This is a genomic window from Azospirillum thiophilum (assembly GCF_001305595.1).
Taxonomy (GTDB): Bacteria; Pseudomonadota; Alphaproteobacteria; order Azospirillales; family Azospirillaceae; genus Azospirillum; species Azospirillum thiophilum.
The window spans coordinates 114,979-229,692 of sequence record NZ_CP012406.1; the positions used below are offsets into that span (position 1 = coordinate 114,979).

100 protein-coding genes (2 of these 100 cut by a window edge) are annotated in these 114,714 nt (G+C 68.8%); 20 read left to right on the forward strand and 80 right to left on the reverse strand.

Annotation, left to right across the window (positions count from 1 at the left end):
- Window positions 1-198 carry the 5' end (the start) of a transporter substrate-binding domain-containing protein gene (locus AL072_RS28840; RefSeq protein ID WP_245637073.1) on the reverse strand. 900 nt of this gene lie to the left of the window's left edge, so 198 of the gene's 1,098 nt are visible here — the first part of the coding sequence; it begins with the start codon at window positions 196-198; its stop codon lies off the left edge, out of view.
- A 110-nt stretch (window positions 199-308) separates the two neighbouring features.
- Here AL072_RS28840 and AL072_RS28845 point away from each other — a divergent pair, with 110 nt between their 5' ends.
- Window positions 309-3,812, forward strand: a complete 3,504-nt coding sequence (locus tag AL072_RS28845; RefSeq protein WP_045584950.1) for a PAS domain-containing hybrid sensor histidine kinase/response regulator — start codon at window positions 309-311, stop codon at window positions 3,810-3,812.
- A gap of 28 nt (window positions 3,813-3,840) precedes the next feature.
- Here the strand turns inward: AL072_RS28845 and AL072_RS28850 are convergent, their stop codons facing one another.
- Entirely contained in the window at window positions 3,841-4,521 is a 681-nt protein-coding gene (locus tag AL072_RS28850) for a bifunctional 4-hydroxy-2-oxoglutarate aldolase/2-dehydro-3-deoxy-phosphogluconate aldolase (RefSeq protein WP_045584951.1), read from the reverse strand.
- The gene (locus AL072_RS28855; protein WP_045584952.1) at window positions 4,521-5,441 is read right to left on the reverse strand and encodes a MurR/RpiR family transcriptional regulator; all 921 of its coding nucleotides are present in this window, start codon (window positions 5,439-5,441) and stop codon (window positions 4,521-4,523) included. The genes AL072_RS28850 and AL072_RS28855 overlap by 1 nt, the downstream gene beginning before the upstream one ends.
- A 215-nt stretch (window positions 5,442-5,656) precedes the next feature.
- Between AL072_RS28855 and AL072_RS28860 the strand changes: the two genes are divergently transcribed.
- Window positions 5,657-6,499, forward strand: a complete 843-nt coding sequence (locus tag AL072_RS28860) for a fumarylacetoacetate hydrolase family protein (RefSeq protein ID WP_045584953.1) — start codon at window positions 5,657-5,659, stop codon at window positions 6,497-6,499.
- 73 nt (window positions 6,500-6,572) lie between these two features.
- Here AL072_RS28860 and AL072_RS28865 read toward each other — a convergent pair whose 3' ends face one another.
- Complete coding sequence (locus AL072_RS28865) at window positions 6,573-8,774, reverse strand: methyl-accepting chemotaxis protein (protein WP_245637074.1); 2,202 nt, start codon at window positions 8,772-8,774, stop codon at window positions 6,573-6,575.
- A gap of 512 nt (window positions 8,775-9,286) precedes the next feature.
- Window positions 9,287-10,462 carry an NO-inducible flavohemoprotein gene (gene hmpA, locus AL072_RS28870; protein ID WP_045584954.1) on the reverse strand — a complete coding sequence of 392 codons (1,176 nt, stop codon included), beginning with the start codon at window positions 10,460-10,462 and terminating at the stop codon, window positions 9,287-9,289.
- A 133-nt stretch (window positions 10,463-10,595) separates the two neighbouring features.
- On the opposite strand from hmpA, the gene norR reads away from it, so the two are divergent.
- A complete protein-coding gene (norR, locus tag AL072_RS28875; RefSeq protein WP_082109262.1) occupies window positions 10,596-12,182 on the forward strand; it encodes a nitric oxide reductase transcriptional regulator NorR in 1,587 nt (528 codons plus the stop codon).
- A complete protein-coding gene (locus tag AL072_RS28880) occupies window positions 12,179-12,445 on the forward strand; it encodes a DUF1488 family protein (protein WP_045584955.1) in 267 nt (88 codons plus the stop codon). The genes norR and AL072_RS28880 overlap by 4 nt, the downstream gene beginning before the upstream one ends.
- 97 nt (window positions 12,446-12,542) lie before the next feature.
- Here the strand turns inward: AL072_RS28880 and AL072_RS28885 are convergent, their stop codons facing one another.
- From AL072_RS28885 to AL072_RS28900, 4 genes are all read right to left on the reverse strand, one after another.
- Complete coding sequence (locus tag AL072_RS28885) at window positions 12,543-13,826, reverse strand: TRAP transporter large permease (RefSeq protein ID WP_045584956.1); 1,284 nt, start codon at window positions 13,824-13,826, stop codon at window positions 12,543-12,545.
- Entirely contained in the window at window positions 13,823-14,362 is a 540-nt protein-coding gene (locus AL072_RS28890) for a TRAP transporter small permease (protein ID WP_045584957.1), read from the reverse strand. Before AL072_RS28890 ends, AL072_RS28885 begins: the two co-directional genes overlap by 4 nt.
- Window positions 14,363-14,441: 79 nt before the next feature.
- Window positions 14,442-16,331, reverse strand: a complete 1,890-nt coding sequence (locus tag AL072_RS28895; protein ID WP_052710330.1) for a sensor histidine kinase — start codon at window positions 16,329-16,331, stop codon at window positions 14,442-14,444.
- 212 nt (window positions 16,332-16,543) lie between these two features.
- Entirely contained in the window at window positions 16,544-16,747 is a 204-nt protein-coding gene (locus AL072_RS28900; protein ID WP_045584958.1) for a con-10 family general stress protein, read from the reverse strand.
- 190 nt (window positions 16,748-16,937) lie between these two features.
- Between AL072_RS28900 and AL072_RS28905 the strand changes: the two genes are divergently transcribed.
- Window positions 16,938-18,440 (forward strand): sigma-54 interaction domain-containing protein, encoded by a 1,503-nt coding sequence (locus tag AL072_RS28905; protein WP_082109263.1) that lies wholly within the window; start codon window positions 16,938-16,940, stop codon window positions 18,438-18,440.
- A gap of 28 nt (window positions 18,441-18,468) precedes the next feature.
- On the opposite strand, the gene uxuA is transcribed toward AL072_RS28905, so the two are convergent.
- From uxuA to AL072_RS28940, 7 genes are all read right to left on the reverse strand, one after another.
- A complete protein-coding gene (uxuA, locus tag AL072_RS28910) occupies window positions 18,469-19,665 on the reverse strand; it encodes a mannonate dehydratase (RefSeq protein ID WP_045584959.1) in 1,197 nt (398 codons plus the stop codon).
- A gap of 53 nt (window positions 19,666-19,718) precedes the next feature.
- The gene (locus tag AL072_RS28915) at window positions 19,719-20,993 is read right to left on the reverse strand and encodes a TRAP transporter large permease (RefSeq protein WP_082109264.1); all 1,275 of its coding nucleotides are present in this window, start codon (window positions 20,991-20,993) and stop codon (window positions 19,719-19,721) included.
- Entirely contained in the window at window positions 20,993-21,496 is a 504-nt protein-coding gene (locus AL072_RS28920) for a TRAP transporter small permease (RefSeq protein ID WP_045585270.1), read from the reverse strand. Before AL072_RS28920 ends, AL072_RS28915 begins: the two co-directional genes overlap by 1 nt.
- A gap of 76 nt (window positions 21,497-21,572) precedes the next feature.
- Window positions 21,573-22,598 (reverse strand): TRAP transporter substrate-binding protein, encoded by a 1,026-nt coding sequence (locus AL072_RS28925; protein WP_082109265.1) that lies wholly within the window; start codon window positions 22,596-22,598, stop codon window positions 21,573-21,575.
- Window positions 22,599-22,671: 73 nt separating this feature from the next.
- A complete protein-coding gene (locus AL072_RS28930) occupies window positions 22,672-23,700 on the reverse strand; it encodes a Zn-dependent oxidoreductase (RefSeq protein ID WP_045584960.1) in 1,029 nt (342 codons plus the stop codon).
- Window positions 23,701-23,739: 39 nt separating this feature from the next.
- Window positions 23,740-25,266 (reverse strand): mannitol dehydrogenase family protein, encoded by a 1,527-nt coding sequence (locus tag AL072_RS28935; protein WP_045584961.1) that lies wholly within the window; start codon window positions 25,264-25,266, stop codon window positions 23,740-23,742.
- A gap of 127 nt (window positions 25,267-25,393) precedes the next feature.
- Window positions 25,394-26,146, reverse strand: coding sequence for a GntR family transcriptional regulator (locus AL072_RS28940; RefSeq protein ID WP_045584962.1), 753 nt, complete (start codon window positions 26,144-26,146; stop codon window positions 25,394-25,396).
- 783 nt (window positions 26,147-26,929) lie between these two features.
- On the opposite strand from AL072_RS28940, the gene ppc reads away from it, so the two are divergent.
- Both ppc and AL072_RS28950 read left to right on the forward strand, forming a co-directional pair.
- Entirely contained in the window at window positions 26,930-29,701 is a 2,772-nt protein-coding gene (gene ppc, locus AL072_RS28945; RefSeq protein WP_045584963.1) for a phosphoenolpyruvate carboxylase, read from the forward strand.
- A gap of 273 nt (window positions 29,702-29,974) precedes the next feature.
- Window positions 29,975-30,196 (forward strand): hypothetical protein, encoded by a 222-nt coding sequence (locus tag AL072_RS28950; protein WP_045584964.1) that lies wholly within the window; start codon window positions 29,975-29,977, stop codon window positions 30,194-30,196.
- Between the two features lie 74 nt (window positions 30,197-30,270).
- Here AL072_RS28950 and AL072_RS28955 read toward each other — a convergent pair whose 3' ends face one another.
- Window positions 30,271-31,809, reverse strand: coding sequence for an SPASM domain-containing protein (locus AL072_RS28955; protein WP_082109266.1), 1,539 nt, complete (start codon window positions 31,807-31,809; stop codon window positions 30,271-30,273).
- A gap of 166 nt (window positions 31,810-31,975) precedes the next feature.
- Window positions 31,976-34,624, reverse strand: a complete 2,649-nt coding sequence (locus AL072_RS28960) for a methyl-accepting chemotaxis protein (protein WP_045584966.1) — start codon at window positions 34,622-34,624, stop codon at window positions 31,976-31,978.
- Between the two features lie 374 nt (window positions 34,625-34,998).
- On the opposite strand from AL072_RS28960, the gene AL072_RS28965 reads away from it, so the two are divergent.
- The 3 genes from AL072_RS28965 to AL072_RS28975 are packed head-to-tail and all read left to right on the forward strand — an operon-like array spanning window position 34,999 to window position 41,289.
- Window positions 34,999-36,153 carry an FIST signal transduction protein gene (locus AL072_RS28965; RefSeq protein ID WP_045584967.1) on the forward strand — a complete coding sequence of 385 codons (1,155 nt, stop codon included), beginning with the start codon at window positions 34,999-35,001 and terminating at the stop codon, window positions 36,151-36,153.
- 4 nt (window positions 36,154-36,157) lie between these two features.
- On the forward strand, window positions 36,158-40,162 hold the full coding sequence (locus AL072_RS28970; protein WP_052710331.1) for a PAS domain S-box protein: 4,005 nt from the start codon (window positions 36,158-36,160) through the stop codon (window positions 40,160-40,162).
- Window positions 40,159-41,289, forward strand: a complete 1,131-nt coding sequence (locus AL072_RS28975; protein WP_045584968.1) for an HD-GYP domain-containing protein — start codon at window positions 40,159-40,161, stop codon at window positions 41,287-41,289. The genes AL072_RS28970 and AL072_RS28975 overlap by 4 nt, the downstream gene beginning before the upstream one ends.
- 30 nt (window positions 41,290-41,319) lie before the next feature.
- Here the strand turns inward: AL072_RS28975 and AL072_RS28980 are convergent, their stop codons facing one another.
- Window positions 41,320-42,090 carry a DUF2076 domain-containing protein gene (locus AL072_RS28980; RefSeq protein ID WP_045584969.1) on the reverse strand — a complete coding sequence of 257 codons (771 nt, stop codon included), beginning with the start codon at window positions 42,088-42,090 and terminating at the stop codon, window positions 41,320-41,322.
- 359 nt (window positions 42,091-42,449) lie between these two features.
- Between AL072_RS28980 and AL072_RS28985 the strand changes: the two genes are divergently transcribed.
- The 3 genes from AL072_RS28985 to AL072_RS28995 are packed head-to-tail and all read left to right on the forward strand — an operon-like array spanning window position 42,450 to window position 45,389.
- Window positions 42,450-43,127, forward strand: coding sequence for a chemotaxis protein CheX (locus AL072_RS28985; protein ID WP_245637075.1), 678 nt, complete (start codon window positions 42,450-42,452; stop codon window positions 43,125-43,127).
- Window positions 43,108-44,991 carry a sensor histidine kinase gene (locus tag AL072_RS28990; protein ID WP_045584971.1) on the forward strand — a complete coding sequence of 628 codons (1,884 nt, stop codon included), beginning with the start codon at window positions 43,108-43,110 and terminating at the stop codon, window positions 44,989-44,991. Before AL072_RS28985 ends, AL072_RS28990 begins: the two co-directional genes overlap by 20 nt.
- Entirely contained in the window at window positions 44,988-45,389 is a 402-nt protein-coding gene (locus AL072_RS28995) for a response regulator (protein ID WP_045584972.1), read from the forward strand. The genes AL072_RS28990 and AL072_RS28995 overlap by 4 nt, the downstream gene beginning before the upstream one ends.
- Window positions 45,390-45,428: 39 nt before the next feature.
- Here the strand turns inward: AL072_RS28995 and AL072_RS29000 are convergent, their stop codons facing one another.
- The 13 genes from AL072_RS29000 to gloB all read right to left on the reverse strand — a co-directional run bounded on the left by AL072_RS29000 (window position 45,429) and on the right by gloB (window position 61,885).
- A complete protein-coding gene (locus AL072_RS29000; RefSeq protein WP_045584973.1) occupies window positions 45,429-46,082 on the reverse strand; it encodes a hypothetical protein in 654 nt (217 codons plus the stop codon).
- 242 nt (window positions 46,083-46,324) lie between these two features.
- On the reverse strand, window positions 46,325-48,424 hold the full coding sequence (locus AL072_RS29005) for a YgiQ family radical SAM protein (RefSeq protein ID WP_045584974.1): 2,100 nt from the start codon (window positions 48,422-48,424) through the stop codon (window positions 46,325-46,327).
- Between the two features lie 174 nt (window positions 48,425-48,598).
- Entirely contained in the window at window positions 48,599-49,837 is a 1,239-nt protein-coding gene (locus tag AL072_RS29010) for a TCR/Tet family MFS transporter (protein WP_045584975.1), read from the reverse strand.
- A 152-nt stretch (window positions 49,838-49,989) separates the two neighbouring features.
- Entirely contained in the window at window positions 49,990-50,565 is a 576-nt protein-coding gene (locus tag AL072_RS29015) for a TMEM175 family protein (protein WP_045584976.1), read from the reverse strand.
- 66 nt (window positions 50,566-50,631) lie between these two features.
- Window positions 50,632-51,363 (reverse strand): YoaK family protein, encoded by a 732-nt coding sequence (locus tag AL072_RS29020; RefSeq protein WP_045584977.1) that lies wholly within the window; start codon window positions 51,361-51,363, stop codon window positions 50,632-50,634.
- Window positions 51,364-51,601: 238 nt separating this feature from the next.
- Complete coding sequence (locus tag AL072_RS29025) at window positions 51,602-52,945, reverse strand: ISNCY family transposase (RefSeq protein ID WP_045583921.1); 1,344 nt, start codon at window positions 52,943-52,945, stop codon at window positions 51,602-51,604.
- Between the two features lie 451 nt (window positions 52,946-53,396).
- Entirely contained in the window at window positions 53,397-54,260 is an 864-nt protein-coding gene (gene pstB / locus AL072_RS29030) for a phosphate ABC transporter ATP-binding protein PstB (protein WP_200909981.1), read from the reverse strand.
- Window positions 54,261-54,262: 2 nt separating this feature from the next.
- Complete coding sequence (pstA, locus tag AL072_RS29035; RefSeq protein ID WP_200909982.1) at window positions 54,263-55,144, reverse strand: phosphate ABC transporter permease PstA; 882 nt, start codon at window positions 55,142-55,144, stop codon at window positions 54,263-54,265.
- Between the two features lie 5 nt (window positions 55,145-55,149).
- Window positions 55,150-56,133, reverse strand: a complete 984-nt coding sequence (pstC, locus tag AL072_RS29040) for a phosphate ABC transporter permease subunit PstC (RefSeq protein ID WP_045584978.1) — start codon at window positions 56,131-56,133, stop codon at window positions 55,150-55,152.
- A gap of 110 nt (window positions 56,134-56,243) precedes the next feature.
- The gene (gene pstS / locus AL072_RS29045; RefSeq protein ID WP_045584979.1) at window positions 56,244-57,311 is read right to left on the reverse strand and encodes a phosphate ABC transporter substrate-binding protein PstS; all 1,068 of its coding nucleotides are present in this window, start codon (window positions 57,309-57,311) and stop codon (window positions 56,244-56,246) included.
- A gap of 186 nt (window positions 57,312-57,497) precedes the next feature.
- Entirely contained in the window at window positions 57,498-60,095 is a 2,598-nt protein-coding gene (locus tag AL072_RS36085; protein WP_281178716.1) for a methyl-accepting chemotaxis protein, read from the reverse strand.
- 332 nt (window positions 60,096-60,427) lie between these two features.
- Window positions 60,428-61,033: a glutathione S-transferase N-terminal domain-containing protein gene (locus tag AL072_RS29055; RefSeq protein WP_200909983.1), complete on the reverse strand. Its 606-nt coding sequence runs from the start codon at window positions 61,031-61,033 to the stop codon at window positions 60,428-60,430.
- 84 nt (window positions 61,034-61,117) lie between these two features.
- Complete coding sequence (gloB, locus tag AL072_RS29060; RefSeq protein WP_045584981.1) at window positions 61,118-61,885, reverse strand: hydroxyacylglutathione hydrolase; 768 nt, start codon at window positions 61,883-61,885, stop codon at window positions 61,118-61,120.
- Between the two features lie 54 nt (window positions 61,886-61,939).
- On the opposite strand from gloB, the gene AL072_RS29065 reads away from it, so the two are divergent.
- A complete protein-coding gene (locus AL072_RS29065) occupies window positions 61,940-62,761 on the forward strand; it encodes a methyltransferase domain-containing protein (protein ID WP_045584982.1) in 822 nt (273 codons plus the stop codon).
- On the opposite strand, the gene AL072_RS29070 is transcribed toward AL072_RS29065, so the two are convergent.
- Entirely contained in the window at window positions 62,746-63,972 is a 1,227-nt protein-coding gene (locus AL072_RS29070) for a methyl-accepting chemotaxis protein (protein ID WP_052710332.1), read from the reverse strand. The genes AL072_RS29065 and AL072_RS29070 overlap by 16 nt on opposite strands.
- A gap of 292 nt (window positions 63,973-64,264) precedes the next feature.
- Here AL072_RS29070 and uvrC point away from each other — a divergent pair, with 292 nt between their 5' ends.
- On the forward strand, window positions 64,265-66,175 hold the full coding sequence (uvrC, locus tag AL072_RS29075; RefSeq protein WP_045584983.1) for an excinuclease ABC subunit UvrC: 1,911 nt from the start codon (window positions 64,265-64,267) through the stop codon (window positions 66,173-66,175).
- A 19-nt stretch (window positions 66,176-66,194) separates the two neighbouring features.
- Here the strand turns inward: uvrC and AL072_RS29080 are convergent, their stop codons facing one another.
- From AL072_RS29080 to AL072_RS29095, 4 genes are all read right to left on the reverse strand, one after another.
- Window positions 66,195-67,523, reverse strand: a complete 1,329-nt coding sequence (locus tag AL072_RS29080) for a hypothetical protein (RefSeq protein WP_082109267.1) — start codon at window positions 67,521-67,523, stop codon at window positions 66,195-66,197.
- A 75-nt stretch (window positions 67,524-67,598) separates the two neighbouring features.
- The gene (locus AL072_RS29085) at window positions 67,599-68,060 is read right to left on the reverse strand and encodes a DoxX family protein (protein WP_245637076.1); all 462 of its coding nucleotides are present in this window, start codon (window positions 68,058-68,060) and stop codon (window positions 67,599-67,601) included.
- Window positions 68,061-68,191: 131 nt separating this feature from the next.
- Complete coding sequence (locus AL072_RS29090) at window positions 68,192-69,166, reverse strand: DMT family transporter (RefSeq protein ID WP_245637077.1); 975 nt, start codon at window positions 69,164-69,166, stop codon at window positions 68,192-68,194.
- A 145-nt stretch (window positions 69,167-69,311) separates the two neighbouring features.
- Window positions 69,312-70,151 (reverse strand): 2-keto-4-pentenoate hydratase, encoded by an 840-nt coding sequence (locus tag AL072_RS29095; RefSeq protein WP_045584984.1) that lies wholly within the window; start codon window positions 70,149-70,151, stop codon window positions 69,312-69,314.
- A 177-nt stretch (window positions 70,152-70,328) separates the two neighbouring features.
- Here AL072_RS29095 and AL072_RS29100 point away from each other — a divergent pair, with 177 nt between their 5' ends.
- On the forward strand, window positions 70,329-71,630 hold the full coding sequence (locus tag AL072_RS29100; protein ID WP_045584985.1) for an acetylornithine deacetylase/succinyl-diaminopimelate desuccinylase family protein: 1,302 nt from the start codon (window positions 70,329-70,331) through the stop codon (window positions 71,628-71,630).
- Window positions 71,631-71,667: 37 nt separating this feature from the next.
- On the opposite strand, the gene AL072_RS29105 is transcribed toward AL072_RS29100, so the two are convergent.
- On the reverse strand, window positions 71,668-72,588 hold the full coding sequence (locus tag AL072_RS29105; RefSeq protein ID WP_045584986.1) for a LysR family transcriptional regulator: 921 nt from the start codon (window positions 72,586-72,588) through the stop codon (window positions 71,668-71,670).
- A 100-nt stretch (window positions 72,589-72,688) separates the two neighbouring features.
- Here AL072_RS29105 and speB point away from each other — a divergent pair, with 100 nt between their 5' ends.
- The 4 genes from speB (at window position 72,689) to AL072_RS29125 (ending at window position 76,399) form a co-directional block, all read left to right on the forward strand.
- A complete protein-coding gene (gene speB / locus AL072_RS29110; RefSeq protein WP_245637078.1) occupies window positions 72,689-73,729 on the forward strand; it encodes an agmatinase in 1,041 nt (346 codons plus the stop codon).
- Window positions 73,730-73,815: 86 nt separating this feature from the next.
- Entirely contained in the window at window positions 73,816-74,796 is a 981-nt protein-coding gene (locus AL072_RS29115) for an ABC transporter substrate-binding protein (RefSeq protein WP_045584987.1), read from the forward strand.
- A gap of 18 nt (window positions 74,797-74,814) precedes the next feature.
- Window positions 74,815-75,609, forward strand: coding sequence for an ABC transporter permease (locus tag AL072_RS29120; protein ID WP_045584988.1), 795 nt, complete (start codon window positions 74,815-74,817; stop codon window positions 75,607-75,609).
- 10 nt (window positions 75,610-75,619) lie between these two features.
- Window positions 75,620-76,399 (forward strand): ABC transporter ATP-binding protein, encoded by a 780-nt coding sequence (locus AL072_RS29125; RefSeq protein WP_045584989.1) that lies wholly within the window; start codon window positions 75,620-75,622, stop codon window positions 76,397-76,399.
- Between the two features lie 26 nt (window positions 76,400-76,425).
- Here the strand turns inward: AL072_RS29125 and AL072_RS29130 are convergent, their stop codons facing one another.
- The 42 genes from AL072_RS29130 to AL072_RS29335 all read right to left on the reverse strand — a co-directional run.
- Window positions 76,426-79,167, reverse strand: coding sequence for a bifunctional diguanylate cyclase/phosphodiesterase (locus AL072_RS29130; protein WP_245637079.1), 2,742 nt, complete (start codon window positions 79,165-79,167; stop codon window positions 76,426-76,428).
- Window positions 79,168-79,268: 101 nt separating this feature from the next.
- Entirely contained in the window at window positions 79,269-79,775 is a 507-nt protein-coding gene (locus AL072_RS29135; protein ID WP_045585281.1) for a hypothetical protein, read from the reverse strand.
- Window positions 79,776-79,953: 178 nt separating this feature from the next.
- Complete coding sequence (locus AL072_RS29140) at window positions 79,954-81,750, reverse strand: methyl-accepting chemotaxis protein (RefSeq protein ID WP_052710334.1); 1,797 nt, start codon at window positions 81,748-81,750, stop codon at window positions 79,954-79,956.
- Window positions 81,751-81,933: 183 nt separating this feature from the next.
- Window positions 81,934-82,872, reverse strand: a complete 939-nt coding sequence (gene prs, locus AL072_RS29145) for a ribose-phosphate diphosphokinase (RefSeq protein ID WP_045584993.1) — start codon at window positions 82,870-82,872, stop codon at window positions 81,934-81,936.
- 112 nt (window positions 82,873-82,984) lie between these two features.
- A complete protein-coding gene (locus AL072_RS29150; protein WP_045584994.1) occupies window positions 82,985-83,497 on the reverse strand; it encodes a hypothetical protein in 513 nt (170 codons plus the stop codon).
- A gap of 133 nt (window positions 83,498-83,630) precedes the next feature.
- A complete protein-coding gene (locus AL072_RS29155; RefSeq protein WP_045584995.1) occupies window positions 83,631-84,161 on the reverse strand; it encodes a DUF4376 domain-containing protein in 531 nt (176 codons plus the stop codon).
- 2 nt (window positions 84,162-84,163) lie between these two features.
- Complete coding sequence (locus AL072_RS29160; RefSeq protein WP_045584996.1) at window positions 84,164-86,899, reverse strand: phage head spike fiber domain-containing protein; 2,736 nt, start codon at window positions 86,897-86,899, stop codon at window positions 84,164-84,166.
- Window positions 86,896-87,678, reverse strand: coding sequence for a hypothetical protein (locus AL072_RS29165; RefSeq protein ID WP_144428410.1), 783 nt, complete (start codon window positions 87,676-87,678; stop codon window positions 86,896-86,898). Before AL072_RS29165 ends, AL072_RS29160 begins: the two co-directional genes overlap by 4 nt.
- Window positions 87,679-87,769: 91 nt before the next feature.
- On the reverse strand, window positions 87,770-89,311 hold the full coding sequence (locus AL072_RS29170) for a hypothetical protein (protein WP_045584998.1): 1,542 nt from the start codon (window positions 89,309-89,311) through the stop codon (window positions 87,770-87,772).
- On the reverse strand, window positions 89,308-95,634 hold the full coding sequence (locus AL072_RS29175; protein ID WP_082109268.1) for a tape measure protein: 6,327 nt from the start codon (window positions 95,632-95,634) through the stop codon (window positions 89,308-89,310). The genes AL072_RS29170 and AL072_RS29175 overlap by 4 nt, the downstream gene beginning before the upstream one ends.
- Before the next feature lie 54 nt (window positions 95,635-95,688).
- On the reverse strand, window positions 95,689-96,039 hold the full coding sequence (locus AL072_RS35025; RefSeq protein ID WP_045585000.1) for a DUF1799 domain-containing protein: 351 nt from the start codon (window positions 96,037-96,039) through the stop codon (window positions 95,689-95,691).
- A 53-nt stretch (window positions 96,040-96,092) separates the two neighbouring features.
- On the reverse strand, window positions 96,093-96,596 hold the full coding sequence (locus tag AL072_RS35030; RefSeq protein ID WP_045585001.1) for a hypothetical protein: 504 nt from the start codon (window positions 96,594-96,596) through the stop codon (window positions 96,093-96,095).
- 23 nt (window positions 96,597-96,619) lie between these two features.
- Complete coding sequence (locus AL072_RS29190) at window positions 96,620-97,921, reverse strand: hypothetical protein (RefSeq protein ID WP_045585002.1); 1,302 nt, start codon at window positions 97,919-97,921, stop codon at window positions 96,620-96,622.
- A 6-nt stretch (window positions 97,922-97,927) separates the two neighbouring features.
- Window positions 97,928-98,134: a hypothetical protein gene (locus AL072_RS29195; protein WP_045585003.1), complete on the reverse strand. Its 207-nt coding sequence runs from the start codon at window positions 98,132-98,134 to the stop codon at window positions 97,928-97,930.
- Window positions 98,131-98,601, reverse strand: a complete 471-nt coding sequence (locus AL072_RS29200) for a phage tail terminator protein (protein WP_045585004.1) — start codon at window positions 98,599-98,601, stop codon at window positions 98,131-98,133. The genes AL072_RS29195 and AL072_RS29200 overlap by 4 nt, the downstream gene beginning before the upstream one ends.
- Window positions 98,598-99,197, reverse strand: a complete 600-nt coding sequence (locus tag AL072_RS29205) for a phage virion morphogenesis protein (RefSeq protein ID WP_052710335.1) — start codon at window positions 99,195-99,197, stop codon at window positions 98,598-98,600. Before AL072_RS29205 ends, AL072_RS29200 begins: the two co-directional genes overlap by 4 nt.
- A complete protein-coding gene (locus tag AL072_RS29210; protein WP_045585005.1) occupies window positions 99,197-99,622 on the reverse strand; it encodes a gp436 family protein in 426 nt (141 codons plus the stop codon). Before AL072_RS29210 ends, AL072_RS29205 begins: the two co-directional genes overlap by 1 nt.
- A gap of 71 nt (window positions 99,623-99,693) precedes the next feature.
- Complete coding sequence (locus AL072_RS29215) at window positions 99,694-99,936, reverse strand: HI1506-related protein (protein ID WP_045585006.1); 243 nt, start codon at window positions 99,934-99,936, stop codon at window positions 99,694-99,696.
- A 15-nt stretch (window positions 99,937-99,951) separates the two neighbouring features.
- Window positions 99,952-100,845 carry a Mu-like prophage major head subunit gpT family protein gene (locus tag AL072_RS29220; protein WP_045585007.1) on the reverse strand — a complete coding sequence of 298 codons (894 nt, stop codon included), beginning with the start codon at window positions 100,843-100,845 and terminating at the stop codon, window positions 99,952-99,954.
- A gap of 11 nt (window positions 100,846-100,856) precedes the next feature.
- Window positions 100,857-101,270, reverse strand: a complete 414-nt coding sequence (locus AL072_RS29225) for a hypothetical protein (RefSeq protein WP_045585008.1) — start codon at window positions 101,268-101,270, stop codon at window positions 100,857-100,859.
- A 3-nt stretch (window positions 101,271-101,273) separates the two neighbouring features.
- The gene (locus tag AL072_RS29230; RefSeq protein WP_045585009.1) at window positions 101,274-102,467 is read right to left on the reverse strand and encodes a phage protease; all 1,194 of its coding nucleotides are present in this window, start codon (window positions 102,465-102,467) and stop codon (window positions 101,274-101,276) included.
- A gap of 352 nt (window positions 102,468-102,819) precedes the next feature.
- Window positions 102,820-104,121 (reverse strand): phage minor head protein, encoded by a 1,302-nt coding sequence (locus AL072_RS33130; protein WP_063840388.1) that lies wholly within the window; start codon window positions 104,119-104,121, stop codon window positions 102,820-102,822.
- Window positions 104,122-104,123: 2 nt separating this feature from the next.
- Window positions 104,124-105,704, reverse strand: coding sequence for a DUF935 domain-containing protein (locus tag AL072_RS29240; RefSeq protein ID WP_045585010.1), 1,581 nt, complete (start codon window positions 105,702-105,704; stop codon window positions 104,124-104,126).
- Between the two features lie 8 nt (window positions 105,705-105,712).
- A complete protein-coding gene (locus AL072_RS29245; RefSeq protein WP_063840389.1) occupies window positions 105,713-107,320 on the reverse strand; it encodes a hypothetical protein in 1,608 nt (535 codons plus the stop codon).
- Entirely contained in the window at window positions 107,317-107,868 is a 552-nt protein-coding gene (locus tag AL072_RS29250) for a DUF3486 family protein (protein WP_045585011.1), read from the reverse strand. The genes AL072_RS29245 and AL072_RS29250 overlap by 4 nt, the downstream gene beginning before the upstream one ends.
- Window positions 107,868-108,194, reverse strand: coding sequence for a VpaChn25_0724 family phage protein (locus AL072_RS29255; RefSeq protein ID WP_052710336.1), 327 nt, complete (start codon window positions 108,192-108,194; stop codon window positions 107,868-107,870). The genes AL072_RS29250 and AL072_RS29255 overlap by 1 nt, the downstream gene beginning before the upstream one ends.
- An 11-nt stretch (window positions 108,195-108,205) precedes the next feature.
- Window positions 108,206-108,517 (reverse strand): VpaChn25_0724 family phage protein, encoded by a 312-nt coding sequence (locus AL072_RS29260; protein WP_045585012.1) that lies wholly within the window; start codon window positions 108,515-108,517, stop codon window positions 108,206-108,208.
- Window positions 108,514-108,939, reverse strand: a complete 426-nt coding sequence (locus AL072_RS29265; protein ID WP_045585013.1) for a DUF2730 family protein — start codon at window positions 108,937-108,939, stop codon at window positions 108,514-108,516. The genes AL072_RS29260 and AL072_RS29265 overlap by 4 nt, the downstream gene beginning before the upstream one ends.
- Window positions 108,939-109,139 (reverse strand): TraR/DksA C4-type zinc finger protein, encoded by a 201-nt coding sequence (locus AL072_RS35400; RefSeq protein WP_045585014.1) that lies wholly within the window; start codon window positions 109,137-109,139, stop codon window positions 108,939-108,941. The genes AL072_RS29265 and AL072_RS35400 overlap by 1 nt, the downstream gene beginning before the upstream one ends.
- A 9-nt stretch (window positions 109,140-109,148) precedes the next feature.
- Window positions 109,149-109,637 (reverse strand): hypothetical protein, encoded by a 489-nt coding sequence (locus AL072_RS29275; protein ID WP_045585015.1) that lies wholly within the window; start codon window positions 109,635-109,637, stop codon window positions 109,149-109,151.
- A gap of 11 nt (window positions 109,638-109,648) precedes the next feature.
- Window positions 109,649-110,185 carry a hypothetical protein gene (locus AL072_RS29280; protein ID WP_045585016.1) on the reverse strand — a complete coding sequence of 179 codons (537 nt, stop codon included), beginning with the start codon at window positions 110,183-110,185 and terminating at the stop codon, window positions 109,649-109,651.
- A gap of 122 nt (window positions 110,186-110,307) precedes the next feature.
- Window positions 110,308-110,874, reverse strand: coding sequence for a hypothetical protein (locus AL072_RS29285; RefSeq protein ID WP_045585017.1), 567 nt, complete (start codon window positions 110,872-110,874; stop codon window positions 110,308-110,310).
- A complete protein-coding gene (locus AL072_RS29290; protein WP_045585018.1) occupies window positions 110,871-111,323 on the reverse strand; it encodes a regulatory protein GemA in 453 nt (150 codons plus the stop codon). Before AL072_RS29290 ends, AL072_RS29285 begins: the two co-directional genes overlap by 4 nt.
- The gene (locus AL072_RS29295) at window positions 111,320-111,583 is read right to left on the reverse strand and encodes a hypothetical protein (protein ID WP_045585019.1); all 264 of its coding nucleotides are present in this window, start codon (window positions 111,581-111,583) and stop codon (window positions 111,320-111,322) included. The genes AL072_RS29290 and AL072_RS29295 overlap by 4 nt, the downstream gene beginning before the upstream one ends.
- On the reverse strand, window positions 111,583-111,861 hold the full coding sequence (locus AL072_RS29300) for a hypothetical protein (protein WP_045585020.1): 279 nt from the start codon (window positions 111,859-111,861) through the stop codon (window positions 111,583-111,585). The genes AL072_RS29295 and AL072_RS29300 overlap by 1 nt, the downstream gene beginning before the upstream one ends.
- A complete protein-coding gene (locus tag AL072_RS29305) occupies window positions 111,861-112,307 on the reverse strand; it encodes a hypothetical protein (protein ID WP_045585021.1) in 447 nt (148 codons plus the stop codon). Before AL072_RS29305 ends, AL072_RS29300 begins: the two co-directional genes overlap by 1 nt.
- A gap of 2 nt (window positions 112,308-112,309) precedes the next feature.
- The gene (locus AL072_RS29310) at window positions 112,310-112,552 is read right to left on the reverse strand and encodes a hypothetical protein (protein ID WP_045585022.1); all 243 of its coding nucleotides are present in this window, start codon (window positions 112,550-112,552) and stop codon (window positions 112,310-112,312) included.
- Window positions 112,549-112,962, reverse strand: coding sequence for a hypothetical protein (locus AL072_RS29315; RefSeq protein ID WP_045585023.1), 414 nt, complete (start codon window positions 112,960-112,962; stop codon window positions 112,549-112,551). The genes AL072_RS29310 and AL072_RS29315 overlap by 4 nt, the downstream gene beginning before the upstream one ends.
- On the reverse strand, window positions 112,959-113,717 hold the full coding sequence (locus tag AL072_RS29320; protein ID WP_045585024.1) for a DUF2786 domain-containing protein: 759 nt from the start codon (window positions 113,715-113,717) through the stop codon (window positions 112,959-112,961). Before AL072_RS29320 ends, AL072_RS29315 begins: the two co-directional genes overlap by 4 nt.
- On the reverse strand, window positions 113,714-114,046 hold the full coding sequence (locus tag AL072_RS29325; protein ID WP_045585025.1) for a hypothetical protein: 333 nt from the start codon (window positions 114,044-114,046) through the stop codon (window positions 113,714-113,716). The genes AL072_RS29320 and AL072_RS29325 overlap by 4 nt, the downstream gene beginning before the upstream one ends.
- The gene (locus AL072_RS29330) at window positions 114,043-114,423 is read right to left on the reverse strand and encodes a hypothetical protein (RefSeq protein ID WP_144428411.1); all 381 of its coding nucleotides are present in this window, start codon (window positions 114,421-114,423) and stop codon (window positions 114,043-114,045) included. The genes AL072_RS29325 and AL072_RS29330 overlap by 4 nt, the downstream gene beginning before the upstream one ends.
- On the reverse strand, window positions 114,413-114,714 hold the 3' portion of the coding sequence (locus AL072_RS29335; RefSeq protein ID WP_045585027.1) for a hypothetical protein. The gene runs 103 nt beyond the window's last position; only the last 302 of its 405 coding nucleotides appear in the window; its start codon lies off the right edge, out of view; the stop codon is at window positions 114,413-114,415. Before AL072_RS29335 ends, AL072_RS29330 begins: the two co-directional genes overlap by 11 nt.

Below are 114,714 nucleotides of genomic sequence, written 5' to 3' on the forward strand. Positions count from 1 at the left end.
TCCGTTGTCGTCGTTGGCGGCGAATCCGGGATTGAAGGACACCCCGCAGCGCACGACCCCGCGCCGCTCGATCTCGGCCAGCACCGGGCGCTCGCCGACCGGGGGCGGGGATGCGCCCTGCTGGGCCGCGGCGGTCCCGGCAAGAGCCAGCAGCAGGCCCAGAAACAGACCCGGCAGCAGGCCCGGCGCGGCGATCACGGGCTTTCTCCCCATCCTTCTCCCCTTATCCGACGGCGCCGCTATGATACGCTCGCCGCGGTGCCGCGCAAACGATCGGGGTGCCGGGTCCTGAACATGCGGGAACGGGAATGGCGGCAGACGGCAAAACGGGCGTGGTACGGATCGGCGTCGGCGCGCGGCTGTTCGGCGCGCTCGCCTTCAACGGGTTGGTCGCCTTCCTGATCGGGCTCGGCGCCTACATCGCCTTCGACGGGCTGCATGCCGGCATCACCAAGGTCACGTCGGAACAGTTCCCCGCGGTCGTCGCCTCCGCCAAGCTGGAGCGCCAGCACCAGCGGATCATGCGGACCCTGGAACAATTGGCCATGTCAGACGACAATTTCGGCCGCGAAACGATCAGTCAGGGGCTGTCCGACCAGCTCAACGGCTATGACAGGCTGCTGGCGGAGATGGAGCCGTCCGCCGGCCGGCAGGCGCAGCGCATCGCCAACCTGAAACAGCAGCGCGACGAGATCCTGCGGCTGCGCGACGCCATCGACCGCGGCGTGACCGCCCGCATCGCCGCCCGCCGCGCCCTGGCGGAGCGCGGCCGCGACGTGCGGCGGATGGCCGACGCCCTGGCCGAACCCGGCCTGCGCGGGGTGGAGGATGTGGCTGTACAGCGCTGGCTGGCGATGGCGGAGCGGCTGCTGTTCCTGATCGCCTCGGTCCACCAGACGGAAAACAGCTTCGCCCTGGCCCGGCTGGCCGACAGCGCGGCGGCGCAGCTGGCGGCGCTGGCAGGCACGCTGCCGGCCGATGCTTCGGCCAATGTGGCGGACGGGGTGGCTGGGCGGCTGGCCCGGCTGGCCGGCGGCATGCGCGCGGTGGTGGAGGGCGAGCGGTCGGTCTTCCGCCAGCGCCAGGCCGAATTGCAGGCGTCCGAAGCGCTGAACGGGCTGGTCGACCGCGCCAATCAGGTGTCGCTGGTCAACACCGGCCTGAACACCGGCATCTTCGTCGAGCAGACCAAGGCGGCGGAGGAAAGCCGCCAGCAGGTGATCGAGGTGTCCACCACCTACAGCCGCCTGTTCTTCGCCTCGGTCGGGGTGGTGGTGCTGGGGATGGTGCTGTCGGTGCTGTATGTCCGACGCAAGGTGCTGGCACGACTGTGGGCGGTCAGCGAGGCGATCCGCGACCGCACCGGCGGCGGCAAGGCCGAGGTGCCGGTGACCGGCGCCGACGAGATCGGCGAGCTGGCCCGTGCGCTGCGCTTCTACATCCAGGAGACCGAGGACAAGAGCGAGGCGCTGAGCCGCAAGGAGCAGTGGCTGCGCACGGTGCTGGAGGCGGCGCCGGTGCCGCTGGTGATCTCCGGCCGGGCCGACGGACAGATCCGCTTCGTCAACCGCCGCGCCGCCGACCTGTTCGAGGTGGCCGACGCCGCCGACCTGCTGGGCCGTCCGGCCGCCAGCGTCTGGTACGCCCCGGCGGTGCGCGAGGAGTTCGTCCGCGACGTGTTCGGCAGCGGCCTCGCGCTCGACGTCGAGACCGAACTGGTGACCGAATCCGGCCGCCGCCTGTGGGGCCTGCTGTCCGGCATCGCCTTCGAGTTCCAGGGCGAGGAGGTGCTGCTGAGTTCCATCGTCGACATCACCCGCCGCCGCGAGGCGGAGGAGCTGCTGCGGCGGACCCAGGCGTTCCTGGACGCGGTGATCGACAATGTGCCGAGCGTGCTCTACGTGCTGGAGGGCGACAGCGGCCGGGTCGTGCTGTGGAACCGGGCGGCGGAAGACCGGTTCGGCACCCGCCGCGCCGACATCGAGGGCCGCACCCTGGCCGAGGTGCTGGGGCCGGAAACCGGGCGGGCGCTGGCCGGCGGCGATCCCGGCGCCATGCGCTCGCTCGGGGTGGAGGAGCTGGTGCTGGGCCGCAACGGCGAAACCGCGGTGTTCGCCCTGCAGCGCCATCCCTTCGAATGGTCGGGCGACGGCCGGTGCCGCATCATCTGCGTCGCCAACGACGTCACCGCCTCGCGCCGGGCGCGCGAGGAGCTGCGGCAGGCCAAGGACCGGGCCGAGCGGGCCGACGCCGCCAAGACCGAGTTCCTCGCCACCGTCAGCCACGAGATGCGCACGCCGCTGAACGGCATCCTCGGCCTGTGCCGGCTGTTGCTGACCGGACAGCTCCATGCCGGTGAGCGGCGCTACGCCCTGTCGATCATGCGCTGCGGCCATGGGCTGCTCGATCAGGTCAACGACATCCTGGACCTGCGCAAGATCGAGGACGGCAAGCTCGACCTCGACCCCGCGCCCTGCGCCCTGCTGCCGGTGCTGGAAGAGGTCGTTGCGACAGTGGAAGGATTGGCGAACGAGAAGGGCATCGACCTCGATCTCGACATCTCGCCCGACGTGCCCGACCTTGTGGTGATCGACCGCCAGCGGCTGCGTCAGATCCTGGTCAACCTCGTCGGCAACGCGGTGAAGTTCACAGAACGCGGCGGGGTCGACCTGCGCGTCGATATCGATCCGGCATCGGAACGTTCCGGAACCGGTGAGATGATGCGCCTGGCGGTGCGCGACACCGGCATCGGCGTGCCGCCCGAACGCCGGGCCGCCATCTTCGAGAAGCTGGAGCAGGCCGATCCCACCATCGCCCGCCGCTTCGGCGGCAGCGGGCTGGGGCTGGCCATCGTCCGCCACCTGCTGGACGCCATGCAGGGCAGCATCCGCGTCGACAGCGCGGTCGGGCTGGGCAGCGTCTTCACCGTCACCATCCCCCTGCTGCGGGTGGAGGAACCGGCCCTGCCGGCCCGGCCCGGCCGACTGCTGCCGATCAGCCTCGTGCGGTCGCTGGCGCTGCTGCTGGTGGAGGACGACGCGATCAACCGCGAGGTGGCGCTCGGCCTGCTGTCCGACGCCGGCCACCGCATCACGGTGGCGGAAACCGGGGAGAAGGCGCTGGAACTGGCGGCCCGGCGGCGGTTCGACGCCGTGCTGCTGGACATCCGCCTGCCCGACATCGACGGGCCGGAGGTGGCGCGGCGTATCCGGGCGCTGCCCGACGACGACCGCGCCGCGGTGCCAATCGTCGCGGTGACCGCCAACGTCTTCGCCGCTGACCGGGCCCGCTATCTCGCCGCCGGCATCGATGCGGTGATCGAGAAGCCGATCTTCCCGGAGCGGCTGATGCATCTGCTCTCCAACGCCGTCGCGGCGCGGCGGGCCGGTGAAGGCGATGGCGATGATGCCGATCACGGGTCGGATGAGGAGGACGGCGGCATCCCCGTCCGGCCCCCGGTTGTCGAGGACGATGTGAACGCTGCGATCCTGGAACGATACATCCGCTCCCTCGGTCCGGCCCGCTTCGCCACCATCCGCGGATTGCTGATGGAGTCGGCCGGCGAGGGACTGCCGCGGCTGGGCGCCGCCGACATCCCCGACGACGAGATCGAGGACATCGCCCACCGGCTGGCCGGCGCCGCCAGCCATTTCGGCCTGACAAGCTTCGTCGGGCTGATGCGCGCGGTCGAGGACGGCATGCGGGAAGGCCGGCGAATCGAGGCGCAGGACCTGGCCGCCACCGCCGCGGCCGTGTTCGACCGCGGCGTCGCCGCGATGGATGCGATGCAGGGAAGTCTGGTGGGGGTGTAGGGCACCCCCGCCTTCAGGCCGCCGCCTCTCAGGCCGCCTTTGCCGCGCGGTAGGCTTCGAGAAGCTGGCGACCGGCGGCCAGGATGGCCTCGCGGTCGCCCTTCTTGACCAGCCCCTCGTCGACCAGCTTGCCGCCGGCCCCGACGCAGGCCACGCCGGCCGCGACGTAGGACGCGACGGTGGTGGCGTCGATGCCGCCGGTGGGGACGATGCGGACGCCGGGGAACACCGACTTCAGCGCCTTGATGTGCGCCGGGCCGACGGTGGAGGCCGGGAAGATCTTGACGGCATCGGCACCGGCGGAAATGGCGGCATGCACCTCGGTCGGGGTCAGGGCGCCCATCAGGCAGGCGACGCCATGGTCGCGGCAGGCGGCGGCCACCTTGGGCAGGACGCAGGGCGACACGACGTAGCGGGCGCCGGCCTTCACCACCTCGGCGACGGCGGCCGGGGTCAGAACGGTGCCGGCGCCGATCAGGGCGTCGCCCTCCGCCGACAGTTCCTCGATCAGGCCGACGGCGCCCGGGGTGGTCATGGTGATTTCGAAGGTGCCGTAGCCGGCCTCGCGCAGCCAGCCGACCGCGGTGCGGGCCAGCTCGGCCGAGCTGTTGCGGATGACCGGGACGACGCCGTAGGCGACGAGCTGGTCGATGACTTCGGCCGGGGTCAAGGCGGCGGGGGATTGGGCCGGGGATTGGGTGGTGGACATCAGGATTCCTCGGGACTCTTCGTGGGGGATGGAGAGGGGGACGGCGTGCCGGTCCGGTCCGGCACGCGATGATGACCGGCCAGCACCGCCTTGATGCGGGCCAGCCGACGGTCGAGGCCGGGCGGCGCCTGCAGCCCGACCGCGACGGTCAGGGCGTCGATCAGCGCGAGCTGGGCGAGGCGCGAGGCCATCGGGGTGTGGACCGCGGTGTCCTCGTCGACATCGACGGTCAGGCGGATGTCGGCGCGTTCGGCCAAGGGGGTCGCCGACGCGGTGATGGCGATCACCGTCGCCCCGCCGTCGCGGGCGATGGCGGCGACGTCGAAGATCTCGTCGCTGGTCCCGGTCTTGGAGATCGCAAGCAGCGCGTCGCCGGGACCGAGCGTCGCCGCCGCCATCGCCTGGAGATGGGCGTCGGTGGAGGCGGTGACCTGCGGCAGCAGGCGGAACAGCTTGTGATGGGCGTCCAGCGCCACGGTGCCCGACGCGCCGACGCCGACGATCTGCACCCGCCGCGCCTGCGCCATCACGCGGGCGGCGCGTTCCAGCGCCACGGTGTCGAGCCGGCCGCGCAGGCGGACCAGCGCGTCGATTGCACGGTTCAGCACCTTTTCCGCGGCGCCGGCGACACTGTCGCCGGGCGACAGGTCGCGCACCAGCGGTGTCGGCCGCTCGCCGGCCTCCTCGCGCGCGGCCGATGCCGCCAGATGCCCGGCCAGCGCGATCTTGAATTCCTGGAAGCCGCCATAGCCGGCGGAACGGCAGAAGCGCAGGACCGACGGCTCGCTCACCCCGGCCTTGCCCGCCAGCTGCGCCAGGCTGTCGCGCACCGCCGACTCGGGGTCGGCCAGAACGGAGCGCGCCACGGCGGCTTCCGCCCGGCGCAGCCGGTCAAGGGAGGAGGCGATGGTGTCCAGCATGGAAGGGCCAGCATGTGCCAGTGGGGGGACCGGATCGGGTGCCATCGATGAGGATGGCGGGCAGGACCGGAGCCTGAATGTAGTTTTACTACATCATCCCAGCCTTGTCGACCAAACTTTGGAGCAACGCTACAATTCGTTCGTTGACCCCTTTACTTTCCGGGCCAGCCGGGCAGGATCGGCGGACACGTACCGCTCATCGGGGATTGGTTTTCATGAAACTGCTGCGCTTTGGCCCGCCGGGCCTGGAAAAGCCGGGCCTGCTCGACGCCCAGGGCCGCATCCGCGACCTGTCCGCCCATGTCGACGACATCGCCGGGGCGACGTTGCTGCCGGACGGGCTGGATGGTCTGCGAGCCATCGATCCGGAAAGCCTGCCGCTGGTTCCGGGCGAGCCGCGCCTCGGCGCTTGCGTCGGCCGGATCGGCAAGATGGTCTGCATCGGCCTGAACTTCTCCGACCATGCGGCGGAAACCGGGATGGCGGTGCCGCCGGAGCCGATCATCTTCATGAAGGCGACCAGCGCCATCGTCGGGCCGAACGATCCGATCGAACTGCCGCGCGGCTCGGAAAAAACCGACTGGGAGGTCGAGCTGGCCTTCGTCATCGGCAAGACCGCCAAATACGTCTCCGAAGACGATGCGATGGACCATGTCGCCGGCTATTGCATCGTCAACGACGTGTCCGAACGCTCCTTCCAGATCGAGCGCCAGGGCCAATGGACCAAGGGCAAGAGCTGCGACAGCTTCGGCCCGACCGGCCCCTGGCTGGTGACCCGCGACGAGATCGAGGATCCGCAGGCCCTCAAGATGTGGCTGGACGTCAACGGCCACCGCCAGCAGGACGGCAGCAGCGCCACCATGGTCTATGGCGTGCGCTATCTGGTGTCCTACCTGTCGCGCTTCATGACACTGCATCCGGGCGACATCGTGTCCACCGGCACGCCGCCCGGCGTCGGCATGGGCAAGAAGCCGCAGGTCTTCCTGAAGGCCGGCGACGTGGTGGAGCTGGGCATCGAGGGCCTGGGCAGCCAGCGCCAGAGCGTGGTCCAGGGCTGAACTCCGGCCATCAAAAAGGAAAAGGGCGCCTCCACCGTCGTGGAGGCGCCCTTTTGCCTGTGACCGGCCCCCGTCAGGCCGACCGCACCTGGATCAGGAAGCGGTCGATCTGCTGCTGAAGCTGGCCGGTCTGGTTGGAAACCTCCTGGGCGACCGACAGCACCTCCTGCGCCGACTGGCCGGTCTGGCCGGCGGCGGTGCGGACCTGTCCGATGTCCTGCGAGGCCTGGGCGGTGCCGCCCGCCGCCTGCTGGACGTTGCGGGCGATCTCCGACGTGGCGGCACCCTGCTGCTCGACCGCGGCGGCGATGCTGGCGGCGATGTCGTTCAGCCGGCCGATGGTCTGGCCGATGCCGCGGATGGCGCCGACCGCCTCGTTGGTGGCGGACTGCATGGCGCCGATCTGGCCGGCGATCTGGTCGGTGGCCTTGGCCGTCTGGCTGGCCAGCTGCTTGACCTCGCTGGCGACGACGGCGAAGCCCTTGCCGGCCTCGCCCGCCCGCGCCGCCTCGATGGTGGCGTTCAGCGCCAAGAGGTTGGTCTGCCCGGCGATGTCGGAGATCAGGTCGAGCACCGCGCCGATGCGGCTGGCGGCCTCGTTCAGCTCGCGCATCGTGCTGTCGGTGCGCTCGGCCTCGCCGGCGGCCTTGGCGGCGATGGTCGCCGATTCGGTCACCTGCCGGGCGATCTCGCCGATCGACTGCGACAGCTCGTGTGCGGCCGACGCGGCACCGTCGACATTCACCGACGCGATCTCCGCCGCCTGGGCGGCGCTGCCGGCCTGACGGGAGGTGTCGTCGGCGGTCGCCACCATGCCGGCGGCGGTGTGGTGCATCTGTGTGGCGGCGGCGGACACCGTCTCGACCACCGTCTTGACGCCGCTCTCGAACTGGTCGGCCAGCGACAGCATGGTCTGGCGGCGTTCCCCGGCGGCCCGGCGGCGTTCGTTCTCCGCCTCGGTGCGGGCGATCTCCACCTCGCGCGCGGTGTCGCGGAACACACGCAGGGCGGCGCCCATCTCCGCGATCTCGTCACGGCCGTCCAGGGTGATGTCGGCGTCGAGGTCGCCGGCGGCGATGCGGCCCATGCCGGCCTTCAGGTCCAGCATCCGGCGGATCACGATGCGGCCGATATAGAGCCAGACCACCAGGATCGACACCAGCACACTGACCAGGGAGACGGCGATCTGGGTCAGGCGGCTGTTCTCCAGCATACGGGCGGTGGCGCCGCTCGCCTCGGCGATGCCGCGTTTCTGGCCGTCGACCAGCGAGGCGATCCCGATCGACAGGGTGTTGGCCAGGGCCTGGTTGCTCTCCAGCAGCTGGGTGAAATAGCCCTCGATCGCCAGTTCCTTCTGGCGGATGGTGACCAGGGAGCGGTCGCCAGTGGCGAAGCCGGTCAGCAGGTCGGCCTGCTTGCCGGCGACGGCGGCCAGCCGCTCCGGCAGGGTCTGGGCGGCAGCGACGAGGCCGGCGAGCGAGACGCTGACACGGGTCTCGATGATGGCCAGCCGCTGCTCGTCCCGGGTGGTGGCTGCCTCCATCATCATGTTGCGGATGTTGGCCGCCTCGCTGACGACGATGGACAGCGGCTTCTTCTGGCCGTTGATGCGGGACAGGGTGGCGGCGGCCTCACGGACCGCGGCGGGAGCGGACTCCGCATCCTCCAGGGTGGTGCGCGCCTGTTCCTCCTCGTTGTTGAGGACGGAAAGCCACGGCGCGGAGAATTTCTGGATCTCCGATTCGGCGGCCATCACCTTGGGCAGCATCCCCTGGCGCTCCGCCGAGAGCGCGACCCGCTCCGCCGCCGCCTGGTCGAGCTGGACGAGGTTGCCGAGCAGCCCCTGCGAGGCCTCCTCGATGGCGGCGAGCTGTCCGCCGGCCGAGCCGGTGGCCCGCAGACGGGCCAGCCGCGCGTTGAACTCCTCCTTCGCCGAGGCGATGCCGCCAGACACCGCCTCCCGCTTGGCGGCGCTGTCGGCCGAGGTCAGCGCCGGGGCCAGCGCCACCAGCCGTTCGGCCTGCTGCGCCACGCCCATGCCTTCCGTCATCGCCGGCACGGCCTGGCCGACGATGGCGTCGATGGTGGTGCGGACGTTGGCATAGCCGCTCAGCGCCACGGCGGCGGCGACCAGCGTGCCGGACAGCACCACGCCGATGGCGATCATCAGCTTGCCGCGCAGGCCGGAATACCAGGCACCGCCCGTCTTCGAGGCTCCAGCCAGCGTCCCAGCCGGCGTCCCCTGGGCCATCATGATCCCGTCATCCTTCGACATCCCGTCTTCCCCCCTTGCGCCCTCCGGCGCAACACGCACTTGCAAGCAATGCGGCCAGCCGTTCCGGCTCTCGCCGCGCAAGCGATCATATCCGTCGTTGCGGTCACATCTTTCCCGACGGGGCGGCCGGTCAGTTCCGCAAAGCCGGCGGATGCCAGGATTTGAGAACAATTGTAAGCAATTGGACCACCCCATCGATATGATAACCGCAAAAATGGCTAAGAAAGAAATAAGGAGAATCCGCATGGCTCCTGTCTAACGACAGAATGCTTGCGCGGCTTCGAGGGATGGAAATCCTTCACGCAAGGCCGCCTCAGCGAATGGGCGCATTCTCTGTCGTGGCGCTCCCTTGAAGGTGGCGGAATTTCCCGATGGAAAAGATTTTTGGCGGCAAATAGCAAGCTTCGATAACCTGAGGTTGCCATCCGATCCGAAGCCGCCGGCGGGAAAAAAAGGCCGGCCTTCGGGGAAAAGGCCGGCCGGCAGGATGAGGAGAAGGATTCGGTATCCGGTCAGGCAAGTGCTTCCCGGGGTCCGAAGAACTCGTGCACGATGGCCGAGTCCGGCAGACCGAGTGCGGTCAACGCCTTGACGACCGCCGCCATGAAGGGCTTCGGCCCGACGACATAGGCTGCCACCCCCGGCTCGTCCGGCAACAGGCCGGCCAGCCGGTCGCGGTCGAGCAACCCGACCATGTGCGGGCGGTCGTCCGGCTGCGGTTCGGCATAGCAATAGACGGGCATGAGCGTCCGATGCGTCTCGGCCAGCCGGTCGACCTGATCGCGGAAGGCGTGGACGGAGCCGTTGAGCGCGGCATGGACGTAGATGACCCGGCGGCCGGCGGCCAGCGCCTGTTCGGCCAGCGGCAGGGCAGGGGTCTGGCCGACGCCGCCGGTGATCAGCAGCAGCGGGCCGCTGCCGTCGCGCAGCACGAACTCGCCGGCCGGCGGGTAGACGTCGATCTGGTCGCCGACCTGGGCGCGGTCATGCAGAAAGCCGGAAACCAACCCCTGCGGCTCCCGCTTCACCGAGATGCGGTAGTCGCGGCCGTTCGGCGAGGCCGACAGGCTGTAGTTGCGATGGACCGTCTCGCCATCGATGCCCAGGCGCAGGCCGAGATACTGGCCGGGTTGGAAGTCCATCACCCGCCCGCCATCCACCGGCTCCAGCCGGAAGGAGGTGATGACGGCGCTCTCCGACGTCTTCGCGGCGATCCGGAAGCGCCGGGCGCCGCGCCAGCCGCCGGTCAGCGCCGCCTTGCGGGCATATTCCTTTTCTTCCGCCGCGATCAGCAGGTCGGCGAGCTGCCGGTAGGCTGCGCCCCAGGCGTCGGCGACCTCCGCCGTCACCGCAGCGCCCAGCACCGTGCCGATCGCCTCCATCAGGCAGGTGCCGACGATGTCATACTGGTCGGGGGTGATGTTGAGCGAGACGTGCTTCTGCACGATGCCCTCCACCGCCGGACCCAGCACCTCCAGCCGGTCGATGTTGGAGGCGTAGGCGATGATGGCGTTGGCCAGCGCCTCGGGCTGGGCGCTGTTGCGCTGGTGGCTCTGGTTGAAGACGGCGCGCACGTCGGGGAAGCGCTCGAACATCAGCGGATAGAAGGTGCCGGTGATCCGGCTGGCATTGGCGGCGACCACCGGGGCGGTGGCCTTGATGACGGCGGTCTGGGCGGGGGTCAGCATGGAAAGGGCGATCCTTTTGCGCGTCACGATGTCGCAATGCCATGGCAAGCCCTGTGCCAAAGCGCCGCAGCGCGGGTTTCCGCGTCGCTGGAGTCGACTGTTGTCAGATTGACCGCAGATGGTATGATGTCGAATGGACAACGATACGGTCATTTCGACAACACCGATCCTGCTCGACGATGCGGGGGCGCTGCTGCGGACGCTGGACGATCCGGCGCGGCTGTGGCTGCTGCTGCTCGACCTGATGGCGCGGCACCTGCCTTGCGATGCCTGCGCGCTGCTGCGCCGGGACGGGGCAGGGGGACGGGTGCTGGTGCCGCTCGCGACGCGGGGACTCAGTCCGGACACGCTCGGCCGGCGTTTCGAGCTGGACGGGCATCCCCGCCTGCAGGCGATCGCCGATGCCGACGGGCCGCTGCTGCGCTTTCCCGCCGGCTGCGAACTGCCCGACCCCTATGACGGGCTGATCCCCGACCTGGGGGAGCGGCTGCATGTCCATGACTGCGTCGGGGCGCCGCTGGCGGTCGACGGGCGCCCCTGGGGCATGCTGACGCTGGACGCACTGAACGAGGAGCGCTTCGACGGCTGGGAAGAGGCGATCGCCGCCTGGGCCCGGCTGGCCGGCGACCTCGCCGCGGCGGCCGGGCGCCGCGCCGCCATGGCGGCCGTCGAGGGCGGGGGGCTGCCGGTGTTCGACGGGATGCGGGCCGACCCGGACCTCGACGCGGCCGGGTCGGGACCGGCGATGACGGCGCTGCTGGCGGAGATCGACACGGTGGCGACCAGCGACCTCGTGGTGCTGGTGCTGGGCGAGACCGGCGTCGGCAAGGAACTGGTGGCCCGCCGGCTGCACGCCCGCTCCGGCCGGGCGGCCGGGCCGCTGGTGCATGTCAATTGCGCGGCACTGCCGGACGCGCTGGTCGAAAGCGAACTGTTCGGCCATGTCCGCGGCGCCTTCTCCGGCGCGGTGGCCGACCGGCGCGGCAAGTTCGAGCTGGCCGACGGCGGCACGCTGTTCCTCGACGAGGTCGGCGAACTGCCGTTGACGGTCCAGGCCAAGATGCTGCGTGCCTTGCAGAACGGCGAGATCCAGCGCGTCGGCTCGGACCGTCACATCACCGTCGATGTCCGGGTGGTCGCCGCCACCAACCGCGACCTGGCGGCGGAGGTGCGGGAGGGGCGCTTCCGTGCCGACGTCTATCACCGGCTCAGCGTCTACCCGCTGCGGGTGCCGCCCCTGCGCGACCGCGGCACCGGGATCCTGCGGCTGGCCGGACTGTTTCTGGAGCGCAACCGGGCGCGGCTGGGGCTGCGCAACCTCCGGCTCTCCCCGGCGGCGGAGCGGCGCATGCTGGCCTATCCCTGGCCCGGCAACGTGCGCGAGCTGGAGCACGCCATCGGCCGCGGCGCCATCCGCGCCCGCGCCGCCCGCCCGACCGAGGGGGGCGTTCTGACCCTGACCCCGGCCGACCTGATCCTCGACGATGTGGGGGAGGGCGTGCGGGCACCGGCACCGGTGACGAACCACGCGGCGGCGGACCGTCTGGCGGAGCCGCTGCCCGACCTGCCACTGAATGATGCGGTGGAGGAGCTTCAGCGGCGGATGATCCGCGACCGGCTGGCCCGCCACGGCGGAAACTGGGCGCAGGCGGCGCGCTCCCTCGGCCTCGACCGCAGCAACCTGTTCCGGTTGGCGAAACGGCTGGGGTTGCGCGCATGACGGCGGCAGACTTCGGCTGGCGGGCGGAGATCGACGCGCTGGTCTTCCGCCCGGCGGGGCATGGCGGCTGGTGCGCCGTCCACCGGCTGGCATTCCGCGCCCTGCTGGGGGTGCGGGAACCGACAGCGGCGGACTGCCTTACCTATGCAGCCGCGCATCGCGCCGCGTTCGAGGCTGCGGCGGCCGGCAAGATCGCCCGGCGAGGGTACGACGCCGCGGCCAGCCTGCACCTGACCAGCCGCGACGTCGCCCGTGCCCTTTAGATCGGATCGCGTAAAATCGGCATCGATTTGAAGCGTGAATCCGATCGCCAAGCATAAGGCTAGAGTTTCGGGCGTTTCATATTAAACGCACGAAACTCTAGAAGCCCATCTGCCGCGGCATCCACAGCGCCAGATCAGGCCAGACGATCACCGCGACCACCACCAGCAGCATGGTGACCAGCGGCCAGATCACCCAGCGGATCGTGCTTTCCATCGAACAGCCGGTCATGCGGCAGGCGACCATCAGGTTGACCGCCATCGGCGGGGTGAACTGGCCCACCGCGATCATCAGGGTCAGGATGACGCCGAACCAGGTCAGATCCCAGTTGTAGGCCTGGGCGATGGGGATCAGCAGCGGCAGCAGGATGATGAAGATCGAGATGCCGTCCAGGAAGGTGCCGACGATGGTCAGCAGCACCACCAGCAGCGCCAGCACGCCATGTTCGCCCAGCCCGGAATGGATGATTGCGTCGGCGATGGGGTCGATCACCGACAGGGTGCTGAGCGCCCAGCCGAACACGCTGGCCAGCGCGATCACCGTCAGGATGATGGCGGAGATCTCCGCCGCCTCGACCAGCATGGACCGCAGGTCGCTGACCTTGATGGTGCGGTAGACCACCATGCCCAGCAGCAGGCCGTAGGCGACCGCGATCACCGCCGCCTCGGTCGGCGTGAAGATGCCCAGCCTGAGGCCGCCCAGGATGATGACCTTGGCGAACAGGCCGAGCGAGGCGTCCCACAGGCTGCGCCAGAAGGGCGGGCGCGGCTCGTGCGACAGCTTGACACCCAGATTGTGCTTCCGGGCCAGCCAATAGACCGGGACGATCAGCGCCAGCCCGGCCAGCGTGCCGGGGATGATGCCGGCGGCGAACATCGAGGTGGTGGGGGCGGCCGGCACCAGCACGCTGTAGATGATCAGCGCCACCGACGGCGGGATCAGGATGTCGGTCGCCGCCGCCGCGGCGACGACGCTGGCGATGTAGGGGCGCGGATAGCCGGCGCGGATCATGCTGGGCGCCATGACACCGCAGACCGCTGCGGCGATGGCTGGGCCGGATCCCGAAATGCCGCCCATCATCATCGCCACCACCACGGCGATGACCGCCAGCGCGCCCTTGCCCTGGCCGACGATGGCGGTGGCGAAGCGCACCAGCTTCTGCGCCACGCCCGAGCGGTCGAAGATGGTGCCGGCCAGCACGAACATCGGGATGGTCAGCAGCGGATATTTGGCGATGCCGGTATAGACGCTGGTCGGGACCGAGATGACGCCGAGCTGGGCGAAGGCGATCGACGCGGTGCCGGCCAGCCCCAGGGCGGCGGCGATCGGCACGCCCAGCACCATCATGACCAGGAAGGATCCGAAGAGCAGGGCGGTGATCACGGCTCGCCCTCCGGGATATGGCCGGTCTGCAGCGGTTCGGTGCCGCGGTGGATGCGGATCATCCGGCCGACGGTGCGGCCCAGCACCGCCAGCGACAGCACCGGCAGCCAGATCGTGTAGATCCATTGCGGCAGCCCGAGCGCCGGCGAGGTCACCTCGAACCGGTAGTCGTCCCAGGTCGTCCAGGCGCCATAGACCACCAGCAGCCCGTACATCAGCGCGACGCAGGCCATGGCGAACTGTTCCGCCCGGCGGCGGTTGACCGGGGACAGCCTGTCGGTCACGAAGGTGATGCGGATGTGGCGGTCCTTCACCACCGCGGCCGAAGCGCCGAGGAAGGTCAGGATCACCATCAGGGCGATGGAATATTCCTCGGTGAAGGCGAAGGAGACGTCGGTCAGGTAGCGCACCAGGACGTTGGCGAAGGTGATCAGCGCCACCACGGCCATGGTGAGGGCGACCAGCGTTTCTTCGATCCCAAGGGGGACGCGGGGTTTCGGCACCGGCCGGACGACGGTGGGGTCGTGATCGCTCATATTGCCAGGGTCCAGAGGGAGGGAGCGGGATTATTCCCCTCACCGGGCAATCAATGCAAGAAACGATCTCCCCGACGGATTACCCCGCCGGCATGCCGGCCATCCCGCCATCGCAGGGCGCCGCTTCGGCAGGTGCCGGCTCGCCGAGCGGAATCCGGAGCGTGAAAACGCTGCCCTCGCCCAACCGGCTGTCCAGCGTCACCGTCCCGCCATGCAATACGGCGATGCGGCGGACCATGTTCAAACCGACCCCGCTGCCGGCCGCCGTTCCGGTGTTGGAGGCACGGAAGAAGCGGTCGAACACCCGCTCCCGCTCGCCGTCCGGGATGCCGATGCCGCGGTCGGTCACCGACAGTGCCAGCCACCGGCCGGCCTCGCCCCCGTCCCGGCTCCCATCCCGGCTCCCATCCTCGCTCCATGCGCGAAGCCGCACCGGGCTGCCGGGGGGCGAATATTTCAACGCGTTGTTCAGCAGATTGTGGACGCACAGCTCCAGCATCGGCCCGTCGCCGGTCATCCGCTGAGGGCAGCCGTCGAGATCCAGCTCGACCTTCCGGCCGGGGGCGGCGTCGCACTGGGCGGCGGCGGCATTGCGCAGCAGGGCCGGCAGCGCCAGCATATCGTGGCGCAAGGCAAAGCCCGGATCGCTCAGCCGGTCGTCGGCCAGGCAGGTTTCCAGGATGTTCACCTGCCGCCGCACGGCACGGCGGATCTTCTCCAGCCGGGGCAGCATGCCGGGGGCCTTGACCTCGGCATCCAGCTGCAGCAGCTGCGCCGCCCCGTCGATGATGGCGAGCGGCGTCTTGAATTCGTGCGCGGCCATCGACAGGAAGCCGTTCAGCGCCCGCTTGGCCTCCTGCTCGGCCGCCAGCCGCCGTTCCGCCTCCTGCCGCGCCGCGTCGAGCCGGCGGACGGTGTCCTCCAGCCGCGCTTCCGCCCGGCGGCGGTGGGTGACATCGCGCAGCATCAGCAGGCAGCCGACCTCACGCCCGCCGCGGCCCGCAGCCAGCGGCACCCACGTCACCTCGAAACTGCGCAGGTCGCCGCCGCAGTCCAGCGTCAGCGGCGCCGGCCCCATCCCCGGCCCTTTCGCCGGCGCCTTCACCGGATTGGCGGCGGTGGACAGGACCGACAGTCCCGGCAGGTCGGCCAGCCGCCGTCCGATCGCCGCATGGTCGCCGGCCAGCGCCAGGGCCGCCGGATTGGCCTCCACCACCGTGCCGTCCCCATCCAGCACCAGCACCGGATCCGGCACCGCGTCCAGCAGCGCATCGCGGGCGACCGGCAGCAGGTCGAACAGGCGCCGCCGGGCGATCAGCCAATAGAACACCCCGTCCACCGCCAGGAAGCTGAAGGCGGTCGGGTCCAGGTCGAACAGGGTCAGGTTGCCGGTGACATAGCCGGCATTGGCGATCCACGGCACCGCCATCACCACCAGGAACCCCAGGTAATGGGTGCGGTAGGCCGGCGTCGCCCGGTGGATGCCGCTGGCGGTGACGACGATGCTCATCACCATGAAGGCGTAGATATAGACGGTGATGGCGTAGAACAGCAGCCCATGGCTGTAGATCAGCGCCGCGCCCGGCGTCGCGTCGACCGGGCGGATCGCGGTGTAGATCAGGTGATGAGCATCGTTGGTCAGCGCCAGCGCCCAGGTCGCCAGTCCGACCGTCACCAGCACCATCCGCCAGCGCGCCGGCAGCTCGCCCCTGGTGTAGGACCAGAGGAAGAACGCCCACAGGCTCGGCGTGCAGACGATGCCCATCCAGGCCATTTCGGCCCAGAACAGCTTGTCGGCCGGGGCGGAAACCATGCTTTCGGCGGCGACGGCCGTCGACCACCAGGCGGCCGACAGCTGCATCAGCACGAAATCGGTGCGGCCGGGGAAGGCCGGCAAGGTCCAGCTGCGCGCCGCGATCCACAGGGTTGCCACGACCGCAGCCAGAAGCAGGGCTGAGGGCAGGGTCATCGCGGAAGGGTCATGACGGCATGCTCAAGGGGACAAGGTGATGAGGACAAGGTGAAGGGTTGGCGGTGGGGATGTGGGGGACGCGGACGAAGAATGGACCTTCCGGCCGAACCGGCGCAAGACCGCATGACAAAAAGAAAAAGCGCGCCGCAAGGGCGCGCTTTTCCGGGATGGGCGGGACCGGCCGCGGAAGGGCGGCCGGTCCTTGGTCCTCACTCCTTCTTGGCTTGGCCGCCATGGCTGGCCTGGCCACCCTTGTGACCGGCCTCGGCGGCCCGCTCGGGATCGTTCTTGAAATTGCCGCCCGATGCCTCGCCGCCCTTCTTGCCGGCCTCCGCCGCGCGCTCCGGATCATTCTTGAAGTTGCCGCCGGAATGCTGGCCGCCCGCGCTGCGTCCTTCGGTCTGATTTGCCATGATGTCGGTTTCCCCTCGTTGGTAGCTCTTGTTGGAAGCGGTTGTTGAAAACGCAACCACGCCCACCCCAACAGGCTCTGCGCCGACAGGTTGCACCGGGTATACCGTCGGTACAGCCGCGTGGCGCTGTTGCGGTTTCGGCCCCGCCGTCCGATAACGGGCCTGGAACGAGACTGACGGGAACGATGGCGTGACGGATCGGGACCATGAACGCCAGGACGACGGACGTTTCCTCGATGCGCTGCCCGGCGGGGCGGCGCTGCTGCGCAGCCGGGCGATGCCCTCGCTGTTCGAGGCGCTGGAAACCCAGTCCGAGGGCACGGTGGCGGTCGACCGCGACGCGCGGGTGGTGTGGATCAACGCCAAATACGCCCGCATGCTCGGCATCTCCGATCCCGCCCTCGCCATCGGCCGCGAGGTCGAGGACATCATCCCCCATTCGCAGATGCGTCAGGTGCTGGCGACCGGCCAGCCGATCCTGCTCGATTTGATGCTGTTCGGCACCCAGCGGCTGGTGGTGACGCGCTTTCCGCTGACCGACGACCGGGGCGCGATCATCGGCGCCGTCGGCTTCGTGCTGTATGACAGCCTGCACCGGCTGAAACCGCTGCTGGCCGAGCTGTCGCGGCTGGAGGCGGAGCTGGCGGCAACCAAGCGGCGGTTGGATGAGGGGCGGCAGCCGCGCTACACGCTGCAAAGCTATGTCGGCGACAGCCCGGTCTGCCTGGAGGTCAAGCGCAAGGCACGCCTTGCCGCCCGCACCGACGCGCCGATCCTGCTGCTGGGCGAGACCGGCACCGGCAAGGAGCTGATCGCCCAGGCCATCCACGGCCTGTCCGCCCGCAGCGGCCGGTCCTTTGTCGGCGTCAACGTCGCGGCGATCCCGGAAACGCTGCTGGAGGCCGAGTTCTTCGGCGCGGTGCCCGGCGCCTATACCGGGCTCGACCGCCGGGGCCGCGAGGGGCGCTTCAAGACCGCAAACGGCGGCACCCTGTTCCTGGACGAGATCGGCGACATGCCGCTCGGCCTCCAGGCCAAGCTGCTGCGGGCCTTGCAGGAGCAGGAGATCGAGCCGCTGGGCTCCGACCGGCCGGTGAAGGTGGACGTGCGGGTGATCGCCGCCACCAACGTCGACCTGGAACGGCGGATCCGCGACGGCCGCTTCCGCTCCGACCTCTATTACCGGCTGAACGTGCTGCCGATCCGCCTGCCTGCCCTGGCCGAGATGGGCGGCGGGCTGGAGGCCATCGCCGAATCGATCCTGCAGGAGATCGCCGCCCGAACCGGGCTGCCGCTGCGCGGCCTGACGCCGGAAGCGGTCGAGGCGCTCGGCCGCCACCACTGGCCCGGCAACGTGCGCGAGCTGCGCAACGTGCTGGAACGCACCTGCCTGCTGACCGACAACCGCCGCCTGACCGCCGCCGACCTGGCGGAGGCGCTGCCCGACGCCGGCGCGACGGAGGCGACGGACACTCCGGCACCGGCCCGGCCGCCAAGCGTCCGTCGGGCGATGCCGGAGCCGGAGCCCCTGCCGGGCTATGACGAGGCCTTCGATGAGTTCGAACGCGCGTTGCTGGGCCGGGCCCTTGCGGCCAGCAACGGACGGGCGTCGGAGGCGGCGCGGGCGCTCGGCATCTCGCGCGCCGCCTTCTACAAGAAGCTCGCCCGGCTGGGGATGCGCGCCGGCGGGTGAGGCCGGCGCACCATTCCCGCGCCCGTCCTCAGACCGGCAGCTGCTTCATCGCCGCGACCGCGGTCATCACGCCGCGGATTTCGGCCAGACCGCGCAGGCGGCCGATCATCGGATAGCCGGGGTGGGTCGGCTTGCCGATGTCGTCCAGCAGCTCATGGCCATGGTCGGGGCGGAAGGGCAGGCGCCAGTTGTCGTTTCCGGCATCCTGGCGGCGCTTCTGCTCTTCCAGCAGGGTGGTGACGACCGACACCATGTCGACGTCGCCACCGAGATGGTCGGCCTCCTCGAAGGAGCCGTCCGCTTCCTTGGCGACGTTGCGCAGATGGACGAAGTGGATGTCCTCGACGAAGCGCCTGGCCATCGCCGGCACGTCGTTGGTCTGGCCGGCACCCAGCGAGCCGGTGCAGAAGGTCAGGCCGTTGTTGGGCGACTTCACCGCGTCGATCAGGTGGGCGAGGTCGTCCTCGGTGCTGACGATGCGCGGCAGGCCGAACAGCGGGCGCGGCGGGTCGTCGGGGTGGATCGCCATGCGGATCCCGACCTCTTCCGCGGTCGGGATCACCTCGCGCAGAAAGCGGGCCAGCGTCTCGCGCAGGCCGTCGGCGCTCATGCCGTTGAAGCGCGCGATCATCTTGCGCAGGCCGGGGATGTCGTAGCGGTCATAGGCGCCCGGCAGGCCGGCCATGATGTTCGACAGCAGCTTGTCGCGGTCGCTTTCCGACGAGCGGTCGAACCACTCCCTGGCCTTGGCCAGGACCTCGGGGGAATGGTCCGCCTCGGCGCCCGGACGCTCCAGCATGAAGACGTCGAAGGCCGCATGCTCGTGGGCATTGAAGCGCAGCGAGGTGCCGCCGCCCGGCAGCGCCGCGGCAAGCTCGGTGCGGGTCCAGTCCAGCACCGGCATGAAGTTGTAGCAGATCGTCGTCACGCCGCAGGCGGCGAGGTTGCGCATCGACTGGCGGTAATTGTCGAACAGCTCGGTCAGGTCGCCTTCGCCGATCTTGATCGCCTCGTGGATCGGCAGGCTTTCGGTCACGGTCCAGCTGAGGCCGAGTTCCTCATTGGACTCGATCATCGCCTTGCGCTTCTGGATTTCCTCGACCGACCAGACGACGCCGTAGGGGATGTGGTGCAGCGCGGTGACGACGCCGGTGGCGCCGGCTTGGCAGATGTGGTTGAGCTGGATGGCGTCTTCAGGGCCGAACCAGCGCCAGGACTGTTCCATGGCTTCGAACTCCTTGGGAAAGGGCTTTGGATTTGAACGGTCGCCAACGGCGGTCAGCGGAACAGCAGGCCCGGCAGCCAGAGCGACAGCGCCGGCACGTAGGAGACCAGCAGCAGGATCAGGATGTTGCACAGCAGGAACGGCCAGATCGCCTTGGTGATGGCACCCAGCGAGATCTTCGCGATGTTGGCGGCGACGAACAGGCAGACGCCGACCGGCGGGGTGGTCAGCCCGATCATCAGGTTCAGCACGGCGAAGGTGGCGAAATGGATCGGGTCGATGCCGACCTGGACCGCCACCGCCAGCAGCGGCGGGAACAGGATGATCAACGCCGCGATCGTCTCCATGAAGGTGCCGACGATCAGCAGCAGGATGTTGATCATCAGGATGATCAGGTACTTGTTCGTCGTCAGCGCCAGCATCGAGGCGGCGATCGCCTGCGGAATCTGCTCGCTGGTCAGGATCCAGCCGAACACGTTGGCCAGCCCGACCAACAGGATCAGCCCACCCGAGCCGATGGCGCTTTCCAGCAGGATCGCCGGCAGGTCGCGCAGCGTGAAGCCCTTGTAGACGAACAGGCCGATGACGAAGGCGTAGATCGCCGCCACCACCGACGCCTCGGTCGGGGTGAAATAGCCGCCGACGATGCCGAACAGGATGATCGCCGTCATCAGCAGCGCCCAGAAGGCGCCGCGGCTGGCGCGGAGCAGCGCGCCGAAGCCCTGCCAGGGCTCCTTGGGGTAATTGCGCACCCGCGCCAGGATCCACACCGTCAGCATCATGCCGACGCCGAGCAGCAGGCCCGGAATGGCGCCGGCCATGAACATCTTGCCGACCGACAGGCCGGTCAGGGTGCCGACGATGATCATCGGCACGCTCGGCGGGATGATCGGCCCGACGGTGGAGGCGGCGGCGGTCACCGCTGCGGCGAAGGGCGCGTCATAGCCCGACTTGCGCATCGCCGGGATCATCACCGCGCCGATGGAGGCGGTCTCCGCCACCGCGGTGCCGGAGATGCCGGCGAACACCATCGATCCCGTCACGTTGGCCAGCCCGAGACCGCCGCGGATATGGCCGACCAGACGGTTGCTGAACTGCACGATCTGGTCGGTGATGCCCCCGCCGTTCATCAGGTTGCCGGCCAGCACGAATCCCGGAATGCACAGCAGGACGAAGCTGTCCATGCCCGCATACATGAACTGGGGCACCACCGCGAGGTCGATGTCGCTGCCGACCAGATAGACCGCCGAGGCGCCGCCCAGCGCGATGCCGACCGGCGCACCCAGGATCAGCAGGATGGCGAAGGTGAGGAACAGTGCGGTGACCATCAGACGGTTTCCCCGTGGCTGGGCGACGCCGTGTCGCGTCCGAACCCGGCAAGGCGGGCGATCGAGAAGAAGGCGAGCGAGACCGGGATGATCAGCGTCACGACATAGACCCAGATCATCGGCACGTCGATGGAGCGCGCGCGCTCGCCGACGCTGCCGACCACATAGTCCCAGGCGCCGGGAATGATCGCGACGGCGAAGACCAGGATCGCCACGTCGACCAGCCGGGCGACCGCCCATTGCAACGGCTTGGGCAGCAGCAGGATGAACATGTCGACATTCACCAGCTCGCCGCGCAGCAGCGCCAGCCCGCAGGAGAAGGCGACCAGATGGACCAGCGCGAAGCGGGCCACCTCCTCGGTCCAGGGCGGCGAGGGGAATCCGGGCACGCGGCCCAGCACCTGGATGGTCACGACGACGATCAGGACGCCGATGGCCGCCAGGGTTCCCCAGCGGCAAAGGGCGGATACGGCCGCCACCGCGGCGGAAAAGGCGTTGCGCATCGGAAAGGCACTCATGCGGTTGGAGGGCGGAAAGGCCCCCTCTCCCGTCGGGGAAGAGGGGGCCTTCGATCCCCGATCACTTGACCGCGAGGATTTCGTCGTAGATCGGCTTGATCTCCGGCGACAGGGCGGCGACCACGGCCGGACGGCCCTTCTCGGCGAAGGCGGCCTTGTCAACCGCCACGAACTCCATGCCCTTGGCCTTCAGGTCGGCGGCGAGCTTGGTCTCGTCCTCGATGAACAGCTTGCGCTCGGCAGCCTGCGCCGCCTTGGCGGCTTCCATGATGGCGGTGCGCTGCTCGGCCGGCAGGCGGCCCAGCCGCTTGGAGCCGCCGACCAGATAGATCCAGCTGATGACGTGCTCCGTCTGGTTCACGTATTTCTGGACCTCGTAGAAGCTCGCCGACTTGATCAGGGCCAGCGGGTTCTCCTGCGCCTCGATGGTGTCGTTCTGCAGGCCGGTGAACACTTCGGAGAAGGCCATCGGCGTCGGCTTGGCGCCCAGGCCCTGCCAGAAGGACACGAACAGCGGCACGTTGGGCACGCGCATCTTCAGGCCGTTCAGGTCGGCGGGCGACTTGATCGGGCGCTTGCTGGTCAGGTTGCGCGGGCCGCGGGCGAAATAGGTCAGCGGCAGCAGCTGGGTCTTCTGCTCGATGGATTCGGCGATCTTGCGGCCCGGCTCGCCGGTGACGACCTTGTCGAGATGGTCGAGGTCGCGGATCGCATAGGGAACCGCCAGCAGGGCCGCGGCCGGCGCCCAGTTCTGCAGCGACTCGCCGGTGATGGTGAAGTCGATGGTGCCGAGCTGGATGCCCTTGATCAGGTCGGTTTCCTTGCCGAGCTGCTCGTTGGGGAACACCTTGACCTCGACCGCGCCGTTGGTGCGCTTGGCGACTTCCTCGGCGAAGACCTGCGACGCCTTGTGCCAGACATTGTCCTCGTTGGCGAGGTGGCCGAGCTTCAGCATCGTCTTGCCCTGGGCGCGGACGATGGCCGGCGCGGCGATGCCGCCCAGCAGCGTCGCACCGGCGGCGAGGCCGGCGCCGAGACCGATGCTCCTGGCCAGCGAGCGGCGCGAAATCGGGGTCTTGCTGTTCATGGTGGGGTTCCTCCGTTGGGGGGCGGGTCGGATGCCTGCCCTTGTTCGAACACTCGGTGTACCGGCGGTGCGGTCAGGACTCGAAGTCGAGCTGGACCTTGATCGTGCTCGACGGGTCGGTCTCGATCAGGGCGAAGGCGCTCGCCGCGTCGGCGATCGGGAAGACCTGGGTGATCATCGCCGCCGGCTTCAGCCGGCCGCTCTCCAGCCACTCCACCACCTGCGGCAGCAGCCGGCGGTTCAGGCGGGAGCCGACCAGCGTCAGCTCCTTCTTCACGATCTCCTGCTGGCTGATGTTGCAGGGGCCGGGCGAGAATCCGAGCAGGCCGATGCGCGCGGCCGGGCTGGCGACACGGCAGGCCTCCTCCAGCAGCGCCGGCACGCCGGCCCCGTCGATCACCACGGTGGGGCCGAGCCCGTCATTCTCGTCGCGCACGGCGTCGGGCACAGACACCCGCGCGGAATTGAGGATGACGTCGGCACCGAACTCCTTCGCCCGCTCCAGCCGGCTGTCGTCGAGGTCGGCGACGATGCAGCGGGCGCCGTGCAGCTTGGCGACCTGCACCACAGTCAGCCCGACCGTGCCGGCGCCATAGACCAGCACCGTGTCGTCGGCGCCGATGCCGGTGCGCGACAGCACGTTGGCGGCGATGGAGAAGGGTTCGGCCAATGCCGCGATGGAGAAGGGCAGGTCGGAGCGCACCTTCACCGCATTGGCCGCCGGCACCAGGACATGGTTGCGGAAACCGCCGTCGCGGTGGACGCCGAACACCTCCAGGTTGGCGCAGACATTGGTCCGCCCGGCCCGGCAGGCATAGCAGCGGCCGCAGGACACCACCGGATCGACCACCACATGGTCGCCGGCAGCGACATTGGCCACGCCGTCGCCGACCGCCTCGACCGTGCCGCTGAACTCGTGGCCGATCACACGCGGGTAGACCGCGAAGGGGTTGGAGCCGTGGTAGATGTGCAGGTCCGACCCGCAGATGCCGGCACGCTGGACGCGCACCAGCACCTCGCCCGGCTTCACCGACCCGGCGGCCGGGCCGCTGTCGGGACGCAGGGCCAGCACATGCGGCTTTTCGACGGTCAGGGCAACCACGGGGAATACTCCCTTTGCTCGAAGAAGGTTTGAAACGGGTCAGGCGGTGGCGGCAACAACGGCGCGGGCACCCTCGGCGAACAGGCGGTGCAGCGCCGCGACCACCGGGCCGGTGAAGCGCGGGTCGCGCGGCAGATCCTCGCCGAACACCGCGGTCAGGCCGAACAGCGCCGTTGCCAACCGCTCGGGGTCGCCTGCGGTCCGGCCGGCGATCTCCGCCAGCCCGGCGGCCAGCGGATCGCGCACGTCGATGGGCTGGCCCTTCTCGTCGGTGCCGGCGACGTAGCGCATCCAGGCGGCGACGGCCAAAGCCAGCCGGTCGATGGGCAGACCGGCGGCCAACCGGTCGCGGATCGGGTTCAGCAGCCGCTGCGGCAGCTTCTGCGTGCCGTCCATGGCGATCTGCCAGGTGCGGTGGCGCAGCGCCGGATTGCGGAAGCGGGTGATCAGCGCGTCCTTGTACTGCTCCAGATCCGCGCCGGGCGGCATGTGCAGGGTCGGCCCTGTCTCCTGGTCCATCAGGTTGCGGACCAGCGTGGCGAAATCCTGGTCGGCCATGGTGTCCGACACCGTCTCGTAGCCGGCCAGATAGCCCAGATAGGCGATGGTGGAATGGCTGCCGTTCAGCAGCCGCAGCTTCATCGTCTCGTAGGGATGGACGTCGGCGACCAGTTCCACCCCAACCGTCTCCCAGGCCGGGCGGCCGGCGGGGAAGCGGTCCTCGACCACCCATTGGGTGAAGGGCTCGGTCACCACCGGCCATGCGTCCCGCCGGCCCAGCGCCGCGGACACACGGGCGCGGTCGGCCTCGGTGGTGGCGGGGACGATGCGGTCGACCATGCTGTTGGGGCAGGCGACCGCGTCGGCCACCCAGGCGCCGAAGGCCGGGTCGCGCAGCTCGGCGAAGCGGCGCAGGATTCGGGCGACGGTGTCGCCGTTGCCGGGCAGGTTGTCGCAGCTCAGCACGGTGAAGGGGGCCAGCCCGGCGGCGCGGCGGCGGGCCAGCGCCTCGGCCAGGAAACCGATGGCGGTGCGCGGCTTGGCCGGCATGTCCAGGTCGTGGCGGATATCGGGATGGCCCTCGTTGAGCGCGCCGGTCGCCGGGTCGTGGCAATAGCCCTTCTCGGTCACCGTCAGGGTGACGATGCGGACCGACGGGCGGGTCATCCGCTCCAGCACCGCGTCCGGATCCTCGTGCGCCACCAGCAGCTCCAGCAGGCAGCCGATCACCCGCAGCCGCTCGCCGCCGGCATCACGCACCGCCATGGTGTAGAGCCCGTCCTGAGGCTCCAGCGCATCGCGGGTGTCAGGGCTGCGCAGGCTGACCCCGGCAATGCCCCACGGCCCGAACTCCCGCTCCAGCAGGGCGTCGGTGTAGGCCGCCTGGTGGGCGCGCTGGAAAGCGCCGACGCCGAGATGGACGATGCCGATCTCCAGGTGGCCGCGGTCATAGGCCGGCTGCGCCACCGCCGCCGGCAGGGCGGCGAGGCTGGAGGCGTTCAGGCGGTCACTCGGGCGCTCGCCCGGGTTTTCACTCCGGCGTTCGGCGGGTGGTGCGGACGGCATCGACAGTTTTCCTCCCTGGCGAGACCTGGCACACCGGCCATGTGCTCGCATTCTTGTATGGTAGTATGCCAAGACATGCAGGTGAGGGCAACCCGGATTGTTCCTCCCATGAATTAAATGCGGCCGATCATCGCAGAGCGGCGGCGCGCGCCCGCCCCCTGGACGACGCCTTGGCAGGAAGCGCCGCGGCGCCGTCCTCCTCGTTGAACAGGTCGGGGAACTTGCCCTCCAGCTCGGGCAGCGAGGTCAGGATCTCGCGCAGATGCAGGCCCATCGCCGCGTCGGCCTTCACCGGATCGCGGGCGACGATGGCATCCAGCACAGCCTGGTGCTGGGCGATCAGCCGGCGGATCGGCGTCGCGTAGGGCACGCTGAGATAGCGGACCCGGTCCATCTGCGCCTTCGTCTCCTCGACGATGCGCCAGGCGTAGTCACACTCAGCCCCGATGGCGATGGTGCGGTGGAACGCCTCGTCCAGTTCCAGGAAGCGGACGGGCACCGGCTCGTCGGCAATGTCCCACTGGGCCTTGATGTTGTCGCGCAACTCGGCGAGGCCGGCCGGGGTGATGGTCTCGCAGGCCTTGCGCACCACGGCGGTCTCCACCGCCTCGCGGACGAAGCGGGCGTCGAGCACCTGCTTGACCGAGATCTTGACGACGAAGGTGCCGCGCTGCGGCCGGATGGTCAGCAGCCCGGCCTCGCTCAGCTTGATGAAGGCCTCGCGCACCGGCTGGCGGCTGACGCCGAGCTGGTCGGCGATCTCCTGCTCCGACAGGGCCTGACCGGGGCGGAACTGCATCGTCACGATGGCCTGCCGCAGCACCCGGTACACCCGCCGCGCGATCGGCTCGCCGGACTCCAGGTCGATCTTGTTCAGCATCGGCACGTCATGGTTGGTGGGGCCTCGAAGCCTGCCCGAAGGAACGGGGCAGATATATGATCTATCAGGATACTACCATACCAAGCGCGCGGCAAGAGTATTTCCCGCATGTCCGGATGGGCATCATGCGCGTCTTGCAGAAAACCTCTGCCGGGGCAAGGGCCGTCTTGCGAAGTTCCACAGACGACTTGCCGCCGCATGACCGGAGCGAGGGATGGATTTCCTGCGTCCTGTTTGTGATCACCCATGATCTCGCGAATCTTTCCCATATCCGTCATTCCCGCGAAAGCCGCGATCCAGCATCACGCCGCAGGGCGCAAGGAAGCCACGCCGTGAAATCCCTTGGTCGATCATTTGGATTTCTCCCGTTTCAGGCATTTTTCCAGGTGTGGCCGGCATACTGGAAGAGACCGGCGCACCATGGCCCGGCCGGACTGCGAGCGGGATCGCGTGGTGTGCGGATGGTTCGTGACCCGTCTGAATGCTAGTATGGTAGCAAAGGCGCAGCAAGCCGAAACTCGTATGGTAGCGCCCGGGCATCGTGGCTGCGGGGGGAAGAGGCGCGCCGCTTTATGCGACGTCGCATTTCTCAGCGCTGCGACTTATGGAAATCATTTCGCACAAGCACACGGACGGTTGAAACTTCGTACGGAATCGGCATGCTGTCCCGGATGGTCTGACCATTTCGCATGCAGGGGGCTCCCCTGCCGGAATTTTGACCATCACCCGTTCGAGCCGCGCGCCCCCGCATTCCGTCCATCCTCGACCAGGAAACCGCCGCCCATGTCCGCCATCCTGCTTCAGGAAAGTCCCGAGACGAAGGACCAGCCGCTCCGCGAAGACATCCGCCTGCTCGGGCGCATCCTGGGCGACACCGTGCGCAGCCAGGAAGGGGAGGCGGTGTTCGACATCGTCGAGCGGATCCGCCAGACCTCCATCCGCTTCCACCGCGAGGAGGACCAGGGTGCCCGCAAGGAGCTGGAAGCGATCCTGAACAGCCTGTCGCCGCCGCAGACGGCGCGGGTCGTCCGGGCCTACAGCTTCTTCTCCCACCTCGCCAACATCGCCGAGGACCAGCACCACATCCGCCGCACCCGCGCCCATGCGCTCGCCGGCTCGTCGCCGCGCGACGGCACCATGGCCCATGCGCTGGACGAGGCGATCAAGGCCGGCGTCACCACCCAGCAGCTGAAGGAGTTCTTCGACGGCGCGCTGGTCAGCCCGGTGCTGACCGCCCACCCGACCGAGGTGCAGCGCAAGAGCATCCTGACCGTGCAGATGGCGGTGGCCAAGCTGCTGGCCGAGCGCGACCACGGCCCGATGACGCCGGAGGAGGAGGACACCAACCTCGAATCGCTCCAGCGCGCCGTCCTGACGCTGTGGCAGACCGCGATCCTGCGCGCCACCAAGCTGGCGGTGACGGACGAGGTGGCGAACGGCCTGACCTTCTACGACTACACCTTCCTGCGCGAGATGCCGCGCTTCTACGCCCAGCTGGAAGACCATCTGCGCAAGACCGACCCGTCCTGGGCGACGACCGAGCTGCCGTCCTTCCTGCGGATGGGCAGCTGGATCGGCGGCGACCGCGACGGCAACCCCTTCGTCACCGCACCCGTCCTGCGCCAGGCGATGCGGATGCAGAGCACCCGCGCCCTGCGCTTCTACCTGGACGAGCTGCACACGCTGGGCGCCGAGCTGTCGCTCAGCACCCGCGTCATCGACGTGTCGGAGCCGCTGCGCCAGCTGGCCGAGCGGTCGCCCGACCCGTCGCCGCACCGCAAGATGGAGCCGTACCGCCGCGCCATCTCCGGCATCTACGCCCGGCTGGCCGCGACCATGCGCACCCTCGACGGGCTGGACGCGCCGCTGCACGCGGTGGGCGACGCGCCGCCCTACGCGACCCCGGCCGAGTTCCGCGCCGACCTGGAGATCATCGACCGCTCGCTGACCGTCAACGGCTCGGCGGCGCTCGCCAAGGGCCGGCTGCGCCACCTGCGCCGCGCCGTCGACCTGTTCGGCTTCCATCTCGCCAGCATCGACCTGCGCCAGAACTCCGACGTGCATGAGCGCTCGGTGGCGGAGCTGCTGTCCTTCGCCGATGCCGGCGTCGACTATGCGGCGCTGTCGGAGGACGAGCGGATCGAGCTGCTGGTCCGCGAGCTGGAGACCAACCGACCGCTGGCATCGCGCTATGCCGGTTATTCGGAGGAAACCAGCTCGGAGCTGGACATCCTGCGCACCGCCGCCGACTGCCGCGCCCGCTTCGGCACCGACGCGCTGGTGAATTGCGTCATCTCCAAGACCGACGGCGTGTCGGACATCCTGGAGGTCGCCGTCCTGCTGAAGGAGGCCGGGCTGCTGCGGCCGAAGGACAAGGCGCTGGATCTCAACATCGCGCCGCTGTTCGAGACCATCGGCGACCTGCGCAACTGCGCCGCCACCATGGACCGGCTGCTGTCGATCCCGACCTACCGCAGCTTCCTGGAAAGCCGCGGCAACCTGCAGGAGGTGATGCTCGGCTATTCGGACAGCAACAAGGACGGCGGGTTCATGACCTCCGGCTGGGAGCTGTACAAGGCCGAGATCGCGCTGGTCGAGGTGTTCGCCAAGCATGGCGTGCGGCTGCGGCTGTTCCATGGCCGCGGCGGCTCGGTCGGCCGCGGCGGCGGCCCCAGCTATCAGGCGATCCTGGCCCAGCCGGCCGGCGCGGTGCAAGGCGCCATCCGCATCACCGAACAGGGCGAGGTCATCGCCGGCAAATATTCCAACCCCGAGGTCGGCCGCCGCAACCTGGAAACGCTGGCCGCGGCCACCCTGGAAGCGACGCTGCTGCATCCGGAATCGGCCGAGCCTTGCACCGAGCTGTTCCTCCAGGCCATGGAAGAGCTGTCGGAGAGCGCCTTCAAGGCCTATCGCGGACTGGTCTACGAAACCGACGGTTTCGAGAAGTATTTCTGGGAATCGACGGTGATCGGCGAGATCGCCAACCTCAACATCGGCAGCCGCCCGGCCTCGCGCAAGAAATCGACCAGCATCGAGGATCTGCGCGCGATTCCCTGGGTGTTCAGCTGGGCGCAATGCCGCCTGATGCTGCCGGGCTGGTATGGCTTCGGGTCGGCGGTGAAGGCCTATCTCGCCCAGCATCCGGACGGGATGGAGCGGCTGCGCGCCATGCACCGCGACTGGGGCTTCTTCCGCACGCTGCTGTCCAACATGGACATGGTGCTGGCGAAGTCGAACATCGCCATCGCGTCCCGCTATGCCGGCCTGGTATCCGATCCGGCGCTGCGCGACGCCATCTTCTCGCGCATCCGCACGGAATGGCAGGACAGCATCGAAGTCCTGCTGGCGATCACCGAACAGTCGGCGCTGCTCGAGAAGAACCCGCTGCTGGCGCGGTCGATCCGCAACCGCTTCCCCTATCTGGACCCGCTCAACCACGTCCAGGTGGAGTTGCTGAAGCGCCACCGCTCCAGCGACAGCGGCGAGCAGATCGCCCGCGGCATCCATCTGACCATCAACGGCATCGCTGCCGGATTGCGCAACAGCGGCTGATCCGCATCGCTGACAATCCAGATCGCCGGTTTGGAACAAGCCCCTCCTCCCCCGTGGACGAGGGGCTTTTCCATATGCGGGCGACCCGAAATCCGCCCGGGTCAACTATCTTGGCCTGGTCTTGTGCAATGCCGTTCAAATCTTCGGCGCTGCAATATGCCGCACGCGAATACGAATGGCAGGGCCGCAAAAAGTCATGGGGTCTTTCAAAAATCCGAATTGAAGGCCGGCGAATATTTTGATAGCTGTCGCGGCCTCACCAGGAGAATTGGTATGACCACTCACTCACAACAGCAGCAGATGGCCCAGCCGGCGGAGCAGCGCGGGCAGGGATCGGCCGGCATCGCCGGGCACCGGCAAGGGACGTCCGATGCCGCAGGCACCGCCGGGGACGGGCAGGATACCCAGGGTTATTTCGGCGGGGCCTGCGGCGCCGGTGCCGGCGCTGCGATCCTGTGGCAGCCGATCACCGTGCAGAGGACCGGCCGTCGCTGATGGGTCCGGACAGCCTCAGCCCGGAAAGACACCTCCGCCGCCCCTGAATGGAGCGGCGGAGCGGCTGTGGAAGGTCACGGGAAAACGTCGCCGGGATCGGACCCGGGAGGAGTGGCCGGTGTGCTGGACACCCGCCGGGCACGGTGCGGCAGATAGCTGTCCGCATCGCGCGGGTCACGATAGATGGGGCAAGTGCGGCAGGCTGTCGGGGGATCGGCAGAATTCACGGCCAGACGGAAGGCCTGATAGCCTGGACCGTTCCACAGATCTTCCATGGACGTCTCATGGAGGTTTCCGATCCGCGTTCCTGGGATGCAGCAGGCCATGACGTCACCGTTGCCCAGAACCACCGCCGAACGCCACGGCTCGGGGCAAGAGGCGCGGCCGGCCCGCGCCGGCACCGCATCGAACGGTCCCTGAATCTCCAGGCCGATGCCAAGTTCGGCCGCCAGCGCGACCGCCATCCCCCATGCCTCGGCATAACGGGCCTGGTCGAACCACAAGGACTCGGCTTCCATATCCGCGGTGTAGGCCTCCAGGTGGCGACACTGGACCACATCGAAACCGAGGTCGGCGGCCAACCGGATGAACGGGAGCAATTCCTCCAAATTGCTGCGCATCAACGTAAAGCCAAGGAGCAGCGTCGGCTGACGACGCTCACCGCGCGCTCCTGCGAGCCGGCGCAGATTGTCCAGGACCTCGTCGAGTGGTGGTGCTCCGCGCCGGATGCGGCGATAGGTGGCATCCGTGGCGGCGTCCAGCGACACGTTGATGGACCGCAGCTTGGACTTCAGCAACCGCTCGCAGGTGTCCTGGGACAGATGAGCACCATTCGTGTTGACGTGGAATGGCACATCCAGGCCGATGATGAAATCCAGCTCGCCGCCGAACCGGTGATCGGCCCACAGGATATCGCCGCTGTAGTCGGTCTCCACCCCGCGCAACCAACCACGGCGGCTCCATTCACGGATCGGTTCGCGCACCCTGTCGTCCAATCGGGCGACCGAGGCACGCATTTCCCGCGAGATGCAGTGGATGCAGTTGAGATTGCACTGCGTCACCGGGCTGAGCAGCAGGCCGGGCGGCACAGGCCCGTCGGCCAGCGGCGGCGAATAGCCGAGCTCGGCCATCATCCCGTACTCGCCCTGGTGCTTACCGCCGACAAAGCACGCAACATGCCCGGTCATGCGGCGCGCCGCACCGCTGTGCAGCCATACCGTCACCGCGTTGTCAGCGGTCGCGTCCGGAGACTCCAACACCAATGCGAAGCTGCGCCCTGCAGCCTGCGGGATGGTGGTCAACCGGAGGTCCTGAAAGGCGTTGTCGAGGATTTTCGCGCCGTCGAACTCCGCCCGGCCCACGAGCCATTCGGTGGGCAGGTCATTGATCGCCAGTTCGGCCGCTTCACCCGTTGGTAGCCTGTAGAGCGACAAAATCACCCTGGAGTTCCTGATGCCGGCATAGGTTGCGAGCAGCGGCGACACCGACGACAGATGATCGGCAGTCGGGCGAAAGACTTGCACGACCTTGCGTCCGGCCAAGACTTTCCCTGCCGGGCGCTGTTCCGGCAGGCTGGGACGAAGTGCCGAGAGGAGTGTGCCGATGATTCTCATCGACACACTATTCCTACAAGCAAAAATAGCGTCAAGCCGGGAAAGAGGCGAGGGATAGGGCGACCAGACATGCCAGAGTTGGCAATAGCGTGCCCTTATCCTCGCCGATCGCCCGATCCTCGACGCCGGTCGCCGACCGGGCAGTTCATCTCCTGCAAGTGGGCTCTCAACCGGCCCGCATGCGGTCGACCAGACTGTCGACCTGCGAGCCGAGCGAGCGCACCTCGTCCGCCACGGTGGACGACGCGGTCAGCACACGATTGGCAGACTCGCCCGATTCAGCGGCGGCACGGGCCACCGAGTCGATGTTGCGGCGCACATGCTGGGTGCCGTCGGCGGCCTCGCCGACATTGCGGGCGATCTCGCGGGTGGCCGCGCTCTGCTGCTCGACGGCGGCGGCGACCGTGGCGGCGATCTCGTTGATCTCGCGAATGGTGCCGGCAATGGAGCGGATGGCGTCCACCGCATCCTGCGTCACCGCCTGCATCGCCTGGATCTGGCTGGAGATTTCCTCGGTCGCCTTGCCGGTCTGGTTGGCGAGGCTCTTCACCTCGCTCGCCACCACGGCGAAGCCCTTGCCGGCCTCTCCCGCCCGCGCCGCCTCGATGGTGGCGTTCAGCGCCAGCAGGTTGGTCTGGCTGGCGATGTCGTTGATGAGGTTGACCACCTCGCCGATCTTGTTGGCGCTCTGCGACAATCCCTCGACCGTGCGATCGGTGCGTTCGGCCTCGTCGGCCGCCTTGCGGGCGATGCGGCTGGAGGTGTGGACCTGCGAGCCGATCTCCTGGATGGAGGCCGACAGTTCCTCGGTCGCGGCGGCCACCGCCTTGACGCTGCCTTCGGCCTGCTGGGAGGTGCTGGCGGCGGTCGAGGCCTCGCCGGTGGTGGCCTCGGCGTTGCGGCTCATGCGCTGGGCCATGTCCTGCATCTCTCCGGCGGCGCGGGCGACACGGTCGAGCACGCCGCGGACGCTGCTCTCGAAACTCTCCGCCATCTCGACCATGGCGCGACGGCGTTCGCCGGCGGCACGGCTGCGTTCGGTCTCGGCCCGGGCGTTGGCGGCGTTCGCCTCGTTGGCGGTGTCGCGGAAGACCATCAGGGCACGGGTCATGTCGCCGATCTCGTCCGTCCCGGCGACGGGGATCGGCGCGTTGAGGTTGCCGCCGGCAATCGCCCGCATGGCGTCCGACAACTGGCCGATGCGGGCGACGATGTTGCGGCCGACCACGAACCAGGCCAGCGCGGCGGCACCGACCAGGCTGGCGGCGGCGAACAGGATCAGCATCATCCGGCCGGTGGCCAGCGCATCGGTCGCCCCGGCGGCGGCGGAATCCGCCTCCTTCTTCATCGCCAGGATCTGGCCGTCGATCATGCCGGCGAACTCCTGGGCGATCTGGCGGTTCTCGGCCAGGATCAGCTCGTTCTCGTCGACCGCCTGCAACTCCGACCGGCGCAGCGCGAACAGGCTGGACTCGCCCATGCCGAAGCCGATCAGGGCTTCGGCACTGCGGACCAGCTTCGGCAGCCCGTCGTCGCCGACCGACTGCAAAGCCTTCAACCGCTCCGTCATCGCCTTGGCGGCGGCGGCGTAGCGCGCCTCCAGCGTCGCCAGCCGATCCTCCGTCGGGGCCTGCGTCGCCTCGTTCAGGGCACCGACGGTGGCGGCTGCGTAGGTCGACAGCTCCAGATATGTCCGGAAGCGGGCCAGCCCGTCGCCCAGCAGATCCTGCATCGAATCGCGGGTCTGCGAGCGGATGTTGACGCTGGACAGCTTGATCTCGGCCTTCAGCCGCATCAGCGGCGATTCCATCTGGTCCAGCAGCGCCGCCTGCTTGCGCGCCGCCTCGGCCAGCACATCGGCGATCTTCTGGCGGATGGTGGCGCGCTCGCCGCTGTCCGCCGGCAGTTCCAGCGCCTTGCGGCGCAGGTCGAACACCCCGTCGGCACCGTCGCCCAGCAGGAAGAAGGCGTCGAGCCCGTCGGAGGTCTCCTTGCTCAGGCGGCTGCCCACCTGCGCGGTGGCGCTGACCATGCGGGCGGCGGCTTCCAGATAGTTTTGCTGGTGCTGGGTGACGGCGAAGGCGGTCTCGGCGCCGCCGGCGCGGGTCAGCGCCTCGGACGAAACGCTGAGGTCGCCGCGCACCTCATACATGGTGATCAGCGAGCGCACAGCGTCCCCCAGCGCGTTCATGTCGCGCTCGGTGCTGGTGTCCAGCGTCTCGCCCTTGCCGCGCAGGGTCGCGCCGGCCCGGTCGGTCAGCGGCGTCAGGGCGGCCAGGAAGGCGTCGTAGGAGGTCGCCAGCCCGACGCCCTTTTCCTCGCGGGTGTCGCGAACGGACAGGCGGCGTTCGACGGCAGCGTTCTCCTTGTCCAGCGTGGCGACCAGCGCCTGGGTCTTGGCCCGCAGATCCGGGATGCGCGCATCGCCGGGGCGGCGGCCGCCAAGCTCGTCCACCAGGGCGGCCAGCGTCTTGGCGCTGCCCATGATCTGGCGGTAGGCGCGCTCGCGCTCGGCCTGGGTTTCGGCGGAGTCCAGCACCGGAGCGGCGGCGGCGATGCCGCTGCTTTCGCCGGACAGGCGCTTGGCCAGCTCCATTTCCGGCAGGCCGGTGCCGACGATCTGTGTCAGCGGCGCCTCCACCGCCGAGAAGGAGGTCAGGCCGACGCCGCTGGCCGCGACCGTCATGCCCGCCATGCCGGCGAAAGCCATCAGGAGCTTGCCGCGCACGCCCAGGCGGCGGCCGCGCGGTTGGCCGTGTGTCTCGCCATACTGCCGACCCGGCATCGTCGTATCGTCGCGGTCGTCGATCGTCATGCTGCGCCCCTAACCTCCCGGAAAAAGTGACCGACCTGGCTTGCCGCCCCTTGTGTCTTCGTCGGGTGTGTTTGCGTTCGCCTGCAGGCACCCGGATCGGCCCCGCCGCGGCCGCTCCCCCTCCCCCAAGGGATTGATTCGGTTCCGCACTGCTTGGCCAGCCAACCATACTGCAGTGTGGTTGACAGATCCTTACGGGGGAACTCCCATTTTCCGCCATCGAGGGCATAGCCTCTTTCGATGGAATGAGGGCGCCCAGCCATCCGGGCATGCGTCATTATGACTACTGGCCCCATCCAAAGGTAATAGTGCCTCTGCCTGGCTTCGGCTTCATGTTACCCTTTCGGGCGGGCTGGCTGGAATGGAGACGAGGCATGCGGGTCTGGCAGACGGTGATCGCACCCTCGGTGGCATGGCCGTGCCCGCCGGCCGCCCCGCAGCCGGTTCAACTCGTGCTGGTCTTCGGCTCCGTCGCCCGGCTCGACCGGCCGGGCTTCGCCGAGGCGCTCGCCGCCGCCCATCCCGGAGCATTGCTGGCCGGATGCAGCACCGCGGGCGAGATCGTCGGCGATCGTGTGCTCGACGACTCCTGCACCGTCACCGCCATCCGGTTCGACCGCGGCGAGGTCGCGGCGGCGGAGGCCGACATCGCATCCATCGCGGAGTCCGGGCAGGCGGGGGAGGTTCTGGGCAAGGCGCTTGCCGCAAGGCCCGGCCTGACCGGCGTCCTTCTGTTCGCCCCCGGCGTCGCGGTGAACGGCAGCGCGCTGATCGACGGGCTGGTCGACTGCCTGCCGGCGGGCGTGCCGGTGTCCGGCGGGCTGGCGGGCGACGGCGGCGCCTTCGTCCGCACCCTGGTCCTGGGGCCGTCCGGCCTGTCGGACGGGCGGGCGGTCGCGGTCGGCTTCTATGGCGAGTCCCTGCAATTCGGGCTCGGTTCCGTCGGCGGATGGGAGCCGTTCGGGCCGGCGCGCAAGGTGACGCGGGCGGTCGGCAACCTGCTGCTGCAGCTGGACGGGGAACCGGCGCTGAACATCTACAAGCGCTATCTCGGCGACTATGCCCGCGACCTGCCGGCGTCCGGCCTGCTGTTCCCGTTCGAACTGTTGAACCGCAACCATGATTCGGTCGGGCTGATCCGCACCATCCTCGGCATCGACGAGGATGCCGGCGGCCTGATCCTGGCCGGCACGGTGGACGAGGGATATTACCTGCGGCTGATGCATGCCAGCACCGACGGGCTGGTCGACGGGGCGGAGCAGGCCGGCGCCATCGCAGCCGCCGGTAAAGCGGGGGATGGCGGGAAGGATGCCGACGACCGGCTCGCCCTGCTGGTCAGCTGCGTCGGGCGCAAGCTGGTGATGGGCGACCGGGTGGAGGAGGAGGTGCAGGCGGTGGCCGACCGGCTGGGGCCGGGCACGGTGCTGACCGGCTTCTATTCCTACGGCGAGATCGGGCCGATGCGCGACATGCTCGATTGCCGGCTGCACAACCAGACGATGACGGTCGCCCTGCTGACGGAACGCTGACCGCATGCACCGCCTGCTGCAAAACCAGTTCAAGCGCGTGCTGGGCCTGCCCACCGCCGAGGCGGCGGAGCCGGTGCTGGCCGAGTTGCGGGCGCTCGCCGGCAGCGCCGGCCTGTCGCCGGAGGCGGCGCGGGTGCTGGACGGGCTGCCGGCGCTGTTCGCCCGCATCTCGCAAAGCTACGACCAGGCCGACCGCGACCTGACCCTGCGGGCCCGCAGCCTGCAATTGAGTTCGGAGGAACTGGCCGACGCCAACGAGCGGCTGCGGCGCGAGGCGGCGGCCCAGGCCCATGCCATCCACCGGCTGCGCGGCGTCGCCAACAGCCTGTTGCGGGCCGACGGACGCCCGGAACTGCCGGATTCCGCCGACGCCGGCCCGACCGACAGCCTGGAGCGGCTGAGCCAGCTGATGGCCGCGCTGGTGGCGGAGCGTTCCGCGGCGCAGCGGGCGCTGGAGCGGCAGAAATTCGCCCTCGACCAGCATGCCATCGTCAGCATCACCGATCACCGCGGCGTCATCACCTACGCCAACGACAAGTTCTGCCAGATCAGCGGCTTCCCCCGGGACGAACTGCTGGGCAACACGCACCGGATCGTGAATTCCGGCCACCATCCCGCCGGCTTCTTCGCGGAGATGTGGCGCACCATCACGGACGGGCAGGTCTGGCACGGCGAGATCTGCAACCGGACCAAGGCGGGCGAGGAGTATTGGGTCGCCGCGACCATCGTTCCGCAACCGGGCACCGGCGGAAAGCCGCACCAGTACATCGCCATCCGCACCGACATCACCCAGCGCCGGCGGATGGAGGCGGAGCTGGAGGACAGCCGCCGCTTCCTGCAGAGCATCACCGACAGCATGGGCGAAGGCGTCTTCTCGCTCGACCGCAGCGGCTTCTGCACCTTCCTCAATCCGGAAGCCGAACGGCTGCTCGGCTGGCCGCTGGAGGATCTGCGCGACATCACCCTGCACGACGCCGTCCATCACAAGGACGGGATGGGGCGGCCGGTCGCCAAGGAGGATTGCGCGGTGCTGTCCAGCATCCGGCGCGGCGAGATCCACCGCTCGGAGAACGACCATTTCGTCCGGCGCGACGGCACCGTCTTTCCCATCGCCATCACCGCGGTGCCGCTGCGCGAGGACGGTCGCATCGTCGGCTCGGTCACCGTCTTCCGCGACATCACCGAACGCCGGCGCATGCTGACCGCCCTGCAGGAGAGCGAGGAACGGCTGATCGTGGCGCTGGACGCCTCCAACACCGGGCTGTGGGACTGGAATCCGGTGTCGGACTACGCCTATTTCTCCGACCGCTGGCTGGCCATGCTCGGTTATGCCCAGGGCGAGTTGCCGCCCTGCGGCGCCACCTGGCTCGACCTGCTGCACCCCGACGACCGGGAGCGCGTGCTGTCCGCGCTGGAGGAGCATGTCGGCGGCCGGGAGCCGGTCTACGAGGTCGAGTTCCGCATGCGTCACAAGTCGGGCGACTGGGTGTGGATCCTGTCGGCCGGCAAGGTGACGGACCGCGATCCGGCCGGCCTGCCGACCCGCATCACCGGCATCCACAAGGACGTCACCGACCGCAAGCGCACCGAGGACGAACTGGCCCGCGCCAAGGAGGAGGCCGACCGCGCCAACCGGCAGAAAAGCGATTTCCTGGCCAACATGAGCCACGAGATACGGACGCCGATGAATGCGGTGATCGGGCTGAGCCACCTGATGATGAAGACCGAGCTGACGGCCCGCCAGCGCGACTATCTGGACAAGATCCAGGCGTCGTCGCGCAGCCTGCTCGGCATCATCAACGACATCCTGGACTTCTCGAAGGTCGAGGCCGGCAAGCTGGAGATCGAGGCGATCCCCTTCCACATCGGCGACGTGCTGCAGGAGGTGGCGACCGTCGTCCAGCCGCGGTTGCGGGAAAAGGGGCTGGAACTCATCGTCGATCTCGACACCGGCGTGCCGGGCACCCTGGTCGGCGACCCGTTGCGGCTGGGACAGGTGATCCTCAACCTCGTCTCCAACGCCGTGAAGTTCACCGAACGGGGCGAGGTGGTGGTCTCGGTCGGCGGCCATATCGGCACCGGCGACGAGTACCGGCTGGAGGTGGAGGTCTGCGACACCGGCATCGGCATGTCGCCCGACCAGACGGCGGCGCTGTTCCGCCCCTTCACCCAGGCCGACAGCTCGACCACCCGGCGCTTCGGCGGCACCGGGCTGGGGCTGGCGATCTGCCGGCAGCTGGTGGAGCTGATGGGCGGCGGCGTGTCGGTGGAAAGCCGCCCGGGGGAGGGCAGCATCTTCCGCTTCTCCGTCCGCAGCCGCGTCGCCGCCGGGGAGACGGTGGACGACCGGCTGCCCGGCGACCTGATGGACCGCCGGGTGCTGGTGGTCGACGACAGCGACGCCGTGCGCTCCATCCTGACCGACATGCTGGAGCGGTTCGGGTTGGCCGTGGAATCGGTCGGCGACGGCCGGTCCGCCCTGCGCCGGCTGGAGGAGGGGCAGGCCGGCCTCAAGCCGGCGGTGGAGCTGGTGGTGCTGGACTGGCGCATGCCGGACCTGGACGGGGTGGAGACGCTGCGCCGGCTGCGCGCGCTCCCCGGCGTCCGGTCCCCGGTGGTGATGACGACCGCCTATGGCGCCGAGGGCGTCCAGGCGGCGCTGGACATGGCTCTGGACGGAACGCCGAACGGAGCGCCGCCGGTCACCGCCATCCTGGAAAAGCCGGTGACGCCTTCGGCGATGTTCGATTCGGTGATGACGGCGCTCGGCGGCTCGGCGCCGCGGACCGCCGCCGACTCCGTGCGCCGTCTGCGCGATCCGGCGCAATCGACCGAACTGTCGGCGCTGGTCGGGCGCAGCGTGCTGCTGGTGGAGGACAACCCGGTCAACCAGCAGGTGGCAAGCGGCCTGCTGGAGCTGGTCGGCATCGAGGCGATGGTGGTCGCCAGCGGCGAGGAGGCCCTGCAATGCCTGCGCGAGGTCAAGTTCGACCTGGTGCTGATGGACGTGCAGATGCCGGGGCTGGACGGCTATGAGACGACCCGGCTCGTCCGGCGCGAGCTGGAACTGTCGGCCCTGCCCATCGTCGCCATGACCGCCCATGCCATGGCCGGCGACCGCGAGCGCTGCCTGGACGCCGGCATGAACGACCATGTCTCCAAGCCGATCGACCCGGAAGCGCTCTACGCCGCGCTCGCCCGCTGGCTGAAGCCGGTGCGCGGGCTTGGCGGCGGGGGAGCGGCAAGCACCGCGCCGACGCTGGCGGCGGCCGCCGTCTCGGCCGCTCCGGCGCTGCCCGACAGCCTGCCGGCGCTCGACCTCGCGGTGGCGCGGCGCAACGTGAACGGCAACCTCGCACTGCTGCGCCGCATCCTGGTCGATTTCGCCGCCACCCATGCCGACGAGGCGTTGCGTCTGGCCGCCGCGGTACGGGAAGCCCGCTGGCCGGACGTGCTGCGGCTGTCCCATACGCTGAAAGGCACCGCCGCCACCGTCGGCGCCATGGACCTGTCGGTCCTGGCCGGCGCGGTGGAGCAGGGTGCCATGGCCGATCCGCCTGTGCTGGAGGACGGCCTGCTGGACCGGCTTGCCGGCGCGCTCGCCGTCGTGGTGGAAGGCATCGGCGTCCTGGGCCGGCCGGTGCCGCCGGATACGCCCGCGCCGCCCGCCCCCGCGTCCAACCTCGCGCCCGGGCACACATCCGGGCCCGCTTCCGCAAGCCCGGCGTCCGATGGCCGGCCCGGATCCTCCTGTCCGCCGGACCTCCGGCGGGCGGCACTGCCCTTGGCCGACCGGCTGGGAACACTGCTGGCCGCCGGCGACCCGGAGGCGGGCGATCTTGCCGACGCGCTGGTCGGCCTGCTGGCCGGAAGCCCGGCAGCGGCAGCGGCCGAACGGGTCGGCCGCCATGCCGCAGCCTTCGACTTCGACGACGCCGCCGCCGCCCTGGCCGACCTGCGCGACCAACTCGGCCACCAACCCGGGGATCTTGGAGAGACCGCGTCATGAGCATGCCGCCGCAGCCTGAAACACCGGCCGGAGGAAAGCCGCGCATCCTGGTGGTCGACGACGAGCCGATCAACCTGAAGGTGATGACCGACCTGCTGCGCGACAGCTACGGCCTGACCGTGGCGAAGGACGGGCCGCAGGCGCTCGCCCGGCTGGCCGGCGATCCGCTGCCCGACCTGATCCTGCTGGACGTGATGATGCCGGGCATGGACGGGGTGGAGGTGTGCCGCCGGCTGAAGGCCGACTCCCGCACCGCCGAGCTGCCGGTGATCTTCATCACCGCGATGGGGCAGGTCCATGACGAAACCCGCGGGTTCGAGGCGGGGGCGGTCGATTACATCACCAAGCCGATCTCGCCGCCGGTGATGCTGGCGCGGGTCCGCACCCACATCGCCCTGCGCGAGGCGCGCCGCGCGCTCGCCGACCAGAACCGGCAGCTGGAAATCCGTGTGGCGGAGCGCACGCGCGACCTGCTGCGGGCCCAGGACGCCACCATCCGCGCCATGGCCTCGCTGGCGGAAACCCGCGACAACGAGACCGGCAACCACATCCGCCGCACCCAGAACTATGTGCTGGCGCTCGCCCTGCACCTCCGCCACGACCCGCGCTATGCCGACCGGCTCGACGAGGGAACCATCGAGCTGCTCTACAAGTCGGCGCCGCTGCACGATGTTGGCAAGGTCGGCATCCCCGATTCGATCCTGCTGAAGCCGGGGAAGCTCAGCGACGACGAATTCCACGTCATGAAGACCCATGCCGCTCTGGGCCACGACGCCATCTTCGCCGCCGAAGGGCAGGCGGAGATGGCGGCGGTCGGAGAAAGCTCGTTCCTGCGCATCGCCCGCGAGATCGCGCACGGCCATCATGAACGCTGGGACGGCACCGGCTATCCCCAGGGCCTGGCCGGGGAGGCGATCCCGCTGTCGGCCAGGCTGATGGCGGTGGCCGACGTCTATGACGCGCTGATCAGCCGCCGCTGCTACAAGCCGGCCTTCCCGCACGAGACGGCGGCCGCAATCATCCGCGAGGGCAGCGGCAGCCATTTCGATCCGGCGGTCGTCGACGCCTTCGTCGCCCTGGAGGACGAGTTCAAGGACATCGCCGGGCGCTATCGCGACGAGGCGTGAGCGGCAGGCCGCTCAACTCGGTAAATCCGGTCAGATCCACGAATCGTCCCCGCCGCTGCCGCCGCCATCGTCGAAGGGCGCATCGTCCGGCGCCGGCTGGTCCTGGTCATAGGAAACGTCCCGGGCCGCATCCTCTGGGGGGGCGCCCCGGTCGTCGCCGTAATAATTGTTGACCACCGTTTCGTTGACCGTCGTTTCCCCGGTTGGCGTCTGGGCCACCGCCTCGCCGAAGGGACCGGGGGAATGATGCAGCAGCGAGGAGATCGCGCTCGCCGCCAGCATGCCGCCGGCGACGCCGGCCGCCGTCTGCGCCGCTCCGGCGAAGAACCCGCCGCCGCGCGGGGCCATGCCGGCCTGGGGGAAGGGCTGTTGCGGGTAGGGTTGCTGGGGATAGGCCGCGCCGGGCTGTCCATAGCCGGGCGCCGCGATGCCGGTCGGGGCATTGGGCGGAGCGGACCATGGGCTGCGGCCGGCCGGCGGCGGGGCGGCAGGCTGCTCGCCGCCGCGGCTCCACGGGCTGCGGCCGATGCCCAGCGCGTTCGACAGGAAGCTGCCGCCCGTCGACGCCGGCCGGTCGGCGCGGTCGCGCGCCTGACGCTCCAACTCCTCGATCCGGGTCTGGGCGGCGGTCAGGGCCTGCTGCTGGACCAGGACGGTTTGCGCCATGTAATAGGCGGACAGCGGCTGGTCCTGGACCGACCGGCGGATGAAATCCTCCGCCTCGGCGTCGCGGGGCTGGGCTTCCGCCTCGCGCAGGCGGCGGAACAGGTCGGACAGCAGCGTGCGTTCCTCGGGGGTCATCGACGTCTCCTGGCAGAGCGCCCGATCGCAATGGGGCACAATCCTTGATGTGGAGACGCCATACCCCCCCGGACAAGTGTCCGGCAAGGGCCCCATTGCCATGGCGCCGCACCATGGACGCAAAATTGCGCGCCCATGGCAATTTTGCGCAAACGGACCAAGGGCTTGGGCGCGTTTTCAGGCAGGATGCATGAACCGGCGGATGGTTGGGCTGACCATTGTGGGAAGAGAACGGCTATATCGGCTATGGCGTGGCGACCTTAACATATGACATTGACGGGGGTGCCCTTTTGGCCGTCGATGGGCCACATTCGGAGTGCGACCGCCGGGCGGCGCCGGTTGGGAAACCGAGACCAGGAATGAACGGGCGCCGAGACATGGTGGAACTGACCGACCTGGAGCGCGACGCGCTGACCGAGTTGGTGAACATGGGGGTCGGCCGCGCCGCAACCCATCTCAGCCGCATGGTCAGCGATCAGGTCCTGCTGTCCGTCCCGACCGTCGACATCGTCAGCCGGCAGGAGGCGTCGGCCTTTCTGAGCGCACGCGAGCGCAGCGGCCTGGTCGCGGTGGAACAGCAGTTCCGCGGTTCCTTCGACGGGCGCGCCATGCTGATCTTTCCGGAAGCCAACAGCTTGGAACTGGCCCGCGCGGTCCTGGGCGGCGACCTGACGCTGGCGGAGATCGTCGACCTGGAACAGGACGCCCTGGCGGAGATCGGCAACATCATCCTGAACGGCTGCCTCGTCATCGTCGCCAACGCACTGCGGGACCGGCTGACGATCTCGCTGCCGGCGGTGCTGCGCGGCGACGGCGCCAATATCCTGAAGGACAAGACCGGGAACAGCGACGAACTGGTGCTATTCCTTTATATAGACTTCACGATCCGCAGCCGCAGCATCCGCGGTTACATCGCCTTGCTGATGGGGGTGTCGTCGCTGGAAGCGCTGAAACAGCTGATCCATGCCTTCATCGAGGGCATCGCATCCGAAGACCCCACATCCGCCGGAATGCCCAATGGCTCCCACATTGCCTGATCAACCCACGTGGGCCCTGGATGTCCTGGGGGCGCTGGATGCCGGCATCCTGCTGCTGGACCGCCATTGCCGGGTGCTCTACTGGAACGGCTGGATGGAGCAGGCCTCCACACTGCCGGCCCGCGAGCTGCTGGGGCACGATCTGTTCGACGCGCTGCCGAACCTGCGCGAATCGCGGCTGCACAGCGCGGTGCGCGACACGCTGGCCACCGGGGCGCCCGGCGTCCTGTCGCATACGCTGAACCCGATGCTGTTCCCGCTGCGCCTGCCCGACGGCCGGCGGATGGTCCACAATGTGCTGATCCGCCCGCTGCCGTCGCAGCCGCACTCCCATGGCGGCGACGCACGCTGCCTGATCCAGGTGACCGACGTCACCGCGTCGGTGAACCGCGAGCGCGTTCTGCGCGAACAGCGCGACGCACGCTACCGTGCCATCGTCGACACCGCTCCCGACGCCATCGTCACCACCGACACCCGCGGCATGGTGCAGTGGATGAACGGCACCGCCACCCGCCAGTTCGACTACCGGCCCGACGAGCTGATCGGCCACAGCGTGCGCGTCCTGCTGGGCGACGATGCGCCGGACTGGATCGCCATGGCCGAAGGCAGCGGCCCGGGCAGCCCCTGCGGCCTGGATATCGCCGCCCGTCCGGTGGAGCTGTCCGGACGGCGGCGCGACGGCAGCGCCATCGACCTGGAATTGTCGATGGCGCGCTGGGAATCGGAAGGGCGCAGCTTCATCACCGGCATCCTGCGCGACATCACCGAGCGCCGCCGCGCCCGCGAGGAACTGCGGGCCAGCGCGCTCGCCATGCGGCAGCTGGCCGAACAGACCAAGGCGACGCTCGACGCGCTGCCGGCCTTCATCGCCGTGCTCGACCGCTCCGGCCACATCGTCTCGGTCAACCGCGCCTGGGCGGAAGCCGGGCCGGAACCCAGCTTCCTCGGCCAGGGCTGCATCGTCGGCGACGACTATCTCCGGCATTGCGGACGGGGCGAGACCGTCGATCCGCGCGCCGACACCGTGATGGACGGCCTGCGCACATTGCTGAGGGATGGCGGCCCGCCGGTGTCGGCGGAGTATGTCACCAACAGCCAGCGCTGGTTCCGCTGCCTCGCCGCCCCGATGCCGGCGGGCCCCTTCGGCGGCACGGTGCTGATGCACATCGACGTGACCGAGATCAAGTCGATGGAGGCGGCGCTGCGCAAGCTGGTCGGCCAGAAATCGACCCTGCTGCGCGAGGTCAACCATCGCGTCAAGAACAGCCTGCAACTGGTGTCCAGCCTGCTGACGCTGCAGACCCTCAGCCTGCCGGACGAGCGGGTGCGGGTGCATTTCCAGGACGCCCGCAGCCGGATCGAGGCGATCGCCCGCGTCCACAACCGGCTCTACCAGGCCGACCAGTTCCAGACCATCGAGTTCGGCACCTACCTGAACGAGCTGTGCGAGGATCTTGCCCGCGCGTCGGGCGGCGGCGACATGTGCGACATCGCCGTGCGGTCCGAGGTGGTCGACCTGCCGATCGACCATGCCGCCCCGCTGGGCCTGATCGCCAACGAGCTGATCACCAACGCGGTGAAGCACCGCGGCGACGCGCCGGCCAAGGTGACGGTGACCTTCCGGCGCGAGAGGGACCGGCTGGCCCTGACCGTCGCCGACCGCGGCCCCGGCCTGCCGTCCAACTTCGACATCCGCAAGAGCCGCAGCCTGGGGATGCGGCTGATCTCCAGCCTGGCCGGACAGATCCGGGCCAGCGTGGACATCGACACCACTCCGAAGGGAACCGTTTTCCGGATCGAGCTGCCGGTGCCCGACGCGGTGCCGCTGCTGGAATCCTCAGCAGCCGAGGAGTTCGGCGGATGAGGATCCTGCTGGTGGAGGACGAGGTGCTGATCGCGCTGGAACAGCAGCTCTACCTGGAGACCGTCGGCCATGACGTGGTCGGCCCGGCGGTGACCGCGGCGGAGGCCGTGGCGTTCGCTGCCGACGGCAAGCCCGATCTGGCGCTGGTCGACGTTCATCTCGGCATGGGGTCGAACGGCATCGACGCCGCCCGGCAGTTGACGGCGATGGGCGTGCCCTGCCTGTTCATCACCTCCTTCCGCGACGAGTTGAAGAAGGGGGGGCCGCTCACCGGTATCGGCTGCCTGCCCAAGCCCTTCACCCAGAGCGGCCTGCTCGCCGCCGTCGACGCCGCCCGCGCCATCCTGGCCGGCGAGACGCCACGCAACGTGCCGCAGACGATGGAGTTGTTCGTGTGACGGCCTGATCGTCCGGAAGGCGTGAGCCGATGCGGAATCCTACAGGAGACGGCGCACGGATTGGATGTCGAAGGTCCCACCGCCATCAGTCGTGATGATCTGCGCCCAGATCTGCCACTGGCCGTTGACACGCGCGCCGACGACGGTCGACTGTCCTGTGCCGCCTTGCGTCAGGCGGTAGTCATTGCGCATGTAGCGTCCGGCATAGCCGGCCAGCGACTGCAACATCGCCCCGTTATCGGTGCCGCCGTTCGCGTCCTGAATGTTGTGGTGGGCAACCCGGACGATGCCGTTTCCGGCGCTCCAGCCGAAGGAGCAGCCATTCATCATGGCATTGAAGAACAGGGTGGCATTGGCCCCGATGGACAGCGAATAGCCGCTGTCGACGTTCCACGGCAGGAAATAGGCCGTCCCGTCGCCATTGTTGTGCGGCCTGACCTGATACATGCTGCCATTGGTATGCCAGCCATAGAGGTATCCGCGATACCGGACGTTCACGGCATCGACATGCTCGACCCGGAAATGATGGGGCCGGTGGGCGCCGACACCGACTGTCGCCCCGCCATAGCGTTGATTCCAGTCACCGACGCTCATGCCGTCCGGCATGAAGAACGTGACGACATTTTGCCTCAGGAATGCCCCCGGATCATTGCCGAGGGGCTGCGCAATCACGTTGGCTTGAACAACCGGCATGGTGTCCTCGTGCTGACCTTGGCAGGACTGGAATCGCGAACCCGCGTGTGGAACGCGGAGCCTTCTCCTCGAAGGTGGTACAGAGGCATTCCAGTTGTGGAAAGACCATCTTTTTCCCCCTCAATTCATTTTCCACTTGACGGCCGGCAGCCAAGGAAACGGGCATGCGGCTCCGGTCAAGACGGTCAGGTCTCGACGGATCTGCCGCAAGCACATCATGGAAGATGACGGGGTGGCGCCGGTCAGCGCCCCTTGGACGGAGTACCCTTGGACGGCGCAACCTTGGATGAGGTCTGGCGCGGCCTCTGCCCGACCGGCGGCACCATCCGCCGCCCCTGGCCGGCCTGCTGGGTCAGGAAGCTCTTGCCCTTCGCCGCCTGTTCGCGCGGCTTGGCCGTCGCCCCCACCGGCTGCCAGGCCGGGATCAGCTGTTCCTCGCCCGGCCCGATCAGGTCTTCACGGCCCAGCCGTTTCAGCGCCTCGCGCAGGATCGGCCAGTTCTCCGGATCGTGGTAGCGCAGGAAGGCCTTGTGCAGGCGGCGCTGCTTCAGCCCCTTGGCCGAGGACACGGTCTCCGACCCGACGCGGCGGACCGGACGCAGGGGATTGCGCTCGCTGTGGTACATGGCGGTCGCAAGCGACATCGGCGAGGGCAGGAAGGTCTGCACCTGATCGGCCTTGAAGCCGTTCCGCTTCAGCCACAGGGCGAGGTTCATCATGTCCTCGTCTGTGGTGCCGGGATGGGCGGCGATGAAGTAGGGGATCAGGTAGAGCTTCTTCCCGGCCTCCTTCGCCGCCTTGTCGAACATCCGCTTGAAGTCGTCGTAGGCGCCCATGCCGGGCTTCATCATCTTGGCCAGCGGTCCCGGCTCGGTGTGCTCGGGCGCGATCTTCAGGTAGCCGCCGACATGGTGGGTCACCAGCTCCTTGACATATTCCGGGTTGCGGACGGCGAGGTCGTAGCGCAGGCCGGACGCGATGTGGATCTTCTTCACCCCCGGCACCGCGCGGGCCTTGCGGTAGAGCTGGACCAGCGAGGAATGGTCGGTGTCCAGGTTCTTGCAGATGTCGGGGAAGACGCAGGACGGCCGGCGGCAGACCGCTTCCGTCTCCTTGTCCTTGCAGGCGAGCCGGTACATGTTGGCGGTCGGCCCGCCCATGTCGGAGATGACGCCGGTGAAGCCCTTGGTCTTATCGCGGATAAGCTCGATCTCGCGCAGGATGGAGCCTTCCGACCGGCTCTGGATGATGCGGCCCTCATGCTCGGTGATCGAGCAGAAGGAACAGCCGCCGAAGCAGCCGCGCATGATGTTGACGGAAAAGCGGATCATCTCCCACGCCGGGATGCGCGCGTCGCCATAGGACGGGTGGGGCGCACGGGCGTAGGACAGGTCGTAGACGCCGTCCATCTCGTTGGTTTCCAGCGGGATCGGCGGCGGGTTCAGCCAGACGTCGCGGTCGCCGTGGCGCTGGACCAGCGCGCGGGCGTTGCCGGGGTTGCTCTCCTGGTGCAGGACGCGGCTGGCATGGGCGTAGAGCACCTTGTCGGCCGTCACCTGCTCATAGCTCGGCAACCGCACCACCATGCGGTCGGCCCCGGCGGCCCGCGGCGACACCGTCACCGACGGGTCGTCGATCGAGCTGCTGTCGACCACCGTCCAACCCTCCGGCAGGCTGGAACGCATGATGGCGGTGCCGCGGATGTCGGTCATCGCCCTGGGCGATTCCCCCTTCAGCGCGCGCTGGGCGATCTCGATGATGGCGCGCTCGGCATTGCCGTAGACCAGCAGGTCGGCCTTGGCGTCGGCCAGGACCGAGCGGCGGATCTTCTCGCTCCAATGGTCATACTGGGCGATGCGGCGCAGGCTCGCCTCGATGCCGCCCAGCAGGATGGGAACATCCTTGTACGCCTCGCGGCAGCGCTGGGAATAGACGATGACGGCGCGGTCCGGCCGCTTGCCGCCCTCGTCGTTCGGCGTGTAGCTGTCGTTGTGGCGCAGGCGGCGGTCGGCCGTGTAGTGGTTGACCATCGAATCCATGTTGCCGCCGGTCACGCCCCAGAACAGCCGCGGCTTGCCCAGCACCTTGAACGGCTCGGCGCTGCTCCAGTCCGGCTGGGCGATGATGCCGACCTTCAGCCCCTGCGATTCCAGCAGGCGGCCGATGATCGCCATGCCGAAGCTGGGATGGTCGACATAGGCGTCGCCGGTGACGATGATGACGTCGCACTGGTCCCAGCCCAGCCGGTCCATCTCCGCGCGCGACATCGGCAGGAAGGGCGCCGCCTTCGGGCGCACGCTCCGGTCGGGGCGGTGGGCGAACAGGTTGGGGGCCGCGAGCATCGCGTTCTCCGGGGCTCTTGAATCGGTGCGGGTGGACAAGCCGACACTCTTAGCGCGTCGGCCGGCAAATTCCCACCGCTGATAACGCAGCGGAGCAATGGGACATTGCGCGGGGGCGTGACGCAGCAATGTGGGACGCCCCCGCGCGGACGCAAGGGCAGGGTCAGGCAGACCTCAGGCCGCGACGCTTTCCGCCCGGCCGTTGCGCCGCGCCACCGCCCAGCCGATCAGCGCCCCGGCCAGCAGCACCAGCGCCGCGATCACGAAGGGTGTTCCCGGATGCGGAAACAGCGGATCCGTCCCGACCGACGCGGAATAGACCGACCCGAAGAAGACCGGCGACAGAATGCCGGCGACGCTCGCCACGCTCATGCTGGCGCCCTGCAACTGGCCCTGTTCGGACGGCGAGACCCGCTGCGTCATCAGCGACTGGATGGTCGGCATCGCCAGCCCCCACAGCGCATTCGGCAGGATGGCGAGCGCGAACCAGTGCCCGTCCGGCGCCAGCCCCATGCAGCCCAGCCCGACGGCGCCGGCGAACAGGCCGAGGACCAGCGTGGCCCGGTCGCCCAGCCTCTTCACGACGTGCGGCACCAGCAGCCCCTGCACCGCCATGTCGAGCGCACCGACCATCGCCAGCAGCAGTCCGACGTCCCAGGCGCTCCAGCCGAAGCGATGCGCGGCGTAGAGGACGAAGACGGCGGAAAAGACGTGGTGGGAGAAGTGCAGCAGGAAATTGACCAGCGCCAGCCCCGACAGCTCGGGATGCGAGCGCAGCAACCGCAGCGCACCGAACGGATTGGCCCGCCGCCAGGAGAAGGCCATGCGGTTCACCGGCGCCAGCGATTCCGGCAGGACGACGACGCCGTAGAGGAAGGTCAGGCCGCTCAGCGCTCCCGCGGCCCAGAAGGGGGCCCGCGGCGACAGCTCGCCCAGCAGGCCGCCCAGCAGCGGGCCGGCGATGAAACCGGCGCTGAAGGCCGCCCCGACCATGCCGTAGGCCTGCGCCCGCCGTTCCGGCGGAGTCACGTCGGCCATATAGGCGAAGACGGTGGTGAAACTGGAGGAGGTGATGCCGGCGACCGCCCGGCCGACCACCAGCCACCACAGGCCGGGCGCAAGGGCCATCAGCACGTAGTCCGCCGCCAGCCCCAGGGCCGACAGCAGGATGACCGGCCGCCGCCCGAACCGGTCCGACAGCGACCCGATCACCGGCGACGAGAAGAACTGCATCAGCGCCCACAGCGCGATCAGCGCGCCGTTGATGGTGCCCGCCCGTGCGTCGGAGCCGGAGAATTCCTCGATCAGCGCCGGCAGCACCGGAATGACGATGCCCATCGCCACGACGTCGAGCGCGGCGGTGACGAGGATGAAGGCCATGGCGGCCTTGCGCGGCCGAAGGACGGGAGACATCGAAGAGCCTTGGGGAAAACCGGAAAAGGAAGGGAAGGGCGCCGCCGCAAGAAAGGCGGGCCGGCACCGGAAGTGCATGCACCATAGGCGAACGCGCCGGAAATTCCAATTGGAAAATTTCCGATATCGGATGCTTTCGGGCCTTTCGCCCGTCACTCCTCCAGGGCGCGCTCGATCCGGCGGTCCGGCACCAGCCACAGCAGGATCACCAGCATGTAGAGCAGGATCGCCAGCCATTGGACCACGAAGGCCAGCGGGATGGCCAAGGCATAGAGCGCCAGGCTGATCTTGCCCTTCAGGTCGGTTCCGACCGCCCGCGCGACGGTGGATTCATGGCCGCCGCAGGCGATGATCGCGCGTTCGGTCAGGTTGTACCCGATGGCCGCCATGCCGAGGACGACGCCATAGGCCGCCGTCGCCACCGGCGAGAAGGCGCTCGCATCGAGCCAGCGGATGACGAAGGGAACCAGCGACAACCAGAACAGCAGGAACAGGTTGGCCCACAGCACCCGCCCGTCGATGCGGGTGGTTGCCTGCAACAGATGGTGATGGTTGTTCCAGTAGAGCCCGACATTGACGAAGGACAGCACATAGGCCAGCAGGATCGGCACGCGCTCCGCCAGGGCGGCGAGGCTGCCGCCCTCCGGCACCTTCAACTCAAGCACCATGATGGTGATGACGATCGCCACCACCCCGTCGGTGAAGGCTTCGAGCCGGCCAGCCTTCATTGTCCGATCTCCAGTCGCAGGGCGGGGGACGGCTTCACCGGTCGTCGCGGGGCCTTCCTGCCAACCTCAGCCGGCCGCTGCCGGCTCGGCCGACACCGGATGCAGCGCGCAGAGCGCGGTGCCGGCCAGAACCAGCGCACCGACGACGGCCAGGGGCAGGGCCAGCCCGCTCTGCATCACCATGACGGCACCGACGGCTGCCCCGAGGAAGATCGCCGCCACGCTCGCCATCCGGCGCCGCGCATTGGTGTTTCCACCGCCGGCGAAGCTGGAATCGGCAGCCAGCCCGGTCAGGGTCAGGGTCAGCACCGTCGTGGTCAGGTCGGGAACCTTCAATTGCCGGACCGTGGCGTTGCGAAAGCCCATGGCGAAGCCGGTCAGGGCGATGATCGCATAGAGGCCGGAAGCGGGCGCCTGCGCGTCGATGTCGAAGCCGGTGGCGACGACGGCGGCGATCCAGAACAGCGACGTCTCGAACAGGGCCGCGGCGAGCAGCCAATGCCGCATCGGCCGGCCGGCGAATCTCCTGCCGATCCGGCCGGCGACCAGGGCTCCGCCCAGGAAGGACAGCAGCGCGGCCACCGCCGGCAAGACCCGGAAGCCGGGCGTGCCGGCGGCGGCGAAGCCGAGGAAGACGACGTTGCCGGTCATGTTGGCGGTGAAGACCTTGCCCAGCCCGAGGACGCTGATGGCGTCGACCAGTCCGGTCGTGACCGACAGCAGCAACAGGAGCCAGGGCAGGGGCGAAGGCAGCGGCGAAGGCAGGGGCGAGTTGCCGGATACGGCCGGTGCGGACATGGCTGTCGTTTCCCACTGCTTGCCTCGGGTCGGACGGCACTATCGGCCCTCGCCGTGGCTGCGGTCTTGTCGCTTCACGACGGGCTTGGCAAATTCTGCACATGTCGCCGAACCTGCACATACACGAATGTTGCAACCGAATTGAACTGTCAGTGTTCGGCGCAAAGTAGGACTGTCAGTGCTGGGTGTGGCCCGGGCCGCGGAGCCGGAGGCGGAGCGGCCCGGGCCACACCCAGCACTATTCGACGGCTTTCGCCTCGATATGTTTGTCCACGAAGCTTTTGCGCCCCCGCTTTCCCGCGCCGGTCTTGCGATAGCCGAGCTTCTCACTGTTGCTCTTCACCCGAGGCGGCGACTGACTGTCCTGGATCTCCTTGACCTGGGCCAATACCGCGCTCAGCCGCTTGTTCTCCACGATGTCGGCATGCAGGACCCGCTGGTCCTTGTCGAACGCCTGGTAGGACAGCGCCGCTCCCTTCCACCGCAGTTCAAGGCGGCCATCGGCAAAGGCATAGGTGTCGACATACTGGCCGACCAACCCCTCGGTCAGGTCCGTCACATCCAGCATGATCCGCTTGCGTTCGTACGACAGCGTCAGTTGCTGCCCGACATGGCGCTGCTCACGCCAGCACAGGATCTCGCGCAAGCGATCCGGCGTTACCGTCAGCGGCCGGTGCCCATCGTCCGGCCGGGCAGGGGGAACGGCAAAACGGGCGTTGAAGCGCTCGATGAAACCCGGCAGAAAAGCGTTGCCCGCTTCGATGCCGGTGATGCCGGCCAACCTCAACTCCTTCACCAGCCGGTCCTGCAGCGTCCGGTTCACCCGCTCGACTCGGCCCTTCGCTTGGCTGGAGTTGGCGCACAGGATCTCGATGGTCAGTTCCGCCAACGCCCGTCCGAACTGCGTCATGCCCTGACCGCCCTTGGCCTCGCTCTGCGACACCCGGAACACCGAATGCTTGTCCGAGTAGAAGGCCAGAGGGCGGCCATGCGCCGCCAGATAGCCCTCCAGCGCCGCGAAGTAGGAAAAGGCGCTCTCCGACGCGACAAAGCGCAACTGCATCAGCCGCCCCGTCGCATCGTCGATGAACACCAGCAGCGTGCAGGGATCGCCACGCTCCTCGAACCAACGGTGCTCGCTGCCGTCGATCTGCACCAACTCGCCAAGCCGCTCCCGGCGCAGACGGGGAGGGTGGAACTGCCGCCGCTGGCGGCGCGACAGCCACAGACCAGTCTCCGCCATCCATTGCCGCAGCGTCTCGCGCGACACCGTCAGCCCGTGCCGATCCGCCAGCATCTCCGCCGCCAAGGTCGGACCGAAATCCCGGTAATGGGTGCGGACAAGCTCCAACGCCCGTTCGCGGAGTTCGCTGTCCAAGCGGCGGTTCGAGGGACGCCCGCGGCCCCGATGAGCAAGCGCACCGCCGCCGCCCGATTTGTACCGGGCCAGCAGCCGCCAAACCTGCCGTTCGCTCAAGCCAAGACACGAGGACGCCGAGGCGACGCTGCGCTGACCGTTCACGATCTCGCCCAAAACCTCAACGCGCTGAAGCTCCCGCTCGCTCATCGAAACCCAGCCCATCGACAGCCTCCCAGGCGTTTGACATCCGACTGGGAACTGACATTTCTAGTTTGCCACAGACTGACATTCTAACTTTGCGCCTACACACGAAAAAACACATAAGCTCTGTTATGGAAATTGAATGACCTGACGGATCAGGGCGTCTTTCGGCGGAAGAATGCCCCGGTTTAACAAGGAAACATCACCTCGTTCCTGCCGGCCGGCTCCCGAGTGACGGCAATGAACGTCCCAGTCCCGGCCCCCAAAATCAAGCGCGGACGTTCCCGGCTCCAACCGAAGGTCGTCGGCAAGCCATCATCGTGGGACCGACTCCCGGACATGACTGCAGCGGCGGCAGGCCGGATTATTCAAGACTGACGGGACCACGCCTCGACGGGGCGGGCCTGCAACGACAAAGGGGCCGCCAATCCCGTGGCGACCCCTCCTCCGGCCTGACGGCCCGCCCGAACCCTCAGCCGAACCGGCCAGTGATGTATTCGGAGGTCTTTTCCTTGGTCGGGTTGGTGAAGATCTCTTCCGTGTTCCCGAACTCGATCAGCTCGCCCAGATACATGAAGGCGGTGAAGTTGGAGATGCGGGCCGCCTGCTGCATGTTGTGGGTGACGATGGCGATGCAGTAGTCGGAGCGCAGCTCGTCCACCAGCTCCTCGCACTTGGCGGTGGAGATCGGGTCGAGCGCCGAGGTCGGCTCGTCCAGCAGCAGGACCGACGGCTTGACCGCGATGGCGCGGGCGATGCACAGGCGCTGCTGCTGGCCGCCGGACAGGCTCATTCCGTTCTGGCGCAGCTTGTCCTTCACCTCGTCCCACAGCGCGGCGCGGCGCAGCGAGAATTCCACCCGCTCGTCCATGTCGGCGCGGGACAGCTTCTCGTACAGCTTCACGCCGAAGGCGATGTTGTCGTAGATCGACATCGGGAAGGGAGTCGGCTTCTGGAACACCATGCCGACGCGGGCGCGCAGCAGGTTCAGGTCCTGCTTGGGCGACAGGATGTTGACGCCGTCGAGCAGAACCTCGCCGGTCGCGACCTGCTTGGGATAGAGGTCGTACATCCGGTTCAGGATGCGCAGCAGGGTCGACTTGCCGCAGCCCGACGGGCCGATGAAGGCGGTGACCTGACGGTCGTAAAGCGGCAGCGTGATGTCCTTCAGCGCGCGGTAGCCGTCGTAGAAGAAGTCCAGGTTGCGGACGGTGAACTTCTCGGGCAGGCCGGCTCCGGCGATCGGGCGTTCGGCACCGGCTCCGGCGACCATGCCGGGGGGCATCCTGTGGCTGCCGTGGGCGGGGCTGTTGGCGTCCATGTGGGTCATCGTCATGGTTACTTTCTCGTCGTGCCGAGACCGGCCAGCAGCCGGGCGCCGATGTTGAGGAGCAGGATGGCGACCGTGATCAGCAGCGCGCCGCCCCAGGCAAGCTGGCGCCAATCCTCATAGGGCGACATCGCGTATTGGAAGATGACCACCGGCAGGTTGGCCATCGGCGCATTCATGTCCGCGCTCCAGAACTGGTTGTTCAGCGCGGTGAACAGCAGGGGCGCGGTCTCGCCGCTGATGCGGGCGATGGCGAGCAGGACGCCGGTGATCATGCCGTTGCGGGCCGCGCGGTAGGCGACCATGGTGATCATCTTCCATTGCGGCGCGCCGAGCGCGGCTGCCGCTTCGCGCAGGCTGTTGGGCACCAGCTTCAGCATGTCCTCGGTCGTGCGGACCACGACCGGGATGACGATGACCGCCAGCGCCATGGCGCCCGCCCAGGCCGAGAAATGGCCCATGCGGATGACCATCACCTCGTACACGAACAGTCCGACCATGATCGACGGCGCGCTCAGCAGAACGTCGTTGATGAAGCGTACCACCTCGGCCAGCTTGCTGCCGCGGCCGAACTCGGCGAGGTAGGTGCCGGCCATGATGCCGATCGGCGTGCCGACCAATGTGGCGACCGTGGTCATGACGATGCTGCCGAAGATGGCGTTCAGCAGACCGCCCTCGCCGCCCGGCGGCGGCGTGTTCTCGGTGAACAGGCTGAGGTTGATGGCCGACAGCCCGTTGAAGAGCAGCGTCCACAGGATGGCGACCAGCCAGAACAGGCCGAAGCCGGCGGCCCCGAGCGCCAGGGAGAGGGCCACCTTGTTGACGATGCGGCGTCGGTGATACAGCCCACCGACGGGGGCGGCCATTGTCGCGGAATTGGACATGCTCATGGGCCTCAGACTCCGGCCTTGCGCTGCAGGCGCAGCAGCATCAGCTTGGCGATCGACAGCACGGCGAAGGTGATCAGGAACAGGATCAGGCCCAGCGCCACCAGCGACGCGGTATAGACGTCGCCGACCGCCTCGGTGAATTCGTTGGCGATGGAGGCCGAGATCGTCGTGCCCGGCGCCATGATCGAGGAGCTGATGCGGTGCGCGTTGCCGATGACGAAGGTCACCGCCATCGTCTCGCCCAGTGCGCGGCCCAGCCCCAGCATGACGCCGCCCATGACGCCGGTGCGGGTGTAGGGCAGCACCACGTTCCACACCACCTCCCAGGTGGTCGCGCCCAGCCCATAGGCCGATTCGCGCACCATCGGCGGCACCGTCTCGAAGACGTCGCGGGTGATGGAGGTGATGAAGGGCAGCACCATGATGCCCAGGATCAGCCCGGCGGTCAGGATGCCGATGCCATAGGGCGGGCCCGTGAACAGGTTGCCGATGCCGGGCACCTGGCCCACCGTGGCGATCAGGAAGGGCTGGATCGTCGACTGCATGAAGGGGGCGAAGACGAACAGGCCCCAGATGCCGTAGATGATGCTGGGAATGCCGGCGAGCAGCTCGATGGCGACGCCGAGCGGGCGCTTCAGCCAGGCCGGGCACATCTCGGTGATGAACAGCGCGATGCCGAAGCTGACCGGAATGCCGACGGCCATCGCGATGATGGAGGTCATCAGCGTGCCGTAGATCGGGGCGAGCGCGCCGAATTCTTCGGTCACCGGGTTCCAGACCTCGTTGGTCGCGAAACCGAAACCGAAGACGCGCAGCGCGGGCAGCGCGCCGTCGATCAGCGATACCGTGACGCCACCGAGGATCAGCAGGACGACCAGGGCGAAAAATAGCGTGGCGTTGCGGAAGGCCGCGTCCTGCAGGCGCTGGCGGCGGGCCCGTCGTGTGGTGGAGGCGTGTTCGTCGGTCAAGGCTAGCGCGATCTCGGTCATGGCCGCTCCGTGAGACGTGCGGCGGGAACGGCGAATTCCGTTCCCGCCGGCGGATCAGACCACCGGATGCGCCGGCTGTGCACCGGCGCGTCCGGGGTGGGGTGGCCGGCTTACTTGGCCGAAGCGGTCCAGATCGGCTTGCCTTCGACCTGGATGCTCTGCGACCAGGTCTTCTCGACCATCTCGATCACCGACGCCGGCATCGGGACGTAATCGAGGTCGGTGGCCATCTTGGCCCCGCTCTTGTAGGCCCAATCGAAGAACTTCAGGGCTTCGGCCGAGATGGCCGGATCCTGCGGGTTCTTGTACATCAGGATGAAGCTGGCGCCGGTGATCGGCCAGCTCTCGGCACCCGGCTCGTCGGTCAGCAGGACGTAGTAGCCCTTGGCGTTGGCCCAGTCGGCGTTCGCCGCGGCGGCCTGGAAGGCTTCGATCTTCGGCTCGACGATCTTGCCGTCCTTGTTCTGCAGGCCGAGGTGGGTGATGTTGTTCTGCTTGGCGTAGGCGTATTCGACGTAGCCGACCGAGCCGTCCGTCTGCTTGACCATGTTGGCCACGCCCTCATTGCCCTTGGCGCCGATGCCGGCCGGCCACTGGACCGAGGTGTTGGCGCCGATCTGGGTCTTGAACTTCGGGCTGGTCTTCGACAGGTAGTCGGTGAACAGGAAGTTGGTGCCCGACCCGTCCGAGCGGTAGATCGGAGCGATGGCGGTGTTCGGGAGGTTGACGTTCGGGTTCAGCGCCTTGATCTGGGCGTCGTTCCACTTGGTCACTTCGCCCATGTAGATGTTGGCGAGCACCGTGCCCGACAGCTTGATCTCGCCGCCCTTGACGCCCTTCAGGTTCACCACCGGAACGACGCCGCCCATGATCATAGGGAACTGGATCAGACCGGCCTGCTCCAGCTCTTCCGGCTTCAGCGGCATGTCCGAAGCGCCGAAGGTGACCGTCTTGGCCTTGATCTGCTTGATGCCGCCGCCCGAACCGATCGACTGGTAGTTCAGGCCGGTGCCCGTCTCCTTCTTGTAGGCGTCGGCCCACTTGGCATAGATCGGATAGGGGAAGGTGGCGCCGGCGCCGGAGATGTCGGCGGCCGAGGCGACCGACAGCGGGGCGGCCGACACGGACAGGACGGCCAGGGCACCGAAGGCGGCGCAGCGAACGAACGCCGAGGTCATGGTTTTCACGGCTAAACTCCCGATAGGTTTGGACGGTGTCGTTGGGATCGAGGAAAGCCCGGCCTTGGCCGGACATCGGTACCCGCCTTCTTCGTCGCGGTGACCATAGCCGCGGCCAGTGACGGGTTTGTTTTGTTTACGTGTCAGTTTTATGAAACCAACCCGTGCTTGCCCCTGACCGCCCGCTCATCGCGCGGCCCGGATTTCCTGGAGGAACAGATGCACCGACGAGCCGAGGCTGGTCGCCTCGTGCGACAGGCTTTCGGCAACCTGCAGCACGTCGCCGGCCTGGGCGCGCACCTTGGCCGCGGCCTCCGACAGGCCGGCGACATGGTCGGATGCCGCCTGGGTGCCGACCGCGACGCGGTGCGAGCTGTCGACGATGCTCGCCGTGATGGTCGCCTGTTCCTCGATCGCCGCGGCGATGGCCGAGGCGTTGGATTCGATGCGCTGGACGCTGCCGGTCATGGTCGCCACCACCTCCACGGTCTGGCGGCTGGCCGACTGGGTCGCGGCGATCTGGCGGGCGATCTCGGCGGTGGCCTGGGCGGTCTGGCCGGCCAGCGCCTTGACCTCGCCCGCCACGACGGCGAATCCCCTGCCGGCCTCCCCCGCCCTGGCGGCCTCGATGGTCGCGTTCAGCGCCAGAAGGTTGGTCTGGCCGGCGATCTCGTCGATCAGCCCGACGACGGTGCCGATCTCGCCCGCCGTGCTCGACAGCTCGGCGACGGTGGCCTTGACCTGCTCCGCCCCGGCGGCGGTATCGCCGATGATGCGGGCCGATTCGCCGGTACGCTTGCTGATCTCGGCGATCGACTGCGAGATCTCCGAGGCGGCGGTCGCCACCTGCTGGATCCCGGCGGCCATCTCGCCCGACAGCTCCATCGCCGCGTCGGCGCGGTCGTTGGCGTTGGCGGCGATGTCGGTCAGCGAGCGGGCACGTGCCGCCATCACGCGGGCGGCCTCCGCCAGCGTCTCGACGCTGCTCAGCACGTTGCGCTCGAACTGGTCGGCGATCTCCAGCATGCTGGTGCGGCGGGCGGAGGCCGCGTTGCGCCGCTCGATCTCGACCCGCTCGTGCGCCTCCTCCATCGCGCGGGCATTGGCGATGAAGACGTCCAGCGCCAGCCCCATGTCGGTGATCTCGTCGTTGCCGCCCGCCTTGTGGTCGACCATCAGGTCGCCGCCGGCGACCCGGCGCATGGCGGCGGCCAGCGTTTCCATCCGGCCGACGACGCGGCGCCCGACATAGAGGGTGACGATCATCCCGGCCAGCAGCACGCCGGCGGTCGCCAGCAGGATCTGCACCTCGTTGGTGCGCTCCAGCGCGTCATGGGCGGCGGTCGCTCCTGCCGCGGTCGCCTGCTCGGCCGACTGGACCAGCCCGTCGACCATGGCGGTCAGGGCGGCGCCGGTGCTGCGGTTGCTGTCGATCAGCCCGGCATTGTCGGCATAGGCCTTCAGCTCGCCGCCGCGCAGCGCCAGGATGCCGTCGTCGCCGAAGCCCAGCGCCAGCAGCCGGTCCGACAGCCGGCGGACCTCGCCGCCCAGATCGTTCCCCGACTCCTGCAGCGTGTTGCGGATGGTCGCCGCCAGCGGGTCCAGCGTGCGCCGCGCCGCGGCCAGCCGGGCCGGGGTCTCGGCGTTGCCGGCCTCGGCCAGCTTGCCGGCCAGCAGGTTGGCGTCGGCCATCAGGCCGCTCAGCACGGTGTAGCGGTGCTGTGCCGCCGGGACCATGTTGGTCGACAGATCCTGCATCCGCTCGGCGATGGCGTTGCCCGCCTCGGCGATGCGGCCGCGCGAGTTCAGCATCAGCGGCAGCATGCGGGCGTTGGCGTCGCTGTCGAGCCGGACGATGTCGTCGACGCTGGCCGCCAGCGAGGCCGACAGCTTGGCGGCCTCGGCGTCGGGAATGCCGGGGGTGAGATGGCGGACGCGGCGCATGTAGACGCTGCGGTCGCCGTCGCCGAAGGTGGAAAGCTCGTTGATCGCCGCGACCACCGGGGCCGCCGCCTCGCTCTTGGCCAGCGGGCGCAGGGCGCCCTGCACGTCGGACAGCGCGGAGTCGAAGTCGGTGGAGAGCGACATCACCTTGGACCGGTCGGTCTCGAAGGCACCGATCAGCAGCGACTTGGTCAGCGCCGCCGCGGCGCCGCGCAACTGGAACAGCGGGATCACCGTCTGTCCCAGCTCGCCACCGATCACCGCGGAGGATTGCGAGGTCGTCTCCACCATCGCCGAGATCGCCTGGGCCAGCTGTTCGCGCGAGGCCTGCATGTCCGGCTTCAGCGCCGCCAGCAGCCGGGCATGGGCGTCGCTCAGCTCCGCCAGCCGGGTGCTGCGCTGTTCCTGCAGGCTCAGCCGCCGGCCGGTCGCCGCCTGCAGCGCGTCGATGCTGCCGAGCAGCGAGCGCGCGGTACCCGTCAGCTCCCCGATGCGGGCCGCATCGCCCTGGCCGACCGACAGCCGGGCAAGCTGGCCGTCCAGCATGCCGCGCTGCGCCTCCACCGCGCCGCGCAGCCGGACCAGATCCTCGTCGGAGGACGCGGCGTCGATCAGCGGCCCCAATGCCAGCACGCGGGCGGTGGTTGTGGCCAGCCCGTGCGCGGCGCTCAGAACCGGCACCTGGGTTCCGGTGATGTCGGCGACATGGCCCCTGACCGCACCGTAGGACATCCAGCCGACCACCGCCGCGATGCAGGGCAGCGCAGCCACGGTGCCGAAGGCGATCAGCATTTTCGACTTGATGCCGGACCGCCGGCGCGGGTCGATGCGGTCTGCCATGTGGGCCACCCGTGGCTTGGAGGTTGTCCGTGCCGCGCCCGCGGTTCTCCGCAAGCCGGCCGAGCCCATGGGTAGCCCCTCTGTTTGGATGTTTGAGTGACGGTTCGGTGAAGTTTTCGCTACGCACAATCGAAAGATCGCTGCGCACTACAGATCCGATTGGATCGGTCCTGGTCACGAACTGGAAGCGCGACAGTCATGGTGAATCGGATATGAACATTGGATGCACGCAAAAGCGGCGCCCGTCATTGCCGGGCGCCGCATTATTACGCATCCCAAGGCTGGACTGTCCGTTCCGTCGCCTGGATCATCCCGGTGTTACACGACTTGAATTACGCCGGCGGCGCGGTCCGCAGCAGGCTGTCGCGGCCGGCCTGCCCGGCAAACCAGGCGGCGAGCGCCGGCCTGCCCTCGCGCCAATCCTCATGCCCGAAGCGGAGGTCGAGATAGCCGAGCGCCGCCAGCACCGCCAGCGTGCCGATGCTGTCCTCCCCCTCCAGCAACGCCGCCTCCGCCTCCAACAGGTCAAGCGACCGGGCGACCGCCTTGCGCTGCCGCTCCATCCAGCCGGCCGATTTCTCGCCGTCGGGGCGGTTGGCTTCCAGCCGGCGCAGGATCGCCGCGTCGCAGATGCCGTCGGCAATGGCCTGGAGGCGCAGCGCCGTCCAGCGTGCCGGGCAGGCAGGCGGGAACAGCGGCGCCCGGTCCCCCAGGCTGTCGAGATATTCGGCGACCACCGGGCTGTCGAACAGGGTCGTCCCATCCTCCAGGGTCAGCGCCGGAACCTTGCCGAGCGGGTTGTCCGCCGTCAGGTCGGTGTCGACCGACCAGGGATCGGTCGACACCCGCTCCACCCGGTCCTCCAGCCCGCGTTCGATCACGACCATCATCACCTTGCGCACATAGGGCGAGGTGGGGCTCCAGCGCAGCGTCAGCATCGGCGTTCCTTCCACGGTGATCCTGTCCCGGGCGAAGCCTAGACCGCGATCCGGCGGATGGTCCAGAGGCACGTCCGGCAGCCCTCACCCGCGGAAATGGTCCTTGCGCCGGCGCAATTCGGCAAAGACCTCCACCGCCGGGGCGCCGGCCATGCCGACCGCGGCCTGGACGCCGGGGTCGTCGGCGCGCAGGAAGGGATTGGTGCGGCGCTCCATCCCGATGCTGGTGGGGATTGTCGGCTGGTTGCGGTCGCGCAGTTCGGCAACCTCCTCCATCCGCCGGTGCAGCGCGGCGTTGCCGGGGTCGACGGTCAGGGCGAATCGGCCGTTGGACAGGGTGTATTCATGGCCGCAATAGACACGGGTCTGATCGGCCAGTGCCCGCAGTTCCTGCAGCGATCCCCACATCTGGGCCGGCGTTCCCTCGAACAGCCGGCCGCAGCCGAGCGAGAACAGGGTGTCGCCGCAGAACAGCGAGTCCGCCGCCTCGAACCAGAAGGCGATATGGCCGCTGGTGTGGCCGGGAACGGCGAGGACACGGGCGGTCTGGCCGCCGAACAGGGTGCGGTCGCCGTCGCCCAGCATCACGTCCAGGCCGGGGATGCGGTGGGCGTCGGCGCGGGCGCCGACCACGCTGGCGCCGTAGCGCTCCTTCAGCTCCCCGGCGCCGCCGATATGGTCGTCATGGTGGTGGGTGAGGAAGATGTGGGTCAGCGACCAGCCGCGCCGCTCCAATTCGGCCCGTACCGGCGCCGCGTCGCCGGGATCGACCACGCCGACCTTGCCGGATGCCGCATCGCGCAGCACATAGATGTAGTTGTCGGCGAAAGCCGGAACGAGAATGACCTCCACGGCAGCGGACTCCCTGCTGTTGCGATGCGAAACCCGTGTTACGCTTGGGACACCATGTACACAGATATCGTCGATCTGAGGGAGTTCTACGAGTCCGGATTGGGTCAGACCGCCCAGCGGATGATCCGTCGGCGCATCCGCAACATCTGGCCCGACGTGCGCAACCAGATCGTGCTCGGCATCGGTTACACCACGCCCTATCTGCGCCCCTTCATCGGCGAGGCCGACCGGGTGGCGGCGGTGATGCCGGCCAGCCAGGGCGTCAGCTTCTGGCCGGCGGAGGGGCCGGGCATGGTGGCGCTGGGCGACGAGGCCGACCTGCCCTTCGGCGACAACACCATCGACCGCGTGCTGCTGGTCCATGGGCTGGAGGGCACCGAGCAGCTGCGGCCGATGATGCGCGAGATCTGGCGGGTTCTGGCCGGCGGCGGCCGGGTGCTGGCGGTGGTGCCGAACCGCCGCGGCCTGTGGGCGCGCGCCGACTGGACGCCCTTCGGCCACGGCTTCCCCTATTCCTCGTCGCAGCTGAAACAAGTGCTGCGCGACACCATGTTCGTGCCGGAACGCACCCGCCACGCCCTGTTCATGCCGCCGCTGCGCTCGCGCGTCCTGCAGAAGTCGGCGCCGGCCTGGGAAGAGGTCGGCGGGCGCTGGTTCAAGGCCTTCGCCGGGGTGACGATGATCGAGGCGTCCAAGCAGATCTTCGCCGGCGTGTCACGGCGGGCGGCCCACCAGCCGGTCAAGCGCCGGCTGATCGTGCCGCTGCCGGGCGGCGCGGCGCCGGCCGCCCGCATCACCGTGCTGCGCAACACCATCACCGGCACCATGACCGGCAACGACCCGGTCGACAGCAGCCAGCCCTACCCGCGGACCTGACGCAGCGCGTCGGACAGCCGGCCGCCCAGGCCGTTGCCCAGGCTGCCGGCCCGGCTGGCGATGGTCTGCCCCAGCGCCGTCAGCTCGTCCAGCGTGCGCGTCACCCCGCCCAGAGTCTGTTCGGCGTCGCCGATCCGCTGCTCCGCCGCCATGGCGTCCTGGCGGGAGCGGTCGAGCGAACGCGACACCTCCGCCGTCAGCGCCGCCTGTTCATCAATGGCGGCGGCGACGGTGCCGTTGATCGCCTGGATCGAGCCGATGGTGGAATGGATGCGGCCCAGCGCCTCGTCGACCGCCGCGGTCTCCTTCTGCAGGTTGGCGACCTGATCGGCGATCTGCTTGGTGGCGTCGGCGGTCTGGCGCGACAGCGCCTTGACCTCGTTGGCGACGACGGCGAAGCCGCGCCCGGCCTCTCCCGCCCGTGCCGCCTCGATGGTGGCGTTCAGCGCCAGCAGGTTGGTCTGGCTGGCGATGGCGTTGATCAGCTTGACCACGCTGGCGATCTGTTCCGCCGCCGAGCGCAGCGAGGTCATCACCGTGGTCGCGCGGTCGCTGTCCGATGCCGCCGCGTGGCTGATTTCGCGCGCCTTGCTGGTGTCGCCGGAAATCTGGTCGGAGGTGGAGGCCAGACGGTCGAGCATGCCAGCGATGGCGCTGACCGAGCCGTCGACCGCGCGCGCCGCCCCGGCGGCATCCGCGGTCTGGCGCAGCCCGTCGGTCCCGGCCTTGCGGACGGCGGCGACCGCCGTCTCCAGCCTGCGGCCCGCCTCCGTCAGTTCCCCGGCCAGCCCGCCGACCTCGCGCTCCACCCGGTCGGACAGGTCGCGCACCAGCGCGATCCGGCGGGTCTCCGCCGTTTCCACCCGCAGGGCCGCCGCCACCCAATGGCGGGCGAGGCGGGCGTAGCGGCGGGCCTGCTCGGCCGTGCCGGTGATGGCGAGCGCGCCGACCCGGTCGCCGTCCAGGTCGATGGCGATGGCATAGCCCTCGCGCATGGTGCCGCCAGACTTCGCGGCGTCCTCGCGGCTGACCGCGCGTTCGTCCAGCCGGCGGCCGACGATCTCGGTGGCGACCGGATGGGCGGTGCCGATCCGCTCGCGCGCGGTGGAGGCGGTCACGCTGCCGGTTTTGCCGACGAAGGAGACGACGGCGTCCAGCTCGCGGCCGATGGAATCGCAGATGTCCTGTAGAATGGTTGCGCTGATGTCCAAGGCGCTTCTCCCCTGTTCGGTCGGTTTGTTTCGTTGCCCCGCATACCATACGGGGAATATCATCCATACTTTTCGTTCGTATCCGATATTATACGCGGCATTCGCGAATTCGGAGTTGAAAGAATGCCGCAGCCGGCAGGGGTGGCGGTGGCCGGCCGGACATGCCGGTCGCCAGCTCCGCATTCATCGGTGCCCCATCCGATTCTTGTCTCTTGGACCCGTTCCGTTCTACTGGTTGGGTAGGCGGCGAATCGGAAATGCGGTCGGAAAGGCGGGAGATACGAACGTGCAGATGGACGGAGCGTCCAATCGCGGGGCGGAGGTGATCCGCGCCCAGCTCGCGACCCTGCCGGACACGCCCGGCGTCTATCGGATGCTGGCGGCCGACGGGTCGGTGCTCTATGTCGGCAAGGCGAAGAACCTGAAGCGGCGGGTGGCGAGCTACACCCGGAACGACGGGCTGCCCGACCGCACCCGCCGCATGGTGGCGCTGACCCGCGCCATGGAGTTCGTCACCACCCACACCGAGGCCGAGGCGCTGCTGCTGGAAGCCAACCTGATCCGCAGCCTGCTGCCGCCCTTCAACATCCTGGTCAAGGACGACCGGTCCTTCTCCTACATCGTGATCGGCAAGGGACATGACTTCCCCCGGCTGATGCAGCATCGCGGCAGCGCCGAGCGGCGCGGCACCACCGGCAAAGGCGAGGCCGGCAAGGGCAACCGCCGCGATTCGGACCTGTTCGGCCCCTACGCCTCGCCCCATCTGGTCGGCATGACCATCGCGGCGCTGCAACGGGCCTTCCTGCTGCGCAGCTGCGACGACGGGGTGTTCGCCTCGCGCACCCGGCCCTGCCTGCAACACCAGATCAAGCGCTGCTCCGCCCCCTGCGTCGGCCGCGTCGGCGAGGAGGAGTATGCCGCCCAGGTCCAGGGCGTGCGCGACGTGCTGTCCGGCCGCAGCGCCGAGGTCCAGGCGGACTTCGCCCGCCACATGCAGGACAGTTCCGACCGGCTGGAGTATGAGGACGCCGCCCGCTGGCGCGACCGCATCCGCGCGCTGACGGCGCTCCAGAGCCGCCAGGACATCAACCTGGAGGACACGCTTGGCGACGCCGACGTGCTGGCCCTGCACCGCGAGGGCGGGGCGGCCTGCGTCCAGGCCTTCTTCTTCCGCGGCGGGCGCAACCAGGGCACCCGCGCCTTCTTCCCCCGCATCGATGCGGAGGAGGAGCCGGGCGACATCCTGGCCGCCTTCGCCGCCCAGCTCTATGCCGACACCCCGCCGCCCGCCCTGCTGCTGCTGAGCCACCCGGTCGCCGCCCCGGAGCTGCTGGCCGAGGCGCTGGGCCTGACCGCCGGCCGCCGCGTCGCGGTGGAAACCCCCAGGCGCGGGCCGAAGCGCCGCACCGTCGAGCATGCGCTGACCAATGCGCGCGACGCGCTCGGCCGGCGGCTGGCCGACCGCTCGACCCAGGCGGCGCTGCTGGAGGGGGTGGCGCGCGTCTTCGCCCTGCCCGCCCCGCCGCGCCGCATCGAGATCTACGACACCTCGCACATCCAGGGCGCCTTCCCGGTCGGCGCCATGGTGGTGGCGGGGCCGGAGGGGTTCCAGCGCAACGCCTATCGCCGCTTCCACATCCGCGATCCCGAGGCGGCGGGCGACGACTACGCCATGCTGCGCGAGACCTTCACCCGGCGCTTCGCCCGGGCGCGCACCGAAGATCGGAGCCAAGACGAACAGGGCCGCAGCGCCGGCCTGTGGCCCGACCTGATCCTGATCGACGGCGGGCTGGGGCAGCTCAACGCGGTCCGCGACGAGCTGGCGATGCTGGGGATCACCGACATCCCGCTGGTCGCCATCGCCAAGGGGCCGGACCGCAACGCCGGGCGCGAGCGCTTCTTCCGACCCGGCGTGCCGCCGCTCGGCCTCGCCGCCAACGACCCGGTGCTGCATTTCCTGCAAAGGCTGCGCGACGAGGCCCACCGCACCGCCATCGACAGCCACCGCGCCCGCCGCATGAAGGCGATGTCGCACAGCCGCATCGACGGCATCCCCGGCATCGGCCCGACCCGCAGGAAGGCGCTGCTCCATCATTTCGGCAGTGCCACCGCCGTCGCGTCGGCCGGGCTGAAGGATCTGGAGGCCGCCCCCGGCATCAGCGCCGCCATCGCCCGCAAACTCTACGAGCATTTCCACGGATAAAGCCGGAAGGAATGCTCCCCTACGGCACAATCTTGCCGGTGAACGGGTTCCAGCCCAGCGCCGCCAACGCCGCCCAGGCGGTGGCGCCCAGATGGGGGCGGCGATAATAGAGGAAATCGTCGGTCTTGCTGTCGGGCCCGATGGCCAGCCCGGTGGTCAGCACCTGCGGCCGGGTGGCGTAGAGATAGCCGCCGGGGCTGAATTCCTTGAGGATCTCGCTGAACAGCCGGTCGGCATCGCCGCGCCGCCCGACCATGCGATAGGTCAGCGCCGCCTGGGCCGTGCCCTCCACCCACATGCCGTCGCGGTCGTCGTTGAAGTCGAAGCCGCCGTCGGCGCCATGCGCCCGTTCGGCATAGGACAGCGCGGCCCGCCACGCGTCGGGCGCATCCGGCAGCAGCAGCGGCCAGAGCTGCGCGTCCAGCCCGGAAGTCGCATTGCTGACCGTCACCCCGTCCGGCGCGGTGCCGATGGGGAAATGGCCGCCACCCGCCGCCCACAGGGCGTCGAGGAAGCCGCGCGCCTCGCGCTCCGGCCCGGCGAAATCGCCGCCCAGCCAGCCGAACAGGGCGACGAGGTCGGTGTTGTGCTCGGTCGATTTCCACGGCAGCGGCTGCGGCGAATCGTCGAAGCCCTGGAGGCCGCCGTTGAAGCCGCCGGGGCCGCGCGGGTCGCGGGTATGGTCGACGGCCCAGCGCGCCAGCTCCGCAGCGCCGTCGCGGAAGCGCGCCTCGCCGGTGCGGTCGGCCAAAGTCATCAGCGCCAGCCCGGCCCAGGCGACGTTGCCGGTGGCGGTGCCGACCTGATAGGGATCCTCGCCCCACTGGTTGCCGATGGCGTCCCACCAACCGTTGGGCGGGATCGGCCGCTGCTTCTGGGCGCCGCCACGGTAAGCGTTGCGCAGCCGGCCCTTCCAGCCGGCGCGGTCGAGCGATACCGCGTCCAGCAGCGCCTCGCCGATGCGCAGCGCGCGGTCCTGCCGGCCGCAGGCGGTCAGCGCCATGATCGCCAGCGCGTTGTCGTAGGTGAAGGCGGCATTCGACAGCGCCGGCTCCGAGGTCGGACCGGGGGCATAGGAATTGTCGTAGCTGCGCAGGAACAGCGGCCCGCGGCCCGTCACCTCGTCCACACGGGCCGTCAGCGTCGCGCAGGTCTTCTGCGCCAGCTCCTTCGCCGGGGTCGCCGGAGCGGCGGCGGATGCGGGAGTGGGAGCGGACATGGTCATGGTGGCGGACAGCCCGAGCAGGACGGCCGCCAGCGCGGCACGGCCGAACCGTGCCAGCCCCTGCTCGGCCTCATGCCCCGCCCCCTGCCCGGACTCTCGCTTGTCGCTGACACGCTTGGACATAACGCTGACCGCCGGCCTGATCTGGAAGGCTCCCAGATATGGCCCCTTTCCCGGCCGGCGGCAACCGCAAGGCGGTCAGCGGCGCCCCGCGAGCCATCCATCCACGCTGAACCGCCCGCTGCCCGCAGCGGCCAGCGCCAGGAAACCGCCGATGATGGCGAGGTTCTTCATGAACTGGGTCTGCTGCATCTTCATCGCCTCCGGCGCCGCATCCCAATAGCGGTGGGCGATCAGGGTCGCGGCGACGGTGAAGGCGGCGACCAGCAGCGCCGCCAGCCGGGTCCAGGCACCCAGCACCACCGCCAGCCCGCCGAACGCCTCGACCAGCGCGCCGACGGTGCCGAGCACCGCCGCCATCGGCACGCCCTGGCTTTCCAGCCCGCCGATGAAGCCGCCGAGCGCCATCAGCTTGCCGAAGCCGCTCTGCACGAAGATCGCCCCCAGCAGCACGCGCGCCGCCAGCAGCAGCGCATCCTGTCCGGCGGTCGTCACGCCGGCCATGCCGGCACCGGTCGAAGTGGTCGAACTGGTCATCATCGCCGTCATCCCCCTGCTGCGCGCCGGCCAGGCTTGCCGGGCGCTTCTCTCAGGAGATGGGACGGCGGCGGACCGACGGTTATTCCGCCGATGGCAGAGGAAAGCAGGCAGAGGAAAACAGGGCCTTGCGCTCAGGCGGTCTTCCACAGCGTGATGATCAGGACGCCGGCCACCGTCAGGGCGGCACCGGCCAGCTGCAGCCAGCCCAGCGGCTCCGCCAGCACCAGATAGCCGAACAGCGCGGCGGCGACCGGGCCGATGGCGCCGCTCAGCGCCACCATGTTGGCGCCGACCCGCCGCAGCGCCTCCGCCGTCATCAGCACGGGCAGCACGGTGCAGACGACCGCCATCACCGCCGACAGCCCGTAGACCGGCAGCGGCAGGTCGAGCGCCGACAGCGGCCGCATCACGGCGAATTGCACGATGCAGCACAGCGAGGCCGCCGTCATCGCATAGGCGGTAAAGCGCATGGAGCCGATCCGCTGCACCACCCGGCTGCTGCCGACCAGATAGATCGAATAGAGGAAGGCCCCCATGAAGACCAGCCCGGCCCCGGTGAGGAAGTCGGGATGACCGATGCCGATCTCCGACCACACCACCAGGGCGACGCCGGCATAGGAGACGACCAGCGCCACCACCTCGCGCAGGCCGATCCGCTTGCCGAGGAACAGCGCCGACAGCAGCACCACGATGGTCGGGTAGAGGAACAGCAGCAGCCGCCCCATCCCGGCCGAGACATAGCGCAACCCGAGGAAGTCGCAGAAGCTGGCGGCGTAATAGCCGGTGACGCCGAGCCCGATGGTCAGCGCCAGATCGCGGCCGGAAACCGCCGCCCGCTCGCCGGGCTTCCCCGCCCCCCGCCGCCCCGACCACAAGGCCATGCCCAGGAAGAAGGGCAGCGCGAAGACCATGCGCAGCATGATCAGCGTCACCGGATCGACGTCGTAGCGGTAGGCCAGCTTGATGATGACCGGCCGCATCGAGAAGGCGATCACCCCCGCCACCGCCAGCCCCAGCCCGATCAGCAGATGGACCGGCGGGATCAGGGAGGTCTCGACGGCGGGGTCGGATGGAAGGCTGGACGACGACAGGCCGGACTGGGACAAGAGGGCGCACTCGGGAGAAGGGAGGGGGAGGCCATTCAAGCATCCCCGCGCCGGTTTGGCTCCCCCCAAGGCCACGGGCGGCCATGCCCGCAGCCACACCCTGGAATGCACCGTCCGCGCCGCTGACGGTGAAGAACCTTACCGATCAGCCGGCCGGAGCCGCGGCGACGGCGGTGCCGGTCATCGGCGCCAGGCCGGTGAAGCAGATGCGGGCCTCCTGCCCGATGGCGATGGAATGGACGCCGGTGAGGGCGCCGGTCGACACCCACTGCCCGGCCTTCAGCGGCCGGCCCAGCCGCGCGGCCATGCCCAGCGCCACCGCGACCGCGGCGGGAATGCCGCCCGGCAGCTTGGCGGCGCTGCCGACGCCGACGCTCTGCCCGTCGATCAGCACCTCGGCGCGCAAAACGTCGGCGCCCTCGACGGCGCCGACGATCTCCTCGCCGACGATCAGGCCGGTGTTGTTGCCGAACACCGCGGTCGAGGCGGTCGGCCCCAGATCGTTGACCGGAGCCAGCGGGCCGCCCGCCACCTCGATGGCGGCATGGACGGCGTCGATGAAGGCGGCGGCCTCCGCCGGGCTGTAGTCCAGCTTGTCGGCGGGCGCGTCGGCGGCGATGCGCACCGCGAACTCGGCCTCCACCGCGCCGAAGCCGCCGGCGATCACCGGGAAGCTCAGCGGACCGCCTCCGGACAGCACCACCGTGCCGGCGAAGACCGGGCCAATGAAGCGGATGGCGCCCAGCGCCTCCTCCAACGCCGGGGGCACCCGCGCCACCTTCCAGCCGGCGACCTCGTCGGGCCAGGACGCGGTCGCGGTGGCCTGGATGGCGTAGGCGGTCGCCAGATCGGCCGGCAGCGGGCCGGGGAACCCGGCAAGGCCGGTCGCGCCGCGGCGGGCGGCGACGAAGCGGGCGGCGGCCTCGGCGATCACCGGGTCGGCCAGGGTCGGGGCGCTCAGCCCGATGGGATGCGTGACGGTCATGACGGAGTCTCCACTGCCTTCTCCACTGTGGAGGGCGCGGCGACTGTAGCGGCCCGGCGCGCCGCGGGAAAGTGCGCTGCACAAACGGAAGCTCCGGCGCCGCCACGCCCGAAAGGCAGGGTGGACGGATTGTAGGGTTGGCGCGACACTGGACCGGTCCTTGTCAGGGGAGAGGCCATGCAATCCGCCACCGACCCGCTGTTCCGCCGGATCGAGGCGCGGCGCGACGATCTCGTCGCGCTGACACAGGCGCTGATCCGCATCCCCACCGTCAATCCGCCCGGCGACGCCTACACCGCCTGCGCGGAACTGATCGGCCGGCGGCTGGCGGCACGCGGCTTCACGGTCGAGTATGTGCGGGCGGAGGGGGCGGCCGGCGACAGCGACCGCTTCCCGCGCACCAACGTCATCGCCCGCATCGAAGCCCCGCGGCCGGGGCCCTGCGTCCATTTCAACGGCCATATCGACGTGGTGCCGGCCGGGGAGGGCTGGACCGTCGATCCCTTCGCCGGGGTGGTGAAGGACGGCCGGGTCTATGGCCGCGGCGCCTGCGACATGAAGGGCGGCATCGCCGCGTCCATCGTCGCGGTGGAATCGCTGCTCGACGAAGGGCTGTTGACCGCCGGCGCCCTGGAGATCTCCGGCACGGTCGACGAGGAGTCCGGCGGCTATGGCGGTGTCGGCCATCTGGCGAAGCTCGGCTATTTCTCAAGACCCAGGGTCGACCATGTCATCATCCCGGAGCCGCTGAACGTCGACCGCGTCTGCGTCGGCCACCGCGGCGTCTGGTGGGCGGAGATCGAGACCAAGGGCCGCGTCGCCCACGGCTCCATGCCCTTCCTCGGCAACTGCGCGGTGCGCCACATGGGCGCCGTTCTGCACCGGATCGAGACCGAGCTGCTCCCCCGCCTCGCCGCCAAGCGCACCGACATGCCGGTCGTGCCGGAGGGGGCGCGCCAGTCCACCATCAACATCAACGCCATCCATGGCGGCCAGCGCGACGACCATGACGGGCTGCCCAGCCCGATGGTGCCCGACCGCTGCCGCATGGTGATCGACCGCCGATACCTGATCGAGGAGGATCCCGCGGCGGTGCGCGGCGAGATCGTCGCCATCCTGGAGGATCTGCGCCGCAGCCGCCCCGGCTTCGACTACGAGCTGCGCGAGGTGCTGGCCTTCCTGCCGACCATGACCGACGCCGACGCACCCGTGGTGCGAGCGGTGGCCGCCGCCATCGAGACGGTGCTCGGCCGCCCGGCCCAGCGCGTGGTGTCCCCCGGCACCTACGACCAGAAGCATGTCGTGCGCATCGGCAACCTGAAGAACTGCATCGCCTACGGCCCCGGCGTGCTCGACCTCGCCCACCAGCCCGACGAATGGGTCGGCATCGACGACATGGTGCATGCGGCGCAGGTGATGGCGCTGGCGACGCTGGGGCTGCTGGCGCCGGGCGGCGCAGGGCCGGATTTGCCCTTCTGAAAGGCCGTCCGCGACCGGCGGAGGCGCCGCGCGCGGATCAGCGCAGTTTGCGCGTGTGGACCTCGATCAGGCAGTCGCGAAAGGCCTTGGCCACCCGCGACAGCACGCTCTGCGGCAGATGGGCGACGCACAGCGCGATCTTGAAGCTCAGGAGATCCGGACGCAACGCCCGCATCTCCCCGCCATCGACCCAGCGCTGGGCATAGTGGCGCGGCAGGAAGCTGACGAACCGGCCGCTCAGCACCAGATGCGCCTGCCCTTCCATGTTGTAGGCGGTGGCGCTGGGCGCATGCTTGAACAGCGTGTTGAAGCCCGTCGCCACCGCATAGCCGCGGCGGGCATAGGCCTGTTCGGCGATGCGTTCCAGCGACACCCGCGCGGCATCCGCCGCGTACAAAGGATGGCGGGCGCCGCAGAACAGGTTCTGCTCCTCATGGAACAGCTGCTGGAGTTGAACCGCGCCGTTCATCGGCTGGTTCGGCACGATGGCGATCTCCATCTGCCGGCTGAGCAGCTCGGTCTCGATCTGGTTGGGCGAGACGATCATCAGCGTCAGATGGACGTCCGGAACCCGTTCGTTGAAGGCGGCGATCGCCCGGTCCAGGGCACAGGCTGGATTTTCGACAACGGCATCGACGACGCCGATCCGCAGCTCCCCGACCAGCCGGCCGCGCATGGCGCCCACTTCGGTACGGAAATTGTCCATCGCCGCGAAGAACTTGATGGTTTCCGCGTAGATCTTCTGCCCATGTTCGGTCAGCGAGAAGCCCGACCGCCCGCGCCGGCACAGCGTCAGCCCGAGGCGGGTTTCGAGCGCGGCCATCTGCGCGCTGATGGTGGAGCGCGAGATGCCGAGTTCGCCCTGCGCCTGGGTGAAGCCGTTGTTCTCCACCACAGTCCGGAAGATCCGGAGCTGACGCAGGTCGACGTCGCTCAGCGGCGGCAGGCTGGGCTGCATGATAGGTTGGCTTTGTCGGACGTGAAGGTTTGAACTTCGATATTATTGGACGTTTCATCCTATGGCAACGTTGCGGTCATCGACCCCCGTGGAGACCGCGATGCCCCTGAAATCCGACGGCGGACAGCCTCTGCCGGATGCCGCGCCGATGCCTGCGCCGATACCTGCGCCGATGTCCTTCCAACCGGTGTCGGCATTCGACCTGCCGCGCTATGCCGGACTGCCCAGCTTCATGCGCCTGCCCTATCTCGGGCTGGACGACGCGGCCACCGCGGAGGTGGACATCGCCATCGTCGGCGTGCCGTGGGACGGCGGCACCACCAACCGTCCCGGAACGCGCCATGGCCCGCGGCAGCTGCGCGACCTCTCCACCATGATCCGGCCGGTCCATCCGGTCAGCGGCGTCAACCCGTTCTCGCTGCGCAACGTCGCCGACCTCGGCGATTCGCCGGTCAACCCGGCCGACGTCGCCGACGCGCTCGACCGCATCGCCGGCTTCTACGGCAAGCTCAGGAGCCGCGGCATCACGCCGCTCAGCGCCGGCGGCGACCATCTGGTCTCCTACCCCATCCTGAAGGCGCTGGGCGCCGATGCGCCGCTCGCGATGATCCATTTCGACGCGCACACCGACCTGTTCGACAGTTATTTCGGCGGATTCAAATACACCCATGGCACGCCGTTCCGCCGCGCCATCGAGGACGGCTATCTCGACCCCCGCCGCGTCGTCCAGATCGGCATCCGGGGAACCATGTATGACGGCGCCGACGTCGCCTGGGGCCTGGAACAGGGGGTGCGGATCATCCGCATCGAGGAGGTCGAGGATCGCGGCATCGACTCCGTCATGGCGGAGGCGCGCTCCATCGTCGGCGACCATCCCACATATCTCAGCTTCGACATCGACGCCATCGATCCGGCCTTCGCGCCGGGCACCGGAACCCCGGAAATCGGCGGCCTGACCACGCGCGAGGCGCAGCGCATGGTGCGCCTGCTGTCGGGCCTGAACCTCGTCGGCGCCGACCTCGTCGAGGTCTCGCCGCCCTTCGATCCGTCGGGCGGCACCGCCTGGGTCGGCATCTCGATGATGTTCGAGCTGCTCTGCCTGCTCGCCACCTCGCCCGCCACGCTGCGCCGCAAGACCTGATCCGCAGGCTCCGGTCCGCCCGGCCACTTCGGCCGCGGACCCGCGGCCTCCCCCGACACCCCCTTCAAAACCAGAGAGCCCGAAGCATGAAGCAGTTTCTTTCGCGTCTTCGCGGACCGGCCCTTGCCTTCCTCGCCGCCCTGGGCGGCTTTTCGACCGCCGCAGCGGCGGACCCGCTGACCGTCGCCCTTTCGACCTGGGTCGGCTACGGCCCGCTCTACATCGCCAAGGAGAAGGGGTTCTTCAAGGACGAGGGACTGGACGTCAAGCTGGTGCTGATGGAGGACGTCAAGACCCGCATGCCGGCCCTGACCGCCGGGCGCATCGACGTGGCGGTGACGACAGTGGACGCGGTGCTCGCCTTCACCTCGGCCGACCGCCCGCTGACCTATCTGTTCGCGGTCGACGACAGCCGCGGCGGCGACGGCATCGTCGCGAACAAGGCGATCAAGGACGTCGCCGGCCTGAAGGGCAAGAAGATCGCCTTCACCGAAGGGTCGGTGTCGCAGTTCTTCCTCGGCGTGCTGCTGAAGGATGCCGGGCTGACGGTCAAGGACGTCCAAGGCCTCAACATGACAGCCGGCGATGCCGGGGCCGCCTTCGTCGCCGGCAAGGTCGACGCCGCCGTGACGTGGGAACCCTGGCTGAGCCGTGGCAAGGCCACGCCCCATGGCGCGCTGCTGGTGGACAGCTCGGCCAAGCCGGGGCTGATCACCGACGTGATGGTGACGACCAAGGCCAAGCTGGAAGCGCGCCGGCCGGAGATGACGGCGCTCTACCGGGCCTGGAGCAAGGCGGTCGAGTGGCAGAAGACCCACGCCGGCGAAGCCGACGCCATCATGGCGAAGGGGGTCGGCGGCTGGCTGGAGGATCCCAAGGTGTTCGCCGAGACCCGGGCCGGTATCGCCTTCTATGATTCGGCGATGAACGCGACCTTCATGGATCCGGCCAAGCCCGACGGGATCGTCGCCACCATCGCCAACGCCAAGGCGCTCGGCGAGGCCGCAGGCCTGTTCAAGCTCGACGCCGATCCGGCCGGCATGGTCGCCGCCGGCATCGTCAAGTGACGTGACGGAGCAGGCACCATGTCGACCCGTTCCCTTTTCGCACCGAAAGTCGATATCCCGCGCGGCGCCACGCTGGCGCTCGGCGCCGGCTCCGTCGGCACACTCCTCGGCATCTGGTGCCTGCTCACCTACGGCGGCTTCACGCCCCCCGACTTCCTGGCCGCGCCCGACCGGGTGCTGGCCGCCGGGATCAAGCGGATCGGCGACCTGTCGCTGTTCCGCCATATCGGGTCCAGCCTGACCGTCATCCTGTCCGGCTTCCTGCTGGCGTCGATCCCGGCGGTGCCGCTCGGCATCCTGATGGGCAGCTTCCGGGCGGTCCAGGCGACGGTCGAGCCGATCACCGGCTTCATGCGCTACATCCCCGTCTCCGCGCTCATCCCGCTGCTGATCCTGTGGATCGGCATCGGCATCGAACAGAAGATCATGGTGATCTTCCTCGGCACCTTCTTCCAGCAGCTGATCCTGATCTCCGACGTGTCGGCGCGGGTGTCCAAGGATCTGATCGACTGCGCCTATACGCTGGGCGCCAGCCGCCGGCAGGTGGTGCAGCGCATCCTGTTTCCCGCCTGCCTGCCGGGCGTGATGGACAATCTGCGCGTCACCATGGGATGGGCCTGGACCTATCTGGTGGTGGCGGAGCTGGTCGCCGCCGACAGCGGCCTCGGCTACATGATCCTCAATGCGATGCGCGGCCTGTTCACCGACGTGATCCTGCTCGGCGTCTTCACCATCGGCTTCCTTGGGCTGGTCACCGATTCCCTCTTCAAACTGCTGCGCCAGCGCCTGCTGTCCTGGTCCGCCGATCTGTAAGGAACGCCCGATGAGCCTGCTCGCCCTCGACGACGTCACCGTGCGCTTCAAGCCCAAGGGCAAGCCCACGGTGACCGCGCTCGACACCGTTTCGCTGCGCGTCGCCCACGACACCTTCGCGGTGATCGTCGGCCCCTCCGGATGCGGCAAATCCACCCTGCTCCGGCTCGTCGCCGGGCTGGAGACGCCGACGTCCGGCAGCATGACGCTCGACGGCAAGCCGATTTCCGGCCCCTCGGCCGACCGCGGCATGGTGTTCCAGAGCTACACCCTGTTCCCCTGGCTGACGGTGCGCGACAATGTGATGTTCGGCCCGAAGCTGAAGAAGCTGCCGAAGGCGGAGTGCGAGGACATCGCCGACGACCTGATCCGCGCGGTCGGCCTCGCCGGTTTCGAGCGCTCCTTCCCCAAGGAACTTTCGGGCGGCATGCGCCAGCGCGTGGCCCTGGCGCGCGCGCTGGCCAACGACCCGCGGATCCTGCTGATGGACGAGCCGTTCGGCGCGCTCGACAGCCAGACCAGGCAGCTGATGCAGGAACTGCTCCTCGACGTCTGGCAGGCGCGGCGCAAGACCGTCCTATTCATCACCCACGACATCGATGAGGCGATCTTCCTCGGCGATGCCGTGCATGTGATGACGGCGCGTCCCGGACGGATAAAGCGCTCGCTGACCATCGACATTCCCCGCCCGCGCGACCTCGACGCCCTGACCTCGCCAGACTTCATGCGCTACAAGAAGGAGGTGCTGCATCTCATGCATGACGAGGCGGTGCTCGCCGCCCGGGTCTGACCGGAATGCGGGGGACTGCCGCCACCCTATCCGACCGGCACCGCCTCCCGCGCATCCAGCCTGCCCAGCATCCGCTCCACCTCCTCGACCGGGATCGGACGGCTGAACAGATAGCCCTGGTAGCTTTCGCAGGACAGGTCGCGCAGCAGCTGCAACTGCTCCTGCGTCTCCACCCCCTCCGCAATGACCGACAGGCCCAGGCTCCGGCCGAGCCCGACGATGGCGCGGGGCACCGATGTGTTGCTGGCGCCGGTCGACAGATCGTGGATGAAGGAGCGGTCGATCTTCAGCTTGTCGATCGGCAGCCGGTGCAGATAGCTCAGGCTGGAATAGCCGGTGCCGAAATCGTCCAGCGCGATCAGCACGCCGCGCCGCTTCAGCGCCGCCAGTGTCTCCGCCGCCGCTTCGACGTCGTCGATCAGGCTGCTTTCGGTCACCTCGATCTCCAGTTCCGGCCCGCTCAGCCCGTTGGCGTCGAGCGCGCGGGCGACCTTCGCCGGCAGATGGCCGTCGCGGAACTGCGCACCGGAAACGTTGATGGCCACCGGCACCGACAGGTTGAAGCGCGTCCGCCAGCGCCGAATCTGGGCGCAGGCCTCGAACAGCACCCAGTCGCCCATCGCCAGCACCAGCCCGGTCTCCTCCGCCACCGGCAGGAAACGGCCGGGCAGGACCGTCCCCTCTTCCGGATGGCGCCAGCGGATCAGCGCCTCCAGCCCGACGATGCGGCCGGTCAGGGTGTCGACCTGCGGCTGATAGACCAGAAACAGTTCGCCCTCGCGAATGGCGCGGCGCAGGCTGCCCTCCAGGTCCATGCGCTCGCGTGACTTGGCGCCCATCTCCCTGGTGACGAAGCGGAAGCCGTTCCGGCCCTGCTCCTTGGCATGGTACATGGCGATGTCGGCGCAGCGGATCAGCCCTTCCGGGTCGTCGGCATCGTCGGGATAGAGGCTGATGCCGATGCTGGGCGTCACCACGAAATTCTGGCCGCCGACCGTGAAGGGGCTGGCGAGATGGGCCACCACCTTTTCCGCCACGCGGGCCGCATCGCCCGGCTCCGTCACCCGGCGGGCGACGATCAGGAATTCGTCGCCGCCCAGCCGCCCGACCGTATCGGATTCGCGCAGGCCCGCCTGCAGCCGCCGCGCCACCGACCGCAGCACCTCGTCGCCGAAGCTGTGGCCCAGGCTGTCGTTGATCACCTTGAAGCGGTCGAGATCGATGAACAGGACCGCCAGCTTGCTGCCGTCACGCCGCGCCTCGCGCAGTGCCTGGGCGATGCGGTCGTACAGCAGCACCCGGTTGGGCAGGCCGGTCAGCGCGTCGAAATGGGCGAGATACTGGATATGCTGCTCGGCCCGGCGCTTCTCGCCGATGTCTTCGGCGAAGACCACGACGAACTTCAGCTCGCCGTCGGCAGTGACCGGCTGGAAATGCAGGCTGAAATGGCTGCGTCGGCCGCCCAGCAGCAGCGGCTGGTCGGATTCCAGCTTGCCGCTCTCGCCCTGCAGCGCCGCCTCCAGCGCGAAGACCGCCGCCTGGTCGCCGAAACGCAGCCGGACGTCGGTGCCGATCAGCGCCTCCCGCGGCAGCCCGGCGGCGGCGGCGAAGGACGGGTTGCAGTCCGCCACCAGGCCGTCGGGCCCGACCAGCGCGATCCCCAGCGGCGCCTGGGTGAAGAGCTGCCGCCGTTCCGCCTCCTGCAGGCGCAGCGAGGCGGTCATCTCCCCCGCAAGCTCCAGCGCGCGGGAATGGGTCGCCAGCATCATGCGCAGGATCAGCGACAGCGCGATGCTGAGCGCCAGCCCCCCCACCAGCACCGCTCCCGGTACCCAGTCATGCGCGGTCAGCAGCGTATCGGGAAGGTTCTGGTAGCGCACGGTCCAGACCCGGCCGCCGACCGGCAGCTCCCGCGTCACGCTCACCTGGCCGCCCTCCTGGCCGCCCTCCTGGCCGCCCTCCTGGCCATCGTCCCCCTGGGCCGGGCGGCGGCTGCGATAGAGCGGCACCTCGGCCTCGGCCAGCGGCGCGTCGAAGATCTCGATGCCGGCATCGGGGCGCAACTCGTCGGTCAACCCGTCCACCAGCGGACCGATCCGCACCGGCGTCAGCACCACGCCGGTGAAGGCGGCGCGCCGGGCCTCCGGCGAGGGCGGCAGCGGATCGCCGCGGTAGGTCGCCTGATAGAGGATGAAGGCCGGCTTCGCTCCGGACGCCTCGTCGATCTTCAGCGTGATCGCCCGGGTCGCGGCAGGCTGGCCGCTGTCGCGCGCCCGTTCGATGGCCGACCGGCGCGCCGCTTCCGACATCATGTCGAAGCCCAGGGCGCGGGCATTCGCCTCGTCGGCCGGGGCGGCGAAGACGTTGACCACCCGCTCCGTCCCCGCGGTCTCAGGCCAGATGCGGAAGCCCGGCAGGCCGGCCGCGCGCATCGACGCCACCAAGTCGCCGGCCTGCCCGGCGGTCACGGCACGGGCATAGGCGATGGAGATGATGCCGGGATAGCGCCGCGGCACGTCCAGCGCCTCCACGAAGCGGTTCCACTCGGTCCAGCGCAGGTCGGGAAAGGTCATCGCCAGCGATGCCGCGGCCTGGGCGACCTGTTCGTACACCCGCACCCGGTCGGCAAGCTTGCTGTGCAGTTCCTCCACCCGCAGGGCGAAGCGATGCTCCTCCTCGTTGCGCAGCAGGCGGTCCGATTGGACCAGTGCCAGCACCGATACGCCGACGCCGGCAATCAAAGCCAGAATGGGGACGGCGGCCGGCAATGGCAGGCTGCGGAGAAGGCGGCGAAGAACCGGGTCCGGGCGTGGGTCCGGAGGTGGGGCCGGCGGGCTGTCGATGAGGGGATCGGCTGCCGGCTCCGCCATCAGAACTCCTCTAGGATCTTGGGACTGGTCAGGAGGAGCTGTTCGATCATGCCCAGGATCTGCTCGATCTTGGTGCGGGTGGCGTCGAGTTCGTCGGCGGTCTTGTCGTCGATGCCGGCTTCCATCAGCATCGTGTCGAAAGTGTGCAACGTCTCATTGAAAGCCTTCTGTTCGGCCACCAGCACGTCGAAGGCGCCTAGCGAGGCGGTCAGCGCCAGCGGCGGATCGCTGACGAAGGAATGGCTGATGTCGGTGAAGATGGCGATGGCGCTCAGCTTCTGCCGCAGCACCCATTGCGGGAAGTTGGACGGCAACTCCCTGCCCGCCGCCTCCAGCCTTTCCTGGATCGAGAAGATCAGTCCCTGGATGTCCAGGTAGGCGGCGCGGATTTCGCGGAACCGGGGGAAGGTCCTGGGCTTTCCCGCGGCGCGCAGCCTGCCCAGTGCGGCGATGTCCTCGGTCAGCTTGCGGGCCATCCGCAGCACGACGTCCGTCACCTTCGACATCATACGCCTCCGCTCAACGCCCGCCCCCGCCTCTCTCCAATGCCGGCCATCGTCTCAAGAAAGGTTTCAAGGAGGGTCGGCATATGTCGGCGAGCCTACATCAGAATCCACCCCGATCGTTAGTATTACAAATCGGCGTGCGGCGCGGCGATGTGCCGCCCGCCCGGCAGCATGCGCCTCAGAAGCCCACCGCGGCGGCCGGCGTCGGGCCGCCCGCCGGCACTGCCCCGTCGAGTTCGTCGAGCAGCGCGATCACCTCCGCCGACGCGCGCTCCACCTCCGTCACCCCGGCCAACGCGCGATCCATGTCGCCGTCGGCGAAGGCGCGGGCGGCGGCCTTGCCGTGGTCGTGGACCCTGCGGTGCGGTGCCTCCAGCCGGACGAAGGCCGGGTGGGCACGATAGGCCATCGACGCCGGGCCGTAATACCATTTGCCCAGCCGGCAGGCCTCGTGGCTCGCCAACTCTTCCGGGCGCAGGGTTTCCAGCCCGACCAGCATGTCGGCCAGCCGCTTCTTCCAGATGACGTGATCGACCTTGGCGATCTTGATGATCTTGCCGGGAATGTCCTGCTCGAACAGCAGCGACAGCTGGTTGCCCAGCATGCTTTCGACGCCGCGCGTCGCCTGGACGCTGCGCAGGATCGAGGCACTGTTGGCCGCGCTGCTCTCGGCGATGCGGGCGGTGCCGGCCGCGACCTCGTTGGCGGCGGCGGACTGCTGGGTCAGGATGCTGGCGATGTCGGACATACGCTGCCGGGTGCGGCCGATATGGTCGCCAATGTCGGCCATCCGCTCGCTGACGGCGCGGATCGCGTGCTGTCCCGCCTCGACCGCGCGGGTGCCGTCCTCCATCGACCCGACGATGGCGTCCATTTCCGCCTTCAGCGCGTCGATACGCAGGCGGATGTCCTCGGTCGCGCGGGCGGTCTGGTTGGACAGGTTCTTCACCTCGCTGGCGACCACGGCGAAACCCTTGCCGGCCTCCCCCGCCCGTGCCGCCTCGATGGTCGCGTTCAGCGCCAGCAGGTTGGTCTGCTTGGCGATCGCCTCGATGGTCGAGACGATCTCGGCGATGCGCTCGGAGGCGGTCGACAGCTCGCCGACGCGCCTGGCGGCACCGCCCACGGCGCCGGCGATCTCCTCCATGCGCTGGACGGCGGCATCGACGGTGCGTCCTCCCTCGACCGTCACCGCCTGCGCCTCGGTGGCCTGAACGGCGATGTCGCGGGTGCGCTGGCCGATCTCCTGGATACCGGTCACGGTTTCCTCGGTCGCCGCGGCGATGCCCTGCGATTCCTGGTCCACCGCCCGCAACTGGCCGACCATCTGCGCGGTGGCGACCGCCGAATCGTTGATGGCGATCGCCGCCCCCACGGTCCGGTCCATCAACCGGCCCGCGAGTTCGCCGAATCCCCCGGCGCCCCCGACGGAGCCGGTGGCGTCAGCCTGCGGACCGAAGCCGGCGAGCGTGCGGTCGATGTCGCAGGCGACCGCACGCGCCACCGCCGCCGCCGACCGGCGGGCCGTCGCCGGCCGCCAGAGCAGGGCGCCCTGGACCAGGGCCAGCAGCTCGCCGAGGATCAGGCCGTAGGCGGCGATATAACGCGATGGGCTGATGCCGACGCGACCATAGGCCTCGCCCGCGGCAAGGCACCGTTCCGCATGCCGCCCGCTGCCGGCATCCAGGAACAGCTGGCGCCAATGCTCCGCCAGCTCCCGCTGCAGACGGGCGGGATCGGGCGCCGGCTCCCGGCCGGCACGGGTCTCGCCGGTGACAGCCGTCCGCCCAACCGCCGCATGGGCGAGAAAGCGCCCGGCCAGCGCCGGCAGGCGGCCTTCCACCAGCCGCCCGACGCCGGCCAGCAGGCCGATCTCCTCCCGCTCCAGACCGAAAAACTCTCCCTCCGTCCGCCGATCAGCCCCGTCACCCATCTCTTCGTCCATCATGCCGTTTTGCAGCGCAAAAATATTCATGCGCCGCCCATCCAGATAGAAAGAAGATTACCCCAGAATTACCCCGCGCGACAACCTGGAGCAGCTATCGACAAAAAAACGGGGAAATTCAAACGGATCCAATGTAGCTAACGGTCTGTCGCGGATACTTTCCGATTGCTGCGCCAACGGGTCCGATTCCTTCCGAACCCACCGTTTGCTTCCTTAATAAGCCCACAGGGACCGGACGGCATCGGCGATCAGACCGTTTAGCGGCATCACGTTGGACGGATGCGGCACGCCGTCGCAGGACAGGGGACGGTCCAGCCCTTCCGCGGCGAACCGCCCGGCGACGGTCTCGCCGTACAGCGCGTGGACGCCATAGACCCGCAGCGTGTCGGCCCCCAGCATCCGCGCCGCCCTCGCACAGGAGAAGATCGTCTCGCCGGAACTGATGACGTCGTCGACGATCACCACCGGGCGGCCATGGATGGGAGCATCCGGCGGCAGCGCCACCGTCACGTCCCGGTCGCCGCGCCGCTCCTTGCGGCCGACGATGCCGGTCAGCCCCAGCGGCCCGGCCACCGCCTCGACCAGCGGGGCGGATTCCTCGTCCGGCCCGACGACGATCGTTCCGGGCGCCACGCCCGTTGCCCGCAGATGCGCGGCGATGGGCGCCGCCCCGCTCAGCGCGACGGAGGGGCGGCCGACGAAGACCTCATCAAGCGTGTGGGTGCGGTGCAGATGCGGCTCGACGCAGACGAAGCGGTCGAAGCAGCGGCCGAGCCATTCGCCGACCACCGCCTGGCTGACCGGTTCGCCCGGCCTGAAGATCGCATCCTGGCGCATGTAGGCCATGTAGGGCGCCACCAGGCAGAGGTCGGCCACGCCCTGGCGCCGCAGCACCGAAGCGGCGAGGGTCAACTCCACCAGCTTGTCGTTCGGCCGGTCGAGCGACCGGTAGACGATGGCGCGTTCCACCGGTTCGTTCGGGGCCGGTTCGGGCAGGCGGACCAGGCTCTCGCCATCGGGGAAGCGGTGCAGGTCGGCGACGTGGCAGGGAATCTCCAGTGCCTGGGCCAGCCGCCGCGCCGCGTCGGCCGAGTCCGGGAAGCCGTAGACGACCGTATGGCCGTCGGTGCGATTGCCCGTATTGCGGGCCATGCCCCATCTCCTCCTGCCACTTTCGACGGCGGCAAGCTTGGCGCAGGCGGCACGCGCGGGTCAATGATGGCAAAAGGCCGACTGCGCGCGGGCGGCGGTTCGCCGGGACGGCCTATGCCCCGCCGGTGCGCTTGTCCTCCTCCGCCTCGTCGTCGTCGGAGGCCTGCGGATCGACATGGATGCTCTCCGCCTTGCGGGCGAGCCATTGGAAGGTGCCCAGCCCGACGACCAGCAGCGTGACCACGCCCAGCAGCATGGTGGGATAGACCATGGCGGAGATCTCGCTGGTCCGCGCCTCGAACACCAGCACCAGCCCTTCCAGGCTGGCGGCGATGATGATGGTGGTCAGGAACTTGGTCAGGGTGCGGCGGGCCTCGTCGGCGCGGCGCAGTTCGCGCTCGCGGACGATCTCCTCCTCGTAGAGGTATTTGGCGATCTCGAACACGGCGATGGCCAGCACGATCATGCCCACCCCGTCCAGCATGGCCGAGGTCAGCGCCGCGCCATCGAACGACGCCACCCCTTCCGCCACCGTCACGGCCGACAGGCCGATGAACAGCAGGGCGAACAGCGACAGCGTCACCGCCGCCAGCAGGTACATGCCGCGTGCCGCCGACTGGAACATCGTCCTCTCCCTCCTCGTATCGCAGCGTATCCTTGGCAGTGACAACGCACGGGCGCCCGGATCCGCCCGGCCGGGGCCGTCGGTGTAGCGCGAAATTTGGTTTGACGTGATCCGCCACATGGTTTGACGTGCATCACACATCCGGCCAGCCCGCCATCTCGTCGATGGTCGCTGGATCAACTGCGGTCAGCGCTGCATCTTTGAGGTCACGGGCATGCTGCATTGTCCGACCGTACCAGTCGCCTACAAATGCCGCCAGCAGGATGCCATCGTTTGGCGTCGGCAGAGGCACCCGCTCGTTGTCCATCGCGATCCACCCGCGCGCGTAGCCCTCACTCCAAGCGGTAAGGCCGTTGCTCGCCAGCATAGCCGCCGACACCATGCCGCCGAGGTCCGCGCGGCCACGGTCGGACACCTCGACCCGCTTCCCGGCATAAGGTGCCCCCATGCCGAGCCGATGGTCACGCTCTGCGTTGATAGCGGCCACCTTGTCGGCTGCGATTTGCGCTCGGATAGCCTCGGCCTCGCCAGGATCGAGCGGCACCACGACCGCACGCATCGTTATGGTTCCGGCCGCTTCGTCCACAACGCTGTCGATGCCGGCGATCTTGTACTTCGCAGGATCGAACGGTTCCGGCGGGATGCGGATTTCGACAAGGTCCATCGTCACACTCCGTAGCGCGCACGAGTTGCGTTAAAGGTTGCGTCAAGTTCGGCCTTCGTCAACGCGCGGTTCCAAACGAAAGCTTGCGCAATGCGCGTTCCGGCCACCGCGGCGTAACCGCTGGCAGCGCCATAATCCAGCCAAGCCGCTTTGCGGCCAGCGGCCGACGTCGAAGGAGACGTGTAGGACAACGTGAAGGTGTTGCTGCTGCCAACCTGAGAATAGATGCCGTTATACGCGAAGAAGCTGCCATTGCTGACGCCTTCTGCAAACGACATCGCGACAAAGGCCCAACTGTTTGCTGCAGGGGCGGAAGAACCTTGGTACGTCCCGCATACACCAGAACCGTTGTATACAGTAAAGTTGATATATGGCGCTGTGGGATGGACCCTGAAATAGAACCCCGGCTTGGCGTTGCTGTCTCCAGTTCCGAAAACCGCGCCGTCGGCAACAAGATATACCCATGCCGCGATAGTACCGATCGCGGCACCCTTGTGCACACTGTCAAGGAACGTCGTGTTGCTGGCGGCGTCCAGCGACAGGAAGTCACCACCATCGACGCCGAAGTACTCAGACGCCGACATACCGCCAGAACTACCGTTAAAAGTCGGATCGTCCGAACCGGCACTGGTGGATGCCCCGCGAGCCCAAGCGTAAACCGAGGATGAAAGCCCGTCAGCCGGAGAGGCGACGAGATTGGCAAGCGTCTGACCGGTTGAGTAACAGGCCGCGTCGCCCGCATCGATCCGGCACAGCAGGCCCGTGGTTGTGATTGCGCCGCCAGCAGCGGTGCCGGCAAGCCGGAAGGTACCGCTGTAATACGTGGCCTCATAGAGCGTAGAGGCTTTCAGGTCGCGCGGCGACAACGAATAGCCGGAGACGCTGACCAGCTGCACCGGCGGTTGGCCGGATACGGACACAGTCACAGCACCAGTATTCTCAGAACCAGCGGTCACGAAAGCGATGGTCGCTCCATCCGTATAACCGGGAAGCGGCGTAGCCGGCGTGAGCGTCAGCGCATTGGCCGTGCCGGCCGCCACCCCGCACCATGTCGCACCCGCCGCCGCTCCAACTCCGCCGGCAAGCCGCCAGGACGAGCCATCATAAGTTGCGACGTACTTGCGACCGTAGGTCACCGCCGCGGCATTGAGCGCCTGCCCGGCATAGTCCAGCAGCGGCCGGGCCGTCGTCGATCCGACGGCAAGCGTCACATACCCGTCCGTCACCGTAACGGCGCCGGTCGTGGTCGGGATGTAGGTCGTGGGCGTGCTGCCAGCTTCGATCTGCGCGCCCCAAACGTTGACCGATCCCGACCCAGACCCTTGGACCGTAAAAACGTGAGGCCCGCAAACCGTGCTGCTGTTGTTGGTCGTGGCGATAAAAATGCGCCACCAGCCGCCGGGGATTGCCTCAATACCCGACGCGACAGGCGCTCCGGTCCAAGCCGAGATTGCGCCTGCGGTCAGGTCAACATTCACCCCCGCCGCCACCGCGCCATGGTTGAAATACACTCTGCATGCGGTCGATGTGCCGGCTTTGACGTATACCGAATAACAGCGCGTCACGGTATCGGCTGGTGTGGCAATCCCGCGGTTGACCCCTGCGCCAACTCCGCCGTTGACCGTATCCGCAGCAATCGTTCCGTCCGGAGCGACCGTGGTATTGATCGTGACCGCCGCGGCGCCAAAGGCTGCCCATGGCGCCCCGAAATCAGCCGACGGGTAGCAGATGTTGGAGCGGGTCACCGGCCCGTTGGTCTGCCCGGCGATGAACTCCACCGACGGATTGCCGGCAAGTGTCGTCAGCGGGCCGGCAAGCGTCTGGGCATTCGCCGTGCCGCCGCTGGTGCCGTACCAGACCGGCCCAGCGCCGGCGGCACCGCTGGAAAGCCGCCATTGACCCGATACCAGCGTGACCACGTATTTCGTGCCTGCGACGACATCACCGCCGCCGGCTGCCGTTCCATCCGCCCTGCGGATCGACGCCGCACCGGTGCCCGAGACGTTCAGCGTCGCCGCCCCTGTGATCGAGTAGCCGGCCAGGAACTCGTAGGAAGGATTGCCGGTCAGGCTGGGGAGTGGAGCGGACGGGGTCAGGGTCTGGGCGTTGGCGGCCCCTCCGGAGGTTCCGGCCCAGGCCGGACCCGCTCCCGGCGCCCCGGCCTGGCCGGCGTCGCCGGTCCGCACCCAACCAAGCGCCACTGCGTCGCCGGCCGCGAAGCCACCAGGACCGGCGAGGCAGGTCACAGCCACCGCGCGATAGCCGGCCGCCACGGTGATGCCGGTGACCTGGAGGTCGAGATACTTGGCGGTATCGCCCACCTTTACCATCCGCGCACGAGCCTTCGCGGCCGAACTGCTGGCGCCCAGCTCGGCGAGCATGCCGCTGACGTCGGCACCGGCACCGTCGGTGACCGACACCAGCAGGCTGTAGCTGCCCGCCGCCGGCGTTGCCGTGGTTGCGCGCAGCTTGCCGGCACCGGGATCGGATACTGCGGTGGCGGCGTCCCAAGCCATTGTGATGGTCGACTGCGCGGCGGTGATGGTGTCGGCAACCGCGCCGACATAGGCCGCGGCGTCGCCGATGTCGACCAGGGCCGCCGGAAAATTAACGACGTGCCCAGCAGTCAACCCGTCGTCGCTCTCGTCCAGCCCGCCAGGGTTCGTCGCGCTGTATGCATCCTCGTTGTAGTAGCGGCCCGACAGGCGGTCGATCGCTGAGGTCGGAGGCGTCGTCATCCAATGATCTCCAGGAGTTTCAGAGTGGCGGACCACAGGTCGCCTTCGGTCTGCGTGACCGGGATCGCGCCGTCCTCCAGCGTGGCAAGCTTGACCCGCCGCCACTGGTGGCGACCTTGGGTGATGTCTTCGATCATCAGCAGCGGGTCGGTCTTGCCCGCACGCAGACCGAGGTCGTGGAAGCGCATGGCCTCGTCCTCGGTCAAATCGTCGAAGCGCACCGTCTTGCGCACAGGCGCCGGCCGCCGGTCCGGGATGCGGCGTCCGCCCGGCGTGGCGTCGACCGGGCTGTTGTCGACCGGTTCCAGCACCATGCCCCAGTTGTGCGGCCAGTCCGGCCGGAACGCGCGGGCGATGAACAGATGGCCGAGGTCGAGCGGCCGGCCCCTGTTGTCGATCTCGACCCGCAGGGCCTTGCAGCGCGGCGACACCGCCGGCCGGTGCAGCAGCTGCGGCGTCTTGCCGGCCAGGTCGCGGGCGGTCTGGCCGCCGGACAGGTAGTTTCCGGCGTAGTAGCTCCGGTCCCGGCGCCGGTCGGGCGACGGGTAGACGCGCAGCCACGCCGCGTCCGGCCCGCCCTGCAGGACGGAGCCGGCGGAACGGTCCGTCGGGTGGCTGTACCAGGTGAGGCGGAACGTCGCCCGCGGGTCGATCGATCCGCCGGCGATGACGAGCGTGTCGAAGCGCTTGCCCGGACCAGCCCAGACGACGTCAAACCATGCGTCGGCAGGATCGCCGGAAACGCAGCGCGCGACCGTCTCCTTCACGGTCGGATCCAAGAGGTTTTCCAGCGGCAACGCCCAATCGCCACCGGTCAGAGTGGCAACAAGCGCAAGGTTTTCGTCGAGGACGGCTGCGGTTCCCATCATCTCACCCGAAAAACCGCAGGCGCATGAGGTGCCGCGACGGCGACGCCAACTGCTTGCCCACCAGAAGCATGTCGTCGGCGATCCCTTCGCGCGGATATCCAAGGTGCAGGGTCGTGCCCAGCGGCCAGCCGAGCCGGGCGGCGGTCATCTCCACCACCACCCACAGCGACCGGCGCGGCTCGCCGGACGCCCGCGGCCCGAACAGGGCCAGCAGCCGCGAGGCCAGAGCCTCCATGTCCGCTTGGCTGGTCAAGGCGGTTTCCACCTCGACGGAGCGGGCATCGTCGCCCCAGCGCGCCTTGACCCAGTCGGCCTTCGCCACGGCCTTGCGCCACTCTTCGCGCAGCCAGACCTCGCGGTCGGTGTCCCACAGGATGCCGGCGGTCCGGCTGCGGTCGAGAACCAAATGGTTGCGGCGCCCCTTCACCGTGACCTGCCATGCCGGCACCGCCAAATCCTGGTCGTCGACGCCGATGTCGAGGATTTGCCCCTCGCCGATGCTGGCGATCGGGCCGGCCGGCACGTCCAGCCGGGCGACCTGCCAGCGACCCAGCGCGTCGGGCAGGACGGCCGCCCCCTCCGACCGCGCCATCATGTCGACCAGCTCGCGATAGCGCACGGCGCCGGGCCACCAAGCGCCGATCGTTGCGGCCGGTGCCCACCCCGCCAGCGTATCGCCGATCGTGCCGATGCCCCGCCGGGTCAGCGCCCAGCGTATCGCCGAGGCGGCTGTCTCGCCGGCGTCTGTGCGGCCGGTCGGGTCCATGGACAGGTCGCCACCGATGGTGCCGCCGAGCTTGACCAAGCCGCGACTGTTGTCGGATGCATACTGCGTTGACGACAAGGTCGCGGCGTCGAAAAAGGCCGGTGACATGTTGCCGAGATAGCCGAGGTTGGCGGCGTCGCCGCGGTCATAGAGCGCGCCGGGCGTGCCGATCGGCCCGTCGTCCAGCAGCCACGTCCTGGAGACCGTGTTGACCGCCTTGCCCGGCACGTTGGCCGGCCGGCCGATGCAGAGCGGCACGGTGTCGCCCTTGCCGGCGTCGGGCGTGCCGTCATAGCCGACGGCGCCGGCGTTGGTGCCGCCCAAGGTCCGCGTGACGACGTCGCTGTCGAGGCTGGCGCGCAGGTCATAGAGCGGCAGAGACACCTTGCCGGCCGAGCGGGCGGACAGCGTCGGCTGCGGCGCCTCCGCCCGGCCGGTGATGACCGGCGTCCACTGGTGCCAGTACTGGCCCTCACTCCCCATCCGGACATGCACCGCGCCCATGGCGCAGCCGGCCAGATAGGAGACGGCACCGTCACCGTTCAGCAGGTCGATGCTGCCGGCGCCGACGTCGCCGGCCAGCCGCGACAGGTCGGCATGGGTGCCGACCGAATAGGGCGGCGGGCCGGCCAGCCGGGACCGGTAGGGCTGGTTCGGCCGGTCGGGATCGTCGGGCGGAAACGGCAGGATCGGCGTGTCGCTGACATACAGCGTCTCGGTGGTGCCGTTCGGCCGGGTCAGACCGATTTCGGCGATCCAGGCGATCAGGGCGGTCATCGGGTCACCAGCTTCTGCAGCTTGTTGCCGAGCAGGCGCATCTCGGCAGCCTGCCCGTCGATCGCGTCCTCGATCCCGGCCAGCCGGGCGGCCATGGCGGCGATCTGGCCGCCGATCTCCAGCACGGCCGAGCGCACGGTGCCGATGGCCGTCACCACCGGCCCCATGTCCACCGTCACCATTTTCGGGCTGAGGATGTCGCGGGTCTGTTCGTGGCTCCAGTAGCGGGCCGGACCCGTCGCCTCGATCTCCATGCCGCGCTCACCGACCAGCCGCGGCCCGCCGGCATGCCAGCCGCCATCCTTGAAACCGGGAATGCCGCGGCGACGGGCCGCGTCTTCGATGTTGATCTCGATGTCGGTTTCGGGCAACTGGACGGCCCGCTCGTACATCGGCCGGAAGGCGGCGGCCGGCAGCGAGGACAGCACGCGCTCCTTCTCGGACATCATGCCGGCGAACAGGCTGGACCGCTCGCCCTCGGGCAGCGACAGGGCGGCGCGGTAGCGGGCCCAGAAGTCTTCCAGCCACGTTACGCCGCTACGGTCGACGCCGCCGGCGCCGGTGCGGACCAGCGCCTCGAACTGCGACGCCTTGCCGTTGGCAACGATGAAGTCATTGAACGCCGCGTCGGTCGGTTCGCCGCTGTACCCCAGCGTGTGGGCGACCGAGCGCTGGACATCGGACGACATGCCGTCCCACCGCGATTGCACGTCGCTGGGTGCGCTGTAGCGCTGATAGCCGGGTGTCTGGCGGATCAGTGCCAGCAACTCGGTCATGTTGGTGTTGCCGCTGCCGATCGCCGCCTTGATCTGGTCGAGAAGGACGCGCTGCGCGCTGCCGATGCCGGTCAGCCGCTCCAGCCGGTCGATGGTCGCCTGTGCATCCTCGGCCCGCTTGGTCTCGGCCGATTTCAGGGTCAGGCCGAGCTGGCTGGTGCTGTCCCACACCGCGCGGACGTCGGTCAGGGTCTGGTCGTAGGCGGTGCCGTCGCCACTCAGAGCCCGCTGGGCCTCAAGGTACGTCTTGCCCGCCGCGTCGAGTTGGCCGGCAGCGTCCAGCGCAGCGGTGCGCTGGGCATCGGTGGCCGTGCCGGCCTTCTGCGCGTCGGTGTAGGTTGCGATAACGCCCTGCAGCCGGTCGAACTCTCCCTTGGCCGCATCGCGCAGGCCCTGCGGACCGAGGTTCGAATAGGTGCCGTCGGTCATGACGTCCCGGCTGGCCTGCGCCAGACTGTCCGCAACATTGCCCCATGCGGTGGCGGCCTGTTGGGCATCCGACACCACCGACCGCCAGCTTTCCGCGACCTCCTGGACGGCGGTGGACAGCAGGCTCGACCAGGTCGACGACACCTGTTCGGCGGCGGCGGATACCGCGGTGGCGTTGTCCTGCCACGCGGCGGTCAGCACGCTGACTGCGGCCTTATGCTGATCGGCCGTGACCGTGCCTGCGCGCAGCTGGTCGTCCAGGGCGGCCAGGGCGGTGCGCATCTGCGCCGCGGTGGCGGCGCCGGCAGCGGCACCGTCCAGCACCGCCTGCCATGTCGGCCGCAGGGCCTCGATGGCGCCGCCGGAGAGGCCGGCGTCCGACAGCCGGGCGTCGAGATCGGGCCGCCAATTCGCGTCGATCGCCTGCTCGACCGCAATGGCTCCCTGCCGCAGGGCGCCCAGTACGCCGCTCGCCGTCGACCAAGCGGCGGTCAGGCTGTTGACCAGCGTGCTGTACTGTTCGCCGCTCACCAGCCCGTCCATCAATGCCTGATCCAGCTGCGACAGAGCCCCCTGCAACTGGCCCATTGTCACGGCCCCGCGGGCGGCCGAAGTCTCGACCGACTGCATGGTCGCGATCAGGCCCGAGACGCCCTTCGCCGTCGGGTCCAGACCGAGCGAGGTCCGGAAGCGGTCGGACATCGATGTCGCGGCCGACGGGTTGGTCAGACCGGCCAAGGCGGCGGCGCCCTGCCGCTGCACCAGCTGGACCGAGGTGATGTAGTCGTCCTTGAGCTTCTGCGTGTAGCGCGTGGCGAGGTCGGTCTGCTCGGCCGCCGTATAGCCCAGCGCCGACAATGCCGGCGTGAACGCCTCGACATTGATCTTGGCCTGCTCGGTCACCGCGGCCAGTCCGGTCAGCGGCTGGACGGCCGGGCCGAGCCCCATCATCGCCTCGATGCCGCGGCGGGCCGCCACCGTCAGCTCTCCTTCGGTCGCCAGCCCCAGTTCGCCGGCCTTGTTCCTCCAATCGGTGATGTTGGTCTGGATCTGGGTGCCGAGTTCCTTGGCCTGTTCGGTGAAGGTCCTGATCTGGTTGTTGGTCGGATCCAGGCTGGCGTTCATCAGGTCGAGCTGCTGGCGGAAGCCGGCGGCGAAGCCCAGGTCGGTGGCCAGCCCTTCGGCGGTCGTCGCCTTGGAGTTCTTCAGCGCCGTCTGGACGTCGTCGTCGACGCCGGTCAGCTGGCCGGTGCCGATCAGCCCCTTGAGGCTCTCGCGCATATAGTACTGGATCGCCTCGTCCTGCGATCCGAACGACGCCCTCTGGCCGGCGTTCTCGCCCTGCTGCGGCGTGACGTACCACTTGTTGTCCTTCGCGAAGAACTGCAGCAGGCCGGTGTTCAGCCCGTCGCCGCCGGTCAGCTTGCCGCCGATGCCAGTGACGATCGTGTTCATGGCGGTTGCGACGCCGTCAGTCACCTGCTGCATCTGGCCGGCATCGGCTCCGTTGTCGGCGAGCGCGGTGTCGGTACGGAACCCGCCCTTGCCGTCCATGACGACGTTGCCGGAGCTGTTGGGGCCGACGCTCGCCTTCTGGGTGCCGATCATGCCCATGATCGCGCCGACCACGGCGCCGATCGCCATCCCGATCGGTCCGCCCAAAGACGATATCCCCATGATCGACGCCAGATAGGCCGATCCGGCCCCGGCCACCGCGCCGGACAGACCGCCCACCGCCTTGCTGTTGGTCGCAGTGCCCAGCGCGCCGCCGACAAGGCCGCCGCCGAAGGCGCCGGCGCCAGCGGCACCCAGGTAGGCGGATATGCCGCCGGCGACGCCGGCGCCTGAAACTCCGCTGCTGGCACCGGTGTAGAGCGTGTTCGCGGCGGCTGTATTTCCTGCCGCCGCGATCCCTGTTGCCGCGTTGGCGCTGACCGCCCCGGAGATCGGGACCGCAGTCGCCGCTGTGACGCTGGCCGGCGCCGCCGTCGCCCATCCGCCGACCGTGCCGATCCCGAGCGTGCTGTACCCCCAGCTGTCGACCGCCGACATGATGCCGTTCGTCAGCCCCAGCTTGTCCGCCGCCCAGCCGGCGCCCTTCGACAGGGCGGTGTTGGTCAGGCTGCCGGTCAGACCGCCTTCCCCTTGCGCGGCCTGCCCGCCACCAACCGCCGACCACAGCGACGGCGAGGCGCTGCCCGTCGCCCAGTTCTTCAGCGGGTTGATGACCGCCAGTTGCAGCGCCGCCTGGATCACCTCCGACATGACCGCCTTGGCGACCGAGCCCCAGCTGACCGTCGACGCCTTGCCCTGCACGAAGGCTTCGGTGATGGCGCTGCCGATCCGGTCGAAGGCGCGCTCGCCGATCCGGTCCAGCTCGTCCCACAGGCCCCTTTGCTCGGCGATCTCCTGGCGAAGCCGGATCGTCGTCTCATGCTTGCGCAGCAGAGCGGCGATCTCGTCCTCGGTCGCGTTGGGAAACTGGCGGCGGATGTCCAGCTCGGCCCGCGCCAGCTCCAGCGTCCGATTGCGGATCGTCTCGCCTTCACCCTGCAGCGACAGCTCGCGCTGCAGCAGGGCGATGTCTTCATCGGTCTCGCGCAACGAGCGGCGGTAGTTCTGCCGTTCCTGCCACTTCGCCAGCTCGGCCGTCTTCACACCGATCGCCTTGGCACGCTCGCCATCGATGGCGACGCCTTCCTTTTCGACCTGTGCCGCCGTCTGGTTGGCGACCGTCGCGGCGGCGACCGCCTTGCCCCCGAGCCCTTCGGCTTCAGCCAGCGATTTGGCCGCCTGGATCTGGAGATCCATGTCACGGTCCCACTGGGCCCCGGCCAGCTTACGCCGCGCCGCATCCTCTTCGGTCAGCCGCTTCGCCAGTTCGCCATGGGCGCCGGCGCCGACCTTCAGCGTCTCGTTCTCGATCTGCTGTTTCAGGGTCGCGGCTGCCACGGCCGCGCCGCCCTGTTCGGTGGCGGCGGCCATCTCCAGCAGCTGGCGGGCCTGCCGGCTCGATGCGGTGGCGGCCTCGCCGGCCTGACCGGCCAGTCCGGCCATGTTCTCCTTCAGCTTGACCGCCCGGTAGCTCGCAGCATCGGCCTGGACGATGACGCCGTCGCGCAGAGCCTCGGCCACCTGCTGGTCCGCCCGCGCCGCCGCGACCGTGGCCGGGTTGCCACTCACCTGCGCCTGCGCCAGCCTGTCGGCCGCCGCCGCCGCCTCGTTGGTCAGCCGCACCTGCTCGGCACTGTCGGCGTTGCGCTTCTTGCGCCACGCCGCCGTCAGGTCGGCGCTTTCGTCAACGTCCAGCGGCCGACCTTTTTCCTCGGTCGCCTTGTCAAAGAGGGTGTAGAGGTCGCGGTACCGCGGGAGGATCGCCACTGTGGCCGCCGCGCGGTTCAACTCAGCGATGGCGGCAGTGACTGGGTCCAGCTTCTCCTTCAGCTTTTCGAGCACCATGGTCAGGCTGGTGGCATCCAGCCCCATGTCCTTCAAAGCCGATGGCGACTTCACCAGCAGGTCGTTTACTGCCTTAACCGCCCGCCCCAAATCAGCCTGACCCGTGGTCAGCAGCTTCCCTTTGTCGTAACTGAAACCGGCGGCCTGCGCCGCCTCAGTAAAAGCAGCAATCTGATCCGCAGTGACCTTATTGCCGGTGTCGACCTCCTTCCAGACCTCAGCCATACCGCGACGTGTGTCTTCTGCCGTGCCGCCCAACTGAGAAAGGCTTCGTTCGGCTTCGGCGATCTGCCGGTTCAAGCGCTCCAGCCGGTCGGAGTATTTCAGTGCATCATCAGCCGATGTCGCCCGCTCAAGCTGATAGTTCGCGTACTGGCGGTTCTTGTAGAGGGCCGCGAGCCGGTTGACCTCAAGGGTGCGACTGTTGCCTTGCAGGAAACTGGTAGCCCAGTTTGCTCCATCTGCAACAATGTCGCTGCCTTCGTTCCAAACCCTGGATGCTTCCCGTCCCACCTCATTGCGCAAGCGGCGCAAAGCGTTTTCGCGTCGGGTTTCCGCTGCTTCAATAGTACCAGCGGCCTTTTCCGCCGCCCCGGCATAATCCTGCATCGCTTTGATCAGGACATCCCGAAACATGGACGACGTCACTTTGCCGTCGTTCACCATCCGCCGAAAGCCGCCGGCCGTATTGCCAGATGCACGGTCGAGCGCCTGCATCAGGCCAGGCAATGGCTCCGTGACCTGCGCAAGTTCCTCAGCATGCAGCACGCCAGAACTGAAGCCCTGCGCCATACCTTGAAGTGAAAGAGATAGCGTGTCAGTTGAGGCCCCGGTCGCCTTTTGAATGTTAACGAAGCCCTCAAGCAGCGCCCGAGCCTGACCGGTCGTAACCAAGTCAGCCCGCTTCAATTCGAGCAACTGGGTATAGGTTTGGGTCAGCGCCAACTGGTCGGCATTAAAGCGGTCGGCCGTGGTTCCGAGGTAGCTCTGAGTATCAGCGTAATCGACTGCTGATCCAGTCAGTGAGCGCAGGCGAATTTCCAGTAATTCTATCTGCTTACGCGTCTCGATCGCCTGTACGCCGTAGCGTCGCAGAACCTCTCCACCCATTGCTGAAAAGAGAAGAGCAAGCCCACCCTTTAGTCCGGAAATGGCGCTCGACAGCGTCAGGGTATTGTCGTTGGCGGTATCGAGACCATCGGCAAAGCCCGCAAGGGCATCGCGATGGTGTGCAGTGGTTGCCGCGCCGGCCGTGTGCTCGTCGCTAAGCCTGAGCACCGATTGTTGCAACACGGCGGCCCGCGCGCTGACCGCCCCCATCTCTTCGCCGAGCCCCTTGGCGGCTTGTCTCTGGCGACCAATGGCAGTGACCGCACCGCTGCCCAAACCTCTGTCCAGTGCCGCCCCGGCTTCATTGGCGGCACTTCCCACCTGACGTAGTTCCGAGGCGACACCTTTTGCCGCCTCTGCTGCATCACCAGTTGACTGACGTAGCCCCGTACCAGCCGTGCCCGTTGCAGAATTGAGCTTCTCCATCTCCTCGCGGGCAACACGGATGCCACCGACCAGACCTGCGGCGTCCGCCACGAACTGGAATGCGACCTTCATTGTGCTGCTGGACAAGGGAACCACCGCAAACGGGAATAGCGCGATGGTCATTTTCGACCATCACGCCACCCGCCGCACCGTACCGAGTTCCGGCCGGATATGCCCCTACCGGGCACCCTTCGGCGGGTTCTTCCTCCTCCATTCCGCCGTCCAGATGCCGGCGGCCTCGACCTCTGCGGCCTGCAGCAGGGTCAGCGTCTCACGATCCCACGGCACCCCGTACCCATCGGCCAGAGCCCGCACCTGCCCCCAATCAAGGCCGATGGGAGGACCGCCCAAGGCCGGATAGCGCCACACCCGCTCGGCCATCGTGAACAGCTCGAAGATGGGCCAGACACCCGACCAGACCCGCACCACGTCCGGAGCCGGATCGGCCGGGCTGTCGTCTTCGGCCCCGTCCGGCGCCGGTTTTCCCGTCAGCTCCGCCCAGTCCGATGCGGTCGGACGGGCTGACACCGTCCGCCGCTGGGCCGGGGCATCGCCGCCCGCCCAGCGGCGGACGGCGGCGATCAGTTTCCCTTTTTTGGGTCTCCATTGATGACCAGGCGGAAGGCCGCCCACAGGGCGTTGCGAACGGCACGGAACTGGCACAGCCGCTCGATCAGCTCGGGCGAGTATTCGCACGGCGTCCCGTCCTTCTCGGCGAAGCCATGGCCGGCCGGCAGGCCGACGATGAACGCCTTCAGCTGCTCCACCTGGCCGAGCCTGGCCGTCTTGCGCAGCTCGGCCAGCTTCCTGTCCAGTGCGATGCGGGCTTCGTCGTCCGCGGCCTCCTCGCGCTCTGTTTCGACGTCGCTGATCTGGCGGTTCAGCTTCTCGTTGTGACGGGCGACCTCCTCCAGCACGTCGTCCAGTTCCTCTTCCATCGGGATCCGGAAGGTGACGAAGGCGGTGCGCGTGACGAAGGATTGCTTGGGCGCCGATCCCGTCGTCCGGGTGGATGTGGGCACCTGGATCAGGACCGGGGCGTCGACGGTCAGACTGTCGTCGAGGATGAAGGCGGCTTTGCTCATGAACTTGGGTTCCTTGCTGGCGGTCAGGCGGCGGCAGAGGCGAAGATCGACCAGTCGGTGCCCTCGGTCGTCGGCACCGCCTTGCCGGACAGGTCGAACATGAAGTCCTTCTTGCTCTCGCCCGGCTTGGGCGGGTCGAGCTGCCAGCGGTCGGTCCGCAGCACGACCGCCTCGCCGGCGGCCGAGCCGTGCTGCAGCAGGAAGGTGCCGTAGGCGCGGCTGGTGCAGAGGGCGAAGAAGTCGACCGAGGACATCGACGGTGCCTCGATCTTGGCGCTGAACATCGCCTTGGCGTCCTGGATGCGGGCGCCCTTGCGGCCGACGCGCGTCACATACTCGACGGTGTTGCCGGCATCCCAGCCGAAGCTTTCCAGCACCACGTCGTGACCGAACAGCTGGGCAACAGGCGTGTTTTCCGTGCTGACGACCAGCGGATCGGGCCAGTCGGTGTAGACCGGCTCGATCTCGACATCGAGCGCCGGCGCCGCATAGTCGGCCGTCACCTCGACTTCGTAGTACGGGTAATCGTCGGAGGCGCCGGTCGCCTTGATCGCGCAATGGCCGCCGAGCATGCGCCACAGCTGCACCTGGTCTGCATCCTCCGGATCGGGCAGGGTCAGCACCATTTCGAGGCTCTTGTGCCGGGCGCGGTCGCTCGACGGGGTGTAGGTGCAACCGGCCGGCGTCAGGGCGATGGTGAAGATGTCCCCGGCGCCGAAGGGCGTGCCGATGGCGTCGGGGGTGATGACGGCTCCACCCGGCAGGACAAAGGGCGACGCCGTGGTCATGACGACGCCGGTCTGGTTGTAGGCCGGCTGGTCGCCGGCCGCCGGCGCCGACACGGTGAAGGCGGCCACGCCGCTGCCGCCGCCGGTGGTGCAGGTCAGCGTCGCGATGCGCGGCAGGACGCCGCCGAACATGGTGGTGCGGGCGTAGGTGAAGGCGCCGTCCCCCGACGTCTTCGTCGCGGTGGCGGCGATGGTGGCGGCCGGGGTCGCCGCGACCTGCGCCCGCACCGCGCCGCCCGCCCGGATGAAGCGGTCCCAACAGGGGATGCCGGTGCCGCCGGTGCCGGCGCCGACCAGCGCCACCTTGGCCGACAGCTTGCTGCGCTTGTTCAGCAGGATGGACGCGTTCGCGCCGTTGAACGGCTTGACGTAGGGCAGCTCCTTGGTGTCCGCCTCCAAGGGCGTCCAGGTCACGTCCCACAGCCGGACGGCGTCGACGCCGGCCAGCGACGCGGCGCCCTCTCCGAAGGCGGTTTCGACGGCGGCCAGGACCGTCTTGTGGTCCCAATGGACCGGGTAGCTGGGCAGGGTCGCCATGCTGGCTTACTCCTCGCCGCGGGTGCGGCGCTTGCTGGTGGTGGACGGCGCGGCGGCCGGCGGTTCCGGGGTGACCGGGGGCGCGGCCGGATCGACCGCCTGGACGGTCTCGACCGCGGCGCCGGCGGCTTCGGCTTCGGGCGGGGCCGCAGTGCCCGCGGGCACCGGGCCGGCGGCCTGGTCGTGGACGATGGTGTCGATGGCGCGCTTCATGAGACTTCCTTGGCGTGCAGTTTCCACTCGGTGACGAAGGACAGGGTGCTGGCGACCGCACCGGCCGATCCGGCGCTGCCCAGCCCCTGCAGGCGGCTCTCGGTGACGGCGAAGGCGGCATAGCCGGCGGCCGGCACCCAGCCGGCGAGCGCCGTGACCGCCGCCAGCTCCAGCGGCCAGACCGACGCACGGGCCTTGTCGCCCGACGCGTCACCGGCATGGCTCTGCACCAGCACCACGGCGACGCCTTGCGCGATGTCGTGGCTGACGGCGCCGACCCGGCGCTGGAAGGTGGCGTTCCACCCCGTCGCGACCACGAAGGCGGCCGGCAGGCGCTGGGGCAGCCGCTTCTCGGAAATCAGCTTGGCGAAGTCGGCTTCGCCCTTGATGTCCGGCAGGGTCTCGGCTGGAATTTTGTCGCGGAGGCGGGCCTGTACCGCCTCGACCAGATCGATCGGCGTGGTCATGATGCGGCGCCCAGCCCGCCGGCGCCGGCCAGCCAGTCGCGGGCGATCTCGCCCAGCACAGCCATGCCGCTCTCCGCCAAGCCGAGAAAAGGACGGGCCGGCATCGTGACGTCATGCGCCTTCACGGTATGAACCTCGCTGTAGTTCGCCCGCGACTTCTTGGCGAACTTCCAGTCACCAAAGGTGCGCGATGCCCGCCATGCCGCCGAGCCGGTGTTGCCGGCATGGTGCCAGTAGAGCGTCTGCTGCCGGGCCTGCCGGTGGACGGTGCCGCCGAACTGGTGGATGGCGGCATAGACGACGTTGGTGCCGACTTCGAACTCGGTCCGGCCGGCGCGGCTGGTGATGGACTGGCGCAGCCGGGCGGTATCGGTCAGCGTCTCGCCGTTCTCGGCCAGGGCGCGCAGCGACGGCGGCCAGGGGTTGCCGTCCGGATCGGTCTGGGTTTCGAACCGGCGCTGGGTGTCGAACTCGACCTGTGCCGCCAGTTGCTCCATGAGCCCGGTCATGTCCTGCGCGGAAGCCGCCAGCCGGCCCAGCAGCTTGCGCAGGTCCGCGTCGTCGATCCTGATCGAAGCGCCGGTGGGATCGGCCATCACCAGCCCCGCAGGTTGTCCCGACCAAAGACGCGGTCGGAGGCCACGACCTCGATCCCGTCGGCCGTCGCCGCCGGCGCGGTGGTGCCGCCGACGTCGAGCCGGACGGTGCCGCCGGCGATGTCGCGCAGGGTCCGCATGGCGGCCTGATAGTCGGCGGTCACCTTCTCGGGCGCCATGTCGATGAACAGGGCCGCATAGGTCAGGCGCGCGGCCACGTCGGTCAGCAGCGTCGGAACCTGTTCCAGCGGCAGGGCGTAGCGGCCGGACAGATGCCCGTCGATGACGCTGTCGGCCGACGTGATCGCCTGGTCGAGCACAGTGTCGACGATGGCGTCCTGATAGGGCGCCTCGCGGTCGGTCAGCTCGCGGAGCTTGGCTTCGGTGTAACGGGCGATCAGGACGGGCTTGGTGACGTAGGACATGCCGGGCTCGCAGGATGGTTTGACGTCGGAGCCGATCGGGGCGGGGGCCGGATGACCCGCCGCCCCGCCGGTCAGGCGCCGGCGCCGGTCGGTTTGGCCCGCCCGGCCTTGGTCTGGGGAACCTTGTCGGCGCCCTCCTCAGCGGCCTCCGGATCGGCCTCCATGACGATCAGGTTCCGTTCCGCCTTCAGCACCTTCACCTCGTCTTCGGTGAAGGTGCCGGCGCGGTGGCGAACCTCGGCCGGCGGGTGATGCAGGCCGCAGCGGCGGAAGCCTTCGGCCGGGCGGGCGGCGATCAGCAGGTCTTTTTCCATGCTCGGTTACTCCGGTCAGGCGAGCCAGGGCACGACGACGAGCTGGGCAGTGCCCTTCCACTCGTTGTCCTCGCCGTTGGCCTTGCGCTGGTTTTCGAGGATCTGACGGCCTTTGCCCTCCAGCGCCGGCGGCACGACCAGATGGGTGGGGTTGATGCCCAGCGGGTCGCCATGGTCGCGCTTGAACGTCTGCATGGCGCCACGGCTCGCGGCGTAGTTGTCATGGGTCAGGTCCGCCTTCGATCCGAAGGCCAACTGCCAGAAGCCGAAGCCGACGTTGGCGCGGCCGTCGACGCCGTACACGTACTTCTTCTGGTCGAACACCACCTGGTTGGTCGGTGCGTCCATCCGCTTGAAGTCGAAGGAGCGTCGCTTCTGGTAGACCACCGGCTTGATCATCCGGCTGAGGTCCATCAGGAACCACGGCTGTCCGCTGCCGGACTGGACGTTGGACACCGACACCGTGCTGCCGTCTTCGGCGATGACCGGATGGTCGGTGTCGAAGAAATACTGGCCGTCGTAACAGGCGGTGCTGAAGCCGGTCTTCAGGAACGGGAACACCAGCCGGTCGGGGAAGGACGCGGTCTGACGCCCCATCTCGCCGAACATCGGCGCATAGATGCCGAATTTGTCGTCGTCGATGTCGTCGCGTTCGACGCCGACGGTCAGTTCCCACGACTTGTTGCGGATGGTGTAGCCGGCGGCTTCCAGGTTGTGGACGACGCGCGGGCCGATCCATTCGCGGAAGCCGGGGATATCCTTCATCCAGCCATAGTTTTCCGCCGACGTGGTCGACGGCGTTTCCATCGCGACCATGTTCCATTGGGATTGGACGCTGCCGAACCCCTGCTGGAAGGAGGCCTGGAAGCCGGTGTAGAGGGCAAGCAGACTTGCCGGGGTGATGAGCATGGGCGGTTTCCTTAGAACTCGACCCAGACGCCCAGGGCGTCCACGTCGCGGATGATGCCGGCTTTCGGCCGGGCGGCCGAGTTGTCGGTCTTGGCGACCGTCTGATCGTCGACCGCGTAGCAGGGCTTGCCGTAGTCGGCGATCGTGATGGCGTCGGTGCTGGTCGAGTTGGCGAAGCGGAAGGTGCCGCGGTCGATGCGCACCTTGTCCGGCAGGGTGGAGCCGGCCGCCGTGGAAGCGCGGTGCGCGGCACGGCCGAGCACGGTCAGCGTGTTGGTCGCCGCCGCCGGCACGGCAGCGCCGGCGGCGTTCTGCGCGACCATGGAGCCGGCGAAGATGGTGGTGGACGCCGCGAGGTCACGTTCCAGGTGCGTGAAGCCGCCGGAGCGTTCGGGCGTGTTGCGGTCGTTGGTCAGGGCGGCCATCGCCTAGCCTTCCTTGCCGGGCTGCGCGCCCAGCGACTTCTTGTAGGCGTCCTCCGACAGCCCCATGGCGGCGCAGACCGCCTTCTGTTCGGCCGTCAGCCCGCCGCCGGCCGGCGCACCGCCGCCCAGCTGCTCGCCCGCCTTCAGCACCGGAACCGCGGTGGCGACCAGACGATCGAACATCGGCTTGTTGGCCGATGCCAGGGCGACCAGCTCGCCGCGCTGGGCCGGGACGAACTTGCCCGCGGCGATGGCCGCGTCGACTTCGACCGTCAGCTTGTCGCCTTCCAGCGCCTGCAGGCGACTGGACAGGGTGGCGACCTGCGTTTCCAGCAGGGTGGCCGCCGACGCGTTCGCCTTCAGCGTGGTGACCGCGGTGGCGATTTCCGTCGGCGTGGCGGTCTCGGCCAGGCCGGCGGCCGAGGCGATCGCCTTGACCTGCCCGGCGGTGGCCTTCAGCGACGCGACGGCGGTGACGACCTGCTCGGCCGTGGCGCCGGCATCGACGCCGGCGGCGGCACAGAGCGCGGTTGTGGTGGCGGTGGCCTTCAGGCCGGTAACCGCCGCGACAGCGGTCGTCTGGTCGGCGGTCTTGGGCAGGCCAAGCGCCTCCAGCACCGCGGCGAGGATCGGATCCATGGATGTTCCGTGTTGGTGAGCAAGTGCGGGGAGGTCGGACAGCGCCGGCCGGTTGGTCAGGCCGGCGCCGATGATGCGGGTGACCTGACGGTCCTGCGTGTGCCGGAAGGACGGCGAGATGAACCGGTACTCCTTGGCGGCGATGGCGCGGGCGCCGGCCTCGGTCCATTCGACGTCGGCCTGGATGCCGTCGGCCGTGACCTGCAGGCCGGTGATCCAGCCGGACGCCGGCGCGGCACCACCCTTCGGGGCGGCAAGGTCGGCGGCATGGTCGTAGTCGATGGCGAGCAGCCCATGCGGGGCCGTCGCCAGCGAGGCGGCGACCACGGCCGCCGCGTCCTTGACCGTCCAGGGCTCCCGTCCGTCGTTCGGCGTGACGGTGCCGACCGGCAGCAGCCGGATGCGGCGGGGCGCCACGCCGTCCGCCGTGGTCAGGTCGGCGAAGAAGGCGCAGGTGGCGACCGCTTCGCCGGCCGGGCCGGTGGCGCAAAGGACCGGCGCCGGCACTTCACGGGTGCCGGCGCCATGGGGCGGGATCGGGGATCGCTGGATCGTCATGCCGTCATTCTGACGGGGATGACGGAAGGATGAACCGGGGCGAGTTGCGAGGGGGTTTCGGTCGATTTCGAGGGCGGCGGCGTCCATGCGCGGCACCCCTTTCGATCCGATGGTGCCGCGCCGGCCGTTTAAACAGGTTTTTAAACCGGTCCGGGGGTCCGCCGCCGTCGTCGTGCGTCGGATGCCGGCAAAGCGCACCAGCGGCGATCTGGCGGGCTTCCCCTCTCGTCCCCGTCAGCCTATATTCTGAGGGAGCCGCCGGACGACCGGGCAAACAGCGCAGCCGGCTCGCCGATCCCGCCCTGGCAGCGGGCACGGAATACGGAGGGGGTGGCGTCCTCCCCGGCGGCTCTCAGATCGCCCCGTCGATCAGTTCGAATGTACCGGGATCCCGCAAAGCCCGTGGATCAACTAGATAAGCGGTGTGCAGAGGGTTGGTCACAACACGGATGCGGGTTCCTTCGGTGGTCCGCCCTTTACGGCTTACGTCGACGTGAATCACGAGTTTGCCAGTGGGCTTCGCCCCGCCCGGCGCCGCATCGAACACATAGACCAAATGATCCTGGTTGCGATCCCACAAGATGGCGCTTGGATTGGCGAGATGAGACGGAAGTCGACGCATGGCATCATGCGGGATCATGATCCCATCCAACTCGTGAGCCTTACGCTGGGCATGCTGCAAATCCCTGTCGTTGACAGTTATCGCCGCACTTTCCGGAACGATCCCCTTCGCTTCCAGATTGTTCAGTACCTTGTGAGACAGCATTCCAACGACGCGGACTTCTCCCTTGGGACGGTTGAAGTCGATGCCGTCATACCAAGTAGCGAAGCTGTCGGCGAGTGGACCCGCCCAGCGTTGCGGGTTGAAGGCGGCGACTGCCATATCCGGCGGCAGGACCGCGGCCTTCTCCATCAACTGTCGTGCCGCTTCCGCTTCGCGCGCCGCCTTGCCCTTGTGGTAGCCGAAGCCGGGATCGACGCCGGCGGGCACCTCCACCGTCTCGCCGGTGCGGTTGTTCACCCACGGCCGCGGGTCGAGCGGCGGCGGTGTGGCGGTCTCGGTCCAGCCGTTGCGTTCCAGATCCTTCGCCGACAGTTGCTGCAGGGTGCAGCGGCAGCCCCAGCCGCAGGGCGGGCTGTGGGTGTCCCACCAGGGATGTCCGACCTTCAGGATCGTACCGTTCCAGGCGAGATGTTCGGGCCGCGTCCTCTCGTCCTTGACGGCGACATAGCGGAGATAGGGCCGCGCAGGCGCCAGCCGTTCGATCCGCTCCCATTGGCCGGCGGCCATGGACATGCGGACATTGGTGTCGAAGATCGTCTTCAGCCGGCGCGGGCTGCCCAGCTGCACCACCTGCTCCTCACCGGTCAGCGGATCGGTGTCGATCGCCTTGCCCCACCAGCCGCGGGCCTGCAGCAGCGGCTCCAGCCCCTTGCGCCACTGGTCGAAGGACTGCCCGTCATTCAGCGCCGCCACCAACGATCGGTGGACGTCGGCCAGCAGGTCGACCTCCATCATCTTGGCGACGGTGAAGGCGACGGCATGCTCTTCCTGCCAGACGTCCTTCCAGCTGAAGCCGACCCGGTAGCCCTTGGCTTCCAGGAAGCGGATCGCCTGTTCGGGGGGAAGGGGGGTAAGGGTCGGAACGGCCATGGCTAGTCGACCGCTCCCACCCGCGCCGCCACACGGGCCATGAACTGTCCGCGGGCCAGACTCTCGCGCAATGCGCCGGTATGGTCGTCGGCGGCGGCTGCGACCAAGCGGGACACGAAGTCTTCAGCACTGGTCGCGTCCTTGACCGCCGACAGGACGGCGGTGACCAGCGGTGCGGCCATCGGTTGCCAGTCGCCCAGCATTTCGTCTACCAGACCGTCCACGGCATCGCCCTGCCCGGCCGGCTGTTGAGAGGTCAAGGCCGGGGCATCGGCAGTCACCGCCCGATCAGGCGGCGGCGCAGACGCGGCGGGCAGCGCCGGCTTGGCCAGCAGTTCGTCCGTCTCGTCGGGATCCGCGAAGCCGAACTTGTCGCGCACTTCCGACATGCTGACCCTCAGCCCCAGCGGCACCAGCTCCTTCAGCGCCGACAGCTGCAACGTCAGATCATCCTGCGCCGGCCGGCCGATCCGGATGGTCGGATAGGCGGGGCGCGGCCCCATGTTGAGCGAGACCATCGGCACGACCAGGTCACGCTTCAGCGTCACCGCCAGTTGGCGGGCGTCGGCGCGCTCGATGTCTTCCTGAACCTGCCGGTGTTCCTGCCCGACCGCATGGCCGCCGGCGATCGCGTCGGTGGTCGCGGTCTGGCCCAGCACCAGCTTGCTGGTCTGCCGTTCGAAGAACTCGACCAGTCCCTGGAAGACGGCGGCGTTGGCGGCGCCCTTGCTGGCCTCGATGAACTCCAGCTGCATGCTGGCCGGGATGATGGCTGCGGCATCCGAGGCGATGTTGCGCACCGCCCGGAGCAGGGCGGCATGATCCGCCTTCGACGCCTCCCGACCATACTTGCCGACGCGGATCGGCTGGCCGTAGGTCTCGACGAAGGACAGCCAGTCCTTGGTCCCGAAGGCAGTGAACAGCCACGCCCAACAGGCCGGCCGCGCCAAGCCGCCGCGGATCGGGATCCCGGACTTCGTCTTGGGCCGGTGGACGATGTACTTGAAGGGGTCGAGGTCGACGCCGTCGACGGCGCCGCCGTCGCGCAGGCGCAGGGTGGTGCCGTCGATCCGGTCGAAGACGAACCACCGCGGGTCGCGCCAGATGATCCGCGCCGGCATCCATTGGCGGCCGGAGGTGTTCCAGACGATTTCGGCGACGCTGAAGCCCTTGCCGATGCCGTCGAGCAGGTCATAGAGGATGTCGGCGAAGGCGTCGTCGGCGATCGCCAGCCGCACCAGGTCGGCGGCCTCGACGTCGTCCGGCTGGTCGCTGGCGGCCTCGACCGTCACGTCCAATTGGGAGACGGACAGGCGGCGCGTGCCCATCACCGAGCGGTAGTGGATGAACTTCTCCTCGATGTCCTCGGCGAGGGCCAGATAGGCGCTCGGATCGCCCTGTTCGGCCGACAGCAGGATCGAGCCCAGCTCGCGCGGCGTCAGTCCCTGCGATGGATGGTCGGCCAGCACTTGGCGCACGCCGGTCACGGTGGGACCGGACAGCTCTTCGGTCAGCACCTCGCGGACGATGGGCTTGCCGGTGTTCGGGTCGAGGATCGGAGAGGTCACGCGGATCGCTGGCATGGGTCGCCTCAGTAGCCGCCGGCGCCGAACAGGCCGCCGCGGTCGTCGTCGTCGATGAAGTCCGGCAGGTCGCGGCGCTTGTTGGCCTCGGCCGTCCGGGCTGGCGTGTAGTCGTACTCGGCCGTGGGCAGCCGGCTGGCGTAATGGGCCAGGACGGCGGCAATGGCGGCGTCGCCATGGCGCTTGTTGCCGTCGGCCCCGGTGGTGCGGGCCTGCTGGCGCTTCAGCTGGGCCACGCCGTCGCGCATCTCCAGCTGACCGAAGTCGACCAGCACGTCGGCATCTTTGGGCAGCAGCAGTGACGCGCCTTCCAGGGCGGCCTTGAACGGCGGCATGTTGACCCGATACCACTCGGTCGAGAACTTCACCTCCTCGATCCGCGCGGCGCCGAACAGCTGGCGCATTCGCTCGGCCAAGCTGGCGCCGTTGCCGCCGGCGTCGATCGCGCCCTTCACGAAGCGCGGCAGGCGTTCGAGGATGAAGCGGACGATCAGCTTCTGTTCCTCGTCGGGAACGTTGCGCAGTTCCATGAGGAAGGCCGCGCGAAGGGTCAGGTCGGACATGATCTGCGCCGGCATGCCGACGGAGGCGTCACGGAGACGCGCATAGTCGTGGCCGTACACCGACATGCGGTCCGGGTCGAGCCGCTTCACAAGCGGCAGCAGGTGCTCATGACACCAGGCGGTGGCGACGGCGGTACGGGCATAGTCCGGCAGGTCGACGAAGCCCGGCTCGCACTCCCACCGCAAGACCGGGATGTCGGCAGACATGCGGGCCAATACCAGCTCGCGCGGCAGCCAGACGCCGCCCTTGTTCTTCGGGATGACGTGCAGCTCTTCGTCGGCGGCGTCGCCATAGCTGCCGACGATCTCGGCCCGCCAGGCGGCCTCCTTCTCGGCCGTCCACTCCTCGCCCTTGACCAGGCAGATGCGCTTGTAGAGCCCGTCCTTCAGCGCGTCGTCGAAGGTGACGCGCAGCACGGCATAGGGCTTCTTGCCGGCGCGGCAGTCCTCTATCAACTGGTTGAAGGGATGGCCTGTGCCGTTGTGGGTGCTGATGACCGCGACCTTGCCGCCCCAGATCAGCAGCGCCATGGCCGACTTCAGCAGCTCCGATAGATCGTCGTGGAAGGCGGCCTCGTCGATGATGACGAAGCCCTGCCGGCCGCGCAGGCTGCGCGGGCGCGAGGCCAGGGCGACGATCTCGAAGCCGCTGGCGAAGGTGATGCGGAACGCCTTGATGCCATCGTCCGACCCGTCGTCGAACACCTCCTCCGATGTGGCCGAACAGGCGCGATCGAACAGCCGCGCCCATGCGCCGGCCGTGTCGATGAACTCCCGCGCCATGTCCAGGTTGTAGCCGATGTAGAGCGTGTCCATGCCCTTCGCCGATTTCTCTGCGGCAGAGGTCAGGACGGCGTCGGCGGCGATCGCCCACGTATAGCCGATACGGCGGGACTTCTCGACGACCACGACGGAGGTCAGCGCCGTCGTCTCCAGCAGAGCCTTCTGGTAGACCAGCAACAGGTCCAACGGCGGACCGCCGTTGTGACCGAGTGAGGGGATCTCGGTCGGCAGGCGCTTGAAGTCATCCTCGACGGCTGGCCGGAGCTTCATGACGCCTTCCGGATGCCGAGGAAGTCCTTCTTGATGTCGGCGATGGTGTCGGCCGACAGGCCCTTGCGCTTGGCCGTGGCCTCCATGACGGCGATCGCGCGCTTGTCCGCCTCGGTCTGAAGACGCAGGATCAGCTCGGCGTCGGTCTTGCGGGCCGATGTGAGCTTTTGGATGGAGCTGGTGAGGAACATCACCTGTTCGGGATCCAGCTTGGCGCCTTCGCCGTCCTCGCCGTTTATCAGGTCGAAGATCAGCGTCTGACACACTTCGATGTTGAGCCGGGCAATCCGCGTGTCGGGTTCGTCACCAAGTTGGCGTACCAGCCCCTCGGCCATGGCGCGTGACCGACGTAGGCGCTCGCCGACCTTGTCCATGGTTTGCACATAGCGACCGACCGCCGAGCGCGACACGTCCAGATCGATGCGGCCGGCGATACGAAGTTCCTGCAGCTTGGACAGCAGCTCGTCGATGGTCCATCCGTCTTCCCGCAGGCGACCCAGCTCTTCGCGGATTTCCTTGGGCAGACGGTCGAGGGTCGAACGCGCCATCAGGGCTGTCCTCGTGCAACGCCATCGACACGCGCGCGACCTTCGGCGACGTCTTCGCCCGCGTCGGTGAGCATCACCACAAGATGCCAGTTGGGAACCGGGTTCACCACGATCAGCCCGACGTTGCCGAGCCAGCCCAGTTCTTCCCGGACCACCGCGCCGCTGGCGGCGAAGCCATGCCGCCGGGCAACGTCGGCCAGTACCGTTTCAGGGGAAGTGTAGCCGGGCACCTTGGTCAAAGTGCGCAAGAGGTTCAATCGAAGATGCCGGCGCCATTCGATCATGGGATCGACGTCGACCGGATCGGGCAGAGTGTTGTTGTCCATCCCAGCGCCTTTCAGAAGATTGAGGGAACCTTCACGCCCTCAACTTTTTCATGCCCGTCCGCAACGCTCGCCCCCCGCGCCGTGATCGAGGCGACCATGACGGTGTCCTTGAACATCTCCAGGGTGACGAGACGCCGTTCCTTCAGCCACTCCAGCTCGGTGCGAACCACCTCACGGGTCAGGCCGCGCCGATGGCCGAGCTGCTGCAGCCCGACTTCCAGGATGCTGTCGTTGGCGCTGCCGCCGGCCTCCTTCAGTAGTCGGAGGACGACCAGGCGGCGGTCTTCTTTCAGATGGGCCAGGAAGGCGCTGTCAGCGGTCATGAGTTCGCCCTTCTCAAGAACTCGTCCATGATTTGAACTTGACGGTCGGTGCGTTCGAACAGCGCGACGAAGCCGTTCGCGCGCTCCTCGAAAACGGCCAGCTTCCCTTCCACGCGGGTCAGCTGAAGGGTGAGGGTCGCCACCGCCTCGGCGGTCGGTAGATGCTCGATGGCGGTCTCGACGCGATCCAGGCGACCGCGCACCGCCATCGCCGCTTCCCGCATCTCGGCCTCCCTTTCGTGACGCGACTTGCGCTCGGTATCGATCGCCTCGTTGCGCGCCTTCGCCTCGGCCGCCAGATCGTCCTTGGAGGCGAACCGTGCGCGGACCGACCAGCCGACCCACGCCTGCACCAGAGGGGAACCGATGGCGATCGAGACGGCGATGAACGGCCACCATTCCTTCAGCCAATCCGGCATCATCACAGCCCCCGCTCATGTCGTTCCTGGCAGACCACACAGCGGGTCGCCGACGGCAGGGCCGCGCGGCGGGCCGGCGGGATCGCCGTGTCGCAGTCGATGCAGGCGGTCGAGCCGGCCTGCATCAGGCGGCCACGCACAGCGGAGATCGCCCCCGCCGTGAGGAAGGCGCTGCGCGCCTCCCCTTCGTCACCGAAGTCCACGGCCCGCCCTCATAAGCTACTGGCCGGCTGCATGACCGGCAGCCCCGTGGACGACGGCACCGGCGCCACCAGATCGACCCGGCCGAGCAGCCGTTCGCGCAGCCCTTCCGGGTCGATGTTCAGTTCCTTCAGGACGCCCGGCATCTTGGGTGCCAGATAGCCGGCGGCGACCGCCACCAGTTCGGACCGGGTGTCGATGCTGGTCAGCGCGGCGCCCTTCTGCAGCGCCTTCTCGCGGGCGTACATCAGGGCGTAGCCCATGCCCTGTTCCAGCCGCTCGACCAGCAGGCTTTCGCGGCGCACATGCAGCAGGTCGGCGCCCTTCTTCACGGCCCAGCCGAGCAGGGCCGAGATGCCGATGAAGAGATAGTCGACCAGGGTGGACAGCAGTTCGGGCGGCAGCTTGATGGTGTAGGCGTCGGCGTCGGCGGCCAGGGCGCGGTTGGCGATGAAGAAGGCGGCGGCGAGCGCGATCAGCGCCCATTTGAAAATGCGCAAGGCAGGGTTCCTCAGAGATACGGCGCGACCAGGCGCCGGTAGTTGGCGACGAAGTCCTCCGGCCGCCCCTTGCCCTTCGGCGTGTTGTAGACCTGCTTCCAGACCCGCGCGTGGCCCTCGATGTCGCCGGGGTTGGCGAGGCGCACGGGCGACCGGTAGTAGAGCAGGCGGGCCACCGCGGTCGCATAGGCGAGGTTGGTGGCGAGCTGCATGGCCGTCGACGGCCAGCTGGCGGCGAGGCCGGCCAGCCGGGCGGCCAGGGTCGGGCGGAAGCGCAGGAAGTTCTCGTGCAGGTCGTCGAGCGTCGCAGGCTCGATCTGATACAGGCCATAGGCCGGCCCGATGGTCCGGTCATTGGGGCCGGTGATCTGGTCCAGCGCGCGGAAACCGGACTCCTGCGCGATGGTGCCGAGCAGCAGCTCGACCGAGGCATCGGAGGTCAGCCCCGGAACGTCCGGGCCTTGCATCATCGAAAGGGTGGGACGCACCACGAACAGGGCGAGGTGACGCGGGGAAAGACCGGGCGGGGTGGTGAGGGCGTTCGTCATACCCCCATTGTGCCGCTACCGCCGCGCGCGTTTCAGGGGGCGAGTTTTCACCGGATACGACAACGGCGCCCCTGGGGGCGCCGCGTCGCATCATGCATTTTCTGTGGTCTGACCGCCGTATCTCAGGTCCGTCTGGTCTCAAGGCGCCGCAGATCGTCAATGGTCAGGTCGCCGGCTGCGACCGCCGCGCGCAGCAGCGGCGGCAGGGCGGACAGGAAGGAGGTGTCGTCTTCCGCCACCATCTCCTTCTGTTCCGGCGGCGGGGTCAGCTTGTAGGCCCGGCCGCAGCAGGGACAGGTCAGCGTCACCGGCTGAGGATCGGACACGGCCGGCTGCAGGTCGGCGGTCAGCCGATCGACGGTGCCCTTGTGCAGGGCCAGGGCACGGGCGATCGGCCGCGGTTGCCAACCGTTCAGACGGAGGATGCGGGCATTGTGGTGGCTCATGCTCCACCGGCCGGTAGGCACACGGTACTCGTTGCCGCCGAGCTGTGACGCGATCAGCCGCGCCGCCCGCCGGCCCAGCGCCATCACCAACGGGTGATCGTCACGCAACCGGGACAACTGCGGAATATGGAGCGTGCGGTCGCCGAAATGCGCGGCGAAGCGGACGGCGGTGTCGTCGCCGCACAGGCGCTGCACGTCGGCCAGGACGCCCGGCAGGTTGCGGATGGGCAGGCGCAGGCTCATGGCTGGGGCGCCTTCTCTATCCGGTCGGTCCAGAGCTTCAACTGCTCGATGGCGCGGCCGGCGTCGGCCGGCTGGAGCCACTGCAGGGCGTCGACGCCGAACCGGCTCTTCAGCCAGGCCGCCAAGGCCGCCTCGCTGCGGTCGGTGACGGCGCCGGCGTCGGCCAGGGCCAGCCACATGGCGCGGACCTTACGCTGCTGGGGCGTCAGCGCCGGCCGGGCCGGCCGACCGCGGTGCTTCTTGCCGGCGCCCAGCCCCTTCAGCTGTTCGATCAGCTTGGCCCGCTCGGCCGGCTTCAGCGTGCCGGCGCTGTCGGTGCGGCCGCCGGAGACCTGCAAGACGCGGGCGCGGTAGCAGTCCTCGGCCAAGGACAGCTCGCGTCGCATGGCATGGATCGCCTTCAGGTCGCCCGACCGGCGGGCGTCGGATGGTTTGACGGTAGCGGTCATGACGGGTTCCCTTCATCGGAACTGGCGCAGGATGGTTTGACGTTGGCGGGGTCGCCCTGGCAGACGGGGCAGACGCGACCCTTCATCTCGGCCGTGACGCTGCGGCCCCGCAGCCAGTCCGTTTCGTGGCCGCAGACAGCGCACTCGAAACGGACATAGGCCCGGCCGCCGGCGCCGGGGGTGCCGGCGTCGACGACGCCCATCGTGCGCGGGTTGCGCTTGGCCGGCCGACGGGGCTTTCGGAAGAGATCAAGCTGCATCAACGAGGCCTCCTCTCGACCGCCGCGTTGAAGCGGACGGCCAGATCGGTGCCGGACATGCCGGCCGCCCGGCACAGGTCGACCACAAGGTCGATCAGTTCGTTCGGATCCTGCTGGATGGGCTGGGCAGCCGGGCGGCCGGCTGCCACCGCCACCACGGCGCCCAGCAGCGCGACCAGTTCACCCCGGAAGGCGCCGACGACCGCGTCCCCCCGACGCAAGCGCCGGACGGCAGCGCCGGCGGCGATCGCCAGCTTGATGGTGTCGGCGCCGGACATCAGCCCTTCCTTTTCGTGGGCGGATCGCCCATGAGGCTGTCCATCGGTCGCGGCGCCATGAAGGTGTCCGGCATACGGACGATCAGGCGATCCGTGACCAGCTGAACCGGCGGAGCGATGGTGGACGGAGCCGCCAGCAGCTTCAGGGTGGGGTGAAGCGTGCGGGTGCGCACCTCCAGCGACTTGCCGCCGACCAGACGGAAATGGCCGTCTTCGGCGGGCATGATTGCCAGTTGGCCGCGTTCCGCCGACGCTTCGCGGCCGAAGGCAAGGTTGACGCGCTGTCCCTTGGTCCAGCCGAACCGCTTGACCAGATCGGAACCGATGACGACGCGCAGTTCCAGGATCGGCGACTTGCCGGTCGTCTTGCCCATTGCGACGCGCACCTTGTCGGCGTCGGCCCGTCTGTGTTGCCCGCGCGCGGGAACGATGATGTCGAAAGCCATGATCAGACCTCGGTGGGGTGGGTGGCGGTGCGGAGCAGGCTGGCGAGGCTGGGCAGACCGGGCGCCATTGGACGCTCGGGGAGGCACGCGGGAATACCGCGCACCCGCCGGAGGGTCCGGACGTGCGGTCCATCGACCAGGAACTCGACCTCCTCGGGATGGCCGGGGATGCCGGCCACCAGGAGGACGGGAACCAGGCCGCCGTCGAAGAGCGAGACTGAAAGGGCGGGGGTGGCGGCGGTCATGCGTGCCCCACCACGGCATGATCCGGGAGGACTTGGCGCAGTTCATGGCCGACAGCGGCGATCCACCACGCGTTGCCCCAGTTCCACGGGCGGACGATGCGGGGGTCATGCCGATAGTCGATGACGCCGATCCGCCAGCCCACGTCGCGGCGATACCAGCCGGCCGCGATGCAATCGGCGAACTCGGTTCCCTGTCCCGGCTGGGTGTAGCGGTCCATGCCGTAGATCAGCTCGTCGGCACCGTCCCGAATGGTGCGACCCAGATGGGCCATGACACCTTCGGGAGGCAGGGCGAGCGCCCTGAGCGTGAGCTTGCCATCTCGCCGGACAATCATCTGGTGCGGCCAGACACCGCTTTCGTCGATCGACGCGCTGATCAGCTCGTGGAACGTGGCAGGAAGGTCGGTCATGGCATCAACCCCTTCGCGGCTTCGGCCAGACGATCCAGAGGGTCGGCGCCGATCAGCGCCGGCGCCGACCCACCAACCCCCACACCGGCGTTCAGCTCTGCGGATTGCCCGTCGCGACGGCCGGACTGCCAATCCCGGTGTTCATAGTCCCGCAGGTTGCGGTCGGCGTTGCGGTCGCGGGGCGACAGCTCGGTCAGCGACGGGTAGGCCAGTGCCGTGTACGCCTTGATGGCGTCACCGTCTTCCGGCCGGCGCGCCATGCGGTTGACCTTCCTTGCGACCCCCGCTACCCAGCCGTCGCAGAACAGATCGGCACGGCGGACCTTGTTGGCCCGCACCGTGACGCGCTTCAGTTTTTCAGCGATGTAGGTGCGGCGGGATCGGCTCAGCTGGCGATGCAGCACGTCGAAGGCATAAGCCGCCACTTCAGGCAGCGGATCGATGCCGATGAATGCCCATTTACCTGAAGCGAGGAAGATCAGGTCGCAAGCGAACGCGCGACCAATCAGCCCGGCAAGATCGTCTTCCCATTTCGGCGGTTCGTTCGCCCGCGTCCCACGCTCCGTCCGGTTCTCGCAAGCATCCCGCGCGCGGCATTCCTGATCGGAGATGCCATCTTCCTCCATCATGCGTTGCGCCATCGCCAAGGCGGTGGCGGCTTCATGCTCCGTGGCACCGGGATCGCGCGCCACGGCCAGCAGCTTGCGGACCCTGTCGATGCGCCGGGTCCGCTCGGGAGTGTCGCTGCCATTCATGCCCGGCCCTCCCGATGTCCGGTCGAAGCGCCCAGCTTGACCACGGCGCCGGCCGGCACGCAGCCGGCCGCCAAGCTCTCCTTGGCTTGGCGGAGTTGCCGGGCCGCCCCCTCCAGCATCATGACGCCGGCGTCATAGGCGGCAGGATCATGGCGGGCACCCAGCGTGGCGGTGATGGTCATGAAGACGGACAGCGTCGCTTCCACCGCCTTCTCGGTCCCGTGGTCGCGCTCCACCGCCACCAGTCCGGCCAGAGTGGCCGACACTTCCGGCCGGACGCCGGGCATGTCCAGCCCGCTACGGTGGATCAGGTCGATGATCCTGGTCATGCCATGCCCTCCGTCGCGCTGGTCGCGGTCAGGGCCGGGATGGTGGTGTCGGCATCCTGGTGGTTGGGCGTCGAGTGCAGGTCGATGGCAGAAGCCCACGCCAGCAGACAGGCCGCCGCGTCGACGATCTCAGCGCGCGCGGGCGCACCGGACGACGCCCGTTCAAGCTGCCCGATCAACTTGGCGATCCTGGCCTCGACCCGGTCGAGGATGGCCGGCCCATTGCTGGCGACCGGCGCCGGGTACTGGCGGATGAGGCGGGCGCCGACCTCGCCCAGCAGCTTTTCCAGCTTCAATGCACCTTCATCGTTCAGGCGAAGGCCGGTGGCTTGGACGATCTCGACAACGAGAGAGGGGGCGGCCTTCTTAGAGGGCATGGCGGGTGGTCTCCGAAACGGTGACGTTGGATTTCGGGCAGTCGGTGCCGGCGGACCGTTCGCGGTTGGCGATCATCCGGGCGGTGCGGCTGCCGACGCGGTCGCCGCCATCGTTGACGTCCTTCGCCATCGCGGCGCAGCAGTGCTGACAGAACCAGTATTCGGTCCGGCGGATGCTCTCGGGCTCGTCGCCCTCGTCCTCGTCGCCGACCTGTTCGACCAGGTGGCGGCAGCGGGTGCCGGGGGTCAGCTTGCCGCCGCAGGTGTGGCAGCGGGGCGGCTCCGGAACGG

What these genes read in the sequence shown, in the direction of transcription:
- AL072_RS28845 (WP_045584950.1), top strand. Translation starts at nt 309, where the DNA reads ATGGCGGCAGACGGCAAAACGGGCGTGGTACGGATCGGCGTCGGCGCG.
- AL072_RS28850 (WP_045584951.1), bottom strand. Translation starts at nt 4,521, where the DNA reads ATGTCCACCACCCAATCCCCGGCCCAATCCCCCGCCGCCTTGACCCCG.
- AL072_RS28855 (WP_045584952.1), bottom strand. Translation starts at nt 5,441, where the DNA reads ATGCTGGACACCATCGCCTCCTCCCTTGACCGGCTGCGCCGGGCGGAA.
- AL072_RS28860 (WP_045584953.1), top strand. Translation starts at nt 5,657, where the DNA reads ATGAAACTGCTGCGCTTTGGCCCGCCGGGCCTGGAAAAGCCGGGCCTG.
- AL072_RS28865 (WP_245637074.1), bottom strand. Translation starts at nt 8,774, where the DNA reads ATGTCGAAGGATGACGGGATCATGATGGCCCAGGGGACGCCGGCTGGG.
- hmpA (WP_045584954.1), bottom strand. Translation starts at nt 10,462, where the DNA reads ATGCTGACCCCCGCCCAGACCGCCGTCATCAAGGCCACCGCCCCGGTG.
- norR (WP_082109262.1), top strand. Translation starts at nt 10,596, where the DNA reads ATGGACAACGATACGGTCATTTCGACAACACCGATCCTGCTCGACGAT.
- AL072_RS28880 (WP_045584955.1), top strand. Translation starts at nt 12,179, where the DNA reads ATGACGGCGGCAGACTTCGGCTGGCGGGCGGAGATCGACGCGCTGGTC.
- AL072_RS28890 (WP_045584957.1), bottom strand. Translation starts at nt 14,362, where the DNA reads ATGAGCGATCACGACCCCACCGTCGTCCGGCCGGTGCCGAAACCCCGC.
- AL072_RS28895 (WP_052710330.1), bottom strand. Translation starts at nt 16,331, where the DNA reads ATGACCCTGCCCTCAGCCCTGCTTCTGGCTGCGGTCGTGGCAACCCTG.
- AL072_RS28900 (WP_045584958.1), bottom strand. Translation starts at nt 16,747, where the DNA reads ATGGCAAATCAGACCGAAGGACGCAGCGCGGGCGGCCAGCATTCCGGC.
- uxuA (WP_045584959.1), bottom strand. Translation starts at nt 19,665, where the DNA reads ATGGAACAGTCCTGGCGCTGGTTCGGCCCTGAAGACGCCATCCAGCTC.
- AL072_RS28915 (WP_082109264.1), bottom strand. Translation starts at nt 20,993, where the DNA reads ATGGTCACCGCACTGTTCCTCACCTTCGCCATCCTGCTGATCCTGGGT.
- AL072_RS28920 (WP_045585270.1), bottom strand. Translation starts at nt 21,496, where the DNA reads ATGCGCAACGCCTTTTCCGCCGCGGTGGCGGCCGTATCCGCCCTTTGC.
- AL072_RS28925 (WP_082109265.1), bottom strand. Translation starts at nt 22,598, where the DNA reads ATGAACAGCAAGACCCCGATTTCGCGCCGCTCGCTGGCCAGGAGCATC.
- AL072_RS28935 (WP_045584961.1), bottom strand. Translation starts at nt 25,266, where the DNA reads ATGCCGTCCGCACCACCCGCCGAACGCCGGAGTGAAAACCCGGGCGAG.
- AL072_RS28940 (WP_045584962.1), bottom strand. Translation starts at nt 26,146, where the DNA reads ATGCTGAACAAGATCGACCTGGAGTCCGGCGAGCCGATCGCGCGGCGG.
- ppc (WP_045584963.1), top strand. Translation starts at nt 26,930, where the DNA reads ATGTCCGCCATCCTGCTTCAGGAAAGTCCCGAGACGAAGGACCAGCCG.
- AL072_RS28950 (WP_045584964.1), top strand. Translation starts at nt 29,975, where the DNA reads ATGACCACTCACTCACAACAGCAGCAGATGGCCCAGCCGGCGGAGCAG.
- AL072_RS28955 (WP_082109266.1), bottom strand. Translation starts at nt 31,809, where the DNA reads ATGAGAATCATCGGCACACTCCTCTCGGCACTTCGTCCCAGCCTGCCG.
- AL072_RS28960 (WP_045584966.1), bottom strand. Translation starts at nt 34,624, where the DNA reads ATGACGATCGACGACCGCGACGATACGACGATGCCGGGTCGGCAGTAT.
- AL072_RS28965 (WP_045584967.1), top strand. Translation starts at nt 34,999, where the DNA reads ATGCGGGTCTGGCAGACGGTGATCGCACCCTCGGTGGCATGGCCGTGC.
- AL072_RS28970 (WP_052710331.1), top strand. Translation starts at nt 36,158, where the DNA reads ATGCACCGCCTGCTGCAAAACCAGTTCAAGCGCGTGCTGGGCCTGCCC.
- AL072_RS28975 (WP_045584968.1), top strand. Translation starts at nt 40,159, where the DNA reads ATGAGCATGCCGCCGCAGCCTGAAACACCGGCCGGAGGAAAGCCGCGC.
- AL072_RS28980 (WP_045584969.1), bottom strand. Translation starts at nt 42,090, where the DNA reads ATGACCCCCGAGGAACGCACGCTGCTGTCCGACCTGTTCCGCCGCCTG.
- AL072_RS28985 (WP_245637075.1), top strand. Translation starts at nt 42,450, where the DNA reads ATGAACGGGCGCCGAGACATGGTGGAACTGACCGACCTGGAGCGCGAC.
- AL072_RS28990 (WP_045584971.1), top strand. Translation starts at nt 43,108, where the DNA reads ATGGCTCCCACATTGCCTGATCAACCCACGTGGGCCCTGGATGTCCTG.
- AL072_RS28995 (WP_045584972.1), top strand. Translation starts at nt 44,988, where the DNA reads ATGAGGATCCTGCTGGTGGAGGACGAGGTGCTGATCGCGCTGGAACAG.
- AL072_RS29000 (WP_045584973.1), bottom strand. Translation starts at nt 46,082, where the DNA reads ATGCCGGTTGTTCAAGCCAACGTGATTGCGCAGCCCCTCGGCAATGAT.
- AL072_RS29005 (WP_045584974.1), bottom strand. Translation starts at nt 48,424, where the DNA reads ATGCTCGCGGCCCCCAACCTGTTCGCCCACCGCCCCGACCGGAGCGTG.
- AL072_RS29010 (WP_045584975.1), bottom strand. Translation starts at nt 49,837, where the DNA reads ATGTCTCCCGTCCTTCGGCCGCGCAAGGCCGCCATGGCCTTCATCCTC.
- AL072_RS29015 (WP_045584976.1), bottom strand. Translation starts at nt 50,565, where the DNA reads ATGAAGGCTGGCCGGCTCGAAGCCTTCACCGACGGGGTGGTGGCGATC.
- AL072_RS29020 (WP_045584977.1), bottom strand. Translation starts at nt 51,363, where the DNA reads ATGTCCGCACCGGCCGTATCCGGCAACTCGCCCCTGCCTTCGCCGCTG.
- AL072_RS29025 (WP_045583921.1), bottom strand. Translation starts at nt 52,945, where the DNA reads ATGGGCTGGGTTTCGATGAGCGAGCGGGAGCTTCAGCGCGTTGAGGTT.
- pstB (WP_200909981.1), bottom strand. Translation starts at nt 54,260, where the DNA reads ATGACGATGACCCACATGGACGCCAACAGCCCCGCCCACGGCAGCCAC.
- pstA (WP_200909982.1), bottom strand. Translation starts at nt 55,144, where the DNA reads ATGAGCATGTCCAATTCCGCGACAATGGCCGCCCCCGTCGGTGGGCTG.
- pstC (WP_045584978.1), bottom strand. Translation starts at nt 56,133, where the DNA reads ATGACCGAGATCGCGCTAGCCTTGACCGACGAACACGCCTCCACCACA.
- pstS (WP_045584979.1), bottom strand. Translation starts at nt 57,311, where the DNA reads ATGACCTCGGCGTTCGTTCGCTGCGCCGCCTTCGGTGCCCTGGCCGTC.
- AL072_RS36085 (WP_281178716.1), bottom strand. Translation starts at nt 60,095, where the DNA reads ATGGCAGACCGCATCGACCCGCGCCGGCGGTCCGGCATCAAGTCGAAA.
- AL072_RS29055 (WP_200909983.1), bottom strand. Translation starts at nt 61,033, where the DNA reads ATGCTGACGCTGCGCTGGAGCCCCACCTCGCCCTATGTGCGCAAGGTG.
- AL072_RS29065 (WP_045584982.1), top strand. Translation starts at nt 61,940, where the DNA reads ATGTACACAGATATCGTCGATCTGAGGGAGTTCTACGAGTCCGGATTG.
- uvrC (WP_045584983.1), top strand. Translation starts at nt 64,265, where the DNA reads ATGGACGGAGCGTCCAATCGCGGGGCGGAGGTGATCCGCGCCCAGCTC.
- AL072_RS29080 (WP_082109267.1), bottom strand. Translation starts at nt 67,523, where the DNA reads ATGTCCAAGCGTGTCAGCGACAAGCGAGAGTCCGGGCAGGGGGCGGGG.
- AL072_RS29085 (WP_245637076.1), bottom strand. Translation starts at nt 68,060, where the DNA reads ATGATGACCAGTTCGACCACTTCGACCGGTGCCGGCATGGCCGGCGTG.
- AL072_RS29095 (WP_045584984.1), bottom strand. Translation starts at nt 70,151, where the DNA reads ATGACCGTCACGCATCCCATCGGGCTGAGCGCCCCGACCCTGGCCGAC.
- AL072_RS29100 (WP_045584985.1), top strand. Translation starts at nt 70,329, where the DNA reads ATGCAATCCGCCACCGACCCGCTGTTCCGCCGGATCGAGGCGCGGCGC.
- AL072_RS29105 (WP_045584986.1), bottom strand. Translation starts at nt 72,588, where the DNA reads ATGCAGCCCAGCCTGCCGCCGCTGAGCGACGTCGACCTGCGTCAGCTC.
- speB (WP_245637078.1), top strand. Translation starts at nt 72,689, where the DNA reads ATGCCCCTGAAATCCGACGGCGGACAGCCTCTGCCGGATGCCGCGCCG.
- AL072_RS29115 (WP_045584987.1), top strand. Translation starts at nt 73,816, where the DNA reads ATGAAGCAGTTTCTTTCGCGTCTTCGCGGACCGGCCCTTGCCTTCCTC.
- AL072_RS29120 (WP_045584988.1), top strand. Translation starts at nt 74,815, where the DNA reads ATGTCGACCCGTTCCCTTTTCGCACCGAAAGTCGATATCCCGCGCGGC.
- AL072_RS29125 (WP_045584989.1), top strand. Translation starts at nt 75,620, where the DNA reads ATGAGCCTGCTCGCCCTCGACGACGTCACCGTGCGCTTCAAGCCCAAG.
- AL072_RS29135 (WP_045585281.1), bottom strand. Translation starts at nt 79,775, where the DNA reads ATGTCGAAGGTGACGGACGTCGTGCTGCGGATGGCCCGCAAGCTGACC.
- AL072_RS29140 (WP_052710334.1), bottom strand. Translation starts at nt 81,750, where the DNA reads ATGAATATTTTTGCGCTGCAAAACGGCATGATGGACGAAGAGATGGGT.
- prs (WP_045584993.1), bottom strand. Translation starts at nt 82,872, where the DNA reads ATGGCCCGCAATACGGGCAATCGCACCGACGGCCATACGGTCGTCTAC.
- AL072_RS29150 (WP_045584994.1), bottom strand. Translation starts at nt 83,497, where the DNA reads ATGTTCCAGTCGGCGGCACGCGGCATGTACCTGCTGGCGGCGGTGACG.
- AL072_RS29155 (WP_045584995.1), bottom strand. Translation starts at nt 84,161, where the DNA reads ATGGACCTTGTCGAAATCCGCATCCCGCCGGAACCGTTCGATCCTGCG.
- AL072_RS29160 (WP_045584996.1), bottom strand. Translation starts at nt 86,899, where the DNA reads ATGACGACGCCTCCGACCTCAGCGATCGACCGCCTGTCGGGCCGCTAC.
- AL072_RS29170 (WP_045584998.1), bottom strand. Translation starts at nt 89,311, where the DNA reads ATGACCGCCCTGATCGCCTGGATCGCCGAAATCGGTCTGACCCGGCCG.
- AL072_RS29175 (WP_082109268.1), bottom strand. Translation starts at nt 95,634, where the DNA reads ATGACCATCGCGCTATTCCCGTTTGCGGTGGTTCCCTTGTCCAGCAGC.
- AL072_RS35030 (WP_045585001.1), bottom strand. Translation starts at nt 96,596, where the DNA reads ATGAGCAAAGCCGCCTTCATCCTCGACGACAGTCTGACCGTCGACGCC.
- AL072_RS29190 (WP_045585002.1), bottom strand. Translation starts at nt 97,921, where the DNA reads ATGGCGACCCTGCCCAGCTACCCGGTCCATTGGGACCACAAGACGGTC.
- AL072_RS29195 (WP_045585003.1), bottom strand. Translation starts at nt 98,134, where the DNA reads ATGAAGCGCGCCATCGACACCATCGTCCACGACCAGGCCGCCGGCCCG.
- AL072_RS29200 (WP_045585004.1), bottom strand. Translation starts at nt 98,601, where the DNA reads ATGACCACGCCGATCGATCTGGTCGAGGCGGTACAGGCCCGCCTCCGC.
- AL072_RS29205 (WP_052710335.1), bottom strand. Translation starts at nt 99,197, where the DNA reads ATGGCCGATCCCACCGGCGCTTCGATCAGGATCGACGACGCGGACCTG.
- AL072_RS29210 (WP_045585005.1), bottom strand. Translation starts at nt 99,622, where the DNA reads ATGTCCTACGTCACCAAGCCCGTCCTGATCGCCCGTTACACCGAAGCC.
- AL072_RS29215 (WP_045585006.1), bottom strand. Translation starts at nt 99,936, where the DNA reads ATGGAAAAAGACCTGCTGATCGCCGCCCGCCCGGCCGAAGGCTTCCGC.
- AL072_RS29220 (WP_045585007.1), bottom strand. Translation starts at nt 100,845, where the DNA reads ATGCTCATCACCCCGGCAAGTCTGCTTGCCCTCTACACCGGCTTCCAG.
- AL072_RS29225 (WP_045585008.1), bottom strand. Translation starts at nt 101,270, where the DNA reads ATGGCCGCCCTGACCAACGACCGCAACACGCCCGAACGCTCCGGCGGC.
- AL072_RS29230 (WP_045585009.1), bottom strand. Translation starts at nt 102,467, where the DNA reads ATGACGATCCAGCGATCCCCGATCCCGCCCCATGGCGCCGGCACCCGT.
- AL072_RS33130 (WP_063840388.1), bottom strand. Translation starts at nt 104,121, where the DNA reads ATGGCCGTTCCGACCCTTACCCCCCTTCCCCCCGAACAGGCGATCCGC.
- AL072_RS29240 (WP_045585010.1), bottom strand. Translation starts at nt 105,704, where the DNA reads ATGCCAGCGATCCGCGTGACCTCTCCGATCCTCGACCCGAACACCGGC.
- AL072_RS29245 (WP_063840389.1), bottom strand. Translation starts at nt 107,320, where the DNA reads ATGAAGCTCCGGCCAGCCGTCGAGGATGACTTCAAGCGCCTGCCGACC.
- AL072_RS29250 (WP_045585011.1), bottom strand. Translation starts at nt 107,868, where the DNA reads ATGGCGCGTTCGACCCTCGACCGTCTGCCCAAGGAAATCCGCGAAGAG.
- AL072_RS29255 (WP_052710336.1), bottom strand. Translation starts at nt 108,194, where the DNA reads ATGGACAACAACACTCTGCCCGATCCGGTCGACGTCGATCCCATGATC.
- AL072_RS29260 (WP_045585012.1), bottom strand. Translation starts at nt 108,517, where the DNA reads ATGACCGCTGACAGCGCCTTCCTGGCCCATCTGAAAGAAGACCGCCGC.
- AL072_RS29265 (WP_045585013.1), bottom strand. Translation starts at nt 108,939, where the DNA reads ATGATGCCGGATTGGCTGAAGGAATGGTGGCCGTTCATCGCCGTCTCG.
- AL072_RS29280 (WP_045585016.1), bottom strand. Translation starts at nt 110,185, where the DNA reads ATGACGAACGCCCTCACCACCCCGCCCGGTCTTTCCCCGCGTCACCTC.
- AL072_RS29285 (WP_045585017.1), bottom strand. Translation starts at nt 110,874, where the DNA reads ATGAGCCTGCGCCTGCCCATCCGCAACCTGCCGGGCGTCCTGGCCGAC.
- AL072_RS29290 (WP_045585018.1), bottom strand. Translation starts at nt 111,323, where the DNA reads ATGACCGCTACCGTCAAACCATCCGACGCCCGCCGGTCGGGCGACCTG.
- AL072_RS29295 (WP_045585019.1), bottom strand. Translation starts at nt 111,583, where the DNA reads ATGCAGCTTGATCTCTTCCGAAAGCCCCGTCGGCCGGCCAAGCGCAAC.
- AL072_RS29300 (WP_045585020.1), bottom strand. Translation starts at nt 111,861, where the DNA reads ATGTCCGGCGCCGACACCATCAAGCTGGCGATCGCCGCCGGCGCTGCC.
- AL072_RS29305 (WP_045585021.1), bottom strand. Translation starts at nt 112,307, where the DNA reads ATGGCTTTCGACATCATCGTTCCCGCGCGCGGGCAACACAGACGGGCC.
- AL072_RS29310 (WP_045585022.1), bottom strand. Translation starts at nt 112,552, where the DNA reads ATGACCGCCGCCACCCCCGCCCTTTCAGTCTCGCTCTTCGACGGCGGC.
- AL072_RS29315 (WP_045585023.1), bottom strand. Translation starts at nt 112,962, where the DNA reads ATGACCGACCTTCCTGCCACGTTCCACGAGCTGATCAGCGCGTCGATC.
- AL072_RS29320 (WP_045585024.1), bottom strand. Translation starts at nt 113,717, where the DNA reads ATGAATGGCAGCGACACTCCCGAGCGGACCCGGCGCATCGACAGGGTC.
- AL072_RS29325 (WP_045585025.1), bottom strand. Translation starts at nt 114,046, where the DNA reads ATGACCAGGATCATCGACCTGATCCACCGTAGCGGGCTGGACATGCCC.
- AL072_RS29330 (WP_144428411.1), bottom strand. Translation starts at nt 114,423, where the DNA reads ATGCCCTCTAAGAAGGCCGCCCCCTCTCTCGTTGTCGAGATCGTCCAA.